The organism is Bacillota bacterium, assembly GCA_013178415.1.
Classification (GTDB): domain Bacteria; phylum Bacillota; class SHA-98; order Ch115; family Ch115; genus Ch115.
In genome coordinates this window covers 1-115,343 of sequence record JABLXA010000002.1, presented here as the reverse complement: position 1 = coordinate 115,343, position 115,343 = coordinate 1, and the positions used below count along the sequence as shown (strand labels likewise).

Sequence of the window (115,343 nt, the reverse complement as noted above, 5' to 3'; positions counted from 1 at the left end):
CCGTTACGGTAAGGGAGACGCTGATTACGCCAACTGCCCCATGACAGAGAAGGAATATGAAAGGTTCTGGACCAACTTGATCGAGGCTGAGGTGGTTCCAACCAGGGAATTCGAGGAATTGAGCCTCTTTGAGGGATGTATGCCTATAGAGGAAATAGCGAGGAGGGGCAAGCAGGCTCTGGCCTTCGGTCCCCTGCGTCCCGCGGGACTCACAATTCCGGGCACTGGAGAGCGTCCATATGCCGTGGTTCAATTGAGACGCGAAGACCCTGAGGGGAACTTGCTCAATATGGTTGGATTCCAGACAAGGCTCACCTGGCCCGAGCAAAGAAGAGTATTTCGCATGATCCCGGGATTGGAGAATGCTGAGTTTGTAAGATATGGGGTCATGCATAGAAACACTTTCATCAATTCTCCGATGATACTTCTGCCGACTCTCCAGACCAGGGCTGATCCTGGGATACTATTTGCGGGCCAAGTCATTGGTGTGGAAGGATATATGGAATCCGCCGCCATGGGGATCTTGGCCGGCATTACAGCCTCGTTCCTTCTGAGAGAGAAGGAGCCGGTAGCCCCACCACGCGAGACGATGATCGGCGCTTTGTCCCATTATGTGGTATCCGCTGATCCCACCTCTTTTCAACCTATGAACGCCAATTTCGGCATACTTCCCCAGTTTGCGGGACGTCGCTTGAGGAACAAAAAGGAGAGAAGACGTCTTCTGGCGGAAAGAGCCCTCTCCGCGATGCGAAATTTCGCGGAAGTTATCGATTGCGTCTTGTAGGAATTTTTCAACTATGATAAAATCAACACTTGAATGATTGAATGGCGTGACAGGGAGTTGCGAAGAGGGGTGCAGAGCAGGGTCTCGGAGTTTTTGCAGTATCTGGTCGTGGAAAGAAATGCGTCTTCCCATACAATTACCAGTTACCAGCACGATATCTCGCGCTTTTATAGTTTCTTAGAGGATGCTCTTGGTCGTGAGCCTGATATTCAGGATTGCGATGTCCACCTCATTCGAGATTACTTGGCGCGCCTTACAAAGGCAGGCTACGCGCGAACAACCATCGCGCGCAGCATCGCCGCCATAAGGTCTTTTTATAGATTCCTGGCGCTGCGGGGGTACATCACCAAGAATCCGGCGAAGAATGTGACGACGCCAAAGATAGCGCGCAGACTTCCGAGGTATGTGAATATAAATGAGATCTCCGCTTTGTTGGAGGCCCCCGATCAGTCGACTCTGGGATTGAGGGATAGGGCTATCCTGGAAACTCTTTATGCTACTGGCCTCCGGGTATCCGAGCTGGTCAGGCTAGATATTCAAGATCTAGATTTCCGTGTTGGCTATGTGAGGGCTTTTGGGAAAGGATCCAAGGAGAGGATCGTGCCAATAGGCAGGAAGGCGCTTTCAGCGCTGGAGCGTTATCTACGAGAATCAAGGCCCTCCCTGCTGGAGGCGCGATGGGACGCCGGGTCAAGGACAAAAGGTGGTAAGGACGTTAGACACGGGCTTGAGTTGGATGGCGCTTTATTCTTGAATAAATTCGGCCAAAGAATTTCTACCAGGGGCGTAGAGCGAATAGTTGACAAGTATGTTTTATTGACGAGTCAAAGATTCTCGATGAGTCCTCATACTCTGCGACACTCCTTCGCCACTCACCTCCTCGAGGCCGGAGCGGACCTGCGAGCGGTCCAGGAACTCTTGGGTCATGCGAATATTTCCACGACCCAGATCTATACACATATAACAACGGATAGGCTCAGAGAGGTTTACATGCGTTCTCATCCGAGAGCGCATCTGAATGAGCCGGAAAAGAAATGAGGCGCAGGTTTTATGTTACGCAGCACAACCATCCTCGCCGTTCTCAAGGATGGGAAAGCCGCCGTTGCCGGGGACGGTCAGGTGACTCTTGGCGAGACTATAGTAAAGCATGGGGCGCGTAAAGTGAGGCGTATTCATCAGGGGAATGTCATTGCAGGGTTCGCAGGTTCAGCCGCTGATGGTTTCACGCTGTTTGAGAGGCTAGAAGGCAAACTCGAGGAGTTTCGTGGCAATTTGCCGCGGGCGTCCGTGGAGCTAGCAAAGGAATGGCGACTCGACCGAGCTCTTAGGAGACTCGACGCCTTTCTGATCGCGGTTGACTCCAGCCATCTATTTGTCATATCTGGAAGCGGAGATGTGATCGAACCCGACGATGGCATTGCCGCCATTGGGTCCGGGGGACCCTATGCCCTCGCGGCGGCGAGAGCCCTCTTGAGACACACGGGCCTCTCTGTAAGGGAGGTCGTGGAAGAATCATTACGTATTGCATCCACTATATGTATATATACCAATTCCGATATCATAGTTGAGGAGCTTTGAAGAGTGGAGGTTGAAGGAGGCTTTGAGCTGTGGAATTGACACCACGGGAGATCGTCCATGAGCTCGACAAATACATCGTGGGGCAGGCAAGCGCAAAGCGGGCAGTCGCCATAGCTTTGCGCAACAGATACAGGCGACGCATGCTCCCTGCCAGGCTCCGGGATGAGGTGCTCCCAAAGAATATACTCATGATCGGTCCCACCGGCGTCGGGAAAACGGAAATCGCGCGCAGATTGGCCAGGCTGGCTGATGCGCCGTTCATCAAGGTGGAAGCCACCAAGTTCACTGAAGTCGGATATGTGGGCCGAGATGTAGATTCCATCATTCGGGATTTGGTGGAGACAGCTATCCGTATGGTCAAGGCCCAGGAGATGCAGCGAGTCTACCATAAAGCCGAAGCGATGGTGGAAGACAGATTGCTGGAGATCCTAGCGCCAGAGCCCGCCCGAGAAGGAGGTTCCAATCCCTTTACTGTTTTTCTGGGAAACCTCGGGCTCGCGAAACAGGACCAGGAGGATGAGGAGGAATCTCGCCGTCAAATAAAGGAAAGAAGAATAGTTCTGAGAGAAAGGCTTCGCAAAGGGGAACTGGAAGACGAAATGCTGGAGATTACGGTGGAGGATAGCTCACCCCCAGTGGTTGAGATCTTCTCCGGCGCAGGTATCGAGGAGCTCGGCATCAATATGCAAGATATGTTCGGCGGGCTCTTCCCCAAGCGCAAACGCAAAAGGAAGGTTCCTGTCAGGGATGCCAGAAAGATACTGGCCCAGGAAGAGGCTCAGAAGCTCATCGATATGGACGAAGTGGTCTCGCAGGCGATTTCGAAAACTGAACAGGACGGCATCGTCTTCCTGGATGAGATCGATAAGATCGCCGGCAGGGAGCGAGGGGCTGGACCGGATGTATCGAGGGAAGGGGTTCAAAGGGACATCCTTCCTATTGTTGAAGGATCTACCGTTATGACGAAATATGGCCCGGTCCGGACAGATCATATCCTTTTCATTGCCGCCGGCGCGTTTCACGTCTCGAAGCCATCGGACCTCATCCCAGAGCTTCAGGGGCGATTTCCTATCAGGGTGGAGCTTGAACCTCTCACATGCGAGGATTTCAAGCGGATCCTGACGGAGCCAGAAAATGCCCTAATCAAGCAATATGAGGCTCTTCTCTCTACCGACGGCGTAAAGGTCGTCTTTACTGATGAAGGTATTGATGAAATCGCGCGGATCGCGGATGATGTCAACCGTGAATCGGAGAACATTGGGGCCAGAAGACTCCATACAGTGATGGAGAAGCTCCTCGAGGATGTGTCATTTGAGGCGCCCTCCGAGGAACTTCGGCAGGTGACCATAGATGGCTCATATGTCAGGTCCAAATTAGCGTATATCCTGCAGAATAAAGATCTTAGCAGGTATATTCTATAGTCTCCGTGTGAGCGTTGATCAATGATTGATTCACACGCAGCAACAAACACATTAATTCATAAGGAGGACTCTTTGATTATGGGGAAATTTCTGGACAAGACTAGAAGGATCAACAATTACATCCAGTCACAGGCGCAATATCCTGTGGATTTTAAGGAGCTCTTGCCGATCCTCGCCGAAGAGCTAGAGGCAAATGCATACCTGGTCGGTCGAGAAGGCAGGATTTTGGGATGCGGCTTCGTGCAGAACCATGAATGTGAGATCATGGCATCCTGCAGGGCTGACGGAAATACCCTTCCCAAGGAGTTCAATGATAAGCTCGTCAAGATGATAGAGACATCTGAGAACATGCAGAACGGGGATGGCTGCTTCATCTGGGAAGGCTCCCGGTGTCCATTTTCCAGTAAATTCCTAACCGTGATCCCTATATTCGCGGGAGAAGAGAGGCTTGCGACCCTGGCGCTGGTGCGCTTTGACCGCGAACTCGATGAAAAAGACTTAGCGATAGCGGAGAGCGCAGCTACTGCCATCGGCCTTGAGATCGTCAGGGCCAAGTCCGAGAGGTTGGCGGAAGAGACACGCAAGATGGCGGCTGTCCATATGGCTCTCGAGACTCTCTCTTTCTCAGAGCAGGAAGCAGTAGGGTATATCTTTGATGAGCTCAATGGACAGGAAGGGCTGCTAGTAGCGAGCAAGATAGCCGATAAGGCGGGAATCACGCGATCGGTCATAGTAAACGCCCTCAGAAAGTTTGAGAGTGCGGGCGTCATAGAATCGAGATCTCTGGGTATGAAGGGGACCTACATCAGGGTCTTGAATGACAAGCTATTTGACGAGCTGGAAAGGATCAAGACAAGGACCGGCCCGAGCAAACTAGCAATTGATATGGGTATGTGATTGTGGTATACTAAGCCATGGTGTAATTACGCACGCCCCGGAGGCCGTTGGGGTTGCCCGCAAAGATGACGCAAGATGCAGGTTCCACCGGCCTATGAACGAGGCGGAGGCTCAAACCAGCGCGGAGAGGAGGTGAGTTGGATGCCAGTAGTGAGCATGAAGCAGCTCCTCGAGGCAGGAGTGCATTTTGGCCATCAAACTCGCCGCTGGAATCCCAAAATGGCTGAGTATATTTATACTGAGCGCAACGGGATTTACATTGTCGACCTTCAAAAGACTGTGAAGAAAATAGATGCCGCTTATGCATTCATCAAGGAGGTCGTAATGGGTGGCGGCAGCGTGCTATTCGTCGGGACCAAGAAACAAGCTCATGATACTGTGAAAGAAGAAGCTGAGCGTTGTGGCATGTTCTATGTAAACGAAAGATGGCTAGGCGGAACGCTCACCAACTTCCGCACTATCAGAAAGAGGATCGAACGTCTCAAGACGCTCGAGAGAATGTCTGAGGATGGTTCCTTCGATGTATTGCCCAAGAAAGAAGTACTAAACCTGGAAAGAGAGAAGCAGAGGCTCGAGAAATATCTTGGCGGGATCAAGGAGATGACCGAACTTCCGGGAGCGCTTTTCGTCGTGGATCCCAGAAAGGAGAAAAACGCGGTGTCCGAGGCTCGGAAACTGGAAATCCCCGTAGTAGCTATAGTAGATACGAATTGCGATCCAGATGAGGTTGATTATGTCATTCCAGGCAATGATGATGCCATCAGGGCCGTCAAACTGATCACGTCCAAGATAGCGGATGCCGTCCTCGAGGGCAGAGAAGGTAGGGATGAAGCGTTGATGGAGCAAGAAGCGGAGCAGGGAGTAGGCTCACCAACGGGTGAACTAGCGGAACATGATCTGGAAGGCGAGTACTCGCAGGTCGAGGAAGAGGTAGCGGAGTTGTCGACCGAGGCCCAAGATGTGGAGGAGTTCGAGTCTTCCGATGAGCTTATAGGTTAGTAGTCCACGGAGACCCGTGATTCTCTTCAAAAGACATGAAATAGGGAAGGGGGTAACCCGCTTGGAGATAAGCCCATCGGCGATCAAGGAACTCCGTGAAAGAACCGGGGCCGGCGTGATGGATTGCAAAAAGGCTCTCGGGGAAACAGGTGGGGATATAGAGAAGGCTGTCACCTATTTGAGGGAAAAAGGTCTTGCGAAGGCCGCGAAACGAGCGGGCAGGGTCGCTGCCGAGGGAATCGTGGAATCCTATATACACCTTGGCGGCAAGATTGGCGTGCTGGTGGAAGTCAATTGCGAGACAGATTTCGTCGCCAGGACTGACGATTTTCGTAACCTTGCCCGGGAGCTTGCCCTTCAAATCGCTGCCAGTCGCCCACTATTCGTATCCCGGGATGAAGTTCCACAGGCTATGCTCGAGGATGAGAGAAAGGTCTACCGGGCACAAGCCCTGGCAGAAGGTAAGCCTGAGCGTATAGTGGACAAGATTGTGGACGGACGGCTGGAGAAGTTCTTTCAGGATGTTTGCCTCCTTGAACAGCCATATATCAGGGATCCCAATGTTGTGATAAAGGACCTTATAGCGCAGGTAAACGCCAAGGTCGGGGAAAATGTGACGGTGCGGCGCTTCGCCCGATTTGAAGTCGGTGAGGGAGTCGCGCATTCCACTTGTTCAAGCGATGGACAGCAATGAAAGGATCTTATGGACAAGAGAACACCCGGGCAACCTGGGTGTTCTCTTGTCACACGGGACACAGGGATCCCGGGGAGAGGTTCCAAAAGTCATGGAAACGCCGAAATATAAAAGGGTAGTAATAAAAATCAGCGGCGAAGCGCTCGCCGGTTCTAAGGATTATGGAATCGATCTAGAAATACTCAGGCTAATTGCTGAGGAGATCAAGGAAGTACATGATCTCAATGTGGAGGTAGCTCTCGTGGTGGGTGGCGGGAACATTTGGAGGGGCGCTGTCGCGGCACGTTATGGTGTAGATCGGGCAACAGCGGACTATATGGGCATGCTGGCAACGGTCATCAATGCCATGGCCTTCCAAGATGCTTTGGAAAAACTTGGAGTTGCCACAAGAGTACAGACTGCCATCGAAATGCGTGAGGTGGCCGAGCCGTACATTCGCCGGCGGGCGGTGAGGCACCTCGAGAAGGGGAGGATAGTGATCTTCGCCGCCGGGACGGGCAATCCCTATTTTTCCACGGATACGGCCGCTGCCCTAAGAGCTGCAGAGATAGAGGCGGATGTGATCCTCAAAGCTACACATGTGGATGGTGTCTATGATTCAGACCCCCTCAAGAATCCGAATGCCAGACGTTTCACCAGCCTTTCATATATCGACCTCTTGAAACGTGGTCTTGGAGTCATGGATTCTACGGCAGCTTCATTGTGCATGGATAACGGCATTCCTATTGTGGTTTTTAACCTCACCCAAAGGGGAAATATCAAGAAGGTCATAATGGGGGAAAACATCGGCACCGTTATCGGGAGGGATTAGAATGTCCACAGAGGAAATTCGTCGAGCCGAGGATAAGATGAGGGGAGTAATAGACGCCGTCAAGAGGGAATTCAATGCCATCCGTACAAGCCGCGCCAACCCGGCTCTTCTGGACCGGGTCATGGTGGAGAGCTATGGCGGCCTATACCCGGTAAATCAGGTGGCGACTATAACGGCTCCTGAATCCAGGATGTTGGTGGTCCAACCCTGGGACAGGAATCAATTGCCCAATATAGAAAAGGCCATTCTGAAGGCCAACCTCGGTTTGACTCCTGTAAGTGATGGCAATGTGCTGAGGATTTCCCTGCCATCACTCACAGAGGAAAGACGCAAGGAGCTTGTGCGTTTGGCTCACAAGCAGGCTGAGGAATTCAAGGTCGCAATACGGAACATCCGCAGGGAAGCCAATGAAGGTCTGAAAGCCCGGGCAAAGAGCGGAGAGATCTCTGAGGATGAATCCAAGAGAAGGCAGGAGGAAGTCCAGAAACTGACAGATAAATATATAGGCGAGATCGACGCTCTCCTTGCCATCAAAGAGAGCGAGATCATGGAGGTATAGCCTTCCCTTGCCTCTTGATGTAATATCCCTGCCGCTGGCGGATGCCCTCAGCGTCATTTCGAAAATCGGGTTGAATGTTCATGTTTCTGTCACTTCGCCGCCTCCTGACCGGGGAAGGCATGATGGGCGAGCGAATGTCAAGAGTGTTTACAGGGTGGTTCGACAGCATATAGACAGTGACCACGTGGCGCTGATAGTAGCGAGCAGCCCTGAGAGCATCATTCGCTAAGCTGCAAATGGGCCGGCAGGCGTATATCTTCCATGAGTCTGCCGGCGTGTTTTTTATTTATCATCGGGGGGAGTTTCAATGGGCCTCAGTGATCTCTTAAACTCCATGAGAGTATTCTCTAAACTTGGCCCAGAGCGGGAGAAGCCGGAAAAACCTTCGATACAAGCTTTTGATGCCAGCAAACCAATTCCTTCCCATATTGCCATAATAATGGATGGTAATGGCCGCTGGGCCAAGAGACGTGGGCTTCCACGGGAATTCGGCCATCGTCGCGGCGTGGAAAAGGTAAAAGACATAGTCAAGGTATGCGGCAAGATAGGAATCCGCTATCTCACCCTGTATGCTTTCTCGACGGAAAATTGGAGAAGGCCTAGGACAGAAGTGAACACCCTCATGAACGTGTTTGAAGACACCATCAAGAATGAAACCGCGTCACTTCTGGCGAACAATGTCAAGGTGAAGATAATCGGATCTAGAGATGGTCTTGGCCCCTCACTGCTGCAAGCCATATCCCATATCGAGGAGGCCACCTGGAACGCTACAGGCCTCAATCTTTTCATCGCGTTCAACTATGGTGGAAGAAGAGAAATTGCGGACGCCATGCGCAGTGTGGGAAAGAAACTCCTCGATGGCGAGTTGCGGCTTGAGAGTATTACAGAGGAAACCATACAGGAGCATCTTTACACTGCCGGAGTTCCTGATCCTGATCTTGTCATACGGACGAGCGGCGAGATGAGGATAAGCAATTTCATGATCTGGCAGGTCGCATATTCTGAATTTCTGGTAACTGATGTTCTCTGGCCAGATTTTTCGGAGAAGGACCTCTTCGCGGCGATCCGATTGTATCAGACCAGAAAGAGGAGATTCGGAGGGCTGAGCAATTCAGATGAATGATAGGGCGCTCATCAGGACGGCTTCGGGTCTTGCGGCGGCTCTCGCAGGGCTTTATCTCATATTGGTCGGGGGATTGCCGTTTTTTGTTGCTGCGGCAACGATAGGGATGGCAGGCACTTTTGAGTTTTGCCGACTCGCCGCAAGGAAAGGCTTGAAGGTTTACACTCCCCTGGCGCTCCTTGGCACACTGGCCTTGGCGATCGCGTCATACACCGGCTATTCGGAGTACATCTCCATAATAGTGCTGATCATTATAGTGCTGAGTTTTTTCGTGCACCTCATTGACCGGGGCGTAGGAAACATAATAGCTGCATCCGCTGCCAATGTAATGTCGTCTCTGTATGTGGCACTGCCCATTGCCTTCTTCCTTCAGATGCGGGGAGAGCCTCATGACGTTTCGGGCGCTTTTTATTCGCTTTTCACGATAGCTGTGGTCTCTGCCACCGATACCGGGGCATATTTCGTAGGTTCGACCCTGGGTAAACATAAGCTCTGCCCAGCCGTCAGCCCGAAAAAGACTATCGAGGGGGCGATCGGCGGGATTGTGGCTGGTTTCACGATAGGCCTCCTGCTCAACCTGATCTTGCCTCAGTTTGGCCTCCATCCAATGTCATGGAGGCATGTCGGTCCTCTTGGCCTATTCACAGCCGTTGGCGGAGAGATAGGTGATCTTATAGAATCCGCCATCAAGCGCGATGCAGGGGTCAAGGATTCGGGATCCTTCTTGCCGGGCCACGGTGGAGTCCTTGACCGCTTCGATAGTATCCTCATTGGAATCATAGTGGTATATTATTACATGATACTTTTCTTATGAGGGGCGAGGTGACATTGACAGGCTCCGTAAGATTGTTTCTCATGTGGCTCATCATTTGCGCGGGGATTTTCCTGGGGCTCAGATATGTCCTTCCATACTTTGGGCCTTTCCTGGCCGCTGCCTTGCTCGCTTGCGTTATAGATCCGATAGTGGGGATTTTCCAGCGCAAGTTGCGGTTCAGCCGAGGCCTTGCGGCCTTTGCAGCCCTCATGATAGTTTTGATTCTCGTCACGACTGGCATCATTATAGGAGTGGCTCAGCTATATGCCGAAATAGAGCAATTATGGAGATTACTTCCTGCCTATGATGCTACCTTGACCCAGATGCTGAATAACCTTATAGAATCCGCGTCGAAGTTCTACAAGGGCTTGCCCCCGCCGGTGATTGACGCTATAAGGAGCAACCAGAGCAGGCTTTACCTGGCGGCTGAAAGGGTGCTGTCCGCGGTGATGAGCGCCCTTGCAGGACTTCCGGCGCTTGGCATCTTCATCGTAGTCACGGTGATTGCCACCTACTTCATGCTCAAGGATAAAGAGACCATTCTAAGATTTCTTGTTAGTCTCATTCCAGGTAGGTTCAAGGAACGGGCGCATTCCGCCCGTGTTGAGGTGTTCAGCGCGACGGTGGGGTTTATCCGCGCGCAGGTAATCTTGATCGGCATTACGACTATAATCAGTATTTTCGGCCTGGTCCTCATTGGGGTGAGGTATGCCTGGCTCCTTGGCATACTGGCAGGGCTCTTTGATATCATACCAATAGTCGGTCCTGGGACCATCTTTTGGCCCATGGCCATTTACTATATCATGAATGATAGGCTCTGGGCCGCCATTGTGCTCATAGGGGTCATGGTCGTGACATTTATAGCGCGAAGAATCGCTGAGCCCAGGGTCCTTGCCACAGGCCTTGGCCTTCACCCGCTGGCGGTGCTCATCTCGATCTATGTGGGAGCCCGGCTATTCGGCGCTGTTGGGTTCATCATCGGGCCTCTCACAGTGGTCGTTATCAAGGCGATAGTCAATGCGGGAATCCTGCCTTTGGCGCCGAAGGAATAGACGGAGGGGTAGATCTTGGGGAATGAACCTCAGCTGCCAGTAAAGAATATCGCTGTACTCGGATCTACAGGGTCGATAGGGAAGCAAGCGCTCGAGGTCGTGGAAGGCCTGGGGGGTGGTTTCAAGGTTGAGGCCCTCGCCGCTGGGACGAATTGGAGGCTGCTGGCGTCTCAGGCGCGGAAATTCAGGCCGCGGATTGTGGTCATTTCCCAACCGGAATTTGTCCGTGATTTGAAAGGAGATCTCCAGGACCTCCCATGCATCGAGGTCCTTTCAGGGGAGGATGGCCTTGAATATATTGTCTCTTTGCCATCCATAGATATAGTGCTAAACGCTGTTGTGGGCATAATAGGGCTTAAGCCCACTGTTGCCGCCTTGAGGGCCGGGAAAAAGGTAGCTCTTGCCAATAAGGAGACGCTGGTGGCCGGGGGCGAGATGGTGATGCGTGAGGTGGGCAGGTCCGGTTCTTCGCTGGTCCCAGTCGATAGCGAGCATTCGGCTATTTTCCAATGCCTGCAAGGGCAGGACAGGTCAGGGCTTCGTTCCATCTATCTCACTGCGTCAGGAGGAGCATTCAGGGACTATGACCTGTCACGGCTGAATGAGGCTACACCTGAAGAGGCTTTGAAACATCCTACGTGGCAGATGGGACCCAAGGTCACCATAGACTCGGCTACTTTCATGAATAAGTGCCTGGAAGTCATCGAGGCGAGGTGGTTGTTTGATCTGAAACCTGAAAATATACATGTATTGGTCCACCCCTCGAGCATCGTGCATTCCCTGGTCGAGTTCAAGGATGGAGCGTTTCTTGCGCAATTGGGCGTCCCGGATATGAGGATCCCCATACAATATGCCCTAACATGTCCGGCCCGAATACCAGGCCCGGCAATGAGACTGGATCTTGCCGGGATCGGTCGCCTCGAATTTTACATCCCGGACCCAGCGCGTTATCCCGCTCTGGAATTGGGTTATCACGCGTGTAAGATCGGTGGGACATTGCCCGCTGTGATGAATGCGGCGAATGAGATTGCCGTGGGGCTTTTCTTGACGCATCGGATCAAGTTCACCAGCATAGCGCGCCTGGTCTCGGCGGTGATGGAAAAACACGATCCGCGCCCGGTTGATTCGATCGATGCGGTCCTCTCAGCAGATCGTTGGGCAAGGAACGTGGCTTCCGAAATCTGGAAGGACCTTTGAGGGGAGTTGGGTTTTGTGCTACTCACCATAGTATCGTTCATCATCGTGTTCAGCCTATTTGCCTTCGTGCATGAGTTTGGGCATTTCATAGTCGGAAAACTCAGCGGGATCAAAGTCTTGGAGTTTTCTCTGGGCTTCGGGCCGCGTTTTTTCCGATTCCAGCGGGGGAGCACAGTATATTCTCTGAGACTACTGCCTCTAGGCGCGTTTGTCAAGTTCGCAGGCCTTGACAGGCCTGAGGATCCTGCGGAAGATATCCGGGATGACGATCCAGCGAGCTTTCGCAATAAGCCTATCCTCACTCGGATTGCCACGGTATTTGCCGGGCCTTTCATGAATTTCGTCGCGGCTCTAGTTATACTGGGGTTGATATTTTCCGTAAATGGACTTCCGACGACAGAGGTACAATCTATCAACCCCGGGTCGCCTGCCGAGCGCGGCGGCATGTTGGCCGGAGACAGGATAGTGGAAATCGCTGGGGCACGGGTGAGGTCGGTGAATGATGTCCGCGAGCGTGTCATGACAAGCGCCGGAAAGGAGATCGCGATAACCGTGGAGAGAGATGGCCAGAGGATTTCTTGTCTGGTCATTCCGGAGAAGGATCCGGCTACCGGGAACGGATTGATCGGCGTGACCCTGAAAGAAACCTGGGAGGCCGCCCCTCTCAAAGAATCCATAGCGTACTCTTGGGATTTTACCAGAAAGGTCACTGTAGGCCTGGTGCAAACTCTCTATCAAATAGTCTCCGGCCGTGCGCGCCCTGAGGTCGCGGGGCCGCTCGGCATTGCGCAAATGGTTGGTCAGACGGCGAGGCTTGGGTTCATCAACCTGCTATTTCTCACAGCGCTTCTCAATATAAATCTCGGGATCTTAAACCTGCTGCCGATTCCCATCCTTGACGGCGGGTGGATCTTGATGCTTCTGGTGGAAGCTATAAGGCGTAAGCCGCTCACTGAAAGCCAGGAGGCATTTGCCAGGTTGATAGGTATAGCGACTCTCGGGCTCATTTTTCTGTTTGCCACAATGAGTGATATTTCCAGGATTACACAGCGACTGATGTGATACGCAATGCAGAACTCGATGATGAGGGGGGCTGAAGAAGCTGTCGACATACGCTTATCGACCGCTGTTAGATACATCATGGACGAGCATATAACGAGGCGGAAGTCACGCCAGGTGAAGGTGCGGGGGATTCTCATAGGCGGGAACGCCCCGATCAGCATCCAATCTATGACCAAGACAGACACAAGGGATGTGGGTGCGACTTGCTCTGAGATCGAGCGTCTGGAGAAAGCCGGGTGCGAGATAATCCGCATGGCTATTCCGGATGAAGAAGCCGCGAGAGCCGTGGCAAAGATCCGGAGTAAAACCGATATGCCTCTAGTGGCGGATATTCACTTCAACTATAGGCTGGGGCTCATGGCACTGGACGCCGGTGTCGACAAGATCAGGATAAATCCCGGGAATACCCCTGAAAGGGGGCTCAAGGAGCTGGCATCTGCATGCTTGAAATACCGGGTTCCCGTGAGAATTGGCGTCAATTCTGGTTCCGTATCCAAAGACCTGATAGCCAAGCATGGAGGGCGCTCTGCTTTCGCTCTGGTGGAGAGCGCTGTCATCTCCGCAAGGTTGCTTGAAGATATGGGTCTTTCGGATATTGTGATCTCCCTGAAGGCATCTGATCCTTTGACTACTATCCAGGCCTACAGGGAGATGGCCAAGATAGCGGATTACCCGCTGCACCTCGGCCTCACTGAAGCAGGATCACCATGGGCAGGCGCCATCAAATCCTCTGTCGCCCTCGGCGTTTTGCTCGCAGATGGCATAGGGGATACTATCAGGGTTTCCCTCACCGGAGATCCTGTCGAAGAGGTGAGGGTAGGCCGCGAGATCCTGAGAGCTCTGAAACTGAGAAAGGGTGGAGTGGAGATCATTTCATGTCCCACATGCGGCCGCTGTCGTGTCGGATTGAGATTTCTTTCCGAGGTGGCTCAAGAGGTGGATAAAAGGACGGGTCATCTCGAGGTTCCTCTCAAGGTGGCGATTATGGGATGTGAGGTCAATGGACCCGGCGAGGCCCAGGAGGCCGATGTGGGGTTGGCCATTGGCAAAGGAAGGGGCCTGCTGTTTGTAAAAGGAAAGCCAGTACGTCAGATGGCCCAAGAGGAATTCATTCCCGTCCTTCTAAATGAGATCTCCAAACTTGCCGGGGGCCACATGGTGTCCAATACTGATGGAAATGGGGAATCTAGATGAAAGGGGAACTTGAGGTCCTCAAAAACTCGCCTAGCATCCAGATAGTGATACCTGCATATAACGAAGAGAGCACCATCCAACAGGTGGTCATGGAAGCGCTGAAGGTCACAGATGATGTAACTGTAGTCAGCGATGGTTCCACTGATAAAACAGCCCTCTATGCCAGGCGGGCCGGGGCGAAGGTAATAGAGCTCGCCAGGAACGTTGGGAAGGGCGGGGCCATGCAGGAAGGTCTTAGGGCTTCCTCCAGCGATATCGTGGTGTTTCTAGATGCCGACCTCATCGGCCTTACTGAATCTCACATTCGCTCTCTTATACTGCCGGTGATAGAGGGCCGCGCGGACATGACGGTAGGGGTATTCAAAGGTGGGAGGGCTGCAACGGACCTCGCCCTGAAGATCTCACCTTCGCTATCTGGACAACGGGCCATGAGAAGAGCCTTCATCAAGGATCTGGATATATCCAATGCCAGGTTTGGCTCTGAAATAGCGCTGACTGATTATGCACGGGCACGCGGAGCCAGGCTGGTGTACGTTTCGTTGGAGAATGTCACGCATCAGATGAAGGAAGAAAAAAGAGGAGTATTTAGGGGGGCCCTACAAAGGGCGAGGATGTATTGGGAGATTCTGAAACAAATGGCGGCACGACAATAATAATGGCGTGCGATACTTGCAATTTGAGCTTTTATTGTGCTATACTTTGAGTATAGTCCTACTGAAGGTCCTTCCGCAGACCTTGTCTTGAATGTTGGAGTGGGGAAACCCACTCCTTAATCTTGTGTATAAGAGGTCTGTGGACCCTGACGTTCGCGGTATAGAGGGGGCAAGACGATGAAGACTGAAAGGATCGAGAAAATCGAGAGAATTGTAAGTGATCTTGCGGCTCCTATAGTGGAGGATCAAGGGCTTGAGCTCGTTGACGTTCTGTATGTAAAAGAGGCTGGCGAATGGCTCCTCAGGATCTATGTGGATAAACCGGGTGGAGTCTCTATTGACGACTGCACAAAGATCAGCGAGGAAGTCGGAAGGAAGCTGGATAGCCTGGACCCGATCCCGCAAAGCTATATCCTCGAGGTTTCCTCGTCTGGTGAGAAGCCCTTGCGTAAAGAAGAAGAGTTCGACAAATATAAGGGTCGTATGGTAGCCATCAACACTTTTTCGCAGATCGGCGGTCGCAAGGAGTTTATCGGTCATCTTCTCGGTCTTGCTGACGGAAATGTCAGGGTGGATGTAGACGGTTTGGTTGTGGATATTCCAAAAGATAGGATAAGCAAGGCACGTCTTGTTGTGGAGGGAGAAGTCAATGAACCTTGACGTCATAGAGGCCTTTGCGCAGCTGGAAAAAGAGAAAGGTATCAAAAAAGACATACTGATTTCTGCTCTGGAGGCGGCCTTAGTATCTGCTTTTAAGCGGAATTTCGGATCGGCCCACAATGTCAGGGTCGAGGTGGATCCTGATTCCGGTACAGTGCAGGTTTTTGCGAGGAAAAATGTCGTGGATGACGTCAAGGACCCACGTTCAGAAATATCTCTCGCCGAGGCATTGACGGTGAATCCGAACTATGCCACCGGTGATGTCATTGAAACTGAGGTAACTCCGAGGGATTTCGGACGCATTGCTGCTCAAACTGCGAAGCAGGTCGTTCTTCAAAAGATTCGTGAGGCGGAGCGGGAGGTCATCTTTGAGGAATACAGCAACCGCGAAGGCGATGTAGTCACAGGCGTCGTGCAGCGCTATGAGGGTAGGAATGTGATAGTTGATCTGGGCAGAGTCGAGGCTGTAATGCCTTTATCGGAACAGATGCAGAAGGAATCGTACCAGCAAGGCGAGCGACTGAAGGTATATATAGTGGAAGTCCGGAACACGCCACGTGGTCCCCAGGTGGTTGTCTCCCGCACCCATCCGGGACTTTTGAAACGTCTCCTGGAGCTCGAGGTGCCCGAGATTTACGATGGAATCGTTGTCATCAGGCAGATAGCCCGGGAAGCTGGGATACGTTCAAAAGTGGCGGTAAGTGCCACTGATCCCAATGTGGACCCTGTAGGGGCGTGTGTAGGGCCCAGGGGCATACGGGTGCAGAAGATTGTGACTGAGCTCAAAGGCGAAAAGATAGATGTAGTAGAATGGCGCGAATCTCCGGAGGAATATATCGCAAACGCGCTTAGTCCTGCCAAGGTCCTCGGCGTGAGGATAAATGCAGTAGTCAAGGCTGCGATGGTGATCGTGCCCGATAATCAGTTATCCCTGGCCATAGGTCGGGCGGGTCAAAACGCCAGGTTGGCCGCCAAGCTCACAGGCTGGAAGATCGATATCAAGAGCGAATCGCAGGCCCTCGAACTGCCGAAGGTAGAAGAATTGGAAGCTACCAAATCCACGGAACCTGTTGTTGAAGAACGGGAAGATGTAGCGACGCCAGAAGAGATGGCCGGGGAGCATGGGGAGCAGAATGCGCCAGATGAGCAGAGCGCGCTAGAAGAGGAAAGTGCCGGGAAGCAAGAGGAGCAAAATGCGTCAGAAGAGGAACAAAGCGCGCCAGAAAAGGTGGTCGGTGAAGAGGGAGCTAAGGAAGGCACTACCCCATATTCTGAGGATGAGGGGAAGTCAAAGGTAAAGAAGAAACAGAAGAAAAAAGGAATAGCGGATGACGCAAAAATCCTCGAAGAGGAAGATGAAGCGGAAGCTTCGAGAAAAAAGGTGAAACGCAGGCCTAAGATGAAGCGCAAGCGTGAAGAGTTGCTCGAGGATGAGGAAGAGGATGACTACTTCTGATATTACCAATATATAGATTAGTTGCAGAGTGGAGGATGCTCTATGCCGAAAGGACAGGCGCAGCCCAAAAAGCGGAAGATTCCGATGCGGACGTGTCTGGGATGCCAGGAGGTCAAGCCTAAAAAAGAATTGATCCGGATAGTCAGGACATCCGGGGGTGAGTTCAAGGTGGATCCTTCAGGCAAACTGGCTGGCAGGGGCGCATATTTATGCCCTAATGAGGCGTGCATCAACTCTGCCTTGTCAGGTAAGCGCTTTCAGAAAGCGCTAGGCGACGATCTATCGCCTGAAGTCGTCTCGCAATTGAAAATGGAGCTAGCGAGGCGCGAGGCTGAAAGACGCGAGATAGAGCGGCGCAAAGCCCTTCTTGAAAGCCAATCAGGCAAAAAATGATGGATAGTGAGGTGTTATCAGAGAGAGACAAATTGAGATCTGAGCTGTGGTGGGGGTGGTTTTATAGATGGGTAAGACAAGGGTATATGAGTTGGCGAGAGAGCTAGATAAGAATAGTAAGGAGATTCTTCAGCTCCTGGAGGATTCTGGCGTCCGTGGGAAGAATCATATGAGTGCCCTAGAGGATAATGTGGTCAGATTCATCAAGAATAGGTTTGCGGAAATGGAAGGTAGGGCTCCAGTCAGACAGAAGCCTCAGTCCCAAAAGGGCGAGGAAAAGGCCGAGGCCCGACCCGATGCCGCAGATGATAGAGCGCGTGCCATAATGAAGACATTGGCTTCTGACAGGCCGCTCGCAAGGAATCTGCCAGATATTCTCCCCCAGAGGCCAAGACGGACGAAGCCTGTAGACCGCCGGCCGGTCAGCCGGATGTCTTCGCATCAGTCACATGAGACGGGCAGGCCAGCAGGAATGGGAGCAGCAAGCAATCGTCTTTCCAAGGAGGTGCCAACTAATACGCAGCAGGGCTTAAGAACTGTGCAGGAGACTGCCATTCGTCAGTCTCATACGGAGATGGGCGGGGTTCAGCAAAGGACTCAGGTTCAGTGGAAGCATGAACAGCCTGGCAGGCCAGCTTCTCAAATAGCGCCCCCTGCGCAGGCTGGCAAGATCACCGCGCCTCCCGGGGTTGCGGCTCGAACTGAAGCAACGAAGACAATATCTTCTGAGGCCAGCGTAGGAATAGAGGCAAAGAGATCTATACCGACTGAGACCAGTGCCCGGGTAGAGGCAAAGAGCGCAGCGCCCGCTGAAGTCATCTCCGGGAAAGATACCAAGGTGGTGGCGCCCTCTGATGAGCATGGTAAGGCTGATACGGTTGCGGCCGTCAAGCCCTCTCCGAAGCCTGACGCCCGACCTGGTCAAGGGATACAAGAAAAGGCCAAGGCGCAGGATACGCAAGAGAAAGACATGGTACAGGAAACACAAGGAAAGCCGGCGCCATCTAGCCAGGTAAGGCCTCAAGAACAGGCAAAAGTGGTGCCGATTGAGCGTGAAAGGCAGGGGAAGATTTCCGCGCCTGCGGTCAAGAGTGAAACTGCAAGACCCATATCTCGGCTGAGGCCGGATCTGGCCAGGACCAGGGGCGGAGCAGCCTCTAAGGAACAGCGTAAAGGCAAGAAATCCTTTGGTCGCGTCGGAGACAGGGTATCGCGAGTCGTCGAGGAAAGGCTCTTGCGTAGTAAAGCCGTAAAGGAGAATATCTCACCACAGCCCGCAAAGCGGCGAGAAAAGCCACAGCGAGAGAAGAAGATTGCTTTGCCGGAATCCATAGCGGTAAAGGATCTTGCTGAAAAACTTGGTATTGCTGCCTCTGACCTCATCAAAACATTGATGGGCATGGGCGTGTTGGTCACCATCAACCAGGAAATAGATTATGATGCGGCATCCATTGTTGCAGACGAATATGGCTTCGAGGCAGAACGTCTCAGCGAGAAGGAAGCTCGTGAGTTCGGCATAGAAGATCTTCCTGATCCTCCGGAGAGCTTGAAGATGCGCCCACCCGTTGTTACCATAATGGGACACGTGGACCATGGAAAGACATCACTTCTGGATGTCATTCGGAGCACCAATGTTACAGCCCAAGAGGCCGGAGGTATAACCCAGCATATCGGGGCTTATCAGGTAGAGCTCAACGATAAGAAGATAACTTTCCTGGATACCCCGGGCCATGAGGCGTTTACTGAGATGAGAGCCAGGGGAGCGCAGGTTACAGATATCGCTATACTGGTAGTCGCCGCTGATGATGGAGTCATGCCGCAGACGGTAGAGGCGATCAACCACGCCAGGGCAGCTGGCGTTCCCATAATAGTAGCGATAAACAAGATAGATAAGGCAAATGCCGAACCAGATCGCGTAAAGCAGCAGTTGAGCGAGCTCGGACTGGTGCCGGAAGCATGGGGTGGAGACACCGTGATGGTGGAGGTGTCTGCCCTCAAGAAGCAAGGTATCGAAGACTTGCTGGAGATGATACTCCTGGTGGCTGAAATGCGGGAACTCAAGGCCAACCCAGACCGGCCGGCAAGAGGCACTGTGGTAGAATCTGAGCTCGATAAGGGAAGAGGCCCGGTGGCGACGGTGCTGGTCCAAAAAGGCACACTCCGGATCGGGGATGCCATAGTCGCTGGCGAAGTGTACGGTCGGGTCCGCGCTATGCTGGACCATATGGGAAGGCCTGTGACAGAAGCCGGTCCTTCGATGCCAGTGGAAGTTCTGGGGCTTTCGGATGTCCCGACGCCTGGAAGTATAATGACAGTGGTATCTGACGATCACATGGCGAAGGAACTCGCTGAACGCAGGCTGGAGCGGAGGCGCGCGGAGGAAATGCAGGCGCCTCATAGGGTCAGCCTGGAAGATCTCTTCGAACATATCAAAGAAGGAGAGGTCAAGGAACTCAATCTTGTCCTCAAAGCTGATGTTCAGGGATCCGTGGAAGCCTTGAAACAGGCCTTCGGACAACTTGGAACAGAAGAAGTGAGGGTGAATATAATCCATAGCGGCGTGGGCGGCATCACCGAAAGTGATGTCATGCTGGCCGCCGCATCCAACGCTATTGTAATTGGATTCCAGGTTCGTCCCGACGCCAATGCGCGAAAAGTGGCGGAACGTGAGGGTATAGATCTCAGGACATACAGCATCATTTACGATGCCATAGATGATATCAAGGCGGCCATGGAAGGCCTGCTCGAGCCGGAACAGCGGGAGGTGTTCGTTGGTAGGGCGGAGGTAAGGGCCACCTTCAAGGTTCCCAAGGTCGGGACCGTCGCTGGAGCATATGTTTCAGAGGGCAAGATAACCCGCGACGCGAATGTCAGGGTGATCAGGGACAATGTGGTCATCTATGATGGCAAGATCGCCTCCCTCAAGAGATTCAAAGAAGATGTCAGGGAGGTCCTTGCAGGATTTGAATGTGGCATAGGCATTGAGAACTTCAACGACATCAAAGAGAATGACGCCATCGAGGCGTACAAGATCGAAGAGGTACGTCGCGAGCTTTGATGCCAGGCTCAGACGGATCCTCGGGTTGTGGTGGAGGGGACCGTTATGGTTGTGGGCATCCTCACTGCTGAGTTTTATATTGGCGGAGCTGATTCTTTGAAGGCCAAGAGGAGGGTGCTCAAGAGCCTGATTGAGCGTATGAGGTCAAAATATAACATCGCCATCGCCGAGGTAGCTTCTCAGGACATATGGCAGAGGGCGACTATCGGCGTGACATGCGTCTCGTCCAGCGCGAGGCATGCCAATAGTATACTCTCATCAGTCATAAATGATCTGGATAAAGATGGTGAGGCGGTCCTTCTTGACTATTCCATAGAGATCGTCTGAGGCGGGGATCGATGATGGGTAGGAGGTCAGACGATGATGGCCAGGCTCAGAGCTGATAGACTAGCGGAGCTTATAAGGGATGAAGTGAGCGACATCCTCCAAAGGGAGATAAAGGATCCAAGGCTTGGATTCGTGAGCGTTACCGAAGTTGAGGTATCGAACGATTTGAGCCATGCCAAGATCTATGTAAGCGCGATGGGAAGCCCCGAGGAAAAGGATGCGTCCATCGATGCGCTTGAAAGCGCAACGGGGTTCATCAGGACGGAGATCGCAAAGAGGATACGTCTGAGACATGCGCCCGAGATCGTCTTCAAGCTCGACAATGCCATAGAGCGCGGCGCGCGGATCTTCAGTCTCCTTTCTGAGATCAAGAAGGAAAAAGGGGAAGGGGAGTAATGGCGGGAATGCCCCAAACTAAAGATGTGGTCGACGCGATAAGACAGTATGGTGATTTCCTTCTAGTATGCCATATTTTCCCTGATGGAGACGCCATCGGTTCACTTCTGGCTATGAGGCTCGCCCTGATGGGGCTGGGCAAGAAGGTGCGTGTGGCATGCGACGATGATATCCCGGATTCATATACATTTCTTCCCGGGGCTGATCAGATTTTGAAGCCTGTGGATATAAATAGCCGGCCAGATGTCGTAGTATCCCTCGACTCTAGTGATCGCGAGCGGTTGGGGAAAATCCAGGATCTCTTGGCCGGCTGGAATTCTCCGGTCATCAATATAGACCATCATGTCACAAACGACCATTTCGGCCACTATAATTATGTATTGCCAGATGCTGCAGCTACGGGAGAACTGGTCTATCAGATAGTCCAAGACCTTGGTGTGGATATCACACAGGATCTGGCAACGTGTATCTTGACTGCTATAATCTCAGATACGGGTTCTTTCAGGTATTGCAATACCACAGGACGCAGCCTTTCAATAGCGGCGCGCCTGGTTGACCTCGGCGCAAGCCCGTCCCACATCTCCATGTTCATATTTGAGACGCGGTCTTATTACAGCGTCAAATTGCTGGGCAGGGTACTGGACAAGCTGCAGACCACCTGCGAAAGACGGGTAGCCTGGGCCGAGGTCACGAGGAAAGATCTGGCGGAGTTTGATGTGGCCGAAAGTGAGACAGAGGGCTTTATTAATTACCCCCGGATGATAAAGGGGGTAGAGTGCGCGCTGCTCTTCCGCGAGGGGAAGGATGGGAAGATCCACGTGGGCTTCAGATCCCGAGACCCGATAGATGTGGCGGCGATCGCCAGGCATTTCGGAGGAGGGGGACATGCCAGGGCAGCGGGGTGCATAGTAGAGGGGTCGATGGACGAGGTGAGAGGGCGGGTGCTTGACCTTGTGTGCAGGGTTGTCGCGTCTGGACGGAGTAATACCGATTCTTAAGCCCCCGGGAATGACTTCCCATGATGTGGTGTCCCTCATTCGCAGGGTTCTGGGAATCAAAAAGGCCGGACATGCGGGCACCCTAGATCCCGAGGCGGCGGGGGTCTTACCCATATTGATAGGTAGGGCCACGAAGATCGTGCCATATTTGGAACACCTAGAGAAAGCTTATAGGGCTGAGATTGTGTTCGGTATAGCTACGGACACAATGGACGCGTCGGGTTCTGTAACTTCCGAGAAGCGGGGTTTCCGAATTCCACGAGAGGTTTTGATGAAGGCCCTGGAGCGGTTCGAAGGCAAGATAAAACAGGTGCCTCCCATGGTCTCTGCAGTGCATCATCGGGGCAAGCGGCTGTACGAACTAGCTCGGCAAGGAGTGGTCGTGGAGAGACCAGCAAGAGAGGTAGAGATCTTCCGCATCGAAGTCTTCAACTGGGGACACACGGGGATGGAGATAGGATTTGGTGATTCAGTTACCATAGATGTCAGGTGTTCACAGGGGACGTACATAAGGGCACTGTGCCATGACATTGGCGAGATGCTGGGCTGTGGTGCCTATCTTCTATTCCTTCTTCGCACGGAATCCTCCGGTTTTTCCATAGGGGAATCAGTTACCCTTGAAGAGTTGAGTCGCGCGGTGTCATCCAGGCGCACTCATTCGGTTGTCGTTCCCATTTCCTATGCTTTGAGGAATATGCCATCAGTCGCCATTTCCCCGGAGGAGGTCTCCACTGTAGCAGCTGGCGGGCCTATCTCACGTGCCTATCTTCCTGGGGATATCCGCAACCTCCCAGACGGAACCAAGCTTAGACTGATGTACGATGGGGCAGTTGTAGCTATAGCCATAGCGAGTAATTCGGGTGGGCAATACATCCTCAAACCAGAGAGGGTCCTCTTGCCCGCCATGAGATCAAATCAGGAGGTATAGAGCGTGGATGTCATCTTCTCAGCATGCGAAGCAAAGAAGTTCATAGGTGATAACAAGACAGCTGTTGCGCTTGGGATGTTCGATGGTATTCACCTGGGACATGCCGCTGTACTGCAGAAATTGACATCCGTTGCATTGCGATCTGGGATCCCTTCCGTGGTTTTTACATTCGATCGCCATCCAGTGTCAGTCTTAAAAGGTCTAGAAGTCCCCAATATCGTGACCCAAGAGGAGAAGATAGCCCTCATAGAGAAGCATCGTGTAGACTGCCTGCTTTTCTGGCCATTTGATCAGGAACTTGCTTCCATGACCCCCCAGGATTTCATTTCGGAGATTCTGCTCGGCACATTGAATGCCGCCGAAGTGGTGGTTGGGTATAATTATACATTTGGAGCTGGGGCCCAGGGGGATCCAGACGCTCTAAGGGAATTGGGGGCAAGGCAGGGAATAAGGGTACATATCGTGCCACCGATTATCATCAACGGTGTCGCCGTAGCCTCCACCGAGATCAGAAGGCTTCTGCTTGAGGGTAAAGTGAAGGATGCAGGGGTTCTCCTTGGCCGCCCTTTTAGCCTGACGGGAGTAGTAGAGAAGGGGCGCGGGATCGGTAGGTCCCTTGGATTTCCTACCGCGAATTTCGAGTTTCCCGGAGATATCATCCAGCTGGCGAATGGGGTGTATGCAGTAAAGCTCCGGATCTATGGCAGAATCTTCCTTGGTGTCGCGAATGTAGGTTTCAGACCGACCTTCAATGGAAAGAATAAGTTGGTGGAGATATATGTCATGGATGCTGAGCTGGACCTTTATGGCGAACGAATAACCGTATACTTCATCGAAAGGATCAGAGAAGAAATAAGGTTCAATAGCGCTGCGGACCTCGCCAGGCAAATCCAGGTGGATGTAAAGACTGCGATGGAGATCCTGAAATCGCCCACATACGTTTACACTGGCTCGAAACTATGGTACAATGTCTGTGGCATTGGAACCCCTTGCTAGGGCGCTCGACTCTCCCACGAATACCTTGGCAGGTGGGGATTCACAATTAAGGGAGGTGAGGACGGCATGAGTTTGCCGTCAGAGGAAAAGCAAAAACTGATAACAGAGTTCAGGCTTCATGAGACTGACACTGGTTCACCTGAGGTTCAGATAGCAATACTGACCCAGCGGATCAATGACCTCACAGAGCATCTGAGGGTTCACACCAAGGACCATCATTCAAGACGAGGTCTTCTTAAGATGGTCGGACATAGGAGGAGGCTCCTCAATTACCTCAGAGATCGGGATATTGAAAGATATCGGGCATTGATAGACAGACTGGGCCTGAGACGCTAGGAGGTAAGCAGCTATATGCAGCATTGCCTGGATATGATTCTGGGCGGACGGAGACTTTCACTCGAGACAGGCAAAGTCGCGAAACAGGCCAATGGATCTGTATGGGTGAGATACGGAGACACAGTCGTTCTCGTGACAGCTTGCGCATCCAAGGAACCTCGCGAGGGTATAGACTTCTTTCCGCTCATAGTCGATTATGAGGAACGATTGTATGCTGTGGGGAAGATCCCGGGTGGCTGGATCAAAAGGGAAGGGAAGCCAAGTGAAGCTGCCACTTTGTCGGCCAGGATGATCGACCGCCCCATAAGGCCCCTGTTCCCGCAGGGGTTTCGAAATGATGTTCAGGTGGTGGCTACGGTGCTCTCTGTAGAGCATGACAATCCCCCTGACATCCCCGCATTGATTGGCGCGTCTTGCGCTCTCACCATATCCGATATCCCCTTTGCTGGACCTATCGGAGGAGTAAGGGTAGGAAGAGTTGACGGGGAATTTGTGATAAATCCCACTGTCGAGCAAATCGAGCGGAGCGATCTCTCGCTGGTCGTTGCCGGGACCAAGGACGCAATACTCATGGTTGAGGCAGGGGCAAATGAGGTCCCGGAGAGTGTCATAATCGATGCTATAATGTTTGGCCATGAATCAATCAAGGAGATCATCGAGCTTCAGGAGAGGCTCCAGCAGGTGGCCGGGGTTCCCAAGATGCCTGTGGTCCTCTACGAGGTCAATGCCGACATCGAGGCAAAGGTACGGGAGCTTGCCCAGGACAGGCTCAGGGAGGCCATTAAGGGGACCGACAAACTCGCGCGGGAAGAGCTCATTGAGTCCATAAAAGAAGAAGTCGCAAATGTCATGAGGGAAGAATTGCAGGACCAGTATGAGCTCTACGAAAAGGATGTCAAGGCTGTTCTGGAGAAAATCGTGAAGGAAGAAGTACGTTCTCTCATCATCAACTTCAAGGCTCGACCTGACGGCCGCGCGTTGGATGAGATCCGACCCATATCCTGCGAAGTGGGAGTCCTGCCGCGCGTGCATGGTTCTGGTCTCTTCACCCGTGGCCAAACACAAGTGCTTACTGCGCTCACCCTGGGGGCTATAGGAGAAGAGCAAATGCTAGAGGATCTCACTGAGGAGGAATCCAAGCGGTATATTCACCATTATAATTTCCCTCCATTCAGTGTTGGCGAGGTCCGTCCAATCCGGGGCGCAGGCAGACGCGAGATCGGCCATGGCGCCTTGGCGGAGCGGGCTCTCTTCCCTGTCATCCCTGACGAAAACGACTTCCCTTATACAATTCGTTTGGTTTCCGAGGTGTTAGAGTCTAATGGCTCAACCTCCCAGGCGAGTGTATGCGGAAGCACCCTTGCCCTGATGGATGCCGGAGTGCCTATAAAGCGCCCCGTAGCCGGCATTGCAATGGGACTTGTGAAAGAGAACGATGAAGTGGCCATACTCTCCGATATACAGGGAATCGAGGATGCCCTTGGAGATATGGATTTCAAAGTGGCGGGGACAGAAAAGGGAGTAACCGCCATTCAGATGGATATTAAGATACAGGGCATATCGAAAGATATCCTGGAAAGGGCCCTGGAGCAGGCCAGGGTAGGCAGGATGTTCATTCTCAGCAAGATGCTGGAGGTCATTCCTGAACCGCGCAAGGAGCTTTCTCCCTACGCTCCGCGCATGATTTCCATGGAGATCTCACCAGATAAGATCCGTGATGTTATAGGCCCTGGCGGCAAGGTCATACGCAAGATCATCGATGAGACCGGGGTCAAGATCGATGTTGAAGATGATGGACGAATCTTCATAGCATCTCAGGACGTTGAAGCCGGTATGAAAGCGAGGGAGATGATCCAGTCTCTTACAGCCGATGTAGAGGTCGGCAAGATCTACACTGGCACTGTGACCAGGATCATGAACTTCGGGGCCTTTGTAGAGATCCTGCCTGGCAAGGAAGGGCTCGTTCATATCTCTGAGCTGGCAAGGGAGCGGGTGAGCCGGGTCGAGGATGTAGTGAAAGTCGGAGATCCCGTCCTTGTGAAGGTCGTTGACATAGATAGACAGGGCAGAATAAACCTCTCTCGAAAAGAAGCTTTGCCACCAGAACCTGAGGCAGTTCTGGCTGCGGCCGATAGACGTCACAGGGATAATGATTCGAGGCGGAAGCCTTTTCGCCGATAATCTCCGGCTTCGTCTGCCAGGTCTCAAAGAAAAGGGGAATTCGTCCCCCTTTTTTATTTTGACAGGAGCTGCTTTACCCTACAGAATTTTAGCGGTATTATAGGGAGAGGCGGACTCCTGGTCAGTCCGAATTGGCAGGGGTGATGGAAAGCTAATGTTTTATGCGAAAGAGGGGGCCGAAGTCATGTCCAAGGTCATAATTGATGAGGATAGGTGCAAGGGATGCGGTCTTTGCATTCATTTTTGCCCGAAAGGCGCCCTCACCATGTCTGACCGTTTCAATGCCAAAGGTCATCATCCAGCTACCTTGACGAATGAGGAAAAGTGCACAAGCTGCGGGATCTGCGGCATAATGTGCCCGGACGTGGCCATAGAGGTTTACAGGGTATAAAAGTCTAGTGGTGGAGTTCCCAGATTTTCAGGTATAGGCGCAGAATACCTTTGTACTGGCGGACTTACATGGAGGGAGGCGCGCCCGGATGGGCGAAAGATTACTCATGAAAGGCAATGAGGCCCTGGCTGAGGCTGCGATACGAGCCGGTTGTCGATATTTCTTCGGGTATCCTATCACGCCTCAGAATGAAGTGGCTGAGTACATGGCAAAAAGGCTGCCCGAGGTGGGCGGAGTCTTTGTGCAGGCAGAGAGCGAAGTGGCGGCGAGTCACATGGTTTACGGAGCTGCCTGCGCCGGGGCTAGAGTGATGACATCTTCCTCCAGCCCTGGGATAAGCCTGATGCAGGAAGGGATATCATATATCGCAGCCTGTGAATTGCCTTGCGTAATAGTCAATATGGTGAGGGGCGGTCCTGGCCTTGGCGGAATTCAGCCGGCGCAATCCGATTATCTCCAGGCAACCAAGGGCGGGGGTCACGGGGATTACAGGCTGGTTGTCCTAGGTCCCAATTCTGTGCAGGAATTGGCGGATGTCATGATGGACGCCTTTGATATAGCCGATAAATATCGAAATCCTGTCATGGTGCTGGGGGATGGGGTGCTGGGGCAGATGATGGAGCCTGTAGAATTCAGGGAGGGTGGAGATGCAGCGCCTATGCCCAAGCCATGGGCTACAACAGGCGCCAGAGGCAGGGAACGGAATATAATCACCTCTCTCGAATTGAACCCAGAGAGGTTGGAGCAGCTCAATATTCGACTTGCAGAAAAATATGAAAGACTTTGCAAGGAGCTTGTAAGACATGAGGAATACATGACAGAAGACGCGAATATAGTCATCGTAGCCTATGGGACAACCGCTCGCATCGCAAAGTCAGCAGTCCACAGGGCCAGGAAGGCGGGCATACTTGCCGGACTCTTCAGGCCCATAACCCTTTATCCTTTCCCACTGCGCCCATTGAACAGCCTGGCCGATAGGGTTCGGGCATTTCTTGTGGCTGAGATGAGCATGGGGCAGATGGTTGAGGATGCGCGACTTGCTGTGGAGGGTAAGAAGCCGGTTTATTTCTATGGCCGCTCCGGAGGGATGATCCCCACCCCGGAGGAGCTATTCCAGCAAGTCTGCAAAATCGCGGAAGGCGGGGTGTGAGCTATGCATAAAGTATTTGGCCGCCCAAAGGCCCTCACCGAGGCCGAGACTCATTATTGCCCCGGCTGTACTCATGGTATCATCCATAGGATCGTGGCCGAAGCCATAGACGAATTCGATATATTAGATCGCACGATAGGAATCGCGCCGGTGGGGTGTGCGGTCTTTGCCTATAATTACTTCAATTGCGACATGATCGAGGCATCACACGGGCGTGCCCCCGCGGTGGCCACCGGTGTCAAGCGAGTATTGCCTGACCGGGTCGTCTTCTGCTACCAAGGTGATGGAGACCTTGCATCCATAGGCACTGCAGAGATTATTCACGCCGCGACGCGAGGGGAGAATATCACCGTGATCTTCGTCAACAATGCCATCTACGGCATGACAGGGGGACAGATGGCGCCTACGACCCTGCCTGGCCAAAAGACTACCACTTCTCCAATGGGCCGGGATCCCAAGATCGCAGGGTATCCGATCAGGATGTGCGAGCTCCTTTCTACATTAAATGGCCCCTCTTATATCGCCAGGGTGTCCTTGACTTCCCCAGCCAACGTGGCGAAGGCCAAGCGCGCGGTAAAACGGGCGTTCCAGTCCCAGTTAGAAGGCAAGGGATTCAGCTTGGTGGAATTCCTGTCATCATGCCCGACATGCTGGGGTATGACACCTGTGGAGGCATTGAGGTGGGTGGATGAAAAAATGCAGCAATACTACCCTCTTGGAGAATTCGTGTCGCACGGGGAGGGTGTCATGAATGCATGAGGAACTCATAATAGCTGGTTTTGGCGGCCAGGGAATCATGGTGATGGGACAACTTCTCGCGTTCGCCGGGACGCTCGAGGGCAAGATGGTGTCATGGATCCCGTCGTATGGGCCTGAGATGCGGGGAGGCACAGCTAATTGCTCCGTGATAATATCTTCTGATGAAATCGCATCCCCTATTGTGACAGAAGCGGACAGCTTGATAGTTTTGAATAGGCCATCGCTCCTGCGGTTTGAGTCATCTCTCAAACCAGGCGGGCTCATCCTCTATGATAGTTCCCTCATCGATGAAGGCCCGGAGCGCAGTGACATAGAGATCATTGCCCTGCCCGCAAACAAGATAGCCAATGATCTGGGCGAAATCAGGGTGGCCAACATGGTGCTCCTGGGCGCATACCTGGCCAAGACCGGTGTTGTGAGCATGCAGTCCATTGAAGACTCATTGGGCAAGGTCCTTTCCTCCCGCCGCCATCACTTGATACCACTTAACAAAAAGGCATTGCAACAAGGTTGGGGAATGGCGGAAAGAGGCCAGCCCCTACCTGCGCACTAGGCTTTCATCTTTTGACAAGGGCACGGCTATTCCCATATGGCCTCCTATGGTCTCGGTCTTCCTGCCATCTATAAGGATCTGGACCTTGCTGATACCCGGGAGGCTCGTGAGGGTATTCACTATCGAATACACCAGGACTTCTTCAGTTCGGCTTCCGCCAGGGAATTTGGCGCGAATGTCAGAGCTAAAATCTGCAAATGCCGTGCCATCCTTAACAGTCACTCCCAGCACTCGCGTATCAGGAGGCAGGGTGGGGGAAAGTCCAGATCCAGGTGGTGGACCCTTGGCGAGCGCTTCCAGCGCGGCCTTTGGGAGATTTTCCGTGGTCTGGACAGTGGTTGGCACCGGCTGCAAAAAGATATCTTTTTCCGTGGAACGGGCGAAATACAGGGTCACCTTGGACGATGTGAGGCTGGGCACCCGCCTCTCAAGAGATTTGACCCTGGTCTCGAGGTCGTCTACTCTCTCCACGAGCTTGTCCCGCTCCGTTTTCAGGAGGCTCAGATCCTTCCTGAGGCGGGTATCCGTTGATACCATGTAGGCTATTGTGGCTACCAGCCCCACGATGATCAAAACAACTACGAGCGAAGTTACGAGCGTGTTACTGCCTCTCATAAAGAACACCTCTTTCATTCACCGATACATATATTGCCCAAAATATATTCTATCCTGATGCCTGCAAAAAGGAAATTCTGTCCTGCAAAAGTGTTATAATATCTCAGGCGATGTATATGATTCGCATAAGACGTGGCAAAGTAGAGGAGATCCTGGAACAAAGCGATGGGGTCACCACTGTCATTGTCCTGGTCGAAGGACGTCGGGAAAAGGCGATAAATTATGATTTCCTGACCGGCCCATTACACAAGGGTCAGGATATCATCCTCAATACTACCGCCGTTCATCTGGGGCTCGGGACAGGTGGCGCCCACTTCGTTATCTTTGCCGAAGGTAATGACCTGCTGGATCCTGATCCTCGGGGCCATATCATGAAGCTGCGATACACCCCATTGCAAGTGAAATGTTTCTGCGATGAGGAAGAGGGAAGTCCATATCGCCAGGATATCATGGACTTTCATGGCCTTTGCGGGATGCCGGTGGTCATCCTCGAGCTACACAGCATGGTAGCTCCAGCTTGCGCTGCTATAAAGCTCGGATCAAAGGGAAAGGCCAAAGTCGCATATCTCATGACCGATGGCGGGGCATTGCCTATAACATACAGCAGGACTGTGAGGGAGCTTCGCGCAAAGGGCCTCATCGATACAACCATCACTGCAGGCCATGCCTTTGGCGGGGAACACGAGGCCGTAAATGTTCATAGCGGTCTCGCCATCGCAAAGAGCGCTGCCAAGGCGGATGTGACTGTGGTAGCCATGGGCCCTGGAATCGTCGGCACTGGGACAAAGTACGGATTTACAGGTGTCGAACAGGGCGAGACGGCCAATGCTGTCCATGCCATGGGCGGAATTCCGCTGCTGGCGCCTCGCATCAGCTTTGCAGATCCTAGAAAACGACATGTGGGGGTAAGCCATCACACGATTACAATACTTAAGGATATCATCCTTGTGAGAGTGATCTTATGCCTGCCAATCCTCGACGGACCCAAGCGCCAGATGGTGTTTGCCGCTTTGCAGAATGAGGGCCTTCTAGACAAACATCAAGTGATCGAAGAAGATGGCGCTCCAGCCCTGGAGTTTCTTAGGGAAAATGGCGTCGAGCTCAGCACCATGGGCAGGAAGGTCTCAGAAGATCGGGAATTCTTTCTTGCGAGCGCCGCGGCCGGATTTCACGCCGTCAGGATCCTTTCCCAAAGACTCCAGCAGATCTGATAATCTGAGAGGCCTGGATCCGATCAGGACCTCTATGCTTTTTGATACATCGCGGACTTTGCCGCTGGCAAACAATCCCTTGGGAGTAACAGCCATCTGAGCCAATTTCCTTCCTCCTTTCACACGCAATTAATAATATGCCGATGATTCCAGATCTATACGCACAACTTGTCTTCGCTCACCAATACATGCCTGTCATAGCCCGTCCCTCTACTGAATAAGCATGTGGAGAGGGGTGAGGAGAATGCCATTTCGCGATGAACTGAAGGATTTCATATATCGGCATGTCAAGTCGCGGCCCGGCCCATATACGATAGCATGCGTGCTCTTTACCATGGGAGTCATATTTGGAGCTATCGCCGTGAGGATTATCGACTCCGCCCAGAGGTATGAACTCCGAGGATATCTCTACACCTTTGTCAGGTATTTTCTTGAGAAGCCACATATAGCCACTATTCGCGGAGCCCGGGAGGCATTCCTATCCCCCCTTCAGAAAGCGATGACCATGGTCGTGGCAGGCATCTCTGTGATCGGCGCTCCGGTTATACCAGTTATGCTTTTCATCCATGGATTTGGCATAGGATTCACCGTGGGGTTGATGGTGGATGAAATGGCCCTGAAAGGAGCACTGATGGCCTGCTCCGCCTTGCTCCCGCACAGTGTGCTGCAAGTACCGGCCATCATCATAATCGGGGCAGAATCGCTCACATTCACCTGGGCCTGGATTTCTGTGAAACTCTTTAAGACTGATGTATCGCTCCGCCAGGCCTTCATTTCAACCATCCTGATTTCAGCCATGATGATCCTAGTTGTGGCCATCGCAGCCGCCATAGAAGTATATCTCACTCCTGTCCTGCTTCGTTCCATATTGGGGGTCCTCGTGTGATGGTGTCATACTCGAGGGCTCCTGCATTGTGACGACCAATCGGTGCATTTTTATGTGATGGCACTCCGCAGGAAAAATGGATGTAATGTAGAAGCCTTCTTTTGTCTCGGAAACATCGGACAAGGAAGGCATCTTTGAATGGATGGGTCTAGAGGATGCGAAGGAAATAGATATATCACAGAATTTCTATCATTCCTGGCAGTTGAAAGAGGGCTCGCAGCGAACACTATTCAGGCTTATGAAAGAGATCTCCACGGACTGGCAAACTATCTCTCAAAACGAGAGCCAAAGACGGCTATCGAGGATGCAACTCAAGAAGACATCCTGGATTATCTCGCCTTCCTGAAAGGCCAGGGGAAGGTGACTTCCACGATCATCAGGGCCCTTGCGGCTATCAAGTCCTTTTTCAAATTTTACACTGCTGAATATAACATAGAAATAGACCCGACGCTCCACATCGAATCCCCTAAGAAGGAGAAATACCTTCCTCAGGTCCTCACCGTAGAAGAGGCGCAAGAAATCGTATCCGCCCCCCGGCCGGACCAGACCTGGGCCATCCGAGACAGGGCCATGCTCGAGCTCCTCTATGCCACAGGCATGCGGGTCTCGGAACTCATCTCCCTTGATTTAGGCGATGTGAATACAGATATGGGGTATGTGAAGTGTATTGGTAAGGGGTCTAGGGAAAGGATCATACCTCTTGGCCAAGCAGCTGTCGAATGGTTGGAGATCTACCTCCGCGTCGCCAGGCCGGTTCTGGCCAAAAAACGTGGTACAGAGGCTCTTTTTCTCAATAGACGCGGAGGACGTCTTACCCGGCAGGGGTTCTGGAAGATACTGAAACAGTATGTAAAGGGCGCAGGCGTGGAGCGCCGTGTCACTCCTCATACCTTCAGGCATTCATTCGCGACCCATCTTCTGGAGGGTGGAGCGGATCTCCGTTCCGTCCAGGAGATGTTGGGGCATCAAGATATTTCTACGACTCAGATATATACTCATCTTACTCGTGGAAAACTTAAGGAGATATATGATAGAGCTCATCCGAGAGCATAGTCAGGAGAGATTCTCATGCAATCGAAAATGAATCCTGGAGCAAAGGCTCCCGTAGACCGGGTTTTCTTGATAATAATGGATGGAGTGGGGATCGGGGCGCTGCCTGACGCGGAAAGGTACGGTGATGCCGGAAGTAATACCTTGGTAAATATGGCAAGAAGTGTAGGTGGGGTCCGCATCCCTACGTTGGAAAGCCTCGGGATCGGGAACATCGCAGAGATGGGTGGAAGCAGCATCCAGGGAGTCAGGGCGGCTTCGTCGCCTTCGGGCTGCTACGGCAGGATGGCTGAAATCTCACCAGGTAAGGATACAACCACAGGGCATTGGGAGATCAGCGGCATCATCCTGGATAGGCCATTCCCTACATATCCTCATGGGTTCCCAAGCGAAGTCATCTCAACCTTTGAAAAGGCAATAGGCCGCAGGGTGCTCGGCAATAAGCCCGCATCTGGCACAGAAATCATCAAGGAACTGGGGGAAGAACATATCCGCACAGGGCAGCCCATAGTCTACACTTCTGCCGACAGTGTCTTCCAGATCGCCGCCCATGAGGATGTCATCCCTGTTGAAGAATTATACAGGATTTGCCGCATCGCCAGGGAAATTCTCACCGGCGAGCATAATGTGGGACGGGTCATCGCAAGGCCATTTACGGGATCGCCTGGGAGTTTCAGGAGAACTGAGAGGCGCAGGGATTTTTCTGTCGCGCCACCACAAAAGACCATGCTTGATTTCATTGCCCAGGGTGGGTTCCCTGTGGTCGGAGTCGGGAAAATCGAGGATATTTTTGCCCATCGAGGCCTTACCGAGTCTTATCACACCGGATCCAGCGACGAGAGCATGGAAGAGACGCTGCGCATCGCGACTGACGGACCTTATCAAGGTCTCGTTTTTACAAATTGCGTAGATTTTGACAGCCTGTATGGACATAGAAATGACAGCGGGGGTTTCGCCAGAGCGCTCATGGACCTGGACAGACGCCTCTCGGGTCTCATCGACGCTATGAGGGAGGGCGATGTCCTGATGGTGACCGCTGACCATGGATGCGACCCCACAACTGAGAGCACTGACCATTCCAGGGAGTATGTTCCCATCATGGTGACAGGAAAACGTATAAAGAGGGGAATCTCCCTCGGGACAAGGTCGAGTCTCGCAGATGCAGGCAAGACCATATGTGATCTTCTCGGAATAGCGGGAGCAGCGGGGGATTTGGCCGGAAAGAGCTTTTTCGATGATATCTATATGGGCTAGATAGATTGAAGCTGGAAGATCGGAGCGGGTAATATCTCTCATCCCCTTGGAATATGTTTTACCAGTAAACAAGTATGGCCGTTAGGCCATGATGGTGGATGTGTTCCAAGGGGGGAGAGGATATTGTTTAAGATAGCTCGGAACTTCATCCTGGCGTCTGTTCTGGGGCTTGGATTGCTTTGTCTCTCATTTGCTTTTGCCGGCATCCTTCTGGCCGACGGAAATGAGACCGTGCCTGCCGCAGCTCCAACAGTCTCTCAAAGTGAACCGCTCCCGAACATTACAGCTCCATCTGCAGTTCTCATGGAAGCTACATCAGGACAAATCCTCTTTGAAAAGGATTCTCACAGGAAGAGGCCTCCTGCAAGCATAACCAAGATAATGACCATGCTCTTGGCAATGGAAGCCTTGGAGCAAGGAAAGATCCACCTCGATGATAAGGTGATCGCAAGCGACCGTGCGTCAATGCAGGGAGGATCTCAGATCTGGCTCGAAGTTGGCGAGGAGATGTCCCTGAATGACCTTATGAAATCTATTGCGGTGGTCTCGGCGAATGACGCTTCAGTTGCCGTGGCAGAGCACATCGCGGGCGCGGAGGAAGTGTTCGTAGATATGATGAATAAACGTGCCAAGGAATTGGGAATGCAGGATACTCATTTCGTCAACTGCACCGGTCTCCCTGCAGAAGGTCACCTCACCAGCGCCTATGATGTCGCAGTCATGTCAAGGGAATTGATAAAGCATCCAAAGGTTCACGAATGGTTCACCATCTGGATTGATTATGTAAGGGATGGCAAGAACATTCTTGTCAACACCAATAGGCTGATCAAGGATTATAAGGGATGTGACGGTCTCAAGACGGGCTACACGGAGGATGCTGGCTATTGCCTTTCAGCGACGGCAAAACGGGATAATCTCCGTCTGATCGCGGTGGTCATGGGACTCGCGGACTCAAAGGTACGGTTCTCTGAAACCGCCAAGCTATTGGACTATGGTTTCAGGTTCTATGCTGGGGTGCCCATGATTCAAAAGGATCAGGTGGTGGCCGAGATCAAGGTGCTTCGGGGGAAACAGGAGAAAGTCACGGTAGTGTCAGCGTCAGAGGCGTCCGCCTGTGTCAAGCGGGGACGTGAGGCCGATGTCAAGATCGAGACGAGCATTGATGAGCGTGTCGTGGCACCTGTAAAAAAGGGACAGAAACTGGGCAAAATGGCGGCCTATCTCGACGGACAGGAAATAGCAAGCGTCGACCTGGTAGCAAAGGATGACGTCGAAAGAGGCAGTATCTTTCAGATACTCTTCAGGATGATAAGAGATCTCATAAAAGCCATATTTGGGTAGAGGAGGCAGGCGGGGTTTCTTTTGTCTTTTTTTACTATTACGGAAGGAAAGGCGCAAGACTCGGAGAATAAGGAAATGGAATGAACCATGGACTGGAGGTAAACAGGGCCATGCATGTGGACCTCATTCCATTCAAGAATGGCATGATAGCCAGAGTGTTTGGCGAGCTAGATCTCAGGACGGCTCCCGAGTTTAGAGATACAATCGATAGCGTCCTGGATCGTCAAGCGGGCGATATTCATTCCATCATTCTCTCCATGGGAGGAGTCACATTTTTAGATAGCTCGGGTCTTGGCGCCATCCTTGGCCGTTACCGCAAATTGAGTCAGGTAAATGGGCGACTTGCTGCATGCTCGCTTACCCCCCACATCATGAAGGTCTTCGAGCTCTCAGGATTGCTCAAGATAATACAGGTATTTGATACAGAAGAACGGGCGGTTGCTGCTCTGGCTGGGGGTGGACAGCGTTGAGCGTGAAGAATTACATGAAGATGGAATTCCCCGCAGTGGCTGAAAACGTTGAATTTGCTAGAGTTGCTGTTGCCTGCTTCGCTTCGCAGGTTGGGGCTTTCACATTGGAAGAGATAGATGACATCAAGCTGATTATTTCAGAGGCTGTTTCAAATGCCATAATACATGGTTATCCGGATTCCCGGGATCCTGGTGTGGTCAGGGTCAGCTCGAGCATCAGCGACGATTCTGTAGAGATGATCGTTGAGGATGAAGGAGAAGGCATCGAGGATGTCGCCCAGGCCATGAAGCCTGCCTATACTACAAAGGTGGACAGGCTTGGCATGGGGTTCACCATCATGGAGGCCCTTGCAGATCATTTGGAGGTGGTATCTCGCAAGGGAGAAGGCACAAGAGTGATAATACGCAAGCGCCCGGCTGCGGCAGCCTGAGAGAGCGGAGGTGCTGCAAATGCCAGGCGACAGGTTTAGTTCCTTACGCCTTCCCCCATCGCGCGTACTTTCAGATGATGAATTTCGGGAACTTATCCAGCGGGCGCATAGTGGGGATAAAGAAAGCCGGGATGAACTCATCCAGGCAAACTTGCGGCTGATCATGAGCATTGTGTCCCGCTTTCCCGAGTGTGGGGAAGATAAGGATGAGCTGTTTCAAGTTGGTTGCATCGGTCTGCTCAAGGCAGTGGACCGTTTTGACCCGTCATTCAACGTGAAGTTTTCTACATATGCCGTGCCCGTCATTATTGGAGAGATCAGAAAGCATCTCAGGGATTATCAGCCGGTGCACGTGAGCCGGTCGGTCAGGGCGCTGGCCGCGGCGGCCCGCGAGAAAAGATCCGAACTCATCTCTTCTCTGGGCCGCGAACCTGGCATCAGCGAACTTGCCGCGGCCCTTAAGGTATTGCCGGAAGAGATAGTGGAGGCTTTCGAGGCCACTTCCCCTCCAGTATATCTGTTCGACGAGACTGAAGATGAGGAGGGGGAGCGCCCGATAAGGCTCATGGACCAAATCTCGGACAGTGATGATTCATTTCAGCAATTTGAGTCGATCGCCGTCAGGGAGGCCCTCGAGCGACTGCCAGAGAGAGAAAGACGCATCTTGCTCCTTAGGTATTTCAATGATTTGAGTCAGCAAGAAGTTTCCAATATTATGGGAATCTCTCAAGCTCAAATCTGTCGGCTTGAGAAAAAAGCGCTGAAAGCAATCCACGCCGAGCTCGCCTGACCATCTTCGGTCTTCTCAGAGACCTAGAATTAAACCCCTTTTAGCTTGTTATACTAAAGCCTGACTGTAGAACCCAAATCGAAATATCGTCAGCAAAGGGGGTATTCGGTATGGCTGTGGTAAAGATCATCGAGCTCTTGGGGGAATCTCCGAATAGCTGGGATGAGGCTGTAAGGAATGCGGTCAGCGAGGCGTCTAAAACAGTGAGAAATATCACTGGGGTTGAAGTGACCAACATGACCGCCAGCGTAGAAAATGGGCGAATCTCTAAATACAAGGCCGATGTTCAGGTGGCCTTCAAGGTGGATGGGACATGATGTCTTCCCTCTTAGGCTATCCCCTCAACCAGGTAAGGGAGGGATCTTGAATGCCCTTGGATCAGGCCGAGCGTGCCAGGCAGGCAGCAAAATATCAAGAGATCATGAAAAAGCATAAGCCGAGGCCCCCGACCCTCCAGAATTTCGTCGTGGCGTTCATAGTAGGCGGGGCCATATGTGTAATCGGACAGGCAGTTCTCGACTTCTTCACGGCCAGAGGGCTTGCTGTGGATGAAGCGTCCGGCCCCACGCTGGCTGTGATGATTTTCCTGGGAGCGCTTGCCACCGGGATAGGTATCTATGATGAACTGGGGGAATTTTCCGGGGCCGGTGCCGCCGTTCCTATCACGGGTTTTTCCAACACCATCGTCGCGGCAGCCATGGACTTCAAGAGAGAAGGGTATGTGTTGGGAATGGGGGCCAAGATGTTCATCGTTGCAGGGCCGGTGCTGGTCTTCGGGATCCTGGCTGCGGTAGCGGTGGGCATGATACATATGCTGGTTACCTGAAACGCGGCCTCACATGAGGCCGCCCATCGGATTAGATCCATTGGGATAGATTGGCGCCGGCTGGATTAAACTGGCGCCGGAGGAGATGGGATTCATTGGCAGTAAAGCGGTTGGGACAAAGAACCATCAAGTATTCGAATCCGCCCGTCATAATAGCGACTGGCACAATAGTCGGCCCTGTAGAAGGAAGAGGGCCGCTTGCTCCTGATTTTGACGCGGTTCTGCCGGATCTTTATATGGGGCAGAGCACGGCTGAAAAGGCCGAGTCCAAGATGTTGGAGGAGGCGTGTAATATTGCGCTCCAAACAGCCCAGCTCAAACCGGAGGATGTTCATTACATGCTTGCTGGCGATCTCTTGAATCAGATAATATCAGCAAGCTTCGCGGCTCGCCAGCTATCCATCCCTTATCTGGGCCTGTATGGCGCCTGCTCCACCATCTCAGAAGCTCTAACAATTGCAGCAATGATCGTAGATGGGGGGTTCGCTGACACTGTCCTTGCCGCGGCATCCAGTCACTACCAGACCGCAGAAAGGCAGTACCGTTATCCAATCGAGCTGAACATCAAGAGAAAGACCACTTCCCAGTACACAGTCACCGGGGCTGCAGCCGCCGTGATAAAGGCCCAGGGGACAGGCCCCAGGGTAACTTGCAGTACAGTCGGCAGGGTCCTCGATCTTGGCGTCAAGGACCCAAATGACATGGGATCAGCCATGGCGCCGGCAGCGGCTGACACGCTATTTTGGCATTTTTCTGATACAAACACCAGGATGGAGGACTATGACCTGGTGCTTACAGGGGATCTTGGCCGGGTAGGAAGAGTAATGCTGGGCGAGGTTCTGAAGGATAAAGGAATCGCCCTTGCGTCTAACTACAATGACTGCGGACTTATGATATACGCGCCCAATGAAAATGTGGGCGCAGGAGGCAGTGGTTGTGCTTGTTCCGGCGTGGTCACCCTCGGTCACATTTATAAGAGCATGATAAGGGGGCTATTGAAAAAGGTCCTTCTCGTCGCCACGGGCGCGCTCATGAGCCCTTTATCTTATCAGCAAGGAGAGACAATCCCTACTATAGCGCATGCCATCGTAATCGAACGGCCATGATATCGATCTTGGATATCCTTCCGGAGCATTTTTGAGGGGGTAGCGATATATGACATATATTTTGGCATTTCTCATTGGCGGCCTGATATGCGGCCTGGGACAACTCATCCTGGACAACACCTCCCTTACCCCGGGACATATGTTGGTTATCTTCACCGTGGCAGGGGCAATTCTCGGAGGGTTCGGATTATACGAGCCTTTGGTGAGGCTGGCAGGAGCCGGGGCTCTCGTGCCGGTATCTGGCTTCGGGGCATCTCTGGTAAGAGGCGTGATTTTAGAGTCTCAGAGGCTGGGCTGGGTCGGACTGCTCACGGGGGTCTTTGAATTCACCGGGCTCGGCCTGGCCGCGGCTGTATTCTTCGGCACCATCATAGCCCTCATCTTCACGCCGCGAGTATAGTGTCACGGGGAGAGGATGTGAATTGGGGATCCGAAGAGGGGATTTTGTCCATGGGATGGAGGATTTTACGTGAATTCGTCGAAGCTTGTTGGTATTCCACGCGCACTGCTCTGCTACTACTACTACCCGGCATGGGCCACATTCTTTACTGAATTAGGATGTAAGGTCGCGCTATCTCCGCATACCAGTCGCAAGATAGTCGATACAGGGGTCCAGCTGGCTGTGGATGAAGCATGTATGCCTGTGAAATTGTTTTTTGGACATGCAGCCTCGCTTTTGGATACATCTGACTATATCTTCATCCCAAGATTGGTCGGGGTCGAAAGCAGGGCATTTATTTGTCCGAAATTCATGGGACTTCCAGATATGATAAGGGCAGTGACGCCTCCTGACGCTCCCGCCATCCTCTCGCCCTGTATAGATCTCAGCCGTGGCAACAGGACGAAAAAGGTCTTCCGCGAGATGATGAATATAGGTCTACTATTTTCGTCAAATCAACATGTGGTGAGACGTGCATATGAAATGGCCAATAAGGTCCAGCTTGACTCCGAGGCATTGTTTTTCAAGGGGTATTTCCCTGATGAAATCGCGTCGATGCTTCTGGGGCCTAGGTCGGATTTGGATTCATCGATTCCCTCGGATCTCGCGGAAATAGCCGCGATGGCTCAGGAAAGGAAAAAAAAGGAAGCCCGGGTCACCATCGGGGTCATAGGGCATCCATACCTTCTCTATGATGACTACACCAATATGGCGATTCTCCCGCGGCTCAGCAATGCCGGATGCAAGGTCATTACCAGTGATATGATACCGTGGGAGATAATCGAGGATGAGCTCAAATCTTTGCCAAGATGGCTTTTCTGGACAATGGGCAGAAGGTTGGTGGGCGCTGCCTTCCACTTTCTTCATTCTGGAAGAGTGGATGGCTGCATCCATATAAGCGCCTTCGGCTGCGGATTGGATTCGGTAGTGGGAGAGATCATCGAGATGGAAGCGAAGCGGAGCTCGAAGATTCCTCTCACGAAAATAACGTTGGACGAACATTCCGGTGAGGCGGGGGTTGTCACCAGGCTTGAGGCGTTTCTGGATATGATAAACAGGAGGAAATCGGCGTGAAATTGACATTTCCTCACATGGGGAGCATTTATATACCGATATCGGCTCTTTTCCGCCACCTGGGAATCGAGGTGATAGTGCCTCCCCCATCGAGCCAGCGCACCCTTTCTTTGGGATCAAAGTATTCGCCGGAATTTGCGTGTCTCCCTCTCAAAGTCAATGTGGGGAACTACATCGAAGCCATGGAACAGGGAGCTGACACCATCGTCATGGCTGGGGGCGTGGGGCCATGCCGATTCGGATTTTACGGCGAGGTCGAGCGTGAGATCCTCAAGGACCTGGGGTACGATTTTGAGATGATTATAATTGACCCTCCCCAGGGCAGGATAAGACCTGTCCTAAAGCAGCTTGGCCGGCTTGTGGGGCCGGCCAGGGTGAGGGATGTGATATACGCCCTTCGCCTCTGCTGGGAGAAAATCGCCGCGATAGACCAGGTCGAGAAATTGGCAGTGAAGGTGCGTCCCCTCGAGGCAATAAAGAAGCAAACCACAAAAGCCGTGAACGAGATATTGTCAAAGATCGATGGAGCCGAGACTATTGAGGCGACCAGGTCGGCCCTTAGGGAGGGCCTCGCCATTCTTCGCTCGCTGCCGAAGGCAGAAGGACCTCCACCCCTCAAGGTCGGGTTGGTGGGAGAGATATATGTCCTCCTTGAGCCATTTGCAAACCTGAATGTCGAAACCAGGCTCGGGGAACTCGGATGTGAGGTTGAGCGTTCAATATACCTGGGAGATTGGATAAAGAGGCATGTAATCGGAGATATTTTCAGGCTGCGCAGACATAACAGGATCGAGGATCTTGCAAAACCGTATCTCGGGCACTTCGTGGGCGGCCATGGACTTGAGACAGTGGCGCATACCGTGGATTATGCAAGAAGGGGGTTTGACGGAGTCATTCAAGTGCTTCCGCTCACATGCATGCCTGAGATCGTGGCCGAGAGCATTCTTCCAAGGGTGTCGCGGGATCTGAATATCCCGGTTTTGACTCTGGTGTTTGACGAGCACTCCTCTGATGTGGGAGTAATTACCCGACTAGAAGCTTTCGTGGATCTCATGAGGCAACGGAGAGGGAATATGGGGGAACTCAGGGAATGCGTGGCTACCTTGGTATAGATGTTGGTTCGGTAAGCACTAATATCATAGTAATGGACGAGTCTGACAATGTAATTCATTCAATATATCTCAGGACTCAGGGACAGCCCATAAAGATGATCCAGCAGGGACTTTCCGAAGTCGCAGCGCTATATCCTGATATGAAGGTCCTTGGTGTGGGAACCACTGGGAGCGGGAGGGTCCTGGCTTCTGTCGTCGTAGGGGCAGATTGCGTAAAGAACGAGATAACGGCCCACGCGGTGGCTTCGGCCCGAGAGATACCGGATGTCCAGACAGTGATAGAGATCGGCGGACAGGATTCAAAGATTATAATCCTCAGGCATGGTGTCGTGGTTGATTTCGCCATGAATACGGTCTGCGCCGCCGGGACTGGCTCATTCCTCGATCACCAGGCAACCAGGCTGGGCATTCCCATCGAGGAGTTCGGGGGGCTTGCCCTGAAGGCCAATGTCCCGGTGCGGATCGCAGGGCGCTGCGCTGTATTCGCAGAGTCTGACATGATACACAAGCAGCAAACCGGACACCGGATCGAGGATATAATCGCCGGCCTTTGTGAGGCACTAGTCCGCAATTACCTCAACAATGTCGGCAAGGGCAAAGAGATATTGCCGCCTGTGGTTTTTCAGGGAGGAGTTGCAGCTAATGCAGGCATGACACGAGCCTTCGAAAAGGCATTAGGCTTCCCGGTAATAGTGCCCAAGCACCATGCCGTCATGGGCGCAATTGGTGCAGCCATCCTGGCGAAGGAGGAGGTTGCGAGAAACCCCAGGCCTACGCGCTTTAGGGGTTTTGAGGTAAAAGACAATGAGTATGCCGTAAGTACCTTTGAATGCAAAGGTTGCCCAAACCGCTGTGAGGTCATCAATCTAAGTCTACAGGGGGACACGCTAGCTAGATGGGGTGATAGGTGCGGCAGATGGTCATCACAGCTTCCTTGACGGATCATTTCGCCAAATGCTATGATTAGGGAAAGGTTGCAGCAGATTTTCTCGGGAGAGGAGCCTTCCTGTGAACTACAAAAACTCAATGCATATAAACGCCAGTGGTCATCTTGTCTTTGGAGGTTGTGATACAGTAGAGCTTGCCCGGACCTACGGAACTCCCCTTTATGTCATGGATGAAATGGCCATCAGGAAAGCGTGCCGGGAGTTTAAGAACGGCCTTCGCGACGTATATCCGCGTAGCGAAGTCCTTTATGCCAGTAAGGCGTTTTGCGCTCTTGCCATGTGCCGCCTTGTGGACGAAGAGGGGTTGTCGCTGGACGTCTCAAGTGGCGGCGAACTCTATACTGCGCTTGCGGCTGGATTTCCGCCTGATAGGATCTATTTTCATGGAAACAATAAATCAATGGATGAGATCCGGCTCGGACTCGAGTCCAGGATCAAGCGTTTCATGGTGGACAGCCCCTATGAGCTTCACCTTTTGAATGAGCTCGCTGGCGGATATGGCGTCAAGGCAGATATAATACTTCGTCTTACTCCCGGGGTGGAGGCCCACACTCATGATTATATTCGCACAGGGCAAATTGACTCTAAATTCGGTATTGTCATCGCTAACGGTCAGGCCATGGAGGTCCTGAAGGAGGCTCTTTCCATGGACAATATCGAGGTCCACGGTTTCCATTCACATATTGGCTCCCAAATCCTCGAGATTGATCCATATGTCGCGAGTTGCGAGACGATGATGGATTTCATCGGCGAAGCATACAAAGAAACGGGATTTGTGCCAGAGGAGCTGGATCTGGGAGGCGGAGTGGGTGTCCGTTACGTGCCAGAGGATACAAGACCTGATTTGAAGGAGCTCTTCTCAAGGGTGGCTCAGACCGTGAAGGCGAAGGCCAATGATTATGGGATCCCGGTGCCCAAGCTTCTTTTTGAACCTGGTCGTTATATCGTTGGTGAAGCTGGTATCACCCTTTATACTGTTGGAGCCGTGAAGACCATTCCTCATGTACGCAAATATGTGGCGGTAGATGGTGGTATGGCAGATAATCCCAGAGTGGCTCTCTATGGAGCTAAATACGCCGCCATTATTGCAGGCAAGGCAAACCTTCCTCCTACTGAGATTGTATCCGTTGCCGGCAAGAGTTGTGAATCCGGCGACATGCTGATCTGGGATATCAAGCTCCCCCCTGTGGAACCCGGAGATATTCTGGCCGTTATGACCACCGGCGCATATACTTATTCCATGGCGAGTAATTATAACAGGCTGCCGAGGCCGGCATGCGTCTTCGTGTCAAACGGCATCTCAACCTGCGTGGTTGAGAGGGAAACATATGAGGATCTAATCGCTAAGGACCGGATCCCCGACGCAATGAGGCAGGAACGCCAGAGTGTCGCAGGGCTCTGAGAGTGACGCAATAGGCGGCATAAGGGGGATTTTCGTACATTGAACTTGATGATGACACTTGTAACCCTGCCAATAATTCTCCTGGCTCTTACTGTACATGAATATGCACACGGAGCCGTTGCCAACTCCCTCGGGGATCCAACCCCGCGCCTCGCTGGCAGGCTTACATTGAACCCTCTGGCGCACCTCGATCTTCTGGGGACACTCATGTTGATCATCACCCAGAGGTTTGGATGGGCAAAACCCGTACCAATCAATCCAGCTTATTTCAAAGACTGGCGACGAGGAATCATGGCCGTGGGAATCGCAGGTCCCCTTGCGAACGTCACAATGGCCTTTTTGTTTGGTCTCCCACTGCGGTTCGGAGTGCCACTTTCATATGGAATCAGATTTGTGTTGGAAATCAGCGTGTACATCAACCTGGGGCTGGCCGCTTTCAACCTGATACCAATCCCGCCTCTGGATGGGTCGCGTGTCTTGGCAGGGCTATTAAGGGGCAAGAATGCATATCTTTACTACCAGCTTGAAGCATATGGACCCTTCATATTGCTCTTTCTCATCATCACAGGGGCTACATCCTATTTCATCATCCCCATTTGGGCCCTCTTGCGGAGGATCGTGCTTGGATGGTGACCGGAAGGGCTCAAAAAAATAGGGACCATCTACCCGGCAGAGATCAGGAGAATCTCTTTGTTGTCAAGATAGGCTCCTTTGAAGGAAGTCCCAGGGATTTTCTGCGGATTCTCTCGCAGGGGAAAATGGATCTTTCATCTTTTCAGGTGGGGAAATTGGCTTCTGAATTCCATAGAATCGTGAGCAGCCAGGATCCTGATCTCCTGGATCTGGATGAGACGGCTGACCAGGCGCTGGCGCTTGCCATGCTGGTGCGCGAGAAAGCAAGAAGGCTATTCCCAGATGACCAGCCCGCGGAGGGGAATGCCGCGGCTTTGGAAGAGGGAGATGAAGAGGATCGAGGCAGCCTCGAGGATACCATACCCACTTTACGCCAGCGCCTGGAGGAATATGAACAATTTCGCAGGGCGGCAGAGGCGCTCAAGAGGCGGGAAGAGATTTGGCGCAGGGTAAAGGGGCGCCCAGTTGATGATGCCCTGGTAGCCAAACAGGTGGCATTCAGACAGGATGACTCTTCTTCTGAGCGGGTGACACTTGAAGACCTCATATCAGCCCTCGAAGGTCTCCTTAGAGAGATAGATGAAGATGACGTTCCTGTCCCGACAGAGGAGCTATCCATCGAGGAGCGAATGCAGGAGATAAGGGATAAGTTCAAAGACAGGCGGAGGATGAGTTTCCGCGAGCTATTCACCGGCCCCCGGACTAGGTCTGCCATCATTGCCGCTTTCATCGCCTTGCTTGAGCTCATACGTATCGGGGCTGTCCGGGCCCAGCAGGACCGTCATTTCGGCGAGATCATGGTGATCTTGGTCGATGAAGGCGAGAGTATGCAAGATGCGTTGCCTAAATGAGATCGAAGCCGCGGCTGAAGCTCTCTTGTTCAGCTTGTCTCGGCCTATAACAGTGAAGGAAATCAGCACCATTCTTTCTATAACTCCTGAGGAAGCAGAGAAATCTATTAGTAGTCTGATGGACTTATATAACGAAGGAAGACACGGGATCCAGATAGTGGAGGTAGCCGGTGGATACCAGATGGTAACGCGGCCAGCATATGCGGACTATTTGGAGAAAGCGGAAAAGGGCAACAGGACCTCCCCTTTGAGCCGTCCTTCCCTTGAGACTCTAGCCATAATCGCTTACCGGCAGCCGATAACCCGCGCAGAGTTAGAATCTATCAGGGGGGTCAAATGTGATGGGGTGATAGCCACTTTGCTCGATCGTGGTCTCATCTGCGAGGTAGGGCGCAAAGATTCCATAGGCCGGCCTATTCTTTATGGTACAACGCCTGAATTCCTGAGATACTTCGGGCTTAGATCCTTAAAGGACCTCCCGCCAGCGCAGAAGCCGGAGCATGCATCCGGGGTTCTGTCACCCCCGGCGGGACCCTCTCAAGCAAAGATTGATTCTGAAAGATCTGGAGTTTGAGATGAATATCCCCTTGCCTTGACGAACAAATTATGGAAAGAGGTTGTGTCGGAGGGGAAGGGGTTGTGCATCAAAAGTATAGCTTTTGTTATCCTTGCCTTCTTTTTGCCCATCATAAGTTTCCTCTTCGTCCCGGTGAAGGTGGAGTTAAACTATAGAAGAAGGGGCGGGGCCGATAATCTCATTCTGAATTTGACCCTTCTCTGGTTGATTAGACTAAGGCTGGCAGACCTTTCTCTTCAGGAAAAGTTGGTTGAGCAGGCGCGGTCATTCCTTGAGCGGGGTTTCGGGAAGGCGCCTGAGCATTCTGAGCCCCATAAGGATGAGCGTGCCGGATTGAGAAAAAAGATCCTGGGTGCGATGAGAAGTGCGGCTCTCGGTATGAAACATGAATGCCTGCTATTTCACCTCTTTATCAGGTTCAATACTGGGGATGCCGCAGCTACCGCCATTCTATCTGGAATGTCATGGGCCACAGGAGGCCCTCTTCTGGCCATTGCGCAGAATCATTTGATATTTCGCAAGCGTCCCTCCATCAGGATCATCCCTGTCTTTGACCAGCCAGTTTTTGATGTCACCTTTCATTGCATAGTGAAGATAAATCCAGGTTATATTATCGTCCGAGGTCTGCATGAATTCCAGAAAATATATCGCGCGCGGAAGAAGCGAAGGAGGGTGGCATCTCATGGCGGAGCATCCGATAGAAGGCCTCATGAAGACGGCCATGCAGAGTATCAAAGAGATGGTTGACGTAAATACCATTCTGGGTGATCCCGTGGAAACCCCGGATGGTAATGTTATCTTGCCTGTATCCAGGGTCAGTTTCGGCTTTGCTGCTGGCGGCACGGATTTCGAGGCCGGAGGCGCGGCTCCCGAAGGCCAGGGTGACGGTGAGGCCGCATCTGGCGCGTCCCCATTTGGTGGAGGGAGCGGCGCAGGTATATCAGTAAGTCCGGTGGCGTTCCTCATAGTCGGAAATGGCCAGGTCAGGCTTCTCCCTGTTGATAGAAATGCTATTTTCGACAGGCTCCTGGATGTTGCGCCGCAGCTTTTGCAGCAGCTGCAAGGTAATTCCGGACGGAGGCGGGAACTAACGCGCCCTAATGTCCAGGGCACTGCCCAATAGCTTCCCAGGGCCTCCTTTCCCCGCTGTTCCCCGACATACCCCTGCTGTTCCAGTTGACAGCAATTGCGGGGTTGAATATACTCGGAATGGAATAGGGAGAATGGGGGGACGCGGTAGCTTATGAAGCAATTCGCCGTGATTGGCCTTGGCAGATTTGGGGAAGGTGTCGCGAGAACACTATCCCGGCTCGGGTGCCAGGTGCTGGCCATTGATGACGATCAGGAGAAGGTCCAGCATATGGCGAATATCGTTACGCATGCTGTGCAAGCAAATGCCACTGATGAAGATGCTCTGAAGTCCCTCGGCATCAGAAATGTAGATGTGGCCGTGGTAAGCATTGGTGAGGATATCGAGTCTAGTATCCTCGCCACATTGATTTTAAAGGACCTTGGCATAAAGTTCGTCGTGGCGAAGGCTCATGATGAGCTTCACGGCAAAGTACTTGAAAGGGTGGGGGCTGACAGAGTCATATATCCAGAGCGGGACATGGCCATACGCGTAGCAACGAGCCTTGTCTCAGGGAATATCCTGGATTATATCGAACTTTCACCTGAATTCACTATAGCTGAAATTATTTCGCCCCCTGAATTTGTGGGAAAGAGCCTGAGGGAGCTCAATATCAGGGCTCAATTCGGGATCAATGTGGTTGCAATCAGATCACAGGGGCGCATCAAAGTATCGCCAGGTGCTGATGATAAGATCAATGAAGGAGACATTCTTGTCTTGATAGGGCGAACTGAGAGCTTTGAGAAACTCCCCAAGAATGATTGAGGGAATGGTAGCATCAATGGCAGAACGCCTCCAGAAGATATTAGCGGCCGCCGGATTTGGATCGCGTAGAGCATGTGAATCTATCATCATGGAGGGTAGGGTGAAGATCAATGGAGCCATCGTGAGGGATCTTGGAGTCAAGGCAGACCCGCGGGATGACATCATCGAGGTGGACGGAAATGTCATCCGGCTCGAAAAGAAAGTGTACCTCATGCTTCATAAACCCCCGGGCTATGTGACCACTGTGCGGGATCCGCAGGGACGCCCAACTGTCATGGATTTGATCCCCGATGTTTCAGAGAGGGTTTTTCCAGTCGGCAGGCTGGACTATGACGCTGAAGGCTTGCTCTTTCTTACCAATGATGGCGGGCTTGCTCAAATCCTGACTCACCCTAAGTGGGAAGTGGATAAGACATACATAGCCCGTGTGGAGGGGATTCCTGATGAACAGGATCTTGAGAGGCTCAGGACAGGAGTGGATTTAGACGGACATGTATCTGCGCCAGCCAGCGCGGATATCCTGAAGAGGCTCAAGGGCAGTGCGATTCTCAGAATAACGATCCATGAGGGCAGGAAGCACCAGGTAAAGAATATGTGCAGGGCCGTGGGGCATCCTGTTTTAAGGCTCAAACGTGTGAAATTCGGGCCGCTTTCCCTGGGGAGGCTTGGTCAGGGCAGATATCGTCACCTTTCCCATCGAGAGATAAGAGATCTCATGAGATTTGTAGATAAAGCAAGAGAGAGGAGCAAAACATCGCGTCCAGACATAATATCTGTAGGTGAGAGATTGTTCATCATACTCGGTATCATATTCGGCATCACGCTCATTGCGGCGCAATCCCTTATAGCTACTGATTTCGGGCGCCGACGTCTTGTTCCCCTGGAGCGCCTCGAGGGTGTTCCAATAAAGGAATACGTCGAGATTATCCAGGGTGAGAAGGCAAAATAGGCTTTTCATCTAAATCATTTCTCTAAATCTCTTGCAAGGCGCATGTAAGTATGCTAGACTCTATGTTAGATGTTGTCACGGCGATAGTGTTTTGATTTAGTTCATGAGTCTGTGGTGTTGTTGTGAGGCGGCCAAAGTTGTATAATTTTGCCCGTAGTATCTTCGCATATCGCAAGGGATTCGGTTTTGGCGACAAGGCTTTGGTTTTTTATGTAGATGTAGGTTTTGAAGGAAGCGGGAAGCATTTGGCACTCGGTGGCGGGTGCTTTTTGTGTTTTAGCCAGAGCGGGCGGAGGCGAGAAGATGGCCAGTGATGTGGATAAGACCAATTCCCCCCTTGCCAGAAAGGTACTAGAGAGTATACGTCCATATACGCCGGGTAAGCCGATTCAGGAAGTGGAAAGGGAACTCGGATTATCGGGGGTTGTGAAGCTTGCCTCCAATGAGAACCCTCTGGGCCCTTCTCCCAAGGCGATGGAAGCCTGCCGTTCTGCAATGGCTGAAGCGCATTTGTATCCGGATGCGCGCGGGTTTTACCTCAAAGAGGCAATTGCCGAAAAATACGGCATCCGAGAAGAAGAGATCGCCCTCGGAGCCGGGGCCGATGAACTTATAGAAATGATTGGCCTTGCATTCCTGAACCCAGGGGAAGAGGTAGTAACTGGTCATCCATCCTTTGTTCAGTATAGGTTTGTATCTAATCTGATGGGCGCCGATTTTCTAGCGATCCCACTCAGGGACTATACTTTCGACGCTGATGCAATCATCGATGCCATCACCCCGAAGACCAAGCTGATCTTCATTTGCAACCCCAATAATCCCACAGGCACGATAATCGGGCAGGAACCGTGTGAAAGGATAGTAAGAGCCGCGCAGGAATCCGATTGCCTCGTGGTATTTGACGAGGCTTATCGCGAATTTGTTGAATCCTCTGATTACCCCGATGCCATGGGATACGTCCGCGACGGCCTGCCTGTCATTGTCCTCAGGACCTTTTCAAAGATATACGGGCTTGCGGGTCTCAGGGTAGGGTGGGCATACAGCCGGCCCGATATCATCTCGTGTTTGAATAAAGTCAGGATTCCATTCAACGTGAGTTCCATTGCCCAGGAGGCTGCCAGAGCTGCGCTCCAGGATGATGAGCACGTGGCAAGATCAAGGAATATTACCCAGATAGGCAAAAGGTATCTTTACTCGGAATTTGAACGACTCAATCTTTTCTATATACCCACCGAAGCCAACTTCATAGCAGTAAAGTTTGGGGATAAAGCGCCCGAGATTTATGAACACATACTTAAGAATGGCGTGGTGACCAGGCTTCTCGATTCTTTTGGGATGCCGGGTTTCATCAGGATAACGATTGGAACGCCTGAGCAAAACGAGAGGCTGGTTCGCGCCATCGTATCGTACCTTTCGGGGAGACAGGTTTCAGGAGGACGAAACGGCCTGGTGATAGCCATCGATGGGCCGGCCGGGTCTGGCAAGAGCACCATAGCTAGCATGCTTGCCAATCGTCTCGGCCTGCGGTATGTCAGCACCGGACTCATGTACCGGGCCCTTACGCTCAAGGTAATAAGGTCAGGAGCATCCGCTTATGATGATGCAGAAGTAGGAAATATCGCGCAAAACCTGGACCTTCGTTTTGAATGGAGCGATCCTGCAACCATGAAGGTTTTCATGGATGGCGAAGATGTAACCGGGGAATTGACAAGTCCTGAGGTTGACTCTCTAGTTTCCCCGGTGTCCAGGGTCCCTCTGGCGAGAAAGATACTTACAGAGAAACAACGTCTTCTCGCTAGAGACGGTGGGGTCGTCATGGAAGGTCGGGATATTGGGACAGTAGTCCTGCCTGAGGCGGATCTGAAGATCTTTCTCACCGCATCTCCGGCGGAACGGGCCGTAAGGCGTAGCCGACAATTGTCGGAAAAGGGAATCTCGCAGGATATCTCCAAGATCAGAGAGAATATTGAGATGAGGGACAAGATGGATAGTGAAAGGGTAAATGCGCCTCTGAAACCTGCGGATGATTCCATTACTCTCGATACGACAGGCAAGTCTCCCGAAAGAGTTATTTCCGAGATACTTGACATAGTCGGATCTCTACCGGGTAAATGCACGGGGTGATGGGGTGCTTTATTTCCTGGGCCGTCTAATTATCAGGGCCTTACTAATGATCACCTGTCATGTCCGGGTAATCGGCGAGGAAAATATCCCTCGACAAGGTCCTGTCATCTTGGCGTCAAATCATGTAAGCCTGCTGGATCCCATAGTCATCGGTTGCGTCGTGAAGCGGCCAATTGATTTCATGGCCAAACAGGAATTATTCCGAAATCCGATATTCGCGACTATATTGAAATGGGTTTATGCATTTCCCGTGAGACGGGGAGAAGCTGACAGGCAGGCATTCAGGCATTCCCTCAGAATTTTGGAAAGAGGCAGGGTCCTTGGAGTATTTCCAGAAGGCACCCGAAGCGTTAATGGGAAATTGCTTCCCGCAATGTCAGGGACCGCCCTTATTGCTTCCAAATCGGGTGCCCCTGTTATTCCCATTGCTGTGCTTGGCACCAGAGAAATATGGAAGAAGAATGCTCTCCTTCCTTGTCCCGGGCGGATAGAAGTAAGAATTGGTAAGCCTCTTGTCTTTTCACGCGATGACGAAATGCCGATTGGAGTCATGAGTGAAAAGATTATGAATGAAATCGCCGCCCTTATGGCGGATACAGGGGGTGAGGCTATCGAGGGTCGTTCTTGCCGATAAATATGGCATGTGCTACGGCGTTCGACGCGCCATTGACATTGTATGTCGCAACGCAGGGTCAGGCAGCCCTGTTTTCACTCTTGGTCCTCTTGTGCATAACTCGAGTGTCACAAGGTGGCTGGAGGACAGGGGAGTTCATATAGCACGGGATCTGGATCGCATATCTGGTGGGACCGTGGTGATACCTTCACATGGCATTCCACCCGCGGTTATTGATGACCTTCGAAGTCGCGGGGTCAACATCATAGATGCGACCTGCCCGAATGTGACCCGGTCGCAGAAGATCGTCAAGGACATGCTGGCATCAGGTTATAAGGTGGCTATCGTGGGTGACCCCGACCATACAGAGGTCAAGGGCCTTGTTGGTTGTGGCCAGGGAGAGGTCGTAGTGGTATCCTCTGTTGAGGAAGCAAAGGCGAAAGTGGTCGGCCCGAAGATCGGCATCGTGGCGCAGACTACCGTGCCTGTTGAGTTATTTGATGCTATAGTGGCGGAGCTTTCCAGCCGTGCCCAGGAAGTAGCGGTCGAAAACACCATTTGCATGGCCACGATCGAGCGGCAAAGGGCAGCTCGGCAACTGGCGCACAGTGTTGATGCAGCACTGGTGATCGGAAGCAGGGCGAGCGCGAATGCTCAAAGGCTGAAGCAAATCGTTGAAAAGGAGAACATACCGGCCTTTCTTGTGGAGAATGCTGAAGAAGCCGCAAAAGTGAATTTGGCTGGGGTGCGATCCTTGGGCATTACGGCGGGAGCTTCAACGCCCAGCTGGGTGATCGAGGAGGTTTTGGCGAAGATGGCTGAGTTAAGTGAGGAGAGACATGACAATATGAGTTCTGTCGGTCAGGAGTTGGATACGATGCCAGATATGAAAGCTGGCGAGGATCAATTGGATGATAAAGACGGCAACAGCGAAGCCGCGGGAGTCTCTGATGGGGGTCGTGAGTTTCATGAGGGGGACATTGTAACCGGCACGATAGTCAAGGTGGACCCGGATGAAGTGCTGGTTGATATCGGGTATAAGTCTGAAGGGATAATTCGGTTGGCGGATCTATCCAATCGCCGCGTGAATTCGGCCGCCGATGTCGTGTCGGTTGGCGACTCTGTGGACGTTAAGATCAAGGCATTCACGGATGATGGGGATGTGATCCTCTCCAAGAAAGAGGCAGATACAGAGAAAGCCTGGGAACGTATCTTGAATGCCCTCTCCACCGGTGAGGTTGTGCAGGGTAAGGTCACTGATGTCGTAAAGGGTGGCGTTGTGGTTGATGTGGGTGTCAGGGGGTTTGTCCCTGCCTCACAGATAGGTCTCCGGCCGGTCCGCGATCTCCACACGCTAGTAGGAAATGAAATCAGGATGAAGGTCCTGGAGGCGGAGAAGGATCGAAATAATGTGGTACTCTCAGAGCGCGCTGTTCTCGAACAGGAAATGCAGGAGAAGCGCGCGAAGGCCTTCGAAGCTCTCCGGGAAGGCGAAATAAGGGAAGGCATAGTCAGAAGGGTTGTGAACTTCGGCGCCTTTGTGGACATCGGGGACAATCTCGAAGGCCTTCTTCATGTGTCAGATATGACCTGGGGCAGGACTCGTGATCCGCATGCCATCCTGAACGAAGGAGACCGTGTCAGGGTGAAGGTTTTGGGAGTGGACCGGGAGAGGGAACGTATATCTCTTGGCCTGAAGCAGACAATGCCGGATCCGTGGCAGAATATTGAAAGCCGCTATCCCATCGGGAGCATAGTAACCGGCAAGGTCACCAAACTCGTGGATTTCGGCGCCTTTGTAGAACTTGAAGATGGGATAGAGGGCCTAGTGCATGTCTCCCAGATCTCAGACAAGAGGGTGGCGAAGCCTGAAGAGGTGCTCCATCCCGGAGATGAGGTAAATGTCAAGGTAATTTCATTGAAGCCGGCTGACCGCAGGATCGGGTTAAGCATAAAGGAAGCCCAGCCACGGCAGGAAAAGGAAGATTACAAGAAATACTCCGGTAAGGAGACTGAGCCCCCGGGGCCGACCCTTGGTGACGTCTTCGGTGAGTTGGGCGAATTGCTTGAAAAGGAACGCGGAAGAGAAGAGAAGTAATCTCTAGGTACTCTAATTAGTAGATCCGGGAGTGGATACTCCCCTCGGCGGGCGCAGCCCTGCTGCGGGGCTGCTTAGTGGTGCTCGGCCCTCAGGCTATAAGGCCTCGGACCAATGCCGCCGGGAGGAGTATCCACCCCCCCCATGTTACGGTAGACAATCCACCGCGTCTGCTGTCTATGAAACAGACAGACATCCGATGAATCGCTTCGAAGCGAGAGCGCCGGTCCATTGGCTTTAACCCATCCTTTGTCATTGACCAGCCTGGAATCGGGCGCCCGCACAGTCAGTTGCACACATAGCCCGCCGAGCGCACAGCCTGTTGCATGCCCAGCCTGCCGCCCGCGCGCAGCCTATTGCGCCTGCAGCCTGCCCGCCGCGCACAGTCCAATCAATGCACTTACAGCCCGGTGCGCAATTGTCCAATACGCATACAGCCCACTTTTTTCGGAAAACCTACCTTTTGTAAACATGCCTTATGATGCGAGAGTTTTTCTGCAACAAAGGGACCAGAGGTGATCATGGTGCCAGTTGGTGTCAGCATATTGCTTGCCGTCAGCATTTTGATCTTCTTGGGCGTATTTCATCGCGTGCTGGACAGGATGCATTTGAATGACAGGCAAGCGCTTGTATTGCTAGGTTTGATGATCCTGGGGAGCTTCGTGGACATTCCGCTATATCGAAATGCCAGGAGTATTACCCTCAATGTTGGAGGAGGGGTAGTGCCAATAGTCATTGCAGTGTGGCTCCTGGCAAGGGCTGATACTCCCCGGGAGACCTCGAGAGCGATCTTTGGAACGATAATCACAGGTGGGGTTCTTTATGGAGTCTCGAAATTGTTCACATTTGAGGAAGGTCATACCGTCATAGACCCGATCTATCTTTTCGGGATCATAGCAGGTGTCGTGGCCTACATAGCCGGAAGATCCAGGAGAGCTGCCTTCATTGGCGGGATCTTAGGCGTTTTGCTCCTCGACCTGGCTCATTTGGTTGAGGTGACGGTCCGAGGACTACCCAGCACCGTTCATATAGGCGGCGGTGGGATATTAGATGCCATGGTGCTGGGCGGAATCATAGCAGTGGTCCTAGCCGAAATCTTTGGCGAGATAGTGGAGCGCGCCCGTGGCGGCCCTGCGTCAAATGAAGAGCGGATGGTCAGGGTAGACCACCCGATTCATAAGGCAGAATCCCAGGAACAGCCTGAGCAAAAGGGGGGCGGCGGTAATGAAAATGAGCACAACGGCGAAGCATAGCTTGCGTATCCGCCATTCATTTCTCCTGTGTATTTCGCTGTTGGTTTTGATACTCCTTTCCCAGCCTGTCGCTTTGGCCGAGATGGAAAGAAGGGATGGGTTCTTCACCATCGTTGATGAAAAGGGGAATGAGCTGTTCAAGACTGCCCATCTCTTGAGTGTAGGCGATATTTTCATCAATGAAGACAACAAATCATACACTCTGTCTGAAATCAAGGGAGACACGGCAAAGGCGAAATTCATTGAAGTAGTGAATCTCGGAGTCCTTCCACCCAAAGACGCTCGCAAAGCCATGACTATCGACGAGTGGCTCCTGGCTCAGGTGCGTCCAAAACCGTTGATTGGCTTATATTGCACCCATAGTGATGAGTCTTACAACCCTACCAGCGGCACCTCATCCAAGGATTGGGGTGATATATATCAAGTCAAGGCCTCTCTGGCTGATGCGCTCAGGACAAAGGGATTCACCGTCATTAGTTCGGACGCCAATCATAATCCGCATGATGGGGCCGCCTATGAGAGATCTAGGCGCACAGCCGCCCAACTACTGAAGAGAAGGCCAGCCGCCCTTATAGATGTGCATCGTGACGCGGTGCCGCCGGAAGTCTATTCAACCACAGTGTCAGGTATACCAACTACAAAGGTCACCCTGATAGTGGGGCGCGAAAACCAGGCAAGAGGGGCTAATTTGAGGTTCGCGAAGGCCCTCAAGGCCGCCGCTGATAGAGATCATCCTGGACTTGTCAAAGGAATATTGGTAGCTGATGGCAACTATAATCAAGATCTATCAGGAAGATCCATTCTCCTTGAATTCGGGGCCAATACCAATGGTGTGGAGCGCGCCATGGAATCGGCGAGGCTATTTGCGGATGCTATCCCTGCGGCGCTTTCAGCAGTCCCCGAATCCAGGCCGGGTATGGCTCCAGGAGGAACAGGCAGGGCTGTTGCCTGGATCATAGGCATAGTGCTTGCGGTCGGGCTTCTCTTGTTTGTGCTGAGCGGGGGATCATGGGAAGGGTTGAAAAGGCAAGCCCGGAGGGTTGTCAGTCTGGAGTTTCTCAACCTGCTGGGGATCAGGCATAACAAGAAATAAAACCATCGCGTAAATGAAATCGTCGCTCAAATGAAATCGTCACCGGGTATGAAAATATGCATCTTGATCTAGGGAAAATCGCGATAGCCATTCTGATGGGGACAATGGCAAGGCTCTATATGCTGCGGATCGACTATCGTCGTTATCCCAGTTATCCCCATGGATATGCCGTCCACATGAGTCTGGGGTTCATTGCTGCGAGCCTTGGAGCACTTGCGATACCTGCCCTGCTCAAAAAAGATTATATGGCAGTAACGATTCTCGGTCTTGCAGCTCAACAATTTCGCGAGGTTCGGGATCTCGAACGCCGGAGCCTTCAGGATATGGAAGAGACGGAGATGGTGCCTCGTGGAAACGCCTATATAGACGGAATAGCCAAGGTGTTCGAGGCGCGAAACTATCTCGCGATGCTCACGGCTCTGACCACAAATGCGGGAATTTTCCTCTTGCCCTTTTCGTTCAGCATCAACCTCCTATGGGGAGTGGCGGTAGGACTTGTAACCATGGGCCTCCTCAATTTCTTGATGCGCGGCAAAAGGGTAGGCGATATCGCTCGGGTCCGAGAAGGCAACCTCCACTTCGTAGGTTCATTGCTTCTGGTGGAGGATGTCGTGCTTACAAATATAGGTCTTGCAAAATCCAGGGAAATGATAGCAAAGAGGGGGCTGGGCGTTGTCATCGAACCCAAGGATGACAATGCCAGAGCCGCATTATTCAACCTCGGACAAAGACAGGCAATAGCCCATGATGCATCTGCCATCATGGGAGTAAGGTTGGATGTGTCAGAACCCGAGTTCGTCCCACTGGTAAGACTCAATACCAATACTGGCAGGGTTGTCATGGCCATCGTGCCCATGGAGAAGGACCTGGAATGCCTGCTTGAGGCTGTGCGCAGGGTGCCAGTCTTAGAAACATCCACTGGCAGGCCCCTTTCAACTAGAGCTGGCCGAATAGCTCAAGATTGAGGGCCGACAGCCGGTTGCATATATGTGTAGAGATTTATAGATAACCAAGCTTGAATTCAAGAATATGAGCTGATCGTGCGCGGCGCGTCTGGCAGCCGCGTGGTGATATAGCCGGATTATCTTCCAACCCTAGACTTGCCAATCTATATAAAAGCAGGGGGAGAATCGTCTTGGAAGTGGGATTAAAAGATACGATCATTGCAGTGGTGGCCCGTGACAAAGATAAGGTTGGCGGAGATGTACCCATCTTTTTTGCCGAGACTCTCGAGGAGCAAGAAAGGGTAGCCATGTACCTCAGCAGAATAACGGGCGGGGTGGTACATGATCTCGAAAATGGCACCTACATAATCGTGAAACACTAGCCCATGAAGGTGATATATTACTGCTATGGGGGCGCCCACTCCTCCGTCATCGCCGCGGCCATCCACCTCCGATTCCTCCCGCGGGATAGAATTCCGACCATCAAGGAAATATTGGACCTTCCGCATTTCGATAAGGCCGATTCTAAGGATATAGGCCAGTGTATCTTCATGGGAAATGATGTGAAAGACAATCAGGTATATATAATGGGCATGGGATCCAGCAGACTCATTGTCCGCAGGGCGATTCTCAGCATCCTTGCAGTCTACGGACACGATGCCAGGGATCTCCTCATGGTAGATGCGCTTTCCCAGGCAGGGCTCCTGATTAGGATCGGTGGCATAACATCGAAACGGCTCAGGCTGGTCCCTATAGGGAGGTTTTTCACCGCGCTCGGGATCCGTTTGGCATACCATCGTTTCCTAAAGCTGGTTGAGGGGGTGGAATCATCATTGGGCCGAGCAAATTGCGCGCAAACGGACCCCAGCATGAGTTCGCCGGATTCCGGCATAAATTCAGCCGATTTTGGCGCTGGTTGACACCCACGATTCCTTATGTTACACTGAATTTGTTGTGTAATAGCCCTAGTTTTGGGGGCCCTTGACGCGAGCAGCATTTCTATTATAGTTGTCCCTGGTGAGAGGAGGACTCATTTTTGAAAGGCCGAAAAGTAATCATTGGGGTCGTGGCCGGAGTCGTGGTCATACTCGCTGCAGTTCTTGGTTTGTATGTATTCTCGGATGTCAGGGCAGTGGCGAAGATAAACGACAAGCCCATCACATGGAAAGCCTTCTATAGTAAACTAGTTGCCCAGGGCGGAAAACAGGTCCTCACTGCCATGATCAGAGAGGAACTCATCTCTCAGGCCGCCGCGAAATACGGCATAACCGTGGATAAGGCTGATATAGATGCCGAGATCGCTGATCTGGAAAAGCAATTTGGTTCATCTGCCGGGCTTGATATGATTCTCGCTCAATATGGGATGAATAGGGATGAACTCGATGACCAGATCCGGGTCAATCTCCTCCTTGAGCGGTTGGCGACCAGGGATATAAAAGTCACTGAGGATGAACTGCAGAAATATTATGAACAGCATAAGGATGAATTCAAGGAACCTGAACAGGTAAAGGCGAGGCATATCCTCGTTCCTGATGAGAAGCAGGCCAAGGATATATTGAATAGGCTAAATGCCGGCGAAGATTTTGTCGCGCTTGCAAAAGAAAAATCCACTGATCCTGGGACAAAGGACAAGGGAGGGGACCTCGGATACTTTACGAGGGGAACCATGGATCCGGCGTTCGAACAGGCCGCTTTTTCTCTCAAGGTGGGAGAGACAAGCGGTATCGTGAAGTCAGCGTTCGGTTACCATATTATTCGCGTTGAAGGAAAGAAACCCGAGAAGCAGCTGACTCTCGATGAGGTGCGGGCTAAGGTGGAAAGGGATGTAAAGAGGCAAAAGGCAAAGCCGGCCCAGCAAGTTCTTGCGGAAATAGGGTCGCAAGCCAAGATCAAGATCAATTCTAAGGATCTGGAGAGCGTCAAATATAACCTTGGTTTCTAGTTATGAGTATATGTGCTGTCCCGTAGGCGCCGATCACCCGTATCAGCTACGCCGCGATCAAGGCCGGGGGGCCTGCGATGAAATGCAGGCGCAGGCCAGGGGCTAGCTGAATAGCCTCAGCCACCGATGATGGTTGCTGGTCTCATATCCGTCATGGCGCGTGGTTTTACCCGGACAGATCGCGCACATGAGGGTGGGCTTATATGATATGATAAGAGGGGGACATCCCCCTCTTATCCTTTAGTTGCGGAGGGTTTTGGAATTGGTCCTCATTCAGGACATAAGACCTGGGAGTATTGCAGACAGGCTAGGGATACACCCTGGCGACACCCTTATTTCAGTCAATGGGCAGAGCCCGAAAGATATCCTAGATTATAGGTTCCTCATGTCAGACGAGGAAATCAGGCTCTTCACAAGATCACAGGATGGGAGTCTCAGAGAGTCCATCATTTACAAAGAATTTGATGAGGATATCGGACTGGAGTTCGAGGATGCCTTATTTGATGGGATAAGAAGATGCCATAACCGGTGTATTTTCTGCTTTGTGGACCAACTTCCGCCCGGCCTGCGTGAGAGTCTCTATGTGAAGGATGACGACTATCGCCTTTCGTTCCTTCATGGCAATTTCATTTCCCTGACCAATCTGACAGACGACGAGATCTCCAGCATCAAGAGGATGCGCCTCTCGCCCCTCTATGTCTCTGTGCATTCCACAAACCCGGATGTCCGGGCCAAGATGATGGGTAATCACAAGGCCGGCAAGATCATGGCGATCTTGAGAGACCTGACCGAGGCGGGGATCGAGATTCACACCCAGGTTGTGCTGTGCAAGGGCATAAATGACGGACCCGAGCTGGACCGTACTATCGCGGATCTGGCCCGGCTCTGGCCTGGGGTCAGATCATGTGGTGTGGTTCCTGTGGGGCTTACCAGACATCGTGATCGCCTGGCGAATATCTCGCCATTCACATGGCAGGATGCAGCTTCTATCATACAGCATACAATGGTGCTGGGAAGGAAATTCTTAGAAGACATAGGAACAAGATTCATATTCATCGCCGACGAGTTTTTCCTTCTGGCCGGTGTGAATTTTCCAAAGAGAGGGTACTATGAAGATTTCTGCCAGAAGGAAAATGGTATAGGAATAGCCAGGGATTTCATGGACAGTTGCCAGCGGGAGCTCCGTAGGGCGAAACGATTGATCAGGAAAGGGATACTGAAAATCGGCGAGAGATGGATTTCCGTGGCGACGGGCGTATCTGGGGCGAAGGTTCTCGCGATGGAAACCCCTGCGCTTCAAGAGATAGAGGGACTTCATCTGAAGATATATGCCATTCCAAACCGCCTTTTTGGTCCGCTGGTGACCGTCAGCGGACTTGTGGCAGGTGGTGATATAATCAGTGCGCTCAAGGGCCAGGAGCTAGGAGATGAACTTTTGATTCCAAAGGTCATGTTGAGGTATCAAGGTGACAAGTTTTTGGATGATACTACAATAGAAGATATAAGCGATTCTCTCGGCGTCAAAGTCAAATGCGTCGAGGCCGGCGGGAAATCCTTCATCCGGGCGGTACTTGGAGAAGAGTATGAAGAATAGGGGGACCTTGAGATGGCTGTGAGGCTGCCTGTGGTCGCCGTCGTAGGGCGCCCAAATGTGGGGAAATCTACCCTTTTCAATAGAATCATCGGCCGGAGACTCTCGGTGGTTGAAGAAACGCCCGGGGTTACGCGCGACAGGGTATACGCTGAAGCTGAATGGAATGGGAAGTCCTTCATGCTCGTAGACACGGGGGGCATCTTACCCCAGGAGGACATGAACGATACCATCTCCAGCAAAGTACGAAAACAGGCAGAGATTGCAATCGACGAGGCTGATATGGTCATATTCGTGGTGGATGGCAAGGATGGTCTCGTCCCGCTGGATCAAGAGGTGGCGTCCATTCTCAGAAAGTCTCGCAAACCTATGATACTAATAGTCAACAAGGTGGATGACTTAGGCGAAGCTAAACAAGGCGATAGAGACTATTTGGAGTTTTATCAGCTAGGTCTAGGTGAGCCATTCCCGATCTCGGCGCTGCATGGTAAAGGGATAGCGGATGTGCTTGACAAGATCGCGTCAGCGTTCCCAACACAGGTTGCTGAGCCGGACGAACATGTGATAGTTCGTGAATCGTATGAACCCGCTGCGGTTCAGAGGCCAGAAGATCTTGAAGAAAAAAAAGAGGCAAAGAAGATTGACGCTATAAGGATCGCTGTGGTGGGGCGTCCAAATGTCGGAAAGTCCTCCTTGGTAAATGCGATCCTCGGGGAGGAGAGAACCATAGTTTCAGAAATCCCGGGGACTACCATCGATGCCATTGATACGCCTTTCGAGTACAGAGGAAGGCCATTTGTCATAATCGACACGGCCGGAATCAGGAGAAAAGCGCGCGTCGACACCCCGTTGGAGAGGTACAGCGTGATGCGCGCAACCGCCGCCGTCGAAAGGGCAGATGTGGCGCTTCTCGTCATAGATGCCACAAGAGGTCCGGCTGAACAAGACGCCAAAATAGGCGGAATAATCCATGAAGCGGGCCGGGGGTGTCTCATCGTTGTAAATAAGTGGGATCTCATTGAATCTCATAGGAAACAAGAACAGGCATTCGAGTTGAGCATACGGCGGGAGATGGCTTTCTTAGATTATTCACCCATCGTTTTCGTCTCAGCGGTGACCAAACAAAGGATTGGGACCATGCTGGACATGGCGCAGAAGATTGCGGAAGGGTCCATGAAGGAGATTCCTACATCAGAATTGAATTCTGTTTTAGAGGAGATCACAGAAAGGGTACCCCCTCCTACGCGAAAGGGCAGGCGTCTCAAGATCTACTACGCAACCCAGGTGGGGCGGAGGCCGCCCACATTTCTGCTCTTTGTGAACGATCCTGAGATAATGCACTTTTCATATGAGCGCTATCTCGAGAAGGAATTCCGCCGGGCCCTCGGATTTGAGGGTGTGCGCATATTCTTGAAATCACGGCGGCGCCGTTCGTGAAGATGTCGTTACTGTCTTCGTTCAGAATTTGGAGGTTTGCCAGGGATGATGTATGATTGTATTGGAATCATAGGATCCGGCGGGTGGGGGAGCGCTCTCTCCATCCTGCTGGCGAAAAGAGGCAAGAAGGTGTTGCTTTGGACAAGGGAAAAGGATGTGGCAGATGAGATCTTGTCAAATAGAACTAACGAGGATTTTCTGCCCGGGGTCACATTTCCTGAGGGAGTCATTCCGACCCTGGATATCACTTATGTGGCCCGGGCGGCCCGATTCATCATCGTGGCGATTCCTTCCCAATATTTGAGGTCTGTGGCGAGAATGCTCTCTCCCCTCATTTCCCGCGAGCATGTGATAGTCCATGTGAGCAAAGGAATAGAGGTAGATAGTCTCCTCCGCATGTCCCAGGTGCTGAGAGAAGAATTGCCCGTAGAAGTTCATGATCGTATAGGTGTTGTATCAGGCCCTAGCCACGCCGAGGAAGTGGCGCGGGACATTCCGACAGCCGTCGTCTCCGCGTCAGAAAATCCCGAAATAGCTCTTATGGCCAGGGAGGTTTTGATGGGCCCGACCTTCAGGGTTTATCCTTCTCGGGATATGATCGGCGTCGAATTGGGCGGAGCGCTGAAGAATATCATCGCCCTGGCGGCAGGGTTGTCGGACGGTCTCGGGTGTGGCGATAATACAAAGGCTGCACTTATGACTCGAGGTCTCGCAGAGATCACACGCCTTGGAACGAGCATGGGCGCTTCGCCGCTTACCTTTGCAGGATTATCGGGGCTTGGCGACCTTATAGTGACCTGCGCTAGCCGACACAGCCGCAACCTGAGGGCCGGGATCGCCATAGGGCAGGGCAAGACTCTTGAACAAGCGCTGAGTTCTACACGAATGGTGGTAGAGGGCGTTCCCACGACAAAGGCCGCTCACAGGTTGGCGGCGGAATATGGCGCGGAAATGCCTATTACAGAAATGTTATATTCGGTCTTATTTGAGGGATATGACCCGAAGCAGGCGGTAAGTGATCTGATGTCGAGAGAGCCGGTGTATGAGGCAGAATTTGAGTTCACTGGTATCACAAGGATTCCAAGGAATCTTATGAGGAGGGAATTGGCAGATGGGTGCACAGGCTGGATCTCCTAATTGGCTGGTGTTGGGAATATCGATTGCGATCGCGGGTCTCTTTGCTTTCCTCGCATATCGAGACGCGAAAGTAAGGGATTCGAATCCCATATTATGGGCTGCCGCCATCGGAATCTCTGGGGTCATGCTCCTCCCGCTCATCGGCGCGCCTATTGCCTTTCTTGTATATCTCATGGTGAGGCCGCGCGGGAAACTACTGGTATGTCCCCATTGCGGCAGGAAGTACATTTCGAACCTCGCCTTTTGTCCGCATTGTCGGAAGGAAGTAAAGAAAGAGTGTCTGAGATGTCATGAAACCATGGAACTCGACGCAGAATATTGCCCACATTGTCGCATGAAGGTATCTTGAAAAGATGCTCGTCGAAATGCGGACAGACTTTTCGAGCGCGCATACAAGGGGGCAGGAATTACCCGGGTGATGTCGAAAGCTTAATTGCATATATTGTATATATCGGGATCATCGGGGGGAATCGGGGTGAAGGACAATCTGGGCAGGATTGAAGATCTCATCGGCCAGTTGTCATCTATCGAAAAGGACCTCGAAACTCTCGGCCCCCATGGGCTTGATGAGGCCCATAAGGAAATCACGAGCCTGAGGAGCCAGATCACCGAGCTCTTGATCTTCGCGCTCCACGAAGGTGATACTTTGACCCGGCGAGGCGCGGCGTATGGCCTCACCAAGCTCAGAGACCCTCGAAGCGTTGGCGCGCTTATAAGTTCTCTCGAGGACCATGACGATGTTGTCCGAGGGTGGGCCGCCGAAGCCTTGGGCGCAATGAAATGTGATGAGGCGGCCCCGGCGCTGATTCGAGCGCTGAAGGATGAGAACCCCTATGTTGCTTATAATGTCTCAAACGCCCTCAAACGTCTCAACAGGAGCCAGGTTATGCGGCTTCTAATCGAGAGCCTGTCCGACTCCTCGGGGAATACCCGACGGCGGGCCGCGAAGCTTCTTGGGGAGATCGGGGATTCCAAAGCTGTATTTCCCCTTATCAAGTGTCTCAAGGATGCCGATGAAAGGGTGCGTTATGAGGTTGTAGAAGCGCTCAGGAAAATCGGGGATTGGCGAGCGGTGCCAGCAGTCATAGAGGCTCTGCAGGACGACAATCGTGACGTGAGATATGGGGGCATCCAGGCGTTAAGAGCCTTTCGGGATCCAAGGGCTATCGACGCGCTTGTCAGGATTTGTCTAGAGAACAAGGATCTCCGTCCCATAGCGCTTCAGGCTTTGAAGGAGATCTGTGGGGAAGATGCTATAATCCCCGTCCTCGCGGCTATCGAGCAGATAGAAACCCTGGTATGCGTGGCAGCGTCCAAGATACAGGAGAAGGTTGAATACCACCAAGCAAGCGGATAGTGATCATTGATGCGAGTCTTTCCCATATGTCCCTTCTGGTAATATTCATTCACGTTTTGCTGGCCGTGCCTGGTATCTTTTGATGCAGGCGATTTTGCAGGCCAGCTTTTATTATAATATATATCATGAAAATGCATGAAGCTAGGCAGAAGGGAGGAATTCGCAGAATGCCGGTAAATCAGCTGGAGATTGTGTGGCAGTTGGTCCTTGCCTGCCTGCTTGGTGGGCTTGTAGGCCTGGAGAGGGAAAGCCATGGCCGTCCTGCTGGGTTCAGAACCCACATACTCGTTTGCCTGGGGTCTACCCTTGTCATGATACTATCTATTACTGCCTTTCAGGGGTTTCCAGACAGAGATCCGGCTCGCCTGGCTGCTCAGGTGGTAAGCGGCATTGGATTTCTGGGAGCTGGCACCATCATGCGCGAAGGAGCTACAGTAAAAGGCTTGACAACAGCAGCGAGCCTTTGGGTTGTATCAGGCATCGGCCTTGCTATTGGGGCAAGATTTTACGTGGCGGCGGCCATTACCACGAGCCTGGTCGTAGGAGTCCTGATTCTACTAGATCGGTTTGAACGACGTGTAATTCACACGAAAAGGCGTAATCTAACAGTAATAGCAAAAGATCGGCCCGGCCAGCTTGGGTCCATAGCCACAGTCTTGGGCAGATATGGTATAAGTATCAAAGGAGTGGACATGGAAGCGGTAGAGGAAAATGAAGAAACTCGCATGCAACTTTTCGTGGAAATCCCTCCGATGATTTCCAGAGACAAAGTCCTAGAAGAGGTTTCGCGAGTTGATGGAGTCCTGAGGGCGGGATATGAGGAATAGCGCTGATGCATCGATTCTTATAAGAAGATTATCATAGAAGGGGATATGCCAGCTCTCGAAGAAGGCGCTGATCCGCGGTTTTGTGAAAGGGGAATTGATGTGCAGATTCTTGTTACAAATGATGATGGCATCTTTTCTGATGGCCTTGTGGCTGTTGCTAGAGAACTGAGTCGCAATTTCGATGTGGTAGTCGTAGCGCCCGATCGCGAGAGAAGCGCGACAGGGCATGCTATAACTGTGCTGCGGCCGCTGCGGGTGGAGAAAGCTAGCCTGCCTGATCTTTCTATTGAGGCTTGGACTGTAGATGGCACCCCATCTGACTGCGTGAAGTTGGCTATTGAAGCGCTGCTCCCGCAGAAGCCTGACATTGTCATATCTGGAATAAACAGGGGGCCTAATCTCGGGACCGATGTCCTGTATTCTGGTACCGTATCCGCCGCCGTCGAGGCTACTCTGGCAGGTATCCCCTCCGCGGCCATATCTGTGACGGCCTTCGAGAATCCTATATATGAAGCTGCTGCTGCCTTTACAGTAAGGCTCGTGGAGAAGATCAAGGGAAATGGGCTTCCCCCATTGACCGTGCTCAATGTCAATGTCCCATCATTGGACATGGATGAAATCGTCGGTGTCGCCATAACCCGCCTAGGGGCCAGAAAATATACTGACGTGTTTGACCGCCGGGTGGACCCCCGTGGAAGGACTTATTATTGGCTGGCCGGAGATGTCATCGAACTAGATGAGGAAGAAGACACTGACAGCGCGGCCATAAGGAATAAGATGATATCAGTGACTCCACTCTGTTTCATCCTTACAGACCATGAGCATATTGACTTATTATCACGCTGGGACCTCAGGATATGATTTTGGCTCTCAAGATATGGGGCGCATTTTCCCCATTCTAGGTCTCAGCTAGGGATCTTACATATGGGATGCATTTCTCCATTCTCGGGTGAGAATTCTGGGATGTGAGACGCCTTTTCCCCCGTTCTTGCATAAGATATAGGACGCGATAGAAAAATGCAGGATGGGGGAGCATATCCATGGCCATCACTACCATTGAGAAGCTTCTTCTCGCATCCATCTTGATTTCCCTTGTTGGCCTGCTTCAAATGTCATGCGGCCTTCTCATGTGGCATACTACAGAAAGATCAGGGCGATTGGTTATAATACTGGCCAAGATCATGATTATCACTTTCCTGATATATATTTTTCTTGCAGCTCGATTAGCAGTTGGTGTATTCTTTAACGTGGTTCGTGCAGTTTGACCGCGCGCTAAACCCGGACTCCACCCGATGAAAGGGGGTAATAGCGGCTTTGCGGGGGCATATGCCGCTATGGATAAAGATGAAAGTTGCAGTGATCATGGGGGGCAAGTCTCAGGAACGTGAGATCTCGCTCAAGACCGGAAACCAGATCCGGGATGCACTTTTGAGTAAAAACCACGAGGTTGTTAGCTTTGACCTGGATGACAACTTGTATGATGGACTTATGAATTCTCGCCCGGACGTCGTATATATCGCGCTTCATGGAAAATATGGAGAAGATGGGTGTCTTCAGGGAATGTTGGAGATAATGGGCATACCCTATGTCGGGTCCGGCGTTCTCGCCAGCGCTCTAGCAATGAACAAGATCATGGCAAAGAAGATCTTTGAATACTCAGGTATCCCTACGCCAAAAAGTATTTCATTTTCTATGGCTGAGATGGGAAATTATATACAAAATTCAGAGGCTGAGGCAGACAATTCCCCGATAAGTTCAAAGACTGGGCAAGGCGACTTTTCGACGAATCCAACTCTTGAATTAAAGGAATTTCTTGCCGTTCATGGCCTGCCTGTTATTGTCAAGCCCAATAAGCAGGGTTCAACCATAGGCCTTACCGTGGTTCGAGACGAATCACAAATCGCCGGCGCTATTGAACACGCGTTCAAATTCGATGATGAAGTAATCATAGAGGAGTATATAAGCGGCGTGGAGCTCACAGTAGGAATCATCGGAAATAAGGATCCTGTGGCCCTTCCAGTCATTGAGATCGTCAGTGAGACTGGGCTCTACGATTATACAGCCAAATATACCAAGGGGCTGAGCCATCACATAATCCCTGCCCGAGTGCCGGAAGATTCTATCAAAGAAGCCCAACGAATAGCCCTGGCCGTTCATAGGGCCATAGGATGCCGCGGGCTATCAAGGGTTGATATCATGCTAGGCAAGAAGGACTCGATCCCTTATGTCCTTGAAATCAACACTCTTCCTGGAATGACGGAAACCAGCCTTGTTCCTGATGCAGCAAGGGCGGTTGGCATCGAATTCCCGGATCTTGTAGAGAGATTAATCAGGCTCGCCCTTGAGCCGAAGTGAATCAATGACAGCTCCCTCGAGTCAAGATGTAACAGATTTTCATGATACAAAGAGCCGAGATGACTACATTTGAATCATCTCGGCCAAGTATTCCGATAAAAGAGTGCCCATCCACACTCATCGCCTGGGGCACTGGTTCAAGCGCCCAGTTAAAATGCCGGTTTAGACATCTGGCTGAGATGTCAAATCAGACGTCCGGCTAAAACGCCGGTTCAAGCGCCCAGGCGGTCACTTCCTGAAGACCGAATTCTAGTGCCTCTTGGTGGCTTTCCATATATATGTCGATCCTATTGCCTTTGATAGCGCCACCTGTGTCTTCCGCTCGGAAGACTCCCATGTCTTCGATCAGGATCCAGGTTCCCAGCGGAATTACATCAGGGTCAACTGCCATCGTCTGATCTTTTGTGGCCATTACGCCAATATGGGTTATTCCTGAGGCTGGATCTTCCCATCCTTTGCCAGTACATTTCTCACAAGCATCATACGCAGACGCCTTGAGCTTAATAGGCGTCGCAGGAGCCATCGCCTCCACAACCGATCCATGATGGCATAAAGTATGGGTTTGCGTCCATTCCTCAGATATTCAAAGCGGAATAGCTGCAATAAGAAGCGCAATAGCCATACAAAACAATTTCCTTCTCATCGCATAATCCCTCCGCGCTGCCTGCGCGATCAGTTTTGCCGCATAACCGTCTGCACAGCCAGCCTTTTGCAGCGTGTCCCTGTATGCAGCCGGGCGGACAATTCCGATATCTGTCCCCGGCATCATCCGCGCCATCAATCTCGATTTTCATTTCAATTTTAGATTCCCCATCATTGAAGAGATTAATCTCACAAAACCTGAAAGAACGAGCAGATACTTGTACTGTTTAGTCTAAATGGATCTGGCGGTAACAATCAACAGACTGGGAAAATTTTTATTGAATTTTGACCTCAGAGCATCTACCCACCCGCGCCGATCTGTGCTATCATGTTCGATTGAAAAGGCTAATACGGGACACAGCCTCATTCGCGTGAACCTGCGATACCACAGGGCGCCCGATGATGGATGCGATCCCGGGGCCACATGGGAGATGAGTTGGCTCGATGGATTCGGGGGGTATTTCGCCCTGGGAAGATGTCCCAAAGAAACAGTGGAATGACTGGAGATGGCAGTTGTCCCACAGAATCACTGAGGCGGATGATCTGAAGAAGGTAGTTCCCCTAACATTGGAAGAGGAGGTCGGTATTCGGCGGTGTCTTACGAGATTTAGGATGGCGATCACTCCATATTATGCCAGCCTGATGTCAAGGGATAACCCTAACTGCCCCATCAGGAAACAGGCCATTCCAACCGTCAAGGAAGTGCTTCCATCAGACGAGGACATGAATGATCCCCTCTACGAAGATGTTGATTCTCCTGTTCCATTTCTTACGCATAGATATCCAGACCGTGTGTTGCTCCTATCTACAGATATGTGTTTCATGTACTGCCGGCATTGCACGAGACGCAGGCTTGCGGGTCGTGAGGATACCCCGGTGACCAGAAACGATATAGATAGAGCAATTCAATATATAGCCAGCACGCCAGCAATTCGGGATGTTCTTGTCTCCGGCGGCGATGCGTTGTGCATGTCAGATGACTCTCTTGAATATATCCTGAGCAAGTTGCGTTCCATAAAGCATGTGGAGGTAATTCGGCTTGGAACCCGCGCGCCTGTAGTGGCGCCCATGAGGGTTACTCCAGAGCTATGTAATATGCTCCGCAAATACCATCCAATATGGCTCAACACACAATTCAACCACCCCCTGGAGATCACCCCTGAGTCTACAAGGGCGTGCGAGATGTTGGCTGATGCAGGCATTCCTCTCGGAAATCAGTCGGTGCTCCTGAAGGGTGTAAACGATTGCCCTCACATAATGACCAAATTGGTGCACGAGCTGGTGAAGATTCGGGTGAGACCTTATTATCTCTACCAGTGCGATCTCTCTGAGGGCATCGGGCATTTCAGAACGTCGGTAGCTAAAGGAATCGAGATCATGGAATTCCTTCGCGGCCACACTTCAGGATATTGCGTCCCCACATTCGTCATAGACATGCCAGGAGGCGGAGGCAAGATCCCAGTTGGCCCGCAGTATTTGATATCGCAAACTGATACCAAGGTTATATTGAGGAATTACGAGGGGGTTATATCTTCCTATACTGAGCCCAAGGATCGGGTTAGCGAATGTCAGCATTGCGGCATATGCACCGAAAATGACATCGAGTATGATGGCATAGCGAAGCTCGAAAAGGGAGACGCCCTCTATCTGGAGCCCAAAGATCTGGTGCGCGAGAAGCGGCGCGCCGGATACGCCAAGCGGCGAAAGAAAGTGGCGCGGCTTGTGGCGAAAGGGCAGAGGCAATAGGTGGGGAAATAGGGGCTATCACCGGGTGCGCTTTCACCGGGCTAATGGAATGAGGTCCTTCCCATCTGATTTGGTGATGGGAAGGACCGTGCCTTTCGTTGCCAGCAAAAATACTACATAATGAGGTTATGTAACCTCCCCAAAAGGCCATTCACCATAGATCCCTGAAGAATTTGAGATGCTCTTCCGGCACCCCGGCGCGCTGGATAAGCTCAAAGTATTTCCTGTGCAGTTCTGCTGCTATGTCTGGATATGAATCGATCACATTGTGGGTGCAGCCGGGGTCAGATGTGAGGTGATATAATTCAGGGGAAATGGGCCCCTCATCGAAGATATGTATCTCCCTCGCGAGACTGTCCACCATACTCGTTACCTCAGGGGAGGCGATCCGTTGTGCCTGGCTCCCGTAAACCAGAAGCCATTCCCCATTGTAGATGGAGCTCCGGTTGGTGGGGTGGGGTATTTCAATCGCCTTTGAAGAGATAGTCGGGGATGAGACCACAAAGTCTCTGATGGCGGTTTCCTTGCCTTCCAGCACAGGCTTAAGGGATAGACCCTGGACACTTTCAGGGATCTTGCATCCGAAGAAATCCAAAATAGTAGGCATAAGGTCGACAGACTGCGCGAATTCCTTGATCCTGGCTCCGCTTTCCATGCCTGGAAGGTGGATCAGAAGTGGAATATTGGCTACTTCCGGATAGAGAGGTATGGACTGGTGGTAAGCGCCCCTGATCCATGACTTTCCGATGAAACCATGCTCCCCGAGGTAGAATCCATGATCTGTAGTGACTATTATCATGGTATTCGAAAAAAGCCCCAGAGATTCGGCGCGTTCGAGAAGCTTGCCTATCCACCTGTCAACAAGTGTTACTTCGCCGGCATAGAGGGCCCGCGCATGCTCAAGTTCCCTTTCGGTCATGAATTCCTCCCACCGGTCATACCTGGGATATATCACTTCTTCCCCCTCATAGCCAGGGTCATAGAGGTCAGCATAGTGCCTCGGGGGATCCCAGGGTTCATGAGGGTCGAATGTGTCGACATAGAGGAAAAATCTTTCCCGATAGTTCTCCTCCAGCCAATCTGAAGCCGTTCTCATGGTCCTGGCCACAAAATAGTCTTCTTCTTTCCTACGCCAGGCCACATTCCGGAGGTATTGAACCACCGTGGTTTCGGGATTCCTCAGCTTTGATGGGGCGCATGGCAATTTCACATCCCTGGGAGCAGTCTTCCAGGGATCATGCTCCTGGCCGCGAATCAGTTCCCATGCCTGAAATCCACGCTGGTAGTTGAATCCGGGGGCGAAGGGATGGGGCGTGTCCACGACCAGTGAGGTGATTACGCCTGCTTCATTCAAAACATTCTGCAGCGTTACTTCACCGGGATCCAGGGGCGCCCACGGCTTATATGTAAAAGTATATCTTCCAGTGAGTACATCATTTCTATTGGGCACAGTCGGAAATGAGGCGCAATAAGCCTGGTCGAACACTATACTCTTGTTTGCGAATTCATCCAAATTGGGAGTATGTATCCAGGTGTTGCCGTAACAGCCAAGATGGTCCCTGCGCAAGGTGTCGGAGATGATGAGGATGACATTCATGGGAAAGACCCCTTTCTTTTCGTGGTCTATGCGTGTGTCGGCATATTAGCCATGAATTGCCCTGGTGTCTTTGAGAGGATGGCGCGCTGACGTCTTTGCAGGGGCAGGATAGTGCCCCTGCGCCTCTGCAAGGATAGCCCCCGGCGTTCTTACAGGGGTGATGCTTTAGCCTTCCTAAGAAGATGACATCTTAGCGTTCTCACGATTCGGGAGCGGCACGCAGATGATTTCGACGCCTTTACCTTGAAATGACTTTACAAGGTCGGGGTCGGCATGTTCATCGGTCACCAGGCGCGATGCCCTGGATAGATTCTCGATCAACGCAATGCTCGCCCGTCCCAGCTTGCTGCTGTCCGCCGGGACTATCACCTCCTTGCCCACGCGGATCATGGCTTGCTTTACCGGGACTGAGGCCAGGTTTCCTATGCTCATATTGCCCTCTGCATCAATCGCGCCCACGCTCACAAAGGCCTTATCGGGGCGGAAAAGAGAAATCGCGCGTTCAGCCACATACCCTACCAGGGAATAGCCTTCACTGCGGGCTACGCCACCTGTAGATATCACCGTTATGTCTTTCTCATTCAATAGAAGGTTTACGATGCTTATTGAATTCGTTATGATGGTGAGGCCCTTTCTGCCCTGCAGATGCTTCGCTATAGAGAGAGTAGTGGTTCCTGAATCAAGTATTATAGTCTCGCCATCCCTTATTAGATCCGCGCAGAACTTGCCGATGGCATCTTTTTCTTCACGCTGCGCGACAGCACGCTCCTGGAACGATGGATCTAGGTGAGACGCTATTGCAGCGACTGCGCCCCCATGCGCCCGGCGAATTAGGTTTCTTCTCTCAAGATCACGAAGATCCCTTCTGATTGTCGCTCCAGTGACATTGAAGAGATGCGAAAGCTCTGCTACTGTCACGCTGCCTTTTGTGGATATCAAGCGGACTATTTCATCCTGGCGCTGAAGGGCTAGCATATCGTTTGGCATCTAATAGATGGCCTCCATTAGAAACTATGGAATTAAAGTGTTGAAAATGAAAGACATTTTCATTTATGTCCATCTACTTTATTCGATGCGAATGCGACATTTCCTTCTCCTCCCCCTTTGCACAGGAGATTATAGTCCCTCATAACAGTTGCAGAGTGCCAAATCGCGGCCCCTCCATGCCGCCTTCTGGATGATATAGAAAACCCCCTACAAATATGGTGAACGGGATAGAAGGATTTCTATCATTTGGGGAGAATAAAAGAATATGAACATTGTAGAAAAGATACGAAAACGTCCAGACCACATGTTTCCATGATGGCTGAAAATGCTGAGAGCATGCATCATGACGTGGCCCCGGAGAATTTCATGAAGCCATCATATTGACGGCGGAAGGAGAGGAGTTTCCAGTATGAAACAGTATAATGTCATCGCCATCATGCTTGACAGCCTTCGCCAGGATCATCTGGGGTGTTATGGAAACACTAGGGTGAGAACGCCTAATATCGACCAGCTTGCTCGAGAGAGCGTAATTTTCGACAATGCATATCCGGAGGGGCTACCCACCATTCCAGTACGAACAGCCCTTTTTACCGGACAGAGAACGCTTCCCTACAGGCCCTGGCAGCCCCTTGAGAAGGAGGACATAACTGCTGCTGAGATCTTCTCCGCGCTGGGATATACCTGCGCCCTCATCACTGATACATACCATTTGGCGAAGCCAGGGATGAACTTCCACAAAGGGTTCCATTCTTTCGACTGGATTCGGGGACAAGAGGGAGATCCATACATAACGGCTCCTCATGGCAAGGATCTTGAAGATTATATAAAGCCCGCCATGTATGGCGACAGGGTAGTAGGGCTTATCGATCAGTACCTGAGGAACACCGCCGGCCGCAAAGGCGAAGAAGACTACTTTTGTGCCCGGGTGATGAGGAAGGCCATGGACTGGATCGAGAATAATGCCAAGGTGAATCAGCCTTTCTTTCTATGGGTTGATTCCTTCGATCCCCATGAGCCATGGGATCCGCCGTCGCGCTACGATACATACACTGATCCGAATTATTCCGGCAAGAAGTTGATCCACCCTAAATATGGCCCGGTAGACTGGATAACCCAAGAGGAGCTTGAATATGTGAGGGGCCTCTATGCCGGAGAGGTCACGTTTGTCGATACCTGGACCGGACATTTCCTGGACAAGATCCGCGAGCTTGGCCTCATGGAAAACACCCTGATCGTCCTTCTTGCAGATCATGGGCATCCCCACGGCGACCATGGCTCTATCATGAAAACGGATAACAACCTTTATAGCGAACTCTTGCGCATCCCCCTTATGATTCGTCACCCGGAGGGGCTCTATGCGGGTAAGCATGTCCACCCGCTAGTTGAGACCGATGATGTTCTGCCTACCATCCTTGACATCTTAGGGCTCGGCCATGAGACCATCTCCATGCATGGCAAGAGCGCATGGAGACTCGTGACCGGCGAGGCTTCAAAGCTCAGGGATGTTGTAATAACCGGATACCATGAATCCCGACATCGCTGCGTCCGGGACGAGGAGTGGAGCTACATTTCCCGGCCCGATCCCGAGGATGATGAATTGTACCATCTCACCGAAGATCCAAAAGAAAAGGTGAATGTAATAGATCGCTATCCTGAGAAAGCCGAAGAACTCAGAAGGCATCTCGGGGTATATTTCAGACCTCGCCTGCCGAGGATTCTTTCGATCCAGTTGCGATATGAGGTGCAACATACTCCAGCGGGGAAATAGCCCTCTCGGGCTATACATAAATAGGTAAAGGGGGAGATCTTAGATGGTATCCGCATCCATTCGAGGACCTTTTGGCGGGAAGTTTTTCACAAGTGTCTTCCTGGTTGGATTGTTGGTGATGCTCTTTTCTTCCCTTTCCCTAGCGGCCGGCAGGTATAATGAAGCCCCTATGCTTGCCGAGCTGGTGAAACAGAATAAACTCCCTTCTGTGGAGAAAAGGCTGCCCAATGAACCTCTGGAAGTTGCCCCCGTCGAGGAAGTAGGCCAGTATGGCGGAGTGCTCCGTATCCTCCACACAAACCCGCAGAATTTCGAAGATGCTGTAAATGCTGTCGGGAAAGAGTCTATGCTTGCGTTTAACCGTGACGATGGCCGCAGCATAGTCCCTAATATCGCCAAATCCTGGGAGTTTTCTAAGGACGGAAAAACCCTGACCCTACATCTTCGCAGGGGAATAAAATGGTCAGATGGGAAGCCGTTCACAGCAGACGATATTCTCTTTTGGTATGAAGATGTTGTCTTGAACGATGAAATCACTCCTGTCAAGCCAAAGATTTGGTCGCCAGGGGATAAACTCATGGCTCTGCAGAAAGTGGATGACTACACGGTCCGGCTGAGCTTTTCCAAACCCTACTCCGCCGCCCTTATTGCTCTTGCGGCATGGGCCACGGAAGGGAATTTCTACCTCCCGAAGCATTATTTAAAAAATTACCATCCGCGCTATGTGCCGAAAGAGAAGCTGGAGGAGATGGCGAAAAAGGCAGGATATGATTCTTGGTATAGACTATTTCAAGCTAAGGCCGCGGTAGACTATTTCGGGGGTATACAGAACCCCGAAGCTCCTGTAATCCGCGCCTTCAAACCAGTGAAAAGCGCCAAAGAACTCACTATCCTTGAACGTAATCCATATTACTGGAAAGTGGATACTGCAGGCAATCAACTCCCATATATAGACGAAATTCGCCTCACGCTCGTTCAGAATATCGAAGTATACACGATGAAAGTGGTATCTGGGGAAGTTGATCTTGCCCAGTGGAATACTACGTTAGACAACTATCCGGTCTATAAAGAAAACGCAAAGAAGGCCGGATATCGAGTTCTGCTCTACAAGACAGCCTGGCCGTCGATGGCTGAGTTCTTCCTTAATATGAACCATAAGGATCCTGTACTCCGCAAGATCATAGAGGATCGCCGGTTCAGGATCGCCATGTCGCTGGCAATGAACAGGGATGAGATCAATGAGATGGTGTTCCATGGTATGGGTGAACCATTGCAAACAGTCATTCTCCCCAGGGGCGGGAGATTTTGGGATGAGAAGCTTGCCAAGCTGTATACGGAACATGACCCCGCGAGAGCTAACAAGCTTCTCGATGAAATGGGGCTCAACAAGCGGGCCAAAGATGGTTATAGACTGAGACCGGATGGGAAGGTCCTCGCGCTGACCATTGAGTATTGGCCGGGAGAAGGCGGGCCAGCCAAGAGGTCAATAGTTGAGCTTGTTCAGCGCTACTGGGAGTCTGTCGGTGTCAAAACGGTTGTGAAGGAGTCAGAAAGAAACCTCCTCCAGGTGCGCCGCCAGGCGGGCGATCATGATGTAACCCTCTGGCATACTGGCCAATGCTCAGACCCTCTTTGGATATTGAACCCGTATCATTACATCCCTGTAAACTGGGAATGTAGTTTTGGTCCTCAATGGGTCATCTGGTATACCTCGGGGGGCAAGTCTGGAGAAGAACCGCCGGAAGATGTGAAAAAGGCTCTCAAGCTGTGGGAGACTACCATGACTTCGCTAGATGAAAAGGAAGTGGCGAGGGCAGGGAAAGAAATGCTGAGGATCTTCGTGGAAAATCTTTGGGGTATAGGGACCGTGGGGCTTATGCCATGGCCAGTTGTCGCAAATGAGAAGCTTCGCAATATCCCGGAGACCGGCCTTCTGGCGTGGGATTGGGTATATCTCGCGCGATATAACCCGGAGCAGTTCTTCTTCAAGAAATGAAGGAATAGGTTGAGGGAAACTTTGAAATGAGAGGCCGGGGCGGCCGCGGCTCGGCTACCATAGCTGCGCCGCCTCCGTTTGGCAACCCTGAACCCATGGTTCTCCATATTTACCCGCCGTTTTTCCCTTTTTGCTCCCGGAGACGTGCTCTTCTACAATTTGCAACATATTCCTCGCTGAGCCGCGTCAACATACGAATATATGGCCCATCCTTATGAATCATCCTTAGCCGCAAGCGATCAGGTATCTTGGCCCGCATATTTTCAAGGTTCAGATCATCCTCCGTGATTTGCACAAGGGCAATCCCATTTTTCTGACTTAGGCTGACCTTTATGTGATCTCTAAGCCGGCCTTCTTGTAATGCATCTTCGTGTGGAAATTGAGGAGTAGTCTCATAATGCTGGCGCCCGTTATACTCGAATGCCACACCCTTTCGATAATATCTGTCATACTCTAACTGCTGCGCAGTTGATGGACTTGTTAGAAACGGTGGCCTTGCATTGTCAAGGAAATCATCTGAGTCGACTAACACATCTAGCCATTTCTTCATAAGGAACTCCCCAACATATTTGGTGTCCTCTCGGTCCTCCTTGAGGCGCCGTGCAAAAGCCTCTTGTGTCTGAGAGGGCATGGTGGTGGAAAGTATCTTCCGCCCATGTTTCACATTTGACACCAGCCAACCAGTTTCGACGAGGATCTTGCATTGTTCCCGGACCGAATCTCGGCTTATCCCCGAAATACGACTTAGTTCACTGAGTGAATCAGGTCTCATCTGCTCTATGAGCAAATATAGGTGTATCGCCTGGGACCCGATACGAGTATCTTGCAATAAATCTGCAGGGATCCGGATTTCTAATCTGTCTGCAGGGAAAATTGCCAATTCCTCCCATCTATCTTTTAGATATGGACTTCCAAGTCCAGAGTTGAAAAATGGCCAAGCTATGTCACCACGCGGTTACCGGATTCGCCGGACACGATCAGCTTATATTTCTAAAGTCGAGCTTGATCATCCATAACAGGGCTCCGGCCAACCAATGGTCTCCTAATCATTTTTTGACGTTCGAGAGGATATATTATTCACCAAATTTGGGACCTATTTGGGAAAAACTAATATGACCTCAGCCTTCCATGGCAGCGGAACGTGGACCATCAGGCCGCATTTTTGGGTGGTCCGCGCAGACAGACAGCGAATAATCAGGCAGCCTGCCTGACATAAGGCGAGGAGTCAAGCAACCTTTGCTAAGGGATGGCGGGGAATTAGGCAGCCTTGTTTCGATCCCGACGAATTCATCGCCAGCCCGCTTTGCGCATAAATTGAACTGGCGAATTTCTCGCCAGTTTTCGGACGTAGGTGGTAGGTTTTTCGTCACCCCAAACTAAGGGTGGCGAAATTCCAGGCAGGCTCTGCGCGAAGGTGGCAATGATTTCGTCAGCCCTTCTACCGAGGTGGCGAAAATACCGCCAAGTTAGGTTGGTCTTGGAGAATTATGGGTTGATTTTACTGGTGGGTGGCGAAAATCTCGCCAGGTTTTAGGCCGAGGTGACGATAATCTCACCAGGTCTTTTATTAAGATGGCGACGGCGTCGCCAGTCCTTATTCTTATTGGGCGAAATTTCTCCTAGGACGGTCCATAATTGTAAAATTATAGGATAATTCCGCGTGGAGGTGGCGATTTCTTATACATATCCAGACGAGGAGTGGCGAAAAACTGACCACTCTCGATGCCAATGTGGCGGGGTTCTCGCCACATCCTAATTCATGGATGATCATGAATCAGAATGCCGTGCTCAAAACCTCATAAGAGAATCACAGTAAAGCTACCATGCCGCTGTTTCGCTCCCCTAAGAAATGTCAAGGGTAATGGATCCGCTCCTTGCCCCCATGATCATACAAAAGATGACAGGGTGACACAAGAAAAAGCAGTATAGGACATGGACCCTCGGCATTTTTATTGTTAATATTAATGTGAGGCAGTAGGGGGTATCTCTCATGAAATCATGCTGGATTCATTGGGTCCGCCACATGTATATGGCATATCCGGCATGCCTGGCAGCATACCTGGCATATGCAGCATGTATGCAGTGCAGCCGGGCATACATGGCGGTATACCGGACACATACGGCATGCCCGGCAGCATACTGGGCATATAAGGCACCCATGGCGGCATTCCGGGTATATCCAGCATAGAGAAGGTCTCAGGGGAGATGGCTCGAGATTATAGAAATGGGGGAGGAATTATCATGTCTGATCTCCATGAAATCTGGGATGCTCTTGAAGCTGGTAATGCACCTAAGGTGAAGACCCTCGTTGAGACAGCGCTCAATAGTGGTATCGACCCACAGACAGTCCTGAATGAGGGCCTGATACCTGCTATGGGCAGGGTAGGGGAAAAGTTCAAGAAAAACGAGATCTATGTGCCTGAAGTTCTAATTGCAGCAAGGGCGATGTATGCGGGGCTTGATGTTCTGAGGCCATTGCTTGCCAAGGGTGGAATCAAAAGGACAGGGAAGATCGTTATTGGCACCGTCAAGGGTGACCTCCACGATATCGGGAAGAACCTTGTCAAGATGATGTTCGAGGGCGCAGGCTTCGAGGTCATCGACCTTGGAACAGATGTAAGCGAGAGCAAGTTTGTTGAGGCGGTTCGGACTGAGAAGCCCGATCTCCTTGGAATGTCCGCTCTTCTAACAACCACCATGCTTTCCATGAAGTCGACCATCGAGGCGCTCAAGCAAGCCAACCTTCGTGACAGCGTCAAGGTCATCATAGGCGGTGCTCCTGTCACCGAGAAATATGCCCAAGATATCGGCGCTGATGGGTATGCGCCGGATGCTAGCTCCGCCGTGGATGTGGGGAAGCAGCTCATCTCGGCGTAGCCAATATAGCGTATTCCTTTTCGGCGTAGCGGTATAGCGCATCTCCGCTCAGCGTAGCCAATATGGCGCATCCCCGCTCGGCGTGACCAACATAGCGCATCCCCGATCAACGTAGCGATATAGCGCATTGCCAGCAGCCGAATGCATCATGCATCCCGGCGGCGCCACCCAAAGGTGAAAAATGCCGCCGGGTTATTTTCAAACTAGAGCCCATTCTGCAAACAGTGGATGGGGTCATTCCTAGGGTAGGTGTCAATATTATGAGACTTATCGATATGGCGAGGAATTCCCCCAGGAGGCTCGTGGTTCCTCTCCTGGGTTATCCGGGGGCTCGACTCACGAATTCCACTCTCCGTCAGAACGGGTTCAACGCGGAACTGCACTTCAGATCCGTATCGAATATAGTTGAGAGATTCTCACCGGATGCTGTCTTTTTCATGATGGACCTATCACTGGAGGCGGGGGCGCTGGGGCTTCCCGTGCGTTATCCGCTCAACGAATCTCCAACGGTGGAAGAACATCCTGTCAAGAGGATAGAGGATCTAGGGCAGTTTAAGGTGCTGGACCCGATGAATGATGCGCGGATCAGGTCGTTCATCCGCGTGATGGAACTCATGAAGAAGCACCTTTCGATCCCATGCGGCGGATATGTCATAGGACCATTCACCCTCGCTGGACTTATGATGGGTGCAACCGAGATCACCATGGCAACGATCTTGGACCCTGATTTAGTTCGCTATACAATTGAATTTTCGACGCAGGTATGTCGAAGATATGCTAAAGCATTGGCTGACGCGGGTGCTGACATGATAGCGATCTTGGAGCCGACCGCTGTCTTGCTGTCACCTCAGGCATTCCCGGAATTCTGCGGGAATCACATAAGTGAGATCATAAGCGAGATGAAACCCATGATGATCCTGCATATCTGCGGCAATACCACACATCTTCTGTCTGAAATGTCCAAGACAGGGGCTCAGGGTCTCAGTCTGGACGCAGCAGTGGATTTCCCATCAGCTGTGCATAGGGTGGACCCAGAGGTAGTGCTTATCGGAAATATCGACCCGGTAGGGGTCATGGTGCAGGAGTCTCCCGACCAGGTTCGTGAACGAGTAAGAAATCTACTAAATGCCATGTTTCCATACGAAAACTTCATCCTGAGCACCGGGTGCGACCTGCCCCTGGAGACGCCATTTGAGAACATCGACGCCTTCATGGATGAGGGACGCCGTCAGATGAATGGAGGTATCCACCTGGAGGATGAGGGGTGCCTCCAGACAAGCGGAAACTGCTGCCAGGAGAATGTAGGTTGCCACCGGGCAAATGGAGGCAGCCGCCAGGAGAGTGGAAGTTGCTGCCCGGCAAATGAGGGCCGTCGCCAAGTAAAAGCAGCATATTGCCAGGCGGGCGAGAATTGCTGCGAGGCAGATGAAGACTGTTGTTGCTAAACGCGCTCTGACGCTCTAATGATCTAATGAACTCTCACAAAGAACCATATGATCATTACGATTTCAATCCCAAGCTTGAGGAGCGTGGCGCCTGCAAGGCCGATCAATGTCCCGAATGCGGACCGAAATGACCGCTCCAGCGTCGCGCCTTTCAGAAGCTCGGCTATAAGGGCCCCTACAAAGGGCCCTATAATAATCCCCGGGAGGCCCATTACCAGCGGCCCCAGGAGAAGACCAATAGCACTACCCCGGATAGCGGCGATCGACCCTCCATATCTTTTCGCTCCATATGCGGTGCCAGCATAGTCTATGAGAAACGTAAGGCCTACAGCCACCCCCTGGAGCAACAAGAACACGAACCTGATACGGGCAAAGCCGGTGAAGAGGCCGTAAACGAACATGCCGAGCCATATCAACGGAGCGCCCGGAAGAGCCGGCAACACCGTGCCTGCCAGCCCCAGGAGAAACAGAATAAGGGCAATTGTCATTCCTATGATGTGTCCCATACTATTTTCAACCCTTCCTCTGCCTTCATATTTTCACCAATATGTGGCGCTCTCCTTTCAGAGGAATTCGCGACATCTACAATAATTTCACGATTTTCTCGAGCATGCCATGGGGAATGGCTGTAATTTGCAATGCCAAGTCCGGAAGGTATGGCAACATATTCGTCGAATAGAATAAGGCATGCGCGCAAAAACGTGGAGTGTGCCATGGCATCCAGCCGCATCTCTGCATTCGCGTATATCGCGGCCTTTATATACCATTACCTTTGCGCATCGTGATCTTCACGCATTATGGCCATTGCGCACCGCGGCGTTCGTATATCATGATCCTCATGTATTGTGACCATTGCGCACCGCGGCGTCCGCGTACCATGATCCTTATACATTATGGCCTTTGCGCGTCACGACCTTTCCGCATCATCGAGGAGTTGGTAGCTAATTATGAGAGAATTCGATGTAATTGTCGTAGGTGAGCTCAATGCCGATATAATAATGAGGCTGGATTCGCCTCCGGAGCCGGGGAAGGAAGTCCTCGCCACAGATTCCCTCATCACCCTTGGCAGTTCCTCTGCAATATGCGCCGTTGGCCTCGCCAGACTGGGACTCGGAGTGAAATTCATTGGATTTGTTGGTGATGATGACCTTGGTAGGTTCATATTGAGAAGGCTTCATGGTGAAGGGATCGAGGTAGAGGATGTGGAAATAGCGAAGGGGGAGAAGACAGGCTTCACCGTTTCGCTTGTTCATGGCGGTGACAGGGCCCTGGTGACAGAACCTGGTGTCATGAGGAAATTTGACCTCAAAGATGAGGATTTTCCGAAACTCTCCTCTGCAAGGCACCTACATATTTCATCTCCTTTCCTGCAGGAAAGCCTTCGGACAGCAACGATCCTGAGGGAGGCAAAGGTTCGCGGTCTCTCCACATCCCTTGATCCCGGCTGGGACCCGCTAGACAGTCGCTGGGATTCGTTGAAACCAGCCTTTCAGCATATTGACATATTGCTCATGAATCAGGTAGAGCTGGAAAGATTCTCGAAGGGGAAGGGAATCGGAGCCATTGAACTGCCCCGGCGGGTGATTGTAAAGCTAGGAAGCATGGGAAGCACCGGCAGGTGGGATGGGGAGACCGTAAGTCAGCCAGCATTTCCCGTAGCTCCAGTTGATACCACCGGAGCGGGAGATTCGTTCAATGCTGGATTCCTCTATGCATTCCTGAATGGATATGATGTGCAAGAGGCGATGCGGTTCGGCAATGCCTGCGGAGCCCTATCATGCATGGCTCTCGGGGGCACAGAGGGATTCCCGCGGCTTGACCAGGTATTGAAATTCCTGGGCAAATAATCTCGAAAGTTCTTTAAAAAAGCTCCTTAAATCGGTAGGCTGCCTGATGGGCAGAATAGCGAACCGCGACGGATGCGACGGCAGCTATTTGCTGAGCGGCAATGGCGGCACGCTGAAGAGTCTTAAGATTCTAAGAAAGGTTTATGGTATATGAATTTACATGGTTCTTCAAGGACGACACGCCTGATAGGCGCGTCTTTCGCAATAATGATGGCCGGCATACTGAGCAAATGTCTTGGCTTCGTTCGCACAATGGTGATTGCTGCGGTGTATGGAGCGAGTTCCCAGGTGGACGCTTTCGTTGTGGCGCAGAATATCCCAGGCATGCTTTTTGGACTTGTGGGCGGCGCGCTTGGCACCGTAGTAATCCCGCTTTTCACCCGAAAAAGAGTCACCGAAGGGGATGAGAAGGCATTTCGCATGCTGGGAACCATCTGGAATGCGGTGATTCTGGCCGCGTTGCTGATAATTATCATAGGAGAATTCGCGATGCCCCTCCTGGTAAAGCTGATCGCCCCAGGTTTCAGGGGCGAGGTCTATGAGCAAACGATCACACTTGGTTACATAATGATGCCGGGAGTTCTTGTCACCGGGCTCAGCTTCACGGCAAGCGGCGTGCTGAATTCCTTTCAAGTCTTTGGACTTCCGGCATTTGCGGGCCCATTGCAGAATGTGATCATCATCGCTTCCGTTTTCACTCTTGGCCGTGTGATGGGAATAAAAGGGCTTGCCTTTGGGACGCTGATGGGAATGGCGGCCCAACTTGTTATTTTATGGCTCGTCTTGAGGAATAAAGGTTTCCGGCCGGGGATGAGCATCGACTGGCGCTTGCCAGAGCTCAGACAAATGGTCATGCTGTCATTGCCAGTGGCGGTTGGGGCAGGCCTCGGGACCGTCAACGCGCTTGTGGACAGGATCCTGGCATCCAGCCTTCCAGCGGGAAATGTAGCGGCAATTGACTATTCAGCGCGGCTTTATACTCTTCCCATGACACTCCTCGGAAGCGCCATCGGAACGGTTCTATATCCTACATTTGCCGAATTCGCGGCTTCCAGGGATGATGCCCGGACAACCGATGGAATTCGCCGCGGATTGTCTGTGGGCACTCTGGGACTCTTCCCCATCTCCGCTGGAATATTCGTGCTCGCCAGACCCCTGACGCAGGTGGTCTATCAGAGAGGAATGTTCGATGCCAATGCAACCATTCTGACTTCTGGAGTTCTAGCCATGTATGTGTTGGGGGTCCCCGCCATGAGTTGGCGTGATGTTGCCAGCCGAGCATTCTATGCCAATGGAGATACCATAACGCCCCTGAAGACCGGGATACTGAGCGTGGCGGTCAATGTGGCGCTCAATCTCGTCCTTATCCGCTTTATGGCGGCTAGAGGCCTCGCCCTCGCGACCTCCATCGCGTCATGGGTAGGAGCATTGAGCCTCATGTGGCTGTGGGACCGGAAACAATCTTGCGCCGCGGCGAAGATCCTTGGCAGTCGGTTTCTTTCTGAAACCGTCAAGGTGCTGGCTGCCACAGCTATCATGTCAATAGTCGTATATTTTCTCTGGAATCACGCAGTAGAGCAGGCAACTGCAAGCAGAATGACAGATATGTCAAATATGCAGACCCTTTCATGGCTGATTCCGGCGACATTTGTGGGTGCTGTGACATACCTCTTATGCGCGTGGTGTCTGAAAGTTGGAGAATTTAGATTCATTGTCGATCTAGCGAAGCGAGGGCTGAGACGATTGACTAACAGGTGACGACCCTTGGAGCGCGCCCCTTCTGCGGGAATTACCTCGCGCGGGAAACTGGATGACCTTGAGAAGCATTTGGAATTTCTCGTGTCGAACCTGAGAGATTTTGGCAGGCGCAAAACCGAAGCTGTTGGCGGTACATAACAAAATGGCAGGGGAGACAGGACTTGAACCCGCAACCTACGGTTTTGGAGACCGCCGCGACCTTGCTATGCCCCCAAACCCGCATGGTTATTGGATTTTTCCCCTGGTAGCCTTCGTTGGTACTTACGGTCTCCATTTTTGAACCGCGTATCCATAAGCGGAGAAACCGTAGTCACTCCATTTAAAGTCTTCTACATAAGTAGATAAACTCCTTCTTTATGGGGAAGATTTTTTTTGGGCGGCCAGTCCGCTTTCCTGTGGGCCCGCCTCTTTTCCTGTCCCTGTATCTGGCCTGTGCCTCGGCGTTCTCGCATTTCGGGTCATGATACTTCTCTCTAGGGTCGCTACTCCTGAAGAATTTGCGGCAGTGTCTGTATTGGCATTGCCTGATGTGATTCCCCTTGGTGTTATCCAGAAATAGCATGAGGTAGAATGCGGAAAGCAAAGTATTAAACCTCCAATTGATCTTGCCTTTATCATCAATCGCAGGTGCCACGTCCTCTAAATACAGATTGACGCAGGAGGACACGGTGAGCCTGGCCCGGTCAATCAGACTTTTGAGAATGAGGCCGTCTTCGGTATATTCAAGAGACTGCCGGATATAGGCTATTTCCCCTGTTTTACTACGCAAGAGATGATCAGGAGAAGCCTTAGAGGTGATAGCTTCGAGATGGGCAGGAAAATGCAGGTTGTTAAGAAGGACATGGATTTCCCCTTCAATTGCGGTCTTCTCCTCCCTTAGCTCTTGGACTCTCTTCTTATACCCTTCCCTGTCCTGGATATTCCGGGTTCCAGCCATGCGGGAAAATGTCAGATTGATTTCCCTTTCCACTCTCTCATACTGAAATATGCTTGACCACAAGGAAGCGATAGACCTGTAGACTCTATGTGCTTCCCTTATGTCGGATATTGATTCCTCCCCACGCTTCAACACTCCACCATAGGAGGAAGGAGAAGAAACCCCAGGGGGATTGGCGATACCGAGAAAGCCATACTTGCTTATGAATTCCAGAATCGAGAATTCATCTTCTACATCAAGACCCAGAAATTCAATGTGCGGTCCTGCGGTCTTTCTCTTTGCCCTTTTCTCAGCAGTCTCTTTTTCCTCAGTGGTCTTCTTCTCCTCGCTCTCCTCATACGCCTTGAACGGCTCGTATAGCTCGTAATCATCTAACCCAGAGAACACAAGATCACTGTATTCATCGAACGACAGGACCTCATATGGACCCCAGGCGTCCCCTTTGGCTCTCTCCCATGAATCCTCCTGCCACTCTCTATATTTCTCCTTGGCCACAACCTTCCCCCGGAACAGAATGACCTCACACCTTGGCCAGATTGATCCTTTAGTCAGAATCCCCTCATTCATGAACACAACCTCCTTATTGGCTAGAAGAAGATGCCTGCGATTCCTTCCACCAGCTGGAAGAAGCTGCCTGCGAATTCCCCTATTCTCCAACAGCGAATACGCCGCGAAGCCTTCCCCATCAGGTGTTAAGCGTCCGCAAGCAACTCCACCTGATAAACGCACCCATGGAAACTGGAAGAAAAAGACAGTAAGGGTAAGGTAAGATTAGACCTTATTGAACTTATCATATCACCTGCTTATTCTGGAATCAAGACAAGATTTGGAAGGAGGTATACAAAAATGATGACGATTAAGGAATTACGGCTCAGACTTGGCGTGCCACAGCGTGTTATCGCTGCGGCTTTACAGGTGGACACGGCGACCGTATCTCGCTGGGAGAGAGGGACTCGGATTTCCAGGCATTTTATCCCAGCTCTTGCTAAGGTTTTACAGGTGGACCCGAAGGAGCTGGAACCATTTATCTATCGTAGAAAGCTGGGATAAAATATGGAAATTTATGGAAATTACCAAGGAAGACGGATCTGCGTTGGAAAGCTGCGGGATGGTGTTTTTTGTAAACGAGTTAAGTCCTACCAGAAATTGTATAAACTTGATAGTTATGGGTTCGATAAAGACTATGTTGATCAATTGAAAAATTTTGGATGCCACAGAATTGAACTGTTGGAAACAAATACCAATATACTTTATGTCATAGATTTCCAGCGATTCTGTGACCTGGCGATCCCCAAATCTTTGGGAAAATTCGGAATCCGGTATTATCTGCCATTGAGATATTGGAATAAGATACCAGGCCGAAGCCTGGCGAACACGGGGGGGTGAGAAATCATGTCCAACCACATTTTATCCCAGATTCTGGAAAGACTCAAATTAGTAAAGGGACCCAATGATTCCGGTTTCTACCAGGCACTGTGTCCTTATCATGACGATCACAGGCAGTCTCTCTCTTTGAATGAAGCGGGATTCACCTGCTTTGGCTGCGGTCAGCGTGGTAACCTCCAGAAACTGGCGATCAAGCTAGGTATTCCCACAGAACAAGAGCGGAAGATTTTGACAATATACGATTATCTGGATAAAAATGGCAAACTCGTATATCAAGTGGTGAGGTATGCTCCCAAGAATTTCCTCCAGCGTAGACCTGACCCCTCTGGAAAAGGTTGGATCTGGAATCTGCAGGGGGTAGACCCAATTCCTTATAGGTTGCCAGAACTTATCGCTTCCCCAAAAGATAGCTGGATATTTATCCCAGAAGGAGAAAAGGACTGTGATAATCTAGCAAAATTTGGTCTTGTAGCCACTACCAATTCTGGGGGGGCTGGGAAGTGGAGACAGGAATTCGCGAAATACTTCGCGGGTAGAAAGGTAGTCATTCTTCCCGACAATGACGAACCTGGCCGCAAACACGCTGAAGCTGTCGCAAGGAGTCTGTATGGGACTGCATCTGATGTGCGAATCGTGAATCTGCCTGACCTGCCAGAAAAGGGGGACATCTCAGATTGGCTAGCGGCAGGTGGTACAAAAGAAGAATTGTTGCGGTTGGTGCAGGAGTCCTCGGAGTGGCGACCCCATGGGGAGCGAACTGCTATCGAAGTTATGACCGCACAAGAACTTCTGAATATGCAGATTCCTGAACCCGTCGAAATAGTCCCTGGAATCCTCGTCGAAGGGGTTACTGTATTTGCAGGCAAACCCAAACTTGGAAAAAGTTGGGCGGCTCTCGGCATCGCCATAGCAGTCGCGACAGGAGGATACGCGTTCGGTTGTATTCAGGTGAAACAACGGGGGGTTCTTTATCTGGCCCTAGAGGATTCCAAGCGGCGATTGCAGGATCGAGTTAGGATACTATTGAAAAACGCCCCTCCTCCTCCCAATTTGTATATATCCAGAGTATGGCCCAGGCTGGATCAAGAAGGGGATATGGAGCTAGATAAGTTCTTAACCGATCATCCAGAAGTCAAATTGGTCATTATTGACATTTTTGAGCGAATTAGGGAAAGAAAAACGAACGATCGAGGGAAGACGCTCTACAATCTTGATTACGCTTCAGTCGCCAAATTGAAAGCTGTTACCGATAAGCACGGAGCTTCTCTCTTGCTTGTGCATCACACAAACAGGGGGGAACATGACGACCCTATCGATATGCTGTCTGGTTCTAGTGGGATTGCGGGTGCAGCAGACTCTGTTCTCGTGCTAAAACGAACACGCGGGAAAGCCGATGCTGAACTCTTTGTCGTTGGTCGCGATATTGAGGAACGAACCCTGGCTCTCAGGGCGGACCCTCACGTAGGTGGGTGGGTGCTGTTGGGTGATGCGGAAGAATACAAGATAAGCCGGGAGCGACAAGCAGTTATCGAGGCCCTAAAAGCTAATGGAGAGCCTATGTCCCCAAAGCAGATAGCTCTAGCGTTAGGACAACCCTATGAAAACGTGAAAATGCTTCTTTCCCGTATGGTAAAAAATGGGGAAATCAAGGCTTTAGATAGGGGGAAATACACAGTAGTAAAAGAGGGTTACTTCGGTTACCATGTTACTTCTGTTACTTCGGTTACCACGGTTACTTCTGAGAAAGGTAACCAGAAGGTAACCGAAGGTAACACCCCCCCCCTGTTACCTTTTTGAGACCTGAACCCCTTGTGGCCCAAGGGATTCAAGAAAAGGTAACCGAAGTAACTGAGGTAACTAAAAGGGTTATTCGACCACCAGAGGAACGATTCTGAGGGGGTGGCTATGGGTGATAAGCAAAGGGACCCAATTGGCAAGATACGTATTCTCCGGCGGCGGCAATATGTTCCTCATTGACGAGGAAACAATTCGCTGCGAAGTGTCAAAGGGAGCATTGAGCGATGGATTGATAAGCAAGCTCCGCAAGTATAAGCCGGAACTGCTTGAGATATTGCGGCATCCTGGGTTGCGATTATTGCAGTGGCTCATTCTTGAAGGATACGAGTTAAAAAGCGACGGGAAAACGTTAGCTATTACTGGTCCTGTTACCCCGAAAATTCGGGCGGCTATTGAGGAATCCCTGCCAGTATTGATATGGATTCTTTCACCTGGGGGTGATGATTCTGATGGCTCCTAATGAAGTATTAAAGGCCCTCTGGGAGAACGAATGCACCATTATGGTGGAAGGCGATTCCTTGGTAGTTACCGGCTATCTCACTGACGACCTGCGGCAAGAGATCCGGAACCACAAGCAGGAAATCATTTCCCTGTTGCAGTCCCAAACAAAGAGAGTAGAATACGTGGGCAATTGTCCTGTCCTGATAATTAACAGGATTAACCCCCTGGATTTTCGCCGTGACCCTGCAACAGGCAGGTGGATTCACGACCCAGGCTGGTGGAGAAATCTGCCAAAAAGGGAAGGGAGGAGATCGAAGTGAGGGCGATAAAAAGGGACATGTGGCCCGTCTGCCTCGGTGAAACGACTGTAGAGGTCAAAGAACTCTACGGTCAGGAGAGTGCTAGGTTTTTTGATCCATATGGACCAGAGACAACCCCATACCGCTGTTCTATTTGTGGAACCTCAATCCCTTATTCTGCTGGGGTTGGTTTGGTCAGGCTTCTGGTGGAGGTCCGGGAAGGAAAAACTCTTGTCCCAAACATCACTGTTTACTTTTGTGAAGACTGTTCCTGGAACGCTTTGATGGGGGATCCTTGGACCAAGGAAAATATCTTACGCATAGTCCGCAATTGTTGGGACTGGTGATGCCCTTTGAGGATCATAAACAACATCAGGAAATACCGGCTTCAGAAGAACCTTTCCCAGCTTGAACTGGTGGACCGGATAAACTCCTGCCTTGCATTCGGGGAAAAGCGGACCTCGAAATTCAGGTTGCAAATGTATGAGACTGGAAGGGCGGTCCCCTCCAGGCCGGAATTGGAGGCCATGGCCCGTGTCCTGGGGTATAGGCCAGAAGCCTTATATGAAGGGTATCCATCCCTTACCGTTGACTGGAAAGACAACTGGAGGCCGGAACCAAGGATTGTGAGGCCAGGGATCGTAAGGAGGTGGGGAAAATGCGGGATATGATATTCCAGGCTGTCCTGTGGGCAGGACTAATACTCTTCCTGGAATTCCATTTCAGACTGGTAAAGGGTAGAAATAAATAAATACGAACATATGTTTGTAATAATGTGACATCGAAAAGCGTTCCCTCCCAGGATTTGTCACCCCCTGTCATGCGTTTTCTGGGTATCGCACAGATTCATGCTACTGGGTATTTTTTCCATATACTCTCCATTTTCCCGCCTCTTAACTCAATGCCCCGTGTCCCGAATCCCGCTTCCCCTTCCTCTCCTGTGCTGATATTCTACTTTTGTATAAAAGGTTCAAAAATTGGTGGGAATTTTTGAGACGGGTCTCCCCGCCTGCCCGTTCGCTTGCGAAAGGGGGCATCCCGGGTCCTTCCAGGCCGCTGGCCGATGAAGAGGGGAGGGGATGAGTTTGTCCGCCTGTGGCCTCACCATTTGCCCCAGGATTGGCGAGAGGAACCTGGATAGGGGGAAAAACCTTTGGACGGAAAAAATCGTCCGTCCTGGAGGCTTTTCTGTGGCTCATGGAATAAGAAAAGAGAGGAGAAGCCGTTGTTCTCCTCTCCCTGAATATCTTATGAGGTTACTTGTCCCCCCTGGCTATCGCATGACACAGGAGGGGTTGCAAGAGTTTGACGGAGATCAGTAATGCAGGATCAGGGAAATTCGGCCACCTGCCATATTTCCTGGCGAAGGCGACAAGCATCCCGCCTACCTGTTGACCCTTGCCTTCTTCAATATAATGATTCAGGCTCCATGCGGCCATATCCATGGCCTCAAAGGCGGCCATTATCTCCTTCCTCTCCTCTGGTTTCAAAGCCTCTCCCATGATCAGTCACCCCCCTTCAGTTTTTTGGTTAACTGTCTGAGTATTCTATAGGATTGCCGGATATTGTCCGCCCCGAGGATCAGACAGGCCACAAGAAGAAGCAGTCCGATAATCGTTATGGTGTCGCACATTTCGTTACTCTCCTACCTGCGGACCTTGCGGACCCTGTTAGCCTGTGGCAGGATCACATTCAGAGGGTTGGCTTTCTCTATCGCTTCCCTGAGATCGGATTCGAGGAGGCGGACATATCGCTTTGTCATGGTCATGTCTGTATGTCCCAGCATCCCCTGCACCACAAAAGCATTAGCCCCTGCTTTCAGCGTATTGATCGCGAAGCTATGTCTGAGCATGTAGGGGGTGACATTGATCCCGAGAATCTTCCCGTACCGCTCCAGTCTGTCTCCCCATTCAAGGGTTGTCATTCGTTTGCCGGAGTATGTGCAGAATACAGGGACGGAGTCCGGCCAGGCGGGGTGTCTTGCGTCAAGGAGATCGCGTATGGCCTCCACCACAACTGGGAGGATAGGCAGGACCCTCTCCTCCCTCGTCTTCGCAACCTGTCTTTGGACTGTGACAAAGCGACTGCGGAGGTTGAAATCCGGGGGGAGAAGGGACAATGCTTCGCATGGTCTGATTCCTGTGGATAGCGTAAGGACCATCAAAGCGTAGTCCCGGAGTCCCGCGAATGTCTTCTTGTCAGGCAATTTCAAAAGGCTTTGCAGGACCTCTTCTGGAAGGTGACGTATCTTGCCGGGGTCCTTCTTCTTGGGTATGTCGGAGAGAGGATTTTCCGGGAATATGCCTTCCCTGACGCACCAGGAGAAGAATGCTTTGAGGTATTCCCTGCGAAGGTTGAAGGTTGCAGGCATGATTTCCTGCGACATGTATTCCATGACTCTTTGCCGCAGGTTAGCTGGGTCATAGGCATCAGGACAGGCGGTGAAGAAGCGGGATACATGGTCTTTGTAGTCTTTGATCGTTCTTGAAGCTACTCCTTGTGCTTGCTTCCAGGAGAGGAAGTCTTGAAGTGCGTCCTTCCAGGTGTCTGGAAGTTTCTTGTGGATACGAAAGAGTTTGGCCATAAAAATACCCCCTGATACGGAATCTCAGATTCGCTACCAGAGGGAAGACCGTTGCTTCTGCAAGCCTTTGTTTAGTACTTACGGTCCATGCATGTTGGGTTCAATTTCCAAAAACCTGAATCCCTTGTGGCTCTAGGTTGGCAGGGGAGACAGGACTTGAACCCGCAACCTACGGTTTTGGAGACCGCCGCTCTGCCAATTGAGCTACTCCCCTGCGCTCTGTAATTATACAATATTCGATCTCGTTGATTTTGTCAAGAGTGCCTGAAGGCTGAAAGCCGCGCTGTTGCCGCTTGAGAGACATCCCGACGGGAATTCGCGGGGCAGAGCATCGCGCTCTATTAGCTTTGTGAATACTATCTCCACGGTTAATTAAATCCACAGATACGCGCGGCATGATCTACTGGCTCTGTGAAATAATGTCCTCATACTTATATGTGAATTCAACTAGCTTCGGTGACATATAAATCGGGCATTTGCACCTTACGGCCAATGCTATAGCATCGCTTGGCCTGGCATCCAGCACGAGTGATTTGCCATCGTGCTGCATATAGATCTCTGAGTAAAAGACGCTCTCTTTGATGTCCGTTATCACGATCTTTTCGATTTTCCCACCGAGAGTCTCGCACAAAGTCATCATCAAATCATGGGTTAATGGACGCGGGGGTGTTTCGCCCTGCAAAGGATAAGCTATGGCCTGGGCCTCAAAAGGGCCGATCCCGATGGGCAGGACGATCTTCTGATCGGCATCCGCCAGCAGTACCGAATAATTCCCGCTAAGATCCGTTACCACGCTTAGGACATTCATCTCTAACAATTCAGACACCCTCTTTCAGAGCAGCGCATGGCGACGCGCCGCCTTTTTATTCTATTCTACTGCGCCTGCTCCTACTTTTCCGCGCTGCGTCCCAAATAATGTATGGTTCAGCGACAGTGTTCTCCGTTAATCCCATAATAACACAAAAGCATTGAAAACAGATACCGCAAGGTTCAGAAAAATCCTCGGTAAAATGGCATTCTAGACGCGATATAGATGATATTGCCCGCGGACCCAGGTGAGACGGCATTTTTTCATCGGCAACCTTTTTCATGCCGGCGCGAAGATATTATCTTCATCCTACAAAAGGAATTCGCCGGTCGCCCTCGAAATGTACATGTGCCACTAGATGGTGGATATTTTATCATCTTGGCTGGCAAGCGATGTACATCAGGGATTGGCCGGACACGTGATGCAGTGTATGCCACAATCGTTACATGCGCTCGACTCAGAGCTCAGCATGATAGGGTTGCATAGACCTTGAAAATATAAGTCTTCGAGATCATCGAACGGAGGGAAGCCTTGCGAGGGCGGAGCTATGAATACAAATACTGATAAAGAGGCTCGAAGAGAACAGCTTTATGGGCTGCTGGGGGATTTGCCGGAGCGCCAAAGAGAGATATCAGCGTGGAAGGTGGGGGAAGAGGAACGCGAGGGTTACATTTTGGAAAAGTTGATGCTAGACCTGAATGGAATTGAGCCTGTCCCTGCATATTTCGTGCGGCCCAAACGTCCCGAAGGAGAAGAAGGGCGGATTCCGCTCCCAGCTATCCTCTATAACCATGCTCATGGTGGCAATTATGTTCTTGGGAAGGATGAACTTCTAAACGGGCGTGACGCGCTCAAGAAGCCGCCCTATGCCGAGGTGCTCACTCAAATGGGCTATTCGGCCCTTTGCATCGACTGCTGGCTTTTCGGGGAAAGGCGGGGCCGTTCGGAATCCGAGCTTTTCAAGGAAATGCTCTGGAAAGGGCAGGTCCTGTGGGGAATGATGGTGTATGACAGCCTGCGTGCTATAGATTACCTGATATCGCGGCCTGATGTGGATGGCAGCCGGATCGGGACAATGGGGCTATCCATGGGGAGCACCATGGCGTGGTGGGTGGCGGCTCTGGACACGCGCATCAAGATCTGCATCGATATCTGCTGCATGACAGACTTCCAGGCGCTTATTGAATCGCGGGGGCTCGACGAACACGGAATCTATTATTATGTGCCAAGGTTATTGAAATACTTCACTACCGCGGACATCAACTCCCTTATCGCGCCGAGGCCTCACCTTAGTTTGGCAGGGAATTGCGATAAGCTTACACCTCCAGTCGGGCTGGACAGGGTGGATGCCAGGCTCAGGGAAGTTTATGCGGCAGAAGGCGCTCCTGAGGCATGGAAGATGGTGCGCTATGATACAGGGCATTTCGAGACCGCGGCTATGAGAGCGGAGATAGTTTCGTTTTTGAAAAGATGGTTATAAAAGGAGATCTAAAATATTATCTTAAGACCCTTAACTATTCTCATGAGTAGATTTTTAGGGTCAATAAGCCTTCGATTTAGAAGATTGCAAAAGTATTAAGTCAGGATTTTATCCACGAGTAATACCGCCCCGACCAGGATGGCCGCGGGCAGAGTAAAAGGAAAAATGGCGATGGTGATCAATCCTAGAATGAGCCAGATAAGTCCCCACATTATTGCTTCCCCTCCGATTCTTCCAAAATGAATCTGACTATTATCTGCATGGTTTCCGCCGCCTTGTTCCTGATCACAACATCCGCCTGCGAGTCGCAAGGGGTTGGCTGCAAATTGATGATGATGAGCCTTCCTGCCATAGAAGGCAAGTAGCATGCAGGGGCCACCTCAAGGCTGGAACCAATGACTATCATCAGGTCACTCTGGAGCGCCGCCTGCTGAGCCAGCGCAAAATCTTCTGGCATGGGATCTTCAAACAGTACGATATCCGGTTTCAGCGGAGAATTGCATGAGGCGCACCTGGGCGGGACTTCACCCGCAGAAACTGCTCGGAGTGTCTCTTCCATCGAATACCCTCTCCCGCACGAAATGCATGTACATGAGCGTGCATTGCCATGCACCTCTAACACATTGCGGGCTCCTGCCTTCTGGTGGAGCCCGTCGATATTCTGGGTTATGATTGCCTTTACATAGCCTTCCTGCTCGAGCCTCGCAAGAGCAATGTGGGCAGCATTGGGCTCGGCTCTGGAGAATGTGTCTACCAAATCATGGATGAATTCATAGAATCTCGCAGGTCTGAGTTCGAATGCCGTAGCAGAAAGCAAATCCATGGGATCAATTCTTGACCAGAGGCCGGCGCCAGGGCTGCGGAAGTCAGGGATGCCGCTTTCTGTAGATATTCCGGCCCCTGTCAACGCCACACAGAAGCGGGATGCCCGTATCAATTCCGCGGCCTTGCGACATGCCGAAATATAGCCATTTCCCTGAGATGAATCATCAGCCCCTCTTTTCTGAAACGGATTGGAAATATCCTCCATGTTGCGCCACCTTTCCCGCTGATCCCTTTTCGCATGATCTAATTATATTTGATGGAGCAAGCTTCCACAAGAAGCAGGTCATCCCCGGAAATACTCCATCTGAAGGGCAAGGAAAATTGGGTCCTGGAGCGCAAACCCGTATTACTGGAAGGTAGATTCCCAGAGCAACCAATTGCCATATATCGATAGGATCCCGGTTCAGATGGTTGATAATAGTGTCGCTAGGTGACCCGAGTCCCGATCTCTGCCGTGAACCCCCTCACTTCGCCACGCAAGCAGGAATTCCGACAAGAACATATAAGTATAGAAATGAAGACCAAACGTGCCAATATGTCATTTCATTTGGCAAGAGGAGGCATAGGGAGCAATGTCCCCCAGGGCATTGTCCGAAAACCTCGACCCACGGGGTAGCCAGCAGCTCGATGTCGTTACAGACTCCCTTGACACACGAGGTACCCGATTGGCCGATGTTGTTAAAGGCCCTCTTAGCGAACAGAATGCCCGACGGGCCAATATCATCGCAGGCTTCCTTATCGCGATCCTCTTTGTAGCAGTCTACATGCTGGTGCGCTGGGCGGGCGGAATGTGGTTCGCCTGGGGACAGTTGTTTTATGTGCCGATAATGTTCGCGGCGATGAGACACGGTCCGCTGGCGGCCCTCATCTCGGCCATCATAGCCGGGCTTCTCGCCGGACCTGCTATGCCTCAAAATGCGGCAATCGCGCAAGCCCAGTCCACGGCAAACTGGGTATACCGTATGGCCCTCTTTGCCATTGTAGCCCTCACTGCAAGCCTTCTCGCTCATAAGCTCCAACGACAGAAATCAAACCTTGATGTCCAGGACCGGCTCATCAAGGCAAGGGCGGCAGCTCTCAGCCGGTCGATAGAACAAACCATGAGAGCCCTAGTGGCATGCATCGAACCACATTTCGATGCACCGGGCGATCATCATTCTTTGCGGGTGGCAAGACTGTCTGCAAAGATAGGCGAAGCCATGGGCATCCGTCCGGAGAAGATCCCGGACCTGTGGTGGGGCGGATTTGTGCACGATATAGGCAAGGTAGGAATTCCCCAGCGCCTGCTGCAACAGGGGGCATCTCTCACGCCTGAGGAAAAGAGTATTGTGAGGAGACACCCGGTAATCGGCCGGGATCTTTTGCGGGCAATTCCCGCGATCGATGAAATCCGGGCGGCCGTAGAATTTCACCATGAGCGCTGGGATGGGGCAGGCCACCCTGATGGCCGGAAAGGACGCCAGATCCCTATGGCGGCTCGGATCGTCGCGGTAGCAGATACATACGATCATGCGATGAATGAGGACGGCGTGGATGATAAGCATGTGGTGGACATCATCAGCAGCCAGTCTGGATCGGCCTTTGATCCGCAGGTCGTTTCAGCTCTGAAACGCATCAAGATCCTAGACCATGTCGACTGGGCCGGTGAATTAGCATCCAGCCGGATCGATGAGATATCGCCAGGTCGAATCAAGGAAACCTCACCAGGCCGGAACGGTAGAAAATCACCCAGCCAGATCGATGAAATGTCATCCAGTCTGACGCGCCGCGTCATGGAATTCGTCGAGCGCGAGGCAGAAGATGCTGGCCAAATGGGGCATGATGATGTTCCGGACCCTGGCCACCAATTTACAATCGCGCAAGTGGCGTTTCGCCTTATGGCGGTGCTCGCAGGTCTGGCTTTTTCCACCTGGGTCATTTTCATTACAGGTGGCACAGCTCATGCTTGGGGCCACATCTTCTATATCCCGATAATTGCTGCAGCCCTGTGGTTCGGGCCGTCCGGGGGCACGATCTCTGGAGCTCTGGCGGGCATATTTCAGGGACCATGGATGCCTCTGGATGTACCGGCCGGCATTATGCAGCCGGCTGAGAGCTGGATATTCAGAACCATGTTCTTCGCAACGATGGGAGGTATACTCGGAAGCCTGTATTACGCGATCCATTGTGAGAGCGGAAGGATTTTATCAGGAATGACCAGGTATAGCATACTCTCCGGGTACCTCGAAAACCTTACCGAGACCGTTCTCCGGACAATGGCGCGCACAATCGAATCCGTCGACCAGTATACGCGTCACCATTCTGAGCTTGTATCCGAATATGCGGTGCGGGCTGGCAAACGCATGGGACTAAGCGTCGATCAATTGGCCGTCCTGAAATGGGCAGGCATAGTCCATGACCTGGGCAAGGTGGGGATTGCGGAGCATATACTGGCAAAGCCGGGTCCTCTCACCCTTGACGAAAGGGACCACATGAGAACCCACGTAGACCTGTCACGCCGGATTATCGAACAGGTTGATATACTGGCACCCGCCCTGCCCGCGGTTTGGTCCCATCACGAACGTTTCGACGGCAGCGGCTATCCCCGGGGATTGCGGGGTGACAACATTCCCATCGAAGGGCGCATCCTCGCCGTCGCTGATGTATATGAAGCCCTCACGTCCGACCGTCCCTATAGGCGCGCCTGGTCCCGCGCAAAAGCGCTCCAATATTTAGAAATGAATGCCGGTACTCTATTCGATCCCGATGTCGTACGAGCTTTTATTGAAGAATTCGGCGCGTCCTCTGAAAGAAGTGCCTGAAGACATGAATTTGCGGGGTGGAGTGCTGTTCATTTAAACTATGTCCGTTTGCGCCATCCCGTCTCTTCCGCCTCTTTTGCCAGAGCGTCAGCACCGACGCTCGCCACGATCTGCTTCATGGCGAAATTCCCGGAGATCAACAATAGCACTTGAGTTGTGTAAAAAGCAGCAGCACGCCCCATCGATAGAGAGCCTACGGCGCGAGTTGAGCCGAAACGCGCAATTGCGGGCGATGTGCGGATTGAGGGCGGAAGTCAAGCACGCCCACAAGATCGTTGACGAAACCGTCCGCCGTCACCCGGGGGTCATAGGGAGGTGCGAGTATTTCACCGCGGACCGATAAATGTAATTAGTAACATAACAATCCAGATACAAGTTTTTAAGTCATACACAACCCCACGATTTGTGTTCCTGGAGGTCATTGGGCTGACCCCAACTGCCCTCTTGCGGTTTCGGTTCATGACGAAAAAGTCACATCGCAAATGCCTCTAAGGATAACCCGCGCTTGTTTTAGGCAGGAACGCGCAGTATAATGGGAAAATATGAGGAGAGAGTTGCAGTTCAATAGAAACGCGGTCCATGGCTCCGGCCTATGGCTCATTGTACGGCCCGGCAACATCTGGAATGGGGAATCGTGATCGCCGGTGGGAGGCTCGCAGGTACGCCGCCGTATGAAGCCGGACTCTACCAGGATAGGAGGTAATATCGATCGCATCGTCAGAGATAATCTCTATGACCTTATATAGCCAGGAGGCTTTCTTCATGAAGAGTAAACCTGAATGCTTTCCATGTAGTCTAAGGCAAATGATAATCACAGCAAGAAAAGTAACTAACGACAACGCGCAGATTAAGGCGATCCTGGATGAAGCAGGGAGAACCTTTTCTGCTCTTTCCTTGGACCAGGCTCCAGCCGAGATCACCTGGGAATGCTTCAAAATAGCAACACGGTTGCTCGGAATAAACGACCCTTATAAAGAAGAGAAATACAATTACGACCTTGCCGCCATGAGGCTTCTCCCCAGGTTAAGAAAAGCATTAGACGATACTGATAATAGGCTGAGAGTTGCCATTGGGCTGGCAATTGCCGCTAATATGATAGATCTTGGTATTGTAACAGAGCCAAACCTCGATGATCTTGTGGAGAGGGCCATGACGACTGTTCTGGCTATTGATGATTCAGATGAGCTGATAAGGGACCTCAATAGTTCCGGCTCTTTGCTCTACATCGGGGATAATGCTGGAGAAATAGGTTTCGATATGCTTTTAATTGAAGAGCTCAAGAAACTAACGAATATCGAGGTACGATTTGCTGTAAAGGGCGGCCCTGTGATGAATGATGCGACCATCGAAGATGCTATGCTTGTTGGCTTGAGCGAAGTGGCAGATGTCATCACGACGGGTTCAAACTATCTCGGAGTTTCATGCGAGAAATGTTCCCCGGCATTCGTTCACGCTCTAAAGACAGCCGGAGTCGTGATAGCCAAAGGACATGCTAATTTCGAGACGATGCCGGATTGCAACGATAGAACTTACCACCTATTAACTGTAAAATGTGAGCCTGTTGCGAAGGAATTGGGCGTTAGGATCCTGGATTCGGTTCTCTGGAGAAGGATGTGAAAGATTTGGCAGCCGCGAAAGACTGCATCGGTCGGAGGTTGCGGAGCCGCTCCCGTAGCATGAATCATGCCATGTGTGCCATGGAGAAATGAGGTGGCGAGGCATTTGCAAGCCTGTGTAGCCAAGATATAGTCCTCGTTAAACCAGATGCAATACAATGGGTCCCATATACCGTAGATGCTTCATGCATGTGGAGGTGCCATCGTCAAGGCATCGTCGGTGGACCGCAAACGGGCGTTTCCATGGGATCCGGTGTACGCGGCGGCCAAACATGGTGTTCTCGGCCTTACGAAGTCGGCAGCGAATCATAACCATCGGCAGGTGAAAGTAGAATTAATAGCGAAATAGGGATTAATTTCACTTTGCAGTCGATATTCTCGTTTTGGAGAGATTTTTGGGGTGGTATGAAAGGACGAAGTATACATGAGGCTTCCACTGTCGAACTGGGACCCAGTCGACCTGGACGCCAGTCACCGGACACCCACCTACCCCTTGACAGGACTTAGAACATCGGCTCTTGCGGAATAAGGTTACTCCACGCCAAGAGGAGGGCTTTTGATGCGTGTTGGCCACTATGACCTTGATGCCTCCGTTGAATTCCCACCTGTGGGCCTTTCGCCTTATGCCCCTGGGCAACTAGAAGTCTCAGCAAGGCTTCATATAAGGAATGTCAATTCGGAACCTTGCTCTGCGATCACTCTGTTTCTTTATCGACTTTTCAATGTATATGCTGTGACAGTGGATGAATGCGAAGTCGGTTTCGAGCAAAAGATCACAACCGTGAAAGGTCTAGAACGCTGGCACGTAAATACTGTCACGATCTCTTTGCCCAAATCACTGAAACCTGGAAAAGAGTGTTGCGTTTCTCTGAAATATCGAGGTCTTGCTGCAGGTGCTAGGGAGGTTTGGCCGTACATATACGATACAGTCAGCCGAGATTACACGTTACTACGACCGGATTTACTGTGGTATCCAGTAACCGATATTTTCGAACAACCCATGAACGAATTTACCTACGCACTGACTGTAGAGGTGCCTACTGGATATGTGGCAGTAGCACCTGGCGACTGTGAAAAAGACGGCAACTTTTATCATTTCCGCTGCAACGAGCCGCGCTGGCGCTTAGATTTGGCCATTGCCCAGTTTGACCGTACGACCCTAGGGAATCTGACTATATACTATTTGCCAGGCTTTGAGGACTGGAGTAAATGTGCACAGACCTGGGTGGCTAGAACACTCGAAGGTATGGCCCGACGTATGGGAGAGCGGATTATCAAAAAGCTTGATATAGTTCAGATTCCGGAATGGTGGGGAAGTCAAAGCTCTCCTGGTTTCATCCTTCAAGAAGCAAGAGATGAAAACCAGTGGAGCACAGCAGCCAAGGTAATACACGAGGTTTGTCACTTCTGGACCATAGAACCTTCTGACTGGCCGAATCGTTTTGCTGACGAATCTCTTGCTCACTACTTTCAAGTCGTTATTCTAGATGACATTTTCGGTAGAGAGATAGCCAAGGAAAACCTTGATCAGTATCGTCAGTCATTGGAGAAAACACCCGCTGTGCGAAAAATAGGACTGTTGCAGGGACTTGATTTAGGACAAGTTCCGATGCTGGGAACGTTGAATCGATGTAAGGGTCCTCTAGCTTTGGACAACTTAAGATCAAGATTGGGCGAAGGACCTTTCTGGCAGCTCATGACAGAGTATGTTCACCAGGAGACTGGTTCGGTGAAAGACTTCGTTGACCTTCTCCGACGACGACATCCCGGTTCAGACACTGAAGAATACCTTGACCGTTGGTATCGTTAAGTTAAGTATAGATGACCAAGCTTGAATTTAGAAATAATCAGGTTGTGGTATCTATTTCTGGGTAGACCCCCATGCCGGACGTTGCCCGGCACCATCGAAAGGATGAAAATGGCGTCGAGCTATTTTCAAAGTAGTAGTAGTCTATTCAAAATCCCGAGGCTTACAGATAAACTCGCGGATCTTGGTTTCAAAGAATCGGGATGAATATTCTGGCCTGATGACTATGGCGGTATCAGCGCCTCGACTTGACCCGCCTATTGATATGACATCTTCGCCATAGGGGATTAGTCCTGAATCAAGAGCCATAACCGCGATTTCCACTGCCACCTTGGTACCTTGCCCCAACATTCTCAACGTCTCCGCCACGACCCCGCCTATGTAAAGCCCGCCGAATTCCTTGGTAATCCCACGTTCGATTCCGCTAAATAGATGGGTAGTAGTAAGGATTCGCGCTCCCTTGCTGGAGAGCTCTTGGCGCGCCTCAGGAGTCATCTCATCCTGGCCTGGCTCCCTAAACCCCATACGATGGGTCACCACAGCTATATTGATCCCATGACCTAATAACGGCCTTGCCGTGTTCCCTGTATTGGAAGCTACTACAATATGCTTAAGCCCAAGCTCTTTAGCTCTAGCCAGAGCGAGGTCAAGAGTTTTACTCGTGTTCTCTATGCCTTGCTTTTCCCAGTACATTATGAATACCCCCTTCGCTTATGCCAAGTCTGGCGCACTGTTTTTATGTGGAAGGATCATCCTAAAGCTGCCGGTTGAATCTGCGGCCCCTATAGGTGGGCCGGAAATGTGATCCATCATCCATTGGCGCCCGGTCCGCATCCGGTTTTCTATCTCTTATGGGTAGACTAAAAACGCGCCTGCGATTATGCGCCTCATCGACGATATCGCGGTTTCCATCCCTTGTAGATAGACTAAAAACCCTCGTTCCAGCAGGGCTTTTCCCATGATGAGATCGACTGGCATGATATATGCTTGGGGTATATCAGTTTCCCTAGTATACTAGATTCAACATCCCCGGCGATTTTCCTTTCTGTCGCCGCCTCTCCGGGATTTCCGCTTATAGAGTGTAGAACACATATTTCACATGTAGTAATTCTCAGTTAGATATTTTGAGGGGATTAGAGGGGTCTGATAGCGATTGTATGGGGATAGGACTGGTTCGACCCTATCATCAGTCGCAGTATGCCATATAGTCTCTTTTCTCCCAGTTGAATTGGCCAGGCTAAGATGGTTTATGAAGGAATTGAGTCATCTTTACCGAATCTACCCTATCGAAGGAGGCTTTTGATTATGGCTGTGGAGGAGCATAGCCCGAAGGTTGAAACGTTATGCCGTCTTGCTCTGAAATTGGGGGCGAAGGATGCGCGCCATGTGGATCCATCATCAGTCATCACAGGTGAATGGGTGCGCCTAAAGTGCCAGTATGGATGCGACGGGTATGGTCAGTGCCTGACGTGTCCCCCTTATTCGCCAACACCTTCGACAACGAGAAGGGTCCTTGATGGATACAAGACGACCATATTGGTGCATCTGCCGAGTGATTGGAGGCGACTTCGAGAGATCATTTCCTCGCTGGAGCGAGAGGCATTTCTTATGGGATTCCATAAGGCTTTCGCTATGGGATCTGGACCATGTCATTTATGCGGCTCATGTCCAAGGAGCTATCCATGTGTACATCCTGACGAGGCCAGGCCGTCAATGGAGGCGTGTGGCATAGACGTCTACACCACCGCTCGAAATGCAGGCTTCACCATTGAGGTTGCGACATCACGAAACTCTCCTACCAGTTATTTCGGCCTTCTGCTTGTAGAGTAAGCTAAATCGTCATGGGTGCTCTATCCGGAGATTCAATGAGCTGTATAGAAGCCTACCGGGGGTTGGTGAAAACGTGAAGAAGAAGAAACATAGACACTCGTCTATCCCCCGTCATAATCGGGCCGGGGTTCGTGGATACCCCAAGTCTGCGCGAGGCTGCCCGCAATCTGCCACCCTTCATCCTGTGGTTGCCCGTACTTTTCACTTCAGAGCGCCAACCAGATTCACCTCAATCCTTTCCCCACATTTAATAAGGACGGGTTTCCCGAGGTCTATAGCCACCCTGGTATTCCCGAAACGGTCTGAATCTTTCTGAATGGAAATGCTGGATGCTCTGTCCTCATCTTCGGCTGCCCTGCTGACTTGAGCGGTTGTCACATCTTCCTGCAACGCTCTTGGTATTGACACATGGATCCTGCGGAGTTTCAATTCACCATAAAGCGCCTCGATCTTCATCATAAAGTGACAGTCCTTCAATTCCTGGGAAAAGATGCCCCAGGCAGAACCTGTAGTGAATAGGCATTGAAAATGTTCTGGAGATATCCTTGGCGCAAACCCAATCTGCATCTCAGGCGCACTATATTCATACCCACTCAGTGCCAGGAGAAGCGACCAGCTCGCCATGGCTCTTGCATAATGGTGCCCGCACTCCACTTCATCCCATGGATTGCGTTTCTCCCCGTCATATCGATCCCTAACACCCTTTACGATAGCAAGCCCTTCCTCCACGAAACCCTCGTAAATCAAATGAGCTGCCACTTGATATTCGATTCCCGTCCACACCTCATCACAATAGGGAAGGGGGATCTCTGGCCGTCCTCCTTTCGGCCAGGAGCAAACCACAAGTCCTTTTTCATTATCCAAGGCATATACTCTCTGGCAATTTGCAAAATCACGGAGATCTCGTTTCCAGTTGTAGTTGAAGATTGATTTGAGAGCCTGTCTAACCTTGTCCCTTGGCAGGAGATATCCTAGACCCACTACTTCAGCAAACCATTGGCCCAGAAGTTGATCTGAAAGACATCCTTCGCCGTATTGATATCTTTTAACCTGTTCTGGATCATATCTTTGGATATAGTACTCACCATTCCAGAGTTGCTCGTCGAGCCGTTTGCTTCCTTTCTCAAACACCTTGCGGTACTCTAGTGCCGCTTCTGTATCACCCAGAGCCTGCGCCATCTCCTCGGCAGCGCGTAGAGCCCCAAGGTAGAGGCTTCCCATCATGCTGTTAGGTCCGTAGAATTCAATGTCGTAAGTGTTGTGCTGCTCACCCTCTATTACCCCATCTCTGTCTTGATCCCAAGATGTCCAAACAAATTCAAGTGCCTTCTTTGCATCGGGCCAGAGGCTCTTTAAGAACCCAATATCCCCGCTGAGTTTCCATTCCCGGTAGAGCTTCATTATGCATCCCATCTGACCATCAGCCGCAGGTTTGAAATTCCATGTGCAACAGCCAGCAGGCAGGATCGTCCTGAATGCCATATGACCAGAATCCAGGGTGTTCACCTTGAAATCAGTGTACCTCATGGTCCGCTCAAGGTCAGGAAATAGATGGGCAAGAGCCTGTTCATAGTTCCATACATGTGTGCAATTCATTGGGCAGCATCCTGCCCTGTCATGACAACCCTCAAATGCATGAAAACTGCCATCCTGAGTCCAAATGCAGGTAGGGGTTCTAATGATAGAACATTGGCTTGAAACAGCATCTAGTACGGGATCCGGAAGAGTGCTCGAGAAAAGGGCATCGTGGAATTTCCTTGTTTCGCCTTCAAGCCGTTTGAGGTTTGAAACGGTATATCTCGTCACATCAACGGCATCTTCGAATATGGTTGAATAGTAAGTGCCAAGCCTTTTGCCACGGGCGGCGGGTTCCTGATTCCAGTAATTAGTGAGGTTCGGGAAATACCAGGCGATAATGAATGGCAGGGTGACTGTCTCTCCCGGGGCAAGCCTTGCCCTAAGGCCCAGAGAACCTACGTCAGTTTCCCCATCGGGACTCAATTCTGCGGTAGGGTTATTGTCAAGCAACCCATCTGTAGAGAAATCATCCCAGAAACCTTGGAGATCGCCCCACCATCCCTCCCGGGGCCAGCGGAGAGAGTATGTGATGTCTTTCCAGGTTGAGGATAGAAATAGTGAACCCGACTTGGGATCTTCGGCTGGATACTTGTGACTTGTCATCAGGATCCCTGCAAAGCTTGTTTCCTGTATAAACTCATTCAGATTTAGGCCAAAGAATTGAAAGCGTCTATTTTGCACTTCGAATTCTTTCACCAAAGGACTTCCTGGATCATAACCTATGGGGTTTAAGAGGTTGGCTGCAACAGTTGTCTCCACATATCTACTGGTCATATTCTTGAGAGTGAAATGAAATATAGCGACTGGCAGTCCAGAATCCTTAGAATCTAGCGGAATAAACGGGTTAAAAGCCTCAAGGCTCACCTCAAGAGGTAGATCGTCGTCAGTGAACTCTATTCTTGCTAAGGGATACTCTCCAATGAACCTCGCCCCGGACATTCGAGGCAGGCCCGGCGCCTGACCTGTGGGAATTCCATGGCTACCTCGATACGGAGGGAGAAGCCTTGACTCGAGCACTTTTGCTATGGGCTTTCCGTCCTGTTGCTTAGCCCATATGGCAAAGAAAGTATATGGAAGCGAAGCGCCTTTGGCAGGTCGGTTAAAGATCTCCCAGTCGCGTAGTTCCCCACGTCCTCCCAGTGATACAGTTCCTGTCCCTATCCCACCGAGGGGAAAAGCAATTTCACGAAGGCTCACGCCTTCGTAAACACGGCGTTTGCCCATACTGAAGAGTTCTGACTGAGAATAGGGTAAATCCGAAAGTGTCTTGGAATCCTTGGTCATAAACCTATGCCCTCCATTCATCAAGTTACCTTGTTTTTGGGCCGGCCCAGGGATCAAAGGCTCTTCGAAGAAGTCGTTTTCTACCTGTACTGGCGGAAACCCTCCCTACCTTACCGGCCTAGAAGACGGAGAAGCCTTGGAATGCTCTTGTGGAGCAGCAGCGGAAATCTCAGGGGGGATCGCGACCAGGATCAAGCTGGTCAGGGCGACAATCATATCGTAAAACCGTCCCAAATACCCCATGAACGCAAACCCCCTTGATCAAGAATGATTTCCACCATCATGCTCAGCTACGATTAAACTCGTTCCCGATGATTTCCTAATTACAAGGGTCATATAAAGAACTGCCTTGCTAGGATATTGGATATTGCCATTTATGAAGCACGTTAGGATGAATTCCATGCTCGGCTGGCATTTGAGCTATGATCTTTTCTTCCTTAAGCAGCTCAAGGACAACCTGTGCCTCAAGAGTTGATCTATCCCTGTTATCGCAGTCTCCTTCACCATGATAAATCTCCGGTCACCTCACAGTGCTCGCAAAGCTGGTAAAGTAACCCCTCGTGGGAACATTCGGACAACTGGAACTAATGAAACAGATTTGCCTCAAAATAAATCACGCGGCACCCCCCTTAGCTGGACAAGTATCAATTCTACGTGGATAGAGGAATCCCTTTCCATTAGATAATTGATCCCCCCAAGAAACCATCTAGTCCCAAAGGACCCATGCCTACCATTTACCCCCGTATTATAGGCTATCCCCCAAAACTATTTGCGTTGTGCCGAGAGTGTGCTTGCAGCGAACACAGAAATTCCACGTCCTCCCGCTCAAGCCAGCCCCCGCAACTCCGGCAGTAGCATGGGAGATTCAGGCCACGTCCTGACGGGTCCTCCTGTTATACATAGGTGATACTACCGCACCGACTTGCACTTCCAGGCAAGCAATGTCATTCCTGGTCACCCCTTCTGGTCTTCCTTACCCTATGGTTTCGCGGAAACAGGGTATTCAGCGTGGTCCCTTTGCTGTGCTGATCCCGCACGTCTTGCTGAATCAGGTTGACATATCGCCTCGTCATATTCAAGTCTGAATGACCGAGAATCCTCTGAAGGGCAAGCACATGGCTTCCATTACGAAGGAACCCTGTAGCGAAGTTATGCCTCAAGTCCTAGGCACAAACAGCATAAGGCTATAATCACGCAATCCTGCGAATGTCCCCTTGTCAGGCAAGGCAAGTAGCTCCTGGAGGATTGAGGCGTCGAATTCGACTACCCAGCCTTCTGCTTTGCGCTTTTTAAACTCCGATAGCGGGTTTTCTGTGAGGATGCCTTCCTTCACACACCAGGCGAAGAATGACTTCAGATAGGCAAGGCGAATGTTGTAGGTGGCGGGTTTGATATTCTCCACGAAGAACCTGTATGCGGCCTGTTTCAGGTCTCCCTGCCATGCTTCGGGGTGCCGATTGAAGAACAGGCGGATTACTTCCCACTGGCCTTTTAATGTGCTTTCCCATAGTCCCCCGGCCTGCTTGAACCACAAATAGGACTCCATAGCTTCTTCCCAGGTGGCAGGTGAATCCTTGCGAAGACGGACAACCTTTGGCATAAAAGATACTTCCCTCCCTCTGGAGGGGTAGCGATGAATCTTGTGCGTCTGGAGGACCCCACTAGACCCGGGTTTTTGGCAGGTCGTGTGTGGTAGCCAACACTACTAGACTCATCATTTTTCAGCTGGAAAATCTATGTGCGGGGGAATGCGGTGGAGTTACAAAAGGCCTGCTAGAAAATACTATGGTGCGAGAGACGGGATTTGAACCCGTACGGGGGTTACCCACCAGATCCTAAGTCTGGCGCGTCTGCCATTCCGCCACTCTCGCATCCAAAGCTCTCAACGCACGAGAATTTTCCTACCTCAAGATTATAAGGCTCGAAATTATTATATCATACGCGGCACCGTCATTACAAGCATTCTTTCGGTGTTTCGGTGTCTCGGCGCCTTGATGCCGGTGCCCGTTATCAGTACCCTTCGGAATTTTGCGGGACTAGCGAGCCGATACTAGTCTTTCCACCCGCATAACCGCTATATCGTTACTTCATCCAAGATATTCCATAAATCTTCTTGATTTAGATAGCCCTATCCTAAAGTTTCTGCTTTAGAATCGATCTGACTGATTTCCTGCCACCTGAAAGCGGGATCTGACTAAACTGTCGCCACCCTCGCACTTATACTGACTAAGATACTACCACCTTCACCCAAGATATCCCATAAAATTCCTCATTATGGATAACTACAACCTATAATCTTCCAATTTGCAGGAAAGATGGCGAAAAATTTGCCACCTCGAACCAGAAGCTGGCGAGATTCTAGTCACCTTTCAGCGAAACCTGCCTAAATTTTGGTCAACCCAGGGTGAGCACTATCCAGAACTTTCCAAAACCTTCCTAACCTGACGATAATAATACCACCTCAGCGGGCAAGCTGACGACTCCTTAGCCACTTCGGCGCGGAACCTGCTTAAAACCTCGTCACCAGCGCTTTGAGGTGGCTAGAGACTCGCCACCCACCTCAGAGATCTGACTAAAACTCCGTCACCAGCAGGTTGAGGTGGCCGGAAACTCGCCATCCACCTTAGGGACCTGACTAAGAGCCTGTCACCCGCGCTTTTAGGCGGCGGAAAAGTAGTCGTCCGCCCCGGAGGCCTGACCAAAATGTCGCCAATCATCAGACACCCACCCATCCTTTGATAGGAGCAAAGCTCAAATTGAAAATACGAGCTAATCTTGCGCGGCGCCTGGTAGCCGCATGATGACACGAATGGTGGTAGGAGACTGGATGGCGGCAGGAGACTGCGATAACTCATAGAACTATAGAGAAAGGTTTTTCATGTGTGGCTGCTCTGATCAGTTATTAGATCCCCGCGCTTTTGCCCGTAGGTCGCCGAGTCCGGACTTCAAGGATAATGTCGGTGATAGTGTCGATCGTGTCGGCCGGCGGCTCACAGTCGCATTGTATATGGTGCGCGCATAATCTAAATCCGGGCCTGGCTATCTACATATCCCGAATGGCCCCATGAATGGAGGGATCTGCCTTGGCTGGCTATCGTGAGTTGTCTCCGGACGAATTGCGCTATGATTGTGACCAATCATGTCTTCCGTTTCAGACCACCGAAGAGCTTCCTCCCCTGGATGAGATCATCGGCCAGGAACGGGCCATGCGCGCCGTTCAGTTTGGGCTGGCAATGAGAAACCCAGGATATAATATCTTCGTCACTGGACCTACCGGCACCGGTAGAAGCACCTATGTTCAGCAGGCAGCCAAAAAGTTCGCCGAGAATAGGCCTATTCCTGACGATTGGTGTTATGTATATAATTTCCATGAACCTGATGTACCATTGGCTTTGAGGCTTCCAGCGGGGGTTGGGGAGCAGTTTCGGGAAGATATGAGGGACCTAGTTGAGGATCTCAAGCAGGTCATACCAAGGGCATTTGAAAGCGATGAATATGAAAAACAAAAAACAAGTATTCTACAGGAAATTCATAGTATGATAGAAGAAACCCTCCTTACGCTGCATAAAAGAGCCGAGCAGGAGGGGTTCACCCTGAATCAAACCCCGGCAGGAATCGTGACGATTCCACTAAAGGAAGATGGCTCACCCCTTACTCAGGAGGAATTTCAGAATCTGCCCCAGGAGGCCAGACAAGCGATACAGGAAAAGAACCGGAGACTACAGGCTCAGATGAATGAGTCAGTCAGGCGAATACGGGAGCTGGAAAGGGAAGGAACTCTCAGGATAAAGCAGCTGGACCGGGAAGTCATATCTTATTCTATAGGCCCTCATCTAGATCGGATCCAGGAGAAATACAAAGATTATCCAGTTGTAGCGAGCTACTTGGATTCCCTTAGGGAAGATTTGCCAAGGAACTTGGGTCAGATTAGGGCTGAGATCTCAAGGGCATCAGGCGACGAGGCCGTAGATGCCTCCAGAGAAACAGGCGACAGAGCAGCTCAACCCGGTTCTTCACCTGAGATGAGCTACCTCAGGCGGTTGACCGTGAACCTGTTCGTGAACAATTCCGAGACCCGTGGAGCTCCGGTAATATATGAGACAAACCCGACCTACTACAACCTCTTCGGCAAGATCGAATATAAAGGCCAAATGGGCACATTCTTCACTGATTTCACCATGATCAGGTCAGGAGCCATCCACAGGGCAAATGGGGGCATCCTTATTCTTCAGGCCAGAGACCTTCTTTTCGACCCGCTGGCCTGGGATACATTGAAACGCACCCTCAAAAATGGGGAAGCCCGGGTCGAAAACATAGGGGAGCAATTTCGGATCATTCCTACGGTGACTTTGAAGCCGCAGCCCATTCCGGTGGATGTCAAGGTCATTCTAATCGGGACACCTTATCTTTATCAACTCCTGTATCACCTAGACGAAGACTTCAGGAAATATTTCAAAGTCAAAGCAGACTTTGATGATGAAATGGATAGGACCCCCGAGCACATGAATAAGTATGCGCAATTCATTGCATCAGTGTGTAAAAGGCAGAATCTTCGGCCGTTCGATAGATCAGGCGTCGCCCGGGTCATTGAATACAGCTCCCGTCTCCTGGAGAAACAAGATAAACTCTCCACCAGATTCAACGATGTAGTTGAGATCATATATGAAGCAAATGCGTTGGCAGAAGCTGATTCGGCGCCAATTGTAACGGCGTCACATGTAGACAGGGCCATCGAGGAGAAAATCTATAGGTCAAATAAGGTGGAGGAGAAGATACGCGAACTCATAGAGAAGGGGATAATCTATATAGAAACGGAGGGGGCTGTGGTAGGCCAGGTCAATGGATTATCCATACTGGATGTGGGGGATTATGTCTTCGGACGGCCATCGCGTATAACTGCCAGGACATATGTTGGAGATTCAGGGGTGGTCCATATTGAAAGGGAGGTGAAGATGAGCGGCAGGATTCATGATAAGGGAGCTCTTACGCTCACCGGATACCTCGGTTCGAAATATGCCCAGGAACGGCCCCTGAGCCTATCTGCCAGCATTTGTTTCGAGCAGCTCTATGAAGGTGTCGAAGGTGACAGTGCCTCGAGCACGGAGCTTTACGCCCTCCTGTCAAGTCTGTCTGGAGTGCCCATAAAGCAAGGAGTTGCAGTCACTGGTTCTGTTGACCAGCTGGGGCGCGTGCAGGCTATTGGCGGGGTAAACGAAAAGATAGAGGGGTTCTTCATGGTCTGCAAGGCGAAGGGATTGACTGGGGAGCAGGGGGTCTTGATTCCTGAAGATAATGTCAAGGATCTCATGCTCAAGCCTGAGGTCGTAGAAGCCGTCCGTGACGGGAAATTCCATATCTATTCTGTCAAGACTATTGATGACGGGATAGAGGTCCTGACGGGCATGCCCGCCGGTCAACTTCAGCGAGATGGAAACTACCCGGAAGGCACTATCAATTATCTAGTCCGAAAGAGACTGGATGAATTCGCAGAGAAGATCAAGGAGTATCATGATTCCTGATGCGCTATGACATTCTTTACGTCATAAGGCCCGCAGCCGGTGGGATGAGGGAGCATGTCTTTCATCTTGCAAGAGGCATGGCATCGAAGGGCTATAGGGTCGCGATAGTAGGGCCGCAAGATGTATATTCGGGGGAAACTATCATGGCGAGGGAGCTCGAGGCCGCCGGAGTGGATCTTATCTTGCTTCCGCTGGTAGGGTCTCTGAGCCCGCTGCATGATGCCGCCGCATGCGCCAGGTTGATGAAGATCATAGTAGGCGCAAGGCCTGAGATAGTCCATACCCATGGTTTCAAAGCATCCCTGGTAGGCCGGCTGGCGGTAGCTGCGTCAAAGCCATTCTTCAGGAGCAGGTTGCTCCTTAAACTTCCCTTCAGGAGTAGGTTGTATCACGAATCTGTCCCTGGTTGCGTATGCACAGTGCACAATTCAATTGTGGGGCAATATGGCGCCCATTCCGCCGCATATTGCATCGTGAAATTGTCGGAAAGGACGCTCGCGCCATTCTCGGATGCCACGATTGTGGTATCAGAGGCCTTGAAGCGGGAATATGAGGAATTATCTGCCGGGAGATGCCGTGCTGTGAGATTCATTCCTAATGGAATAGACCTAGCAAGGTTTTCTCCCCGAAGAAATGACGTATGGACACCGGGCCAATTTAGGATAGGAACCGTTGCCAGGCTCATTCCTCAAAAGGGCGTCGGAACCTTGATACGGGCATTTCCGGCAATCAAAGAGTTATATCCATCTGCCGAATTGCTCATTGTAGGGGACGGGGTTGAGCGGCCCGCCTTAGAAGGACTCTGCGGCGAACTCCGGCTCAAGGATTCTGTGCGGTTTTTAGGTTATAGAGAGGATGTGCCCGAGATCTTGCGGGAGCTGGATGTTTTCGTACTGGCCAGCGAGTCAGAGGGTGGAATGTCCCTTAGTATTATTGAGGCCATGGCAAGTCGCATCCCTGTCATCGCTACCCATATAGGAGGGATTCCGGAGATTGTCCAGGATAGGATCACGGGGATATTGATCCCCCCCGGTGATCCGGTGGCGCTAGCAGAGGCTGTAAAATGGGTTTTTTCGAACCCTGAGGAAGTATCGAAGCTAGTGTCCAAGGCCTACGACACGGTGAAAGAAAGGTTTTCGGCGACTGCGATGGTGGATGAAGTTCATAAAGTCTACGAAATGGTATGGGTGAGGGCGGGGGAGAGGGAGACGGAGATTCATGGATAAACCTGTAACTAGATACTTGACTGAATTTGATCCAGTTAGATCTAATAAGGTCGAATTTGGCGTAAGCTCCATCTTTATAGGCTTATTATCCCTGGCAATCTTGCTGAGTACCGTGATTCCGGCAGGAGCCTCCGCGCAATATGAGGCCCGAAAGGTGGTCATGATACTGGTCGACGGGGCGACATTATCTGATTTTTCTCAGGACGCTTTTCCTGAGCTGCTGCGACTGATGAACCGCGGTGCAGCGGGCCTCATGGTGACGCGTACCGCAAGGTCGAGCCTCCCTCAGCATGAATATATGACCCTGGGCGCCGGCACAAGGGCAATTGGGCCGAGTGTGTCTCAATATGCATATTCCTCCAAAGAACGGGTTTCTGACGCCTCGGCAGCGGATATCTACCGGAGAAATACGGGTCTCGAGCCTCCTGCTTCTGGTGCCGTCCAACCATTCATCGAGGAAATCAAACAGGCAAATTCCCATGAAAATTACGAGATAACACCCGGGGCTTTGGGGAATGCCATCAAGAATGCGGGGCTCAAGACGGCGGTCATTGGGAACGCCGATTGCGATGATGATCCGTCCAGACTAGCAGTCAACATAGCGATGGATACATCAGGACGGGTTGATTTCGGTTATGTGGGGCCTGAGGTTTCAAGGCGCGATCCCCTCTACCCGGGCGGGATTCGGACAGACTTTGGGAAATTGGCGAGATTTTTCAGAGAAGCGCTCAATCGGGCCTCCTTCATAGTGGTTGAGACAGGGGATACTGCCCGTCTCAGAAGGCATGCGCGATTCCTTTCCGAAAGCGTGCTGGAGGCACGAAGAAGGGAAGCTTTCAGAAATATTGATGAATTGATCAGGAACATCGTGTCCGAATGCGACATGCAAAACACCCTGGTCATTATCGTTATTCCGAGTGTCCCAGACTGGGCGGCCGAGGTGAATAATATGCTGACGCCGGTATTTGCTTTCGGCGGCGACCTTTTGCCCGGGCTTCTCACCTCCCCATCCACCCGGAGGCCAGGCCTTGTCACAAATCTCGATATCGCTTCAACGGTGCTGGCCCATCTCGGCATTGCCCAGCCTGCTGAAATGTTGGGAAGGCATTTTGAATCAGCTCAAGTGGCGGCTCCTATGGATTATCTCCCCTCATTTCAAGAGAGGCTCGTACGGTTCTCGGTTCAGAGGGCGCCGGTCTCTAAGACCTATGTGGGGTTTCAGATCGTTACTGTATTCGCGGCGATCCTTTCGTTGCTTTTCCAATCTCGAATACCGTCTGGCGCGAAATCTGTCACTAGAGCAGGACTTCTTCTATCCATGAGCGTCCCTGTCTCCATGCTGTTTTCCGGTATTCGCCTGCCAGATAATACCTTTCTCACTATCATGATAACGTGGGCAATCGCCGGCACCATCGCTGCAGGAGCGGCATACCTCATTAGATCTGAAATTGGAGTCATAGGGACCCTCGCCGGGATCACAGCCATTATGCTATGCGCCGATTCGGTCACCGGCGCCCGTCTGATCCAGGGGTCTCTTCTCAGCTACGATGTCATCGGTGGAGCGAGATTCTATGGCATGGGGAATGAGTATATGGGGGTTGTGCTGGGAGCCACAATAGTGGGGCTTGTAGCCTTTCTAGAATCGGTTTTCCTGGCGCGGGGACGAACGACAGCAGGGTATCCTGGCCGCGTCCTTTCTCTCATCTGGTTTCTTGGTGTGACGTTTGCAGTAGGCTTCCCCTCATACGGCGCGAATGTCGGTGGATTCTTGTCCTGTGTGATAGCCTTTTCCGTTGTCTACCTGGGGCTTACCCGAGAGCAGTTCAAATTCAGGCACTTCGTCTTTGCTGTGATATGTATTTCCATCTTGTTAGCGGCGTTCTTGGTCTATGATCTGCTTTCCCTGGGCTTCCATAGTTCACATTTCGGAGGTTTCGTGAATTCGCTCAGGGCGAATGGGGCAAAAGAGATCATCTATGTCATCAGGCGCAAGTTGGGAATGAATTTCAGGCTGCTGCGATACACCATCTGGACCCGCGTTCTGGTTGCTTTCTTTGCGGCTCTTGGAATCGCTCTATATCGGCCAAGTGGCCTGCTCGCTAGAATCTTGAGACAGTACCGCGCCTATGCTAGAGGGCTCATTGGGGCATTTGTGGGAGCTATTGCCGCATTTGCCCTGAATGATTCGGGGGTCGTGGCAGCGGCCACCGTCATGCTTTTCCCTGCGATGTCGCTTTTGTACCTCATGATAGGCCATATATCGAAAGACATGAAGAATAATCTCATGGGTGCACGACAATTCTGTGAGGAGTAAATTGGTACTTCAGGGTAGAAATTACTTTGAATCGAAATGACGCCGCCCTGCTGTTCGTGGTGTTTTTGTTCATAGCTCCGGCCGCGCGGCTATTCGCCA

Annotated in this window: 111 protein-coding genes, 2 tRNA genes and 2 pseudogenes (1 of these 115 running past the window's edge); 96 read left to right on the top strand and 19 right to left on the bottom strand. The window is 51.5% G+C overall.

Going from position 1 to position 115,343, the window contains the following annotated elements; translation table 11 throughout:
• The 32 genes from trmFO to HPY52_01735 form a co-directional block, all read left to right on the top strand.
• Positions 1-784 carry the 3' portion of a methylenetetrahydrofolate--tRNA-(uracil(54)-C(5))-methyltransferase (FADH(2)-oxidizing) TrmFO gene (gene trmFO, locus HPY52_01890; protein NPV79016.1) on the top strand. The gene continues 566 nt to the left of window position 1, outside the view, so 784 of the gene's 1,350 nt are visible here — the last part of the coding sequence; its start codon lies off the left edge, out of view; it ends in the stop codon at positions 782-784.
• A gap of 33 nt (positions 785-817) precedes the next feature.
• Complete coding sequence (xerC, locus tag HPY52_01885; GenBank protein ID NPV79015.1) at positions 818-1,822, top strand: tyrosine recombinase XerC; 1,005 nt, start codon at positions 818-820, stop codon at positions 1,820-1,822.
• A 12-nt stretch (positions 1,823-1,834) separates the two neighbouring features.
• The gene (hslV, locus tag HPY52_01880; GenBank protein ID NPV79014.1) at positions 1,835-2,362 is read left to right on the top strand and encodes an ATP-dependent protease subunit HslV; all 528 of its coding nucleotides are present in this window, start codon (positions 1,835-1,837) and stop codon (positions 2,360-2,362) included.
• A 29-nt stretch (positions 2,363-2,391) separates the two neighbouring features.
• The gene (gene hslU / locus HPY52_01875) at positions 2,392-3,783 is read left to right on the top strand and encodes an ATP-dependent protease ATPase subunit HslU (GenBank protein NPV79013.1); all 1,392 of its coding nucleotides are present in this window, start codon (positions 2,392-2,394) and stop codon (positions 3,781-3,783) included.
• Between the two features lie 78 nt (positions 3,784-3,861).
• Positions 3,862-4,680: a GTP-sensing pleiotropic transcriptional regulator CodY gene (gene codY / locus HPY52_01870; protein ID NPV79012.1), complete on the top strand. Its 819-nt coding sequence runs from the start codon at positions 3,862-3,864 to the stop codon at positions 4,678-4,680.
• A 141-nt stretch (positions 4,681-4,821) separates the two neighbouring features.
• Positions 4,822-5,679, top strand: coding sequence for a 30S ribosomal protein S2 (gene rpsB, locus HPY52_01865; GenBank protein NPV79011.1), 858 nt, complete (start codon positions 4,822-4,824; stop codon positions 5,677-5,679).
• Between the two features lie 61 nt (positions 5,680-5,740).
• Complete coding sequence (gene tsf, locus HPY52_01860) at positions 5,741-6,373, top strand: translation elongation factor Ts (protein ID NPV79010.1); 633 nt, start codon at positions 5,741-5,743, stop codon at positions 6,371-6,373.
• A gap of 91 nt (positions 6,374-6,464) precedes the next feature.
• Complete coding sequence (locus HPY52_01855; protein ID NPV79009.1) at positions 6,465-7,184, top strand: UMP kinase; 720 nt, start codon at positions 6,465-6,467, stop codon at positions 7,182-7,184.
• A gap of 1 nt (position 7,185) precedes the next feature.
• Positions 7,186-7,743: a ribosome recycling factor gene (gene frr / locus HPY52_01850; GenBank protein NPV79008.1), complete on the top strand. Its 558-nt coding sequence runs from the start codon at positions 7,186-7,188 to the stop codon at positions 7,741-7,743.
• Between the two features lie 7 nt (positions 7,744-7,750).
• Positions 7,751-7,972: a hypothetical protein gene (locus tag HPY52_01845; protein NPV79007.1), complete on the top strand. Its 222-nt coding sequence runs from the start codon at positions 7,751-7,753 to the stop codon at positions 7,970-7,972.
• Between the two features lie 105 nt (positions 7,973-8,077).
• Positions 8,078-8,866, top strand: coding sequence for an isoprenyl transferase (locus tag HPY52_01840; protein NPV79006.1), 789 nt, complete (start codon positions 8,078-8,080; stop codon positions 8,864-8,866).
• On the top strand, positions 8,859-9,680 hold the full coding sequence (locus HPY52_01835) for a phosphatidate cytidylyltransferase (protein ID NPV79005.1): 822 nt from the start codon (positions 8,859-8,861) through the stop codon (positions 9,678-9,680). The genes HPY52_01840 and HPY52_01835 overlap by 8 nt, the downstream gene beginning before the upstream one ends.
• On the top strand, positions 9,677-10,732 hold the full coding sequence (ytvI, locus tag HPY52_01830; protein ID NPV79004.1) for a sporulation integral membrane protein YtvI: 1,056 nt from the start codon (positions 9,677-9,679) through the stop codon (positions 10,730-10,732). The genes HPY52_01835 and ytvI overlap by 4 nt, the downstream gene beginning before the upstream one ends.
• A 33-nt stretch (positions 10,733-10,765) precedes the next feature.
• Positions 10,766-11,929, top strand: a complete 1,164-nt coding sequence (locus tag HPY52_01825; GenBank protein ID NPV79003.1) for a 1-deoxy-D-xylulose-5-phosphate reductoisomerase — start codon at positions 10,766-10,768, stop codon at positions 11,927-11,929.
• Between the two features lie 15 nt (positions 11,930-11,944).
• Positions 11,945-12,991: an RIP metalloprotease RseP gene (rseP, locus tag HPY52_01820; GenBank protein ID NPV79002.1), complete on the top strand. Its 1,047-nt coding sequence runs from the start codon at positions 11,945-11,947 to the stop codon at positions 12,989-12,991.
• Between the two features lie 78 nt (positions 12,992-13,069).
• Positions 13,070-14,185: a flavodoxin-dependent (E)-4-hydroxy-3-methylbut-2-enyl-diphosphate synthase gene (gene ispG / locus HPY52_01815; GenBank protein NPV79001.1), complete on the top strand. Its 1,116-nt coding sequence runs from the start codon at positions 13,070-13,072 to the stop codon at positions 14,183-14,185.
• Positions 14,182-14,838, top strand: coding sequence for a glycosyltransferase family 2 protein (locus HPY52_01810; protein ID NPV79000.1), 657 nt, complete (start codon positions 14,182-14,184; stop codon positions 14,836-14,838). The genes ispG and HPY52_01810 overlap by 4 nt, the downstream gene beginning before the upstream one ends.
• Positions 14,839-15,015: 177 nt before the next feature.
• Positions 15,016-15,498: a ribosome maturation factor RimP gene (locus HPY52_01805; protein NPV78999.1), complete on the top strand. Its 483-nt coding sequence runs from the start codon at positions 15,016-15,018 to the stop codon at positions 15,496-15,498.
• Entirely contained in the window at positions 15,488-16,954 is a 1,467-nt protein-coding gene (gene nusA / locus HPY52_01800) for a transcription termination/antitermination protein NusA (GenBank protein NPV78998.1), read from the top strand. Before HPY52_01805 ends, nusA begins: the two co-directional genes overlap by 11 nt.
• Before the next feature lie 42 nt (positions 16,955-16,996).
• Positions 16,997-17,347: a YlxR family protein gene (locus HPY52_01795; protein ID NPV78997.1), complete on the top strand. Its 351-nt coding sequence runs from the start codon at positions 16,997-16,999 to the stop codon at positions 17,345-17,347.
• A gap of 67 nt (positions 17,348-17,414) precedes the next feature.
• Positions 17,415-20,405, top strand: a complete 2,991-nt coding sequence (infB, locus tag HPY52_01790; protein NPV78996.1) for a translation initiation factor IF-2 — start codon at positions 17,415-17,417, stop codon at positions 20,403-20,405.
• 45 nt (positions 20,406-20,450) lie between these two features.
• The gene (locus tag HPY52_01785; GenBank protein ID NPV78995.1) at positions 20,451-20,732 is read left to right on the top strand and encodes a DUF503 domain-containing protein; all 282 of its coding nucleotides are present in this window, start codon (positions 20,451-20,453) and stop codon (positions 20,730-20,732) included.
• Between the two features lie 36 nt (positions 20,733-20,768).
• Positions 20,769-21,128 carry a 30S ribosome-binding factor RbfA gene (gene rbfA, locus HPY52_01780; protein ID NPV78994.1) on the top strand — a complete coding sequence of 120 codons (360 nt, stop codon included), beginning with the start codon at positions 20,769-20,771 and terminating at the stop codon, positions 21,126-21,128.
• 8 nt (positions 21,129-21,136) lie between these two features.
• A complete protein-coding gene (locus HPY52_01775; GenBank protein ID NPV78993.1) occupies positions 21,137-22,126 on the top strand; it encodes a bifunctional oligoribonuclease/PAP phosphatase NrnA in 990 nt (329 codons plus the stop codon).
• A gap of 10 nt (positions 22,127-22,136) precedes the next feature.
• On the top strand, positions 22,137-23,054 hold the full coding sequence (truB, locus tag HPY52_01770) for a tRNA pseudouridine(55) synthase TruB (protein NPV78992.1): 918 nt from the start codon (positions 22,137-22,139) through the stop codon (positions 23,052-23,054).
• Positions 23,055-23,057: 3 nt separating this feature from the next.
• Positions 23,058-24,050 carry a bifunctional riboflavin kinase/FAD synthetase gene (locus tag HPY52_01765; GenBank protein ID NPV78991.1) on the top strand — a complete coding sequence of 331 codons (993 nt, stop codon included), beginning with the start codon at positions 23,058-23,060 and terminating at the stop codon, positions 24,048-24,050.
• A 66-nt stretch (positions 24,051-24,116) separates the two neighbouring features.
• Positions 24,117-24,386 carry a 30S ribosomal protein S15 gene (gene rpsO, locus HPY52_01760; GenBank protein NPV78990.1) on the top strand — a complete coding sequence of 90 codons (270 nt, stop codon included), beginning with the start codon at positions 24,117-24,119 and terminating at the stop codon, positions 24,384-24,386.
• Between the two features lie 15 nt (positions 24,387-24,401).
• Entirely contained in the window at positions 24,402-26,567 is a 2,166-nt protein-coding gene (gene pnp, locus HPY52_01755; GenBank protein ID NPV78989.1) for a polyribonucleotide nucleotidyltransferase, read from the top strand.
• 184 nt (positions 26,568-26,751) lie between these two features.
• Positions 26,752-26,958: a 4Fe-4S binding protein gene (locus HPY52_01750; protein ID NPV78988.1), complete on the top strand. Its 207-nt coding sequence runs from the start codon at positions 26,752-26,754 to the stop codon at positions 26,956-26,958.
• 88 nt (positions 26,959-27,046) lie between these two features.
• Positions 27,047-28,108 carry a 3-methyl-2-oxobutanoate dehydrogenase subunit VorB gene (locus HPY52_01745; GenBank protein NPV78987.1) on the top strand — a complete coding sequence of 354 codons (1,062 nt, stop codon included), beginning with the start codon at positions 27,047-27,049 and terminating at the stop codon, positions 28,106-28,108.
• A gap of 3 nt (positions 28,109-28,111) precedes the next feature.
• The gene (locus tag HPY52_01740; GenBank protein ID NPV78986.1) at positions 28,112-28,867 is read left to right on the top strand and encodes a 2-oxoglutarate oxidoreductase; all 756 of its coding nucleotides are present in this window, start codon (positions 28,112-28,114) and stop codon (positions 28,865-28,867) included.
• Positions 28,860-29,420: a 2-oxoacid:acceptor oxidoreductase family protein gene (locus HPY52_01735; protein NPV78985.1), complete on the top strand. Its 561-nt coding sequence runs from the start codon at positions 28,860-28,862 to the stop codon at positions 29,418-29,420. Before HPY52_01740 ends, HPY52_01735 begins: the two co-directional genes overlap by 8 nt.
• On the opposite strand, the gene HPY52_01730 is transcribed toward HPY52_01735, so the two are convergent.
• Positions 29,406-30,035, bottom strand: coding sequence for a spore gernimation protein (locus tag HPY52_01730; protein NPV78984.1), 630 nt, complete (start codon positions 30,033-30,035; stop codon positions 29,406-29,408). The genes HPY52_01735 and HPY52_01730 overlap by 15 nt on opposite strands.
• A gap of 116 nt (positions 30,036-30,151) precedes the next feature.
• Here HPY52_01730 and HPY52_01725 point away from each other — a divergent pair, with 116 nt between their 5' ends.
• The 42 genes and pseudogenes from HPY52_01725 (at position 30,152) to HPY52_01520 (ending at position 68,049) form a co-directional block, all read left to right on the top strand.
• Positions 30,152-31,246 (top strand): DUF3866 family protein, encoded by a 1,095-nt coding sequence (locus tag HPY52_01725; GenBank protein ID NPV78983.1) that lies wholly within the window; start codon positions 30,152-30,154, stop codon positions 31,244-31,246.
• A gap of 244 nt (positions 31,247-31,490) precedes the next feature.
• Entirely contained in the window at positions 31,491-32,132 is a 642-nt protein-coding gene (gene spoIIM, locus HPY52_01720) for a stage II sporulation protein M (GenBank protein NPV78982.1), read from the top strand.
• A 138-nt stretch (positions 32,133-32,270) separates the two neighbouring features.
• Positions 32,271-33,185, top strand: coding sequence for a site-specific tyrosine recombinase XerD (gene xerD, locus HPY52_01715; GenBank protein ID NPV78981.1), 915 nt, complete (start codon positions 32,271-32,273; stop codon positions 33,183-33,185).
• A 27-nt stretch (positions 33,186-33,212) separates the two neighbouring features.
• Positions 33,213-34,436 (top strand): phosphopentomutase, encoded by a 1,224-nt coding sequence (locus HPY52_01710; GenBank protein ID NPV78980.1) that lies wholly within the window; start codon positions 33,213-33,215, stop codon positions 34,434-34,436.
• Between the two features lie 147 nt (positions 34,437-34,583).
• Positions 34,584-35,777, top strand: coding sequence for a D-alanyl-D-alanine carboxypeptidase (locus HPY52_01705; GenBank protein ID NPV78979.1), 1,194 nt, complete (start codon positions 34,584-34,586; stop codon positions 35,775-35,777).
• 80 nt (positions 35,778-35,857) lie between these two features.
• Entirely contained in the window at positions 35,858-36,247 is a 390-nt protein-coding gene (locus HPY52_01700) for an anti-sigma factor antagonist (GenBank protein ID NPV78978.1), read from the top strand.
• 14 nt (positions 36,248-36,261) lie between these two features.
• The gene (locus HPY52_01695; GenBank protein ID NPV78977.1) at positions 36,262-36,678 is read left to right on the top strand and encodes an anti-sigma F factor; all 417 of its coding nucleotides are present in this window, start codon (positions 36,262-36,264) and stop codon (positions 36,676-36,678) included.
• 19 nt (positions 36,679-36,697) lie between these two features.
• Positions 36,698-37,468, top strand: a complete 771-nt coding sequence (locus HPY52_01690) for a SigB/SigF/SigG family RNA polymerase sigma factor (GenBank protein ID NPV78976.1) — start codon at positions 36,698-36,700, stop codon at positions 37,466-37,468.
• Between the two features lie 110 nt (positions 37,469-37,578).
• The gene (locus HPY52_01685; GenBank protein ID NPV78975.1) at positions 37,579-37,785 is read left to right on the top strand and encodes a dodecin domain-containing protein; all 207 of its coding nucleotides are present in this window, start codon (positions 37,579-37,581) and stop codon (positions 37,783-37,785) included.
• A 50-nt stretch (positions 37,786-37,835) separates the two neighbouring features.
• Positions 37,836-38,294, top strand: a complete 459-nt coding sequence (gene spoVAC / locus HPY52_01680) for a stage V sporulation protein AC (protein NPV78974.1) — start codon at positions 37,836-37,838, stop codon at positions 38,292-38,294.
• 95 nt (positions 38,295-38,389) lie between these two features.
• A complete protein-coding gene (gene spoVAD, locus HPY52_01675; GenBank protein NPV78973.1) occupies positions 38,390-39,400 on the top strand; it encodes a stage V sporulation protein AD in 1,011 nt (336 codons plus the stop codon).
• 49 nt (positions 39,401-39,449) lie between these two features.
• On the top strand, positions 39,450-39,800 hold the full coding sequence (locus HPY52_01670; protein NPV78972.1) for a SpoVA/SpoVAEb family sporulation membrane protein: 351 nt from the start codon (positions 39,450-39,452) through the stop codon (positions 39,798-39,800).
• A 69-nt stretch (positions 39,801-39,869) separates the two neighbouring features.
• Entirely contained in the window at positions 39,870-40,913 is a 1,044-nt protein-coding gene (locus HPY52_01665; protein ID NPV78971.1) for a hypothetical protein, read from the top strand.
• Positions 40,910-42,025: a CoA protein activase gene (locus HPY52_01660; protein NPV78970.1), complete on the top strand. Its 1,116-nt coding sequence runs from the start codon at positions 40,910-40,912 to the stop codon at positions 42,023-42,025. The genes HPY52_01665 and HPY52_01660 overlap by 4 nt, the downstream gene beginning before the upstream one ends.
• The gene (locus tag HPY52_01655) at positions 42,004-42,963 is read left to right on the top strand and encodes a 2-hydroxyglutaryl-CoA dehydratase (protein ID NPV78969.1); all 960 of its coding nucleotides are present in this window, start codon (positions 42,004-42,006) and stop codon (positions 42,961-42,963) included. Before HPY52_01660 ends, HPY52_01655 begins: the two co-directional genes overlap by 22 nt.
• An 88-nt stretch (positions 42,964-43,051) precedes the next feature.
• Positions 43,052-44,374 carry a diaminopimelate decarboxylase gene (gene lysA / locus HPY52_01650; GenBank protein NPV78968.1) on the top strand — a complete coding sequence of 441 codons (1,323 nt, stop codon included), beginning with the start codon at positions 43,052-43,054 and terminating at the stop codon, positions 44,372-44,374.
• Between the two features lie 48 nt (positions 44,375-44,422).
• Entirely contained in the window at positions 44,423-45,007 is a 585-nt protein-coding gene (locus HPY52_01645) for a site-2 protease family protein (protein NPV78967.1), read from the top strand.
• Complete coding sequence (locus HPY52_01640; GenBank protein NPV78966.1) at positions 45,001-45,858, top strand: segregation/condensation protein A; 858 nt, start codon at positions 45,001-45,003, stop codon at positions 45,856-45,858. The genes HPY52_01645 and HPY52_01640 overlap by 7 nt, the downstream gene beginning before the upstream one ends.
• Entirely contained in the window at positions 45,842-46,432 is a 591-nt protein-coding gene (scpB, locus tag HPY52_01635) for an SMC-Scp complex subunit ScpB (protein ID NPV78965.1), read from the top strand. Before HPY52_01640 ends, scpB begins: the two co-directional genes overlap by 17 nt.
• Before the next feature lie 18 nt (positions 46,433-46,450).
• Positions 46,451-47,182: a DUF2953 domain-containing protein gene (locus tag HPY52_01630; protein NPV78964.1), complete on the top strand. Its 732-nt coding sequence runs from the start codon at positions 46,451-46,453 to the stop codon at positions 47,180-47,182.
• A complete protein-coding gene (gene ytfJ, locus HPY52_01625; protein NPV78963.1) occupies positions 47,118-47,558 on the top strand; it encodes a sporulation protein YtfJ in 441 nt (146 codons plus the stop codon). Before HPY52_01630 ends, ytfJ begins: the two co-directional genes overlap by 65 nt.
• 120 nt (positions 47,559-47,678) lie before the next feature.
• Positions 47,679-48,329, top strand: coding sequence for a TrkA family potassium uptake protein (locus HPY52_01620; GenBank protein NPV78962.1), 651 nt, complete (start codon positions 47,679-47,681; stop codon positions 48,327-48,329).
• Between the two features lie 16 nt (positions 48,330-48,345).
• Complete coding sequence (locus HPY52_01615) at positions 48,346-49,278, top strand: rRNA pseudouridine synthase (protein ID NPV78961.1); 933 nt, start codon at positions 48,346-48,348, stop codon at positions 49,276-49,278.
• A gap of 303 nt (positions 49,279-49,581) precedes the next feature.
• Positions 49,582-50,694 (top strand): annotated as a pseudogene (locus HPY52_01610) (histidinol-phosphate transaminase).
• Between the two features lie 30 nt (positions 50,695-50,724).
• Positions 50,725-51,402, top strand: a complete 678-nt coding sequence (locus tag HPY52_01605; protein NPV78960.1) for a (d)CMP kinase — start codon at positions 50,725-50,727, stop codon at positions 51,400-51,402.
• A gap of 46 nt (positions 51,403-51,448) precedes the next feature.
• Positions 51,449-52,036, top strand: a complete 588-nt coding sequence (locus HPY52_01600) for a 1-acyl-sn-glycerol-3-phosphate acyltransferase (protein NPV78959.1) — start codon at positions 51,449-51,451, stop codon at positions 52,034-52,036.
• A complete protein-coding gene (locus tag HPY52_01595) occupies positions 52,005-54,113 on the top strand; it encodes a bifunctional 4-hydroxy-3-methylbut-2-enyl diphosphate reductase/30S ribosomal protein S1 (GenBank protein ID NPV78958.1) in 2,109 nt (702 codons plus the stop codon). Before HPY52_01600 ends, HPY52_01595 begins: the two co-directional genes overlap by 32 nt.
• Positions 54,114-54,634: 521 nt before the next feature.
• On the top strand, positions 54,635-55,366 hold the full coding sequence (locus HPY52_01590) for a DUF1614 domain-containing protein (GenBank protein NPV78957.1): 732 nt from the start codon (positions 54,635-54,637) through the stop codon (positions 55,364-55,366).
• Positions 55,338-56,459, top strand: coding sequence for a stage II sporulation protein P (locus HPY52_01585; GenBank protein NPV78956.1), 1,122 nt, complete (start codon positions 55,338-55,340; stop codon positions 56,457-56,459). Before HPY52_01590 ends, HPY52_01585 begins: the two co-directional genes overlap by 29 nt.
• A gap of 56 nt (positions 56,460-56,515) precedes the next feature.
• Complete coding sequence (locus HPY52_01580) at positions 56,516-57,424, top strand: hypothetical protein (protein ID NPV78955.1); 909 nt, start codon at positions 56,516-56,518, stop codon at positions 57,422-57,424.
• Positions 57,425-57,594: 170 nt separating this feature from the next.
• Positions 57,595-57,786: a hypothetical protein gene (locus HPY52_01575; protein ID NPV78954.1), complete on the top strand. Its 192-nt coding sequence runs from the start codon at positions 57,595-57,597 to the stop codon at positions 57,784-57,786.
• 3 nt (positions 57,787-57,789) lie between these two features.
• A complete protein-coding gene (locus tag HPY52_01570; protein ID NPV78953.1) occupies positions 57,790-58,323 on the top strand; it encodes a DUF3189 family protein in 534 nt (177 codons plus the stop codon).
• Between the two features lie 116 nt (positions 58,324-58,439).
• Positions 58,440-59,345 (top strand): foldase, encoded by a 906-nt coding sequence (locus tag HPY52_01565; protein NPV78952.1) that lies wholly within the window; start codon positions 58,440-58,442, stop codon positions 59,343-59,345.
• A 244-nt stretch (positions 59,346-59,589) separates the two neighbouring features.
• Positions 59,590-60,939: a DUF512 domain-containing protein gene (locus tag HPY52_01560; protein NPV78951.1), complete on the top strand. Its 1,350-nt coding sequence runs from the start codon at positions 59,590-59,592 to the stop codon at positions 60,937-60,939.
• Positions 60,940-60,957: 18 nt separating this feature from the next.
• A complete protein-coding gene (gene der, locus HPY52_01555) occupies positions 60,958-62,373 on the top strand; it encodes a ribosome biogenesis GTPase Der (GenBank protein ID NPV78950.1) in 1,416 nt (471 codons plus the stop codon).
• A 48-nt stretch (positions 62,374-62,421) separates the two neighbouring features.
• Positions 62,422-63,510, top strand: coding sequence for an NAD(P)H-dependent glycerol-3-phosphate dehydrogenase (locus HPY52_01550; GenBank protein NPV78949.1), 1,089 nt, complete (start codon positions 62,422-62,424; stop codon positions 63,508-63,510).
• Complete coding sequence (locus HPY52_01545) at positions 63,485-63,859, top strand: zinc ribbon domain-containing protein (GenBank protein NPV78948.1); 375 nt, start codon at positions 63,485-63,487, stop codon at positions 63,857-63,859. Before HPY52_01550 ends, HPY52_01545 begins: the two co-directional genes overlap by 26 nt.
• Positions 63,860-63,985: 126 nt before the next feature.
• Positions 63,986-64,867, top strand: a complete 882-nt coding sequence (locus HPY52_01540; GenBank protein ID NPV78947.1) for a HEAT repeat domain-containing protein — start codon at positions 63,986-63,988, stop codon at positions 64,865-64,867.
• A gap of 167 nt (positions 64,868-65,034) precedes the next feature.
• Positions 65,035-65,694 (top strand): MgtC/SapB family protein, encoded by a 660-nt coding sequence (locus HPY52_01535; protein NPV78946.1) that lies wholly within the window; start codon positions 65,035-65,037, stop codon positions 65,692-65,694.
• Between the two features lie 99 nt (positions 65,695-65,793).
• A complete protein-coding gene (gene surE / locus HPY52_01530; GenBank protein NPV78945.1) occupies positions 65,794-66,555 on the top strand; it encodes a 5'/3'-nucleotidase SurE in 762 nt (253 codons plus the stop codon).
• 179 nt (positions 66,556-66,734) lie between these two features.
• Complete coding sequence (locus tag HPY52_01525; GenBank protein ID NPV78944.1) at positions 66,735-66,959, top strand: hypothetical protein; 225 nt, start codon at positions 66,735-66,737, stop codon at positions 66,957-66,959.
• 73 nt (positions 66,960-67,032) lie between these two features.
• A complete protein-coding gene (locus HPY52_01520) occupies positions 67,033-68,049 on the top strand; it encodes a D-alanine--D-alanine ligase (GenBank protein ID NPV78943.1) in 1,017 nt (338 codons plus the stop codon).
• A 199-nt stretch (positions 68,050-68,248) separates the two neighbouring features.
• On the opposite strand, the gene HPY52_01515 is transcribed toward HPY52_01520, so the two are convergent.
• On the bottom strand, positions 68,249-68,572 hold the full coding sequence (locus HPY52_01515; GenBank protein NPV78942.1) for a 3D domain-containing protein: 324 nt from the start codon (positions 68,570-68,572) through the stop codon (positions 68,249-68,251).
• Positions 68,573-68,632: 60 nt separating this feature from the next.
• Complete coding sequence (locus HPY52_01510; GenBank protein ID NPV78941.1) at positions 68,633-68,827, bottom strand: hypothetical protein; 195 nt, start codon at positions 68,825-68,827, stop codon at positions 68,633-68,635.
• 308 nt (positions 68,828-69,135) lie between these two features.
• Between HPY52_01510 and ablA the strand changes: the two genes are divergently transcribed.
• Entirely contained in the window at positions 69,136-70,437 is a 1,302-nt protein-coding gene (ablA, locus tag HPY52_01505; GenBank protein NPV78940.1) for a lysine 2,3-aminomutase, read from the top strand.
• A gap of 151 nt (positions 70,438-70,588) precedes the next feature.
• Here the strand turns inward: ablA and HPY52_01500 are convergent, their stop codons facing one another.
• Together HPY52_01500 and HPY52_01495 are read right to left on the bottom strand one after the other, a co-directional pair.
• Positions 70,589-72,034 carry a sulfatase gene (locus HPY52_01500; GenBank protein ID NPV78939.1) on the bottom strand — a complete coding sequence of 482 codons (1,446 nt, stop codon included), beginning with the start codon at positions 72,032-72,034 and terminating at the stop codon, positions 70,589-70,591.
• A 174-nt stretch (positions 72,035-72,208) separates the two neighbouring features.
• Complete coding sequence (locus tag HPY52_01495; GenBank protein ID NPV78938.1) at positions 72,209-73,021, bottom strand: DeoR/GlpR transcriptional regulator; 813 nt, start codon at positions 73,019-73,021, stop codon at positions 72,209-72,211.
• A 409-nt stretch (positions 73,022-73,430) separates the two neighbouring features.
• On the opposite strand from HPY52_01495, the gene HPY52_01490 reads away from it, so the two are divergent.
• Both HPY52_01490 and HPY52_01485 read left to right on the top strand, forming a co-directional pair.
• Positions 73,431-74,789, top strand: coding sequence for a sulfatase (locus tag HPY52_01490; GenBank protein NPV78937.1), 1,359 nt, complete (start codon positions 73,431-73,433; stop codon positions 74,787-74,789).
• A gap of 43 nt (positions 74,790-74,832) precedes the next feature.
• Complete coding sequence (locus tag HPY52_01485) at positions 74,833-76,785, top strand: ABC transporter substrate-binding protein (protein ID NPV78936.1); 1,953 nt, start codon at positions 74,833-74,835, stop codon at positions 76,783-76,785.
• Between the two features lie 109 nt (positions 76,786-76,894).
• Here HPY52_01485 and HPY52_01480 read toward each other — a convergent pair whose 3' ends face one another.
• Positions 76,895-77,614 carry a hypothetical protein gene (locus tag HPY52_01480; protein NPV78935.1) on the bottom strand — a complete coding sequence of 240 codons (720 nt, stop codon included), beginning with the start codon at positions 77,612-77,614 and terminating at the stop codon, positions 76,895-76,897.
• A gap of 1,412 nt (positions 77,615-79,026) precedes the next feature.
• On the opposite strand from HPY52_01480, the gene HPY52_01475 reads away from it, so the two are divergent.
• Complete coding sequence (locus HPY52_01475) at positions 79,027-79,662, top strand: corrinoid protein (protein ID NPV78934.1); 636 nt, start codon at positions 79,027-79,029, stop codon at positions 79,660-79,662.
• A gap of 275 nt (positions 79,663-79,937) precedes the next feature.
• Complete coding sequence (locus HPY52_01470) at positions 79,938-81,107, top strand: methylcobamide--CoM methyltransferase (GenBank protein ID NPV78933.1); 1,170 nt, start codon at positions 79,938-79,940, stop codon at positions 81,105-81,107.
• 23 nt (positions 81,108-81,130) lie between these two features.
• Here the strand turns inward: HPY52_01470 and HPY52_01465 are convergent, their stop codons facing one another.
• Complete coding sequence (locus HPY52_01465; protein NPV78932.1) at positions 81,131-81,613, bottom strand: DUF456 domain-containing protein; 483 nt, start codon at positions 81,611-81,613, stop codon at positions 81,131-81,133.
• 441 nt (positions 81,614-82,054) lie between these two features.
• Between HPY52_01465 and HPY52_01460 the strand changes: the two genes are divergently transcribed.
• Both HPY52_01460 and murJ read left to right on the top strand, forming a co-directional pair.
• Entirely contained in the window at positions 82,055-82,954 is a 900-nt protein-coding gene (locus tag HPY52_01460; GenBank protein ID NPV78931.1) for a carbohydrate kinase family protein, read from the top strand.
• A gap of 207 nt (positions 82,955-83,161) precedes the next feature.
• Positions 83,162-84,712, top strand: coding sequence for a murein biosynthesis integral membrane protein MurJ (gene murJ, locus HPY52_01455; protein NPV78930.1), 1,551 nt, complete (start codon positions 83,162-83,164; stop codon positions 84,710-84,712).
• Positions 84,713-85,031: 319 nt separating this feature from the next.
• On the opposite strand, the gene HPY52_01450 is transcribed toward murJ, so the two are convergent.
• Positions 85,032-86,306, bottom strand: coding sequence for a hypothetical protein (locus tag HPY52_01450; GenBank protein NPV78929.1), 1,275 nt, complete (start codon positions 86,304-86,306; stop codon positions 85,032-85,034).
• 189 nt (positions 86,307-86,495) lie between these two features.
• On the opposite strand from HPY52_01450, the gene HPY52_01445 reads away from it, so the two are divergent.
• The 6 genes from HPY52_01445 to HPY52_01420 all read left to right on the top strand — a co-directional run bounded on the left by HPY52_01445 (position 86,496) and on the right by HPY52_01420 (position 90,243).
• Positions 86,496-86,699, top strand: a complete 204-nt coding sequence (locus tag HPY52_01445) for a helix-turn-helix transcriptional regulator (GenBank protein NPV78928.1) — start codon at positions 86,496-86,498, stop codon at positions 86,697-86,699.
• Between the two features lie 342 nt (positions 86,700-87,041).
• A complete protein-coding gene (locus tag HPY52_01440; protein NPV78927.1) occupies positions 87,042-88,832 on the top strand; it encodes an AAA family ATPase in 1,791 nt (596 codons plus the stop codon).
• Between the two features lie 112 nt (positions 88,833-88,944).
• Positions 88,945-89,292, top strand: coding sequence for a hypothetical protein (locus HPY52_01435; GenBank protein NPV78926.1), 348 nt, complete (start codon positions 88,945-88,947; stop codon positions 89,290-89,292).
• Positions 89,282-89,593, top strand: coding sequence for a hypothetical protein (locus HPY52_01430; GenBank protein NPV78925.1), 312 nt, complete (start codon positions 89,282-89,284; stop codon positions 89,591-89,593). The genes HPY52_01435 and HPY52_01430 overlap by 11 nt, the downstream gene beginning before the upstream one ends.
• Entirely contained in the window at positions 89,590-89,919 is a 330-nt protein-coding gene (locus HPY52_01425; protein ID NPV78924.1) for a hypothetical protein, read from the top strand. Before HPY52_01430 ends, HPY52_01425 begins: the two co-directional genes overlap by 4 nt.
• Positions 89,920-89,925: 6 nt before the next feature.
• The gene (locus tag HPY52_01420) at positions 89,926-90,243 is read left to right on the top strand and encodes a helix-turn-helix transcriptional regulator (GenBank protein NPV78923.1); all 318 of its coding nucleotides are present in this window, start codon (positions 89,926-89,928) and stop codon (positions 90,241-90,243) included.
• 585 nt (positions 90,244-90,828) lie between these two features.
• Here HPY52_01420 and HPY52_01415 read toward each other — a convergent pair.
• The 4 genes from HPY52_01415 to HPY52_01400 all read right to left on the bottom strand — a co-directional run bounded on the left by HPY52_01415 (position 90,829) and on the right by HPY52_01400 (position 92,973).
• Positions 90,829-91,074 carry a hypothetical protein gene (locus tag HPY52_01415; protein ID NPV78922.1) on the bottom strand — a complete coding sequence of 82 codons (246 nt, stop codon included), beginning with the start codon at positions 91,072-91,074 and terminating at the stop codon, positions 90,829-90,831.
• 143 nt (positions 91,075-91,217) lie between these two features.
• Entirely contained in the window at positions 91,218-92,156 is a 939-nt protein-coding gene (locus tag HPY52_01410; GenBank protein ID NPV78921.1) for a tyrosine-type recombinase/integrase, read from the bottom strand.
• A 138-nt stretch (positions 92,157-92,294) separates the two neighbouring features.
• Positions 92,295-92,370: transfer RNA gene (locus HPY52_01405), tRNA-Trp, on the bottom strand.
• A gap of 186 nt (positions 92,371-92,556) precedes the next feature.
• Positions 92,557-92,973, bottom strand: a complete 417-nt coding sequence (locus tag HPY52_01400; GenBank protein NPV78920.1) for a bifunctional nuclease family protein — start codon at positions 92,971-92,973, stop codon at positions 92,557-92,559.
• Positions 92,974-93,511: 538 nt separating this feature from the next.
• On the opposite strand from HPY52_01400, the gene HPY52_01395 reads away from it, so the two are divergent.
• Positions 93,512-94,444 (top strand): alpha/beta hydrolase, encoded by a 933-nt coding sequence (locus HPY52_01395; protein NPV78919.1) that lies wholly within the window; start codon positions 93,512-93,514, stop codon positions 94,442-94,444.
• A gap of 211 nt (positions 94,445-94,655) precedes the next feature.
• On the opposite strand, the gene HPY52_01390 is transcribed toward HPY52_01395, so the two are convergent.
• Positions 94,656-95,474, bottom strand: a complete 819-nt coding sequence (locus HPY52_01390; protein NPV78918.1) for an NAD-dependent deacylase — start codon at positions 95,472-95,474, stop codon at positions 94,656-94,658.
• Positions 95,475-95,841: 367 nt separating this feature from the next.
• Between HPY52_01390 and HPY52_01385 the strand changes: the two genes are divergently transcribed.
• Positions 95,842-98,070: an HD domain-containing protein gene (locus HPY52_01385; GenBank protein ID NPV78917.1), complete on the top strand. Its 2,229-nt coding sequence runs from the start codon at positions 95,842-95,844 to the stop codon at positions 98,068-98,070.
• 38 nt (positions 98,071-98,108) lie between these two features.
• On the opposite strand, the gene HPY52_01380 is transcribed toward HPY52_01385, so the two are convergent.
• Positions 98,109-98,252 (bottom strand): hypothetical protein, encoded by a 144-nt coding sequence (locus HPY52_01380; GenBank protein NPV78916.1) that lies wholly within the window; start codon positions 98,250-98,252, stop codon positions 98,109-98,111.
• A gap of 580 nt (positions 98,253-98,832) precedes the next feature.
• Here HPY52_01380 and HPY52_01375 point away from each other — a divergent pair.
• The 3 genes from HPY52_01375 (at position 98,833) to HPY52_01365 (ending at position 101,496) form a co-directional block, all read left to right on the top strand.
• Positions 98,833-99,687 (top strand): DUF89 family protein, encoded by an 855-nt coding sequence (locus tag HPY52_01375; protein ID NPV78915.1) that lies wholly within the window; start codon positions 98,833-98,835, stop codon positions 99,685-99,687.
• A 177-nt stretch (positions 99,688-99,864) separates the two neighbouring features.
• Positions 99,865-100,035, top strand: a complete 171-nt coding sequence (locus HPY52_01370; protein NPV78914.1) for an SDR family NAD(P)-dependent oxidoreductase — start codon at positions 99,865-99,867, stop codon at positions 100,033-100,035.
• Positions 100,036-100,245: 210 nt separating this feature from the next.
• Positions 100,246-101,496, top strand: coding sequence for a hypothetical protein (locus tag HPY52_01365; protein ID NPV78913.1), 1,251 nt, complete (start codon positions 100,246-100,248; stop codon positions 101,494-101,496).
• 141 nt (positions 101,497-101,637) lie between these two features.
• Here HPY52_01365 and HPY52_01360 read toward each other — a convergent pair whose 3' ends face one another.
• Positions 101,638-102,186 carry a hypothetical protein gene (locus tag HPY52_01360; GenBank protein ID NPV78912.1) on the bottom strand — a complete coding sequence of 183 codons (549 nt, stop codon included), beginning with the start codon at positions 102,184-102,186 and terminating at the stop codon, positions 101,638-101,640.
• Positions 102,187-102,798: 612 nt separating this feature from the next.
• Between HPY52_01360 and HPY52_01355 the strand changes: the two genes are divergently transcribed.
• Entirely contained in the window at positions 102,799-103,323 is a 525-nt protein-coding gene (locus HPY52_01355) for a DUF2284 domain-containing protein (GenBank protein ID NPV78911.1), read from the top strand.
• A 201-nt stretch (positions 103,324-103,524) separates the two neighbouring features.
• Here the strand turns inward: HPY52_01355 and HPY52_01350 are convergent, their stop codons facing one another.
• The 4 genes and pseudogenes from HPY52_01350 to HPY52_01335 all read right to left on the bottom strand — a co-directional run bounded on the left by HPY52_01350 (position 103,525) and on the right by HPY52_01335 (position 108,056).
• A complete protein-coding gene (locus HPY52_01350) occupies positions 103,525-106,125 on the bottom strand; it encodes a hypothetical protein (GenBank protein NPV78910.1) in 2,601 nt (866 codons plus the stop codon).
• A 165-nt stretch (positions 106,126-106,290) separates the two neighbouring features.
• Entirely contained in the window at positions 106,291-106,428 is a 138-nt protein-coding gene (locus HPY52_01345; protein ID NPV78909.1) for a hypothetical protein, read from the bottom strand.
• A 701-nt stretch (positions 106,429-107,129) separates the two neighbouring features.
• Positions 107,130-107,785 (bottom strand): annotated as a pseudogene (locus HPY52_01340) (tyrosine-type recombinase/integrase).
• Positions 107,786-107,971: 186 nt separating this feature from the next.
• Positions 107,972-108,056: transfer RNA gene (locus HPY52_01335), tRNA-Leu, on the bottom strand.
• A gap of 1,197 nt (positions 108,057-109,253) precedes the next feature.
• Here HPY52_01335 and HPY52_01330 point away from each other — a divergent pair.
• Genes HPY52_01330 through HPY52_01320 form a run of 3 tightly spaced genes read left to right on the top strand, consistent with a single transcriptional unit; the run spans position 109,254 to position 115,244 of the window.
• The gene (locus HPY52_01330) at positions 109,254-111,704 is read left to right on the top strand and encodes an AAA family ATPase (protein NPV78908.1); all 2,451 of its coding nucleotides are present in this window, start codon (positions 109,254-109,256) and stop codon (positions 111,702-111,704) included.
• The gene (locus HPY52_01325; protein NPV78907.1) at positions 111,704-112,930 is read left to right on the top strand and encodes a glycosyltransferase family 4 protein; all 1,227 of its coding nucleotides are present in this window, start codon (positions 111,704-111,706) and stop codon (positions 112,928-112,930) included. Before HPY52_01330 ends, HPY52_01325 begins: the two co-directional genes overlap by 1 nt.
• Complete coding sequence (locus HPY52_01320) at positions 112,923-115,244, top strand: hypothetical protein (protein ID NPV78906.1); 2,322 nt, start codon at positions 112,923-112,925, stop codon at positions 115,242-115,244. The genes HPY52_01325 and HPY52_01320 overlap by 8 nt, the downstream gene beginning before the upstream one ends.
• Positions 115,245-115,343 lie beyond the last annotated feature (99 nt).

Bases quoted from the DNA above. Each gene is read 5' to 3' on its own strand.
- HPY52_01690 (NPV78976.1), top strand. From the start codon at position 36,698: ATGCCAGGCGACAGGTTTAGTTCCTTACGCCTTCCCCCATCGCGCGTA.
- ispG (NPV79001.1), top strand. From the start codon at position 13,070: ATGGACGAGCATATAACGAGGCGGAAGTCACGCCAGGTGAAGGTGCGG.
- HPY52_01550 (NPV78949.1), top strand. From the start codon at position 62,422: ATGTATGATTGTATTGGAATCATAGGATCCGGCGGGTGGGGGAGCGCT.
- HPY52_01395 (NPV78919.1), top strand. From the start codon at position 93,512: ATGAATACAAATACTGATAAAGAGGCTCGAAGAGAACAGCTTTATGGG.
- HPY52_01330 (NPV78908.1), top strand. From the start codon at position 109,254: ATGGAGGGATCTGCCTTGGCTGGCTATCGTGAGTTGTCTCCGGACGAA.
- HPY52_01485 (NPV78936.1), top strand. From the start codon at position 74,833: ATGGTATCCGCATCCATTCGAGGACCTTTTGGCGGGAAGTTTTTCACA.
- spoIIM (NPV78982.1), top strand. From the start codon at position 31,491: ATGCCATTTCGCGATGAACTGAAGGATTTCATATATCGGCATGTCAAG.
- rpsB (NPV79011.1), top strand. From the start codon at position 4,822: ATGCCAGTAGTGAGCATGAAGCAGCTCCTCGAGGCAGGAGTGCATTTT.
- HPY52_01445 (NPV78928.1), top strand. From the start codon at position 86,496: ATGATGACGATTAAGGAATTACGGCTCAGACTTGGCGTGCCACAGCGT.
- nusA (NPV78998.1), top strand. From the start codon at position 15,488: ATGAACCTTGACGTCATAGAGGCCTTTGCGCAGCTGGAAAAAGAGAAA.
- infB (NPV78996.1), top strand. From the start codon at position 17,415: ATGGGTAAGACAAGGGTATATGAGTTGGCGAGAGAGCTAGATAAGAAT.
- HPY52_01385 (NPV78917.1), top strand. From the start codon at position 95,842: ATGTCCCCCAGGGCATTGTCCGAAAACCTCGACCCACGGGGTAGCCAG.
- HPY52_01325 (NPV78907.1), top strand. From the start codon at position 111,704: ATGCGCTATGACATTCTTTACGTCATAAGGCCCGCAGCCGGTGGGATG.
- HPY52_01380 (NPV78916.1), bottom strand. From the start codon at position 98,252: ATGGGGCGTGCTGCTGCTTTTTACACAACTCAAGTGCTATTGTTGATC.
- HPY52_01750 (NPV78988.1), top strand. From the start codon at position 26,752: ATGTCCAAGGTCATAATTGATGAGGATAGGTGCAAGGGATGCGGTCTT.
- HPY52_01510 (NPV78941.1), bottom strand. From the start codon at position 68,827: ATGGCGCGGATGATGCCGGGGACAGATATCGGAATTGTCCGCCCGGCT.
- HPY52_01645 (NPV78967.1), top strand. From the start codon at position 44,423: ATGATGACACTTGTAACCCTGCCAATAATTCTCCTGGCTCTTACTGTA.
- HPY52_01495 (NPV78938.1), bottom strand. From the start codon at position 73,021: ATGCCAAACGATATGCTAGCCCTTCAGCGCCAGGATGAAATAGTCCGC.
- HPY52_01775 (NPV78993.1), top strand. From the start codon at position 21,137: ATGCCCCAAACTAAAGATGTGGTCGACGCGATAAGACAGTATGGTGAT.
- HPY52_01355 (NPV78911.1), top strand. From the start codon at position 102,799: ATGGCTGTGGAGGAGCATAGCCCGAAGGTTGAAACGTTATGCCGTCTT.
- HPY52_01785 (NPV78995.1), top strand. From the start codon at position 20,451: ATGGTTGTGGGCATCCTCACTGCTGAGTTTTATATTGGCGGAGCTGAT.
- HPY52_01515 (NPV78942.1), bottom strand. From the start codon at position 68,572: ATGGCTCCTGCGACGCCTATTAAGCTCAAGGCGTCTGCGTATGATGCT.
- HPY52_01460 (NPV78931.1), top strand. From the start codon at position 82,055: ATGAGAGAATTCGATGTAATTGTCGTAGGTGAGCTCAATGCCGATATA.
- HPY52_01345 (NPV78909.1), bottom strand. From the start codon at position 106,428: ATGGGGTATTTGGGACGGTTTTACGATATGATTGTCGCCCTGACCAGC.
- HPY52_01600 (NPV78959.1), top strand. From the start codon at position 51,449: ATGATCACCTGTCATGTCCGGGTAATCGGCGAGGAAAATATCCCTCGA.
- lysA (NPV78968.1), top strand. From the start codon at position 43,052: ATGCATATAAACGCCAGTGGTCATCTTGTCTTTGGAGGTTGTGATACA.
- ablA (NPV78940.1), top strand. From the start codon at position 69,136: ATGGATTCGGGGGGTATTTCGCCCTGGGAAGATGTCCCAAAGAAACAG.
- rpsO (NPV78990.1), top strand. From the start codon at position 24,117: ATGAGTTTGCCGTCAGAGGAAAAGCAAAAACTGATAACAGAGTTCAGG.
- HPY52_01745 (NPV78987.1), top strand. From the start codon at position 27,047: ATGGGCGAAAGATTACTCATGAAAGGCAATGAGGCCCTGGCTGAGGCT.
- HPY52_01440 (NPV78927.1), top strand. From the start codon at position 87,042: ATGTCCAACCACATTTTATCCCAGATTCTGGAAAGACTCAAATTAGTA.
- HPY52_01545 (NPV78948.1), top strand. From the start codon at position 63,485: ATGGGTGCACAGGCTGGATCTCCTAATTGGCTGGTGTTGGGAATATCG.
- HPY52_01710 (NPV78980.1), top strand. From the start codon at position 33,213: ATGAATCCTGGAGCAAAGGCTCCCGTAGACCGGGTTTTCTTGATAATA.
- HPY52_01700 (NPV78978.1), top strand. From the start codon at position 35,858: ATGAACCATGGACTGGAGGTAAACAGGGCCATGCATGTGGACCTCATT.
- HPY52_01670 (NPV78972.1), top strand. From the start codon at position 39,450: ATGACATATATTTTGGCATTTCTCATTGGCGGCCTGATATGCGGCCTG.
- HPY52_01855 (NPV79009.1), top strand. From the start codon at position 6,465: ATGGAAACGCCGAAATATAAAAGGGTAGTAATAAAAATCAGCGGCGAA.
- HPY52_01465 (NPV78932.1), bottom strand. From the start codon at position 81,613: ATGGGACACATCATAGGAATGACAATTGCCCTTATTCTGTTTCTCCTG.
- HPY52_01685 (NPV78975.1), top strand. From the start codon at position 37,579: ATGGCTGTGGTAAAGATCATCGAGCTCTTGGGGGAATCTCCGAATAGC.
- HPY52_01365 (NPV78913.1), top strand. From the start codon at position 100,246: ATGCGTGTTGGCCACTATGACCTTGATGCCTCCGTTGAATTCCCACCT.
- ytvI (NPV79004.1), top strand. From the start codon at position 9,677: ATGAGGGGCGAGGTGACATTGACAGGCTCCGTAAGATTGTTTCTCATG.
- HPY52_01570 (NPV78953.1), top strand. From the start codon at position 57,790: ATGAAGGTGATATATTACTGCTATGGGGGCGCCCACTCCTCCGTCATC.
- HPY52_01470 (NPV78933.1), top strand. From the start codon at position 79,938: ATGGCGAGGAATTCCCCCAGGAGGCTCGTGGTTCCTCTCCTGGGTTAT.
- truB (NPV78992.1), top strand. From the start codon at position 22,137: ATGACTTCCCATGATGTGGTGTCCCTCATTCGCAGGGTTCTGGGAATC.
- HPY52_01735 (NPV78985.1), top strand. From the start codon at position 28,860: ATGCATGAGGAACTCATAATAGCTGGTTTTGGCGGCCAGGGAATCATG.
- codY (NPV79012.1), top strand. From the start codon at position 3,862: ATGGGGAAATTTCTGGACAAGACTAGAAGGATCAACAATTACATCCAG.
- HPY52_01725 (NPV78983.1), top strand. From the start codon at position 30,152: ATGATTCGCATAAGACGTGGCAAAGTAGAGGAGATCCTGGAACAAAGC.
- HPY52_01695 (NPV78977.1), top strand. From the start codon at position 36,262: ATGAAGATGGAATTCCCCGCAGTGGCTGAAAACGTTGAATTTGCTAGA.
- ytfJ (NPV78963.1), top strand. From the start codon at position 47,118: ATGGCGGAGCATCCGATAGAAGGCCTCATGAAGACGGCCATGCAGAGT.
- HPY52_01350 (NPV78910.1), bottom strand. From the start codon at position 106,125: ATGGGCAAACGCCGTGTTTACGAAGGCGTGAGCCTTCGTGAAATTGCT.
- HPY52_01500 (NPV78939.1), bottom strand. From the start codon at position 72,034: ATGAATGTCATCCTCATCATCTCCGACACCTTGCGCAGGGACCATCTT.
- HPY52_01730 (NPV78984.1), bottom strand. From the start codon at position 30,035: ATGAGAGGCAGTAACACGCTCGTAACTTCGCTCGTAGTTGTTTTGATC.
- HPY52_01415 (NPV78922.1), bottom strand. From the start codon at position 91,074: ATGGGAGAGGCTTTGAAACCAGAGGAGAGGAAGGAGATAATGGCCGCC.
- HPY52_01370 (NPV78914.1), top strand. From the start codon at position 99,865: ATGCTTCATGCATGTGGAGGTGCCATCGTCAAGGCATCGTCGGTGGAC.
- frr (NPV79008.1), top strand. From the start codon at position 7,186: ATGTCCACAGAGGAAATTCGTCGAGCCGAGGATAAGATGAGGGGAGTA.
- HPY52_01740 (NPV78986.1), top strand. From the start codon at position 28,112: ATGCATAAAGTATTTGGCCGCCCAAAGGCCCTCACCGAGGCCGAGACT.
- xerD (NPV78981.1), top strand. From the start codon at position 32,271: ATGGATGGGTCTAGAGGATGCGAAGGAAATAGATATATCACAGAATTT.
- HPY52_01390 (NPV78918.1), bottom strand. From the start codon at position 95,474: ATGGAGGATATTTCCAATCCGTTTCAGAAAAGAGGGGCTGATGATTCA.
- HPY52_01580 (NPV78955.1), top strand. From the start codon at position 56,516: ATGCATCTTGATCTAGGGAAAATCGCGATAGCCATTCTGATGGGGACA.
- HPY52_01410 (NPV78921.1), bottom strand. From the start codon at position 92,156: ATGGCCAAACTCTTTCGTATCCACAAGAAACTTCCAGACACCTGGAAG.
- HPY52_01805 (NPV78999.1), top strand. From the start codon at position 15,016: ATGAAGACTGAAAGGATCGAGAAAATCGAGAGAATTGTAAGTGATCTT.
- HPY52_01475 (NPV78934.1), top strand. From the start codon at position 79,027: ATGTCTGATCTCCATGAAATCTGGGATGCTCTTGAAGCTGGTAATGCA.
- HPY52_01430 (NPV78925.1), top strand. From the start codon at position 89,282: ATGGCTCCTAATGAAGTATTAAAGGCCCTCTGGGAGAACGAATGCACC.
- murJ (NPV78930.1), top strand. From the start codon at position 83,162: ATGATGGCCGGCATACTGAGCAAATGTCTTGGCTTCGTTCGCACAATG.
- HPY52_01590 (NPV78957.1), top strand. From the start codon at position 54,635: ATGGTGCCAGTTGGTGTCAGCATATTGCTTGCCGTCAGCATTTTGATC.
- hslV (NPV79014.1), top strand. From the start codon at position 1,835: ATGTTACGCAGCACAACCATCCTCGCCGTTCTCAAGGATGGGAAAGCC.
- spoVAC (NPV78974.1), top strand. From the start codon at position 37,836: ATGCCCTTGGATCAGGCCGAGCGTGCCAGGCAGGCAGCAAAATATCAA.
- HPY52_01810 (NPV79000.1), top strand. From the start codon at position 14,182: ATGAAAGGGGAACTTGAGGTCCTCAAAAACTCGCCTAGCATCCAGATA.
- HPY52_01360 (NPV78912.1), bottom strand. From the start codon at position 102,186: ATGTACTGGGAAAAGCAAGGCATAGAGAACACGAGTAAAACTCTTGAC.
- HPY52_01655 (NPV78969.1), top strand. From the start codon at position 42,004: ATGCGTGGCTACCTTGGTATAGATGTTGGTTCGGTAAGCACTAATATC.
- HPY52_01835 (NPV79005.1), top strand. From the start codon at position 8,859: ATGAATGATAGGGCGCTCATCAGGACGGCTTCGGGTCTTGCGGCGGCT.
- HPY52_01640 (NPV78966.1), top strand. From the start codon at position 45,001: ATGGTGACCGGAAGGGCTCAAAAAAATAGGGACCATCTACCCGGCAGA.
- rbfA (NPV78994.1), top strand. From the start codon at position 20,769: ATGGCCAGGCTCAGAGCTGATAGACTAGCGGAGCTTATAAGGGATGAA.
- HPY52_01615 (NPV78961.1), top strand. From the start codon at position 48,346: ATGGCAGAACGCCTCCAGAAGATATTAGCGGCCGCCGGATTTGGATCG.
- HPY52_01620 (NPV78962.1), top strand. From the start codon at position 47,679: ATGAAGCAATTCGCCGTGATTGGCCTTGGCAGATTTGGGGAAGGTGTC.
- HPY52_01490 (NPV78937.1), top strand. From the start codon at position 73,431: ATGAAACAGTATAATGTCATCGCCATCATGCTTGACAGCCTTCGCCAG.
- HPY52_01535 (NPV78946.1), top strand. From the start codon at position 65,035: ATGCCGGTAAATCAGCTGGAGATTGTGTGGCAGTTGGTCCTTGCCTGC.
- HPY52_01525 (NPV78944.1), top strand. From the start codon at position 66,735: ATGGCCATCACTACCATTGAGAAGCTTCTTCTCGCATCCATCTTGATT.
- HPY52_01320 (NPV78906.1), top strand. From the start codon at position 112,923: ATGGATAAACCTGTAACTAGATACTTGACTGAATTTGATCCAGTTAGA.
- pnp (NPV78989.1), top strand. From the start codon at position 24,402: ATGCAGCATTGCCTGGATATGATTCTGGGCGGACGGAGACTTTCACTC.
- scpB (NPV78965.1), top strand. From the start codon at position 45,842: ATGCGTTGCCTAAATGAGATCGAAGCCGCGGCTGAAGCTCTCTTGTTC.
- HPY52_01795 (NPV78997.1), top strand. From the start codon at position 16,997: ATGCCGAAAGGACAGGCGCAGCCCAAAAAGCGGAAGATTCCGATGCGG.
- HPY52_01375 (NPV78915.1), top strand. From the start codon at position 98,833: ATGAAGAGTAAACCTGAATGCTTTCCATGTAGTCTAAGGCAAATGATA.
- HPY52_01585 (NPV78956.1), top strand. From the start codon at position 55,338: ATGAAAATGAGCACAACGGCGAAGCATAGCTTGCGTATCCGCCATTCA.
- HPY52_01840 (NPV79006.1), top strand. From the start codon at position 8,078: ATGAGAGTATTCTCTAAACTTGGCCCAGAGCGGGAGAAGCCGGAAAAA.
- xerC (NPV79015.1), top strand. From the start codon at position 818: ATGATTGAATGGCGTGACAGGGAGTTGCGAAGAGGGGTGCAGAGCAGG.